Here is a 113565-nt window from a genome sequence, read left to right as displayed (position 1 = left end):
CGCGGGCCCGAAAAGGCCGAACGCGTATTCGACGGTCGCGGTGGCTTCGGTGCGCAGATGCTCGGCGGCCGCCGAGCCGATGGCCGCGAGGGGCATAACCATCACGAAAACCGTTGTCATCACACGTAAGAACACGTTCGTCGACACAGTAACCATGGTCCCCGCCGTTATCGGAACTTCATTACCCTGATATGAGAACATCATTTCCATCGGTGATAAGATGCTAACCATACGCCCGATTGCCGGGTTGGGGACACAGCGGAGTGAACCGATGGCAGAAGTATCGACCACGCCAACCCACGACGGCGGCCTCGAAACGTGGACGGCCCCCATGCGAACACTACGACCGGGGCATGGAACCACCCATCACCGCGCGGACGGCCTCTTGTCGCCGACGCCGGATCGCTCTCGGATCGAATGGTGAAGACGTTGAATGGTTCCTCACCACTGAAACCGAGGATCACCGATCCGTTCGCCGAACCCGAACAGTTCTTCCCGTCCTCGGAACTGCTCTCGGCTATCAGCGGCCACTGCGTCGCGGATCATCCGATCACCCGCTGGTGCGTGGATCTGGTCGGCATCCATCGTGACAGCACCGCCGAAGGCTGCGACGAACGACTCTCGGCCAAACGTCGCGCCGACATCATCCGCGATATCGACATGTGGACCAACCATCACGTACCCCAGCATCTGAACGGTTCGCGGCTGCACACCGAGACCATCGGCGCGGTGATCGACAAGATCGCCAGGGCCTACACCCGGTTCCAGACCGAGATGTCGCGGCACGCGCCGGGTGATCCCCGGGTGCACGGCGCGTGGCACTGTGTGGCCGAACTCGTCGTCGCCTATCGCGATCTGGCCGCCGAGGTGGTGCGGGGACAACGCCGCCTGCCCGACCGCTCCTCGGACTGACACCGCCCCGAACACCCCCGCATACGTCGTCGAAAACCCCCGGAAACGGCAAAAACCCCGCACCCTGAGGTGCGGGGTTCTACCGACTGCGTCGATCAGATCGCGCGGACGTCCTGGGCCTGCGGCCCCTTCTGTCCCTGCCCGACCTCGAACTCCACGCGCTGTCCTTCTTCGAGGGACTTGAATCCCGAGCCGGACACGGCGGAGTAATGAACGAAGACGTCAGGGCCGCCACCGTCTTGGGCGATAAAGCCGAAGCCCTTTTCGCTGTTGAACCACTTCACACTGCCTTGAGCCATTTGCTTACTTCATCTTTTCTGTAGGTGAGCCGAGCAAATCACACCGATAAGCTCGATCCCACTGCCTAACCATGCCACGGATTGACCGATAATGCCCGCCTTTTGTGAGCAAGGCGACAACCCGGCGAGGAGCGATCCGACCTGGACAGCGGGTTTCAGCCACCGTTCAGCCAACGCTGTTTCAGTGCCCAGTGATTGTCCCACCACTGCCGCGTGACCTCGGGATCGGCTCCGGCGGCGGGCGGCGGGGACTCCCCCGGGAACAGGCCGTTTCCGTCGGGTTCGCCGACCTTCGACGGCGCGGGCGGCGCTTCGGGCGCCTGTTCCTCGGCGGGGGCCTGCGCCTCCTGCTGCGGCACCGATTCGGACGGTTCCGGCTTCACGGTCGTGGTTGGCCGGGGCGGCGCGGTCGGGCGCGGATTGATCGGCACCGGCGGCACCCCGGGCGGTGGCATGGGGGCCGGTAACCGTTCCATCTCCGCGGCCACGGGTGATTCCGGCGGCGGCGCGACGGGTTCGATGGTGGGCGCCGCCGACACCGAGGTCGACGGCACGGTGGTGGCGGGCGAGCTCGACTCGGCGACGACCTTCGCCGCCGGATGGTCGTCACCGATCTGCGCGACCGCGAATCCGGTGGCGCCGAGCACGGCGACAATCGCCGCCGCGATCAGCACGGGTCGGCGCAGCCTGGCGGTACTGGTGGCCGACGCGGCCGGGTCGGATTCCTCGATCTGCCCCGACGCGACCAGCGCCGCGCCGCGCGCCGCCATCGTCGCGGCCCCCGGCGCCTGGAGAACGGGTACGCCGAACCCTTTGTCGAAGGCCGCGGCGATGGCCGGGATCCCGGCGGCCGCGCCGCACAGCAGCACCGCCTCGGGCCGCGTCGACGGCGAATCACACTGGCTGCGAATACGAATGACGGCGGCGTCGGCGGACTCGGCGCCGACGATGCCCGGCTGCCAGGTATCCGAGGCGCGCACCTGCGCGCGGGCCGCGTCGACCAGCGCGAAAGAGGTGCGCCGATCCACGGTTTCCACGATCAGGACGGGGCCGTATTTCTCCTGCCCCGGCACCTCGCGAACCGCCGCGAGCAACGCCGAACGCACCGAGACCAGCGACGCCGAACTCCAGCCGCCGGTCGACAGATTCGTCACCAGCGCGCGGCGCTCCTCGGCGGTGCGATAGACGACGGCGACGTTCTCGATCCGGATATCGGGCGCGACGGCGGCGACGATCCGGTCGAGCACCCCGGGAACGGCATCGACGCCGTCGGCGACCTGTTCCTCGACCGTGCGCAGGATCTTCTCCAGCGCACCGTCCTCCGGCGTACACGACACGAGTACCCCGCGAACCACTGTCTGTTCCGCGGATAGACCGACAGTTGCCCTCATGAAATACCTCGATTCGACAAACACTCTCGTAAGGAGTTCGCAGCGGGTACCCGAAACGATGGGCGCGTGGCGCGACGGTCTCGCAACGATCGGTCCAACCCGGGAGCTTCCATCGACGCCGGGCGATATCGAATACATATCGCCGAACCGATATCCACCCCAGAGCACCGGTTCGACGACACTGCGGATCGGCGGCCTGCAAGGTTGCAGCATATTGCCGCGAACACGGAATTTCTATCTCTACCTGCGACGAATGCGTTACGCGTGTCGAAAACGGGAACGCACCGGGCACCCAGCAACGAACGTGTGTCGCCGTCCCGGGCGCGGCGCGCGGCGACGACACGGACACGAATCGATCGCCCCGACGCACATTTCGGTCACCGGATGTGACCTCACTCACCCGGACGATTCCGGGCGCGACGGGTCAGCAGCTACTTCCGGTGCACGCCGTGAGTTCGCGCAAACGGCGGTCGAGCGCGTCGACGGTGTCGGCGTGCGCGGCGCGACCGTCCGCGGTTTTGATCAGATTCGTCAACTGGTACGGGTCCGCGGCGAGATCGTAGAGCTCGTACTCGCGCTCCGTGAGCGGGCGTTCGCGTTCGTACCAGCGCACATAGAGGTAGCGCTCGGTGCGGATACCGACCCAGGACGGCATGTCGAAGGCGTACATCGCCGGGGTGTCGGTGCCGGGGATCTGTTCCTGCGCGATGCCGTCGCGCCCGGTCGCGCCCGCGCCGCCGTACTCGGCGGTGAAATCGGTGCGCCACCCGGTCGTGTCACCGGCGAGCGGACCCGCCAGCGAGCGGCCGTCGATCCGCGCCGGAAGCGCTATGCCCGCCCAGCCGAGAATGGTGGGCGCGAGGTCGATGGACAGCGCGAACGCGTCGGTGGTTCCCCGGCGAATACCGGGACCGGCGACGGCGAGCGGAACGCGAACGGATTCCTCGTACGGCGCCATCTTCTGTGTGAGCCGGTGCGCGCCGAGGCTGTATCCGTTGTCGGAGGTGAAGATCAGATAGGTGTTGTCGAGGGTTGCGGTCGCGGCGAGAGTGTCCACGATCGCGGCCACCATCTCGTCCAGCGCTTTCAACGAACCGAGCCGATTGGTGTAGTCCACATCGTTGGTCGCCGCGATGGTCGCGGCGCGAACGCCCGCGGTGTCGATCAGCCATTCGGGTTTGTCGGAGACGTCGGCCTCCTGGTAGTTCGGCGAGCGCGGCGCGGCCGTCGGGACGGTCTCGGCGAGGTGGCGCGGCGCGGGCGGAATCGGAAAATGCGGGGCCGTCGAGGCGGCGTACCAGAAGAACGGTCGCGCGGACGCGGCGGCGTCGGTGATGAACCGCACCGATTTGTCCCGGACCACATCGGTTTGGTAATCCTTCGGCGCGACACCGTATTTCACGAAGGTGCCGTTCTCGTTGAGGGTGTAGTTGTAGCCGGCGTAGAGGAAGTTGTCCACGCCCGCGTTCCAGTCGTCCCAGCCCGGCGGGATGTGGCCGGGATCGTGTTCGAGGCCGTTGAGATATTTGCCCGCCATGCCGGTCCGATATCCGGCGTCGTGCAGATGGGTGGCGATGGTGTGGGATTCGTTGCCGTTGTCACGGAAGGTCTCGAATCCGCCGACCTCGCCCGCGTTGGTGAGCACCCCGGTGTTGTGCCCGTACTCGCCGGTCAGGATCGACGCGCGCGCCGCGCAGCAGATCGGCATCGGCGCGAACCCGTCGGTGAATTCCATTCCACGGTCACGGATCAGCGCCGCGGTCCGCGGCATGGCCTGCCAGACCGGCGTGGAGGTCGTATCCAGATCGTCGGCGAGGATCATGACGATATTCGGACGCCGGTCTTCGGGCGTGTCGGCGGTCGAGGTGCCGGGAAGCCACACCAGCGCCGACAGCAGCAGGATCGCCGCCGACAGCACACGACCACGCGAAGGACCATGACTCATCGAATGCTCCTGCCGGACGGGGGCAACGGTCCCGCAGAGTATCCATCACGACGGCCACGAGGAACCGGGCGGTCGGCATCCGACACGCTGTATCGAATGCCGACCGTACGGCGTCAGATGTCGGCACCGCCGGTGTGCCCCGCGAGCAATTGGCTGAACGGCGTCACCGCCGCGAGCGAATTACCCGAGGTGCGCCGTCGCGGTGAAGCCTCCGGCAGGAAACCCGATACCGCGGTCGGCGCGGCGACGACCAGCGTCGCGAATTCGGCCGCCGCCCGATGCACCCGTTCGGCAAGACCCGACGACCCGAAATCCGCTGTCGCCGCGAACACGCCGGTGGGCGGCACGACTGCACGCAGATAGGTGAACAGCGGACGCATCGAATAGTCGAGCATCAGCGAATGCCGCGCCGTTCCGGCCGTCGCCGCGATCAGCACCGGCATCGCGTCGAGCGCGTCCGGATCGAGCACGTCGACGAACATCTTGAACAGACCGCTGTAACTCGAGGCGAACACCGGTGTGACGGCGATGATCCCGTCGGCATCGGAGACCCGCTGGCGAGCCGCCGCCACGGCGGGCGTCGGGAGCCCGCCTGTGGTCATGGTGGTGGCGAGATCGGTGGCGAGTTCCCGCAATTCGATGACCTCGATGTCGACGCTCTCACCCCGTCCGCCCACCGCCGCGGTGACGGCGGCGGCGAGCTGATCGGCGAGCAGACGCGTCGACGAGGGCTGTGAGAGACCCGCGCTGAGAACGACGATGCTGCGGCTCATGATTACTCGCTCTCCGATTCGGCCGAAACCTGTTCGCGGGCCGAGACCACCAGGTGGTGTGGGCTGTCCGGACCGGCGGCCACCAGTGTTTCGTGGGTCGGCGGATCGCTGGGCACGTGGGCGGGCCTGCGCGATTCGAATTCCTTGCGCAGGACCGGGACCACCTCGCGGCCGAGGATCTCGATCTGGTCGAGCACCACCTCGATCGGCAGTCCGGCGTGATCCATCAGGAACAGCTGGCGCTGGTAGTCGCCGACGTAATCGGCGAAACCGAGGGTGCGTTCGATGACCTGTTCCGGTGTGCCGACGGTGAGCGGGGTCAGTTCGGTGAATTCCTCCATCGACGGCCCGTGCCCGTAGACCGGCGCGTTGTCGAAGTAGGGGCGGAAGTACTTCTTCGCCGCCGCCTCGGTCTCGCCCATGAACGCCTGACCGCCGAGTCCGACGATGGCCTGATCGGCGGAGCCGTGACCGTAGTGCTCGTAGCGCTGACGGTAGAGGCGCACCATCTGCTCGGTGTGCTCCTTGTTCCAGAAGATGTTGTTGTGGAAGAAGCCGTCGCCGTAGAAGGCGGCCTGTTCGGCGATCTCCGGCGAGCGGATCGAGCCGTGCCAGACGAACGGCGGCGTGCCGTGCAGCGGCGCCGGTGTCGCGGTGAAACCTTGCAGCGGGCCGCGGTACTTGCCTTCCCAGTCGACACGGGATTCGCGCCACAGGCGACGCAGCAGGTGATAGTTCTCGACGGCGAGCGGGACTCCGTCGCGGATGTCCTTGCCGAACCACGGGTAGACCGGTCCGGTATTGCCGCGGCCGAGCATCAGATCGGTGCGCCCGTCGGACAGGTGCTGCAACATCGCGAAATCCTCGGCGATCTTCACCGGGTCGTTCGTGGTGATGAGCGTGGTCGCGGTGGACAGGATCAGCCGTTGCGTGCGGGCGGCCAGATAGCCGAGCATGGTGGTCGGCGAGGACGGCACGAACGGCGGATTGTGGTGTTCCCCGGTCGCGAAGACGTCGAGGCCGACTTCCTCGGCCTTCTCACCGATCGCGATCATCGCCTTGATCCGCTCGGCCTCGCTGGGCGTCCGGCCCGTGACCGGGTCCGTGGTGAGGTCACCGACGGTGAAGATTCCGAATTGCACGGGGCCCTCCTGGGGTCGAGATCCATACTTTGTTGACTTGGCAACCAAATTAACAGCAGGTGCGCGACACCTATTCCCCGAGTCCACGAACCGCCGGCGGTCTTCGTCACGCCCGTGCGGCCGCCGGCGCCGCTCGGCAGGTGGGCCTCAGATGGTCTGGGCGGTGTCGGCCTCGATCAGCGTCCGCAGGAACGCGGCGGGAACCTCGGGCCAGGCCGGATCCCACCGGCCCGCCCGCTGATCCTCGTACAGGGCGGCCAACGTCGCGAGGACGTGCGGACCGCCGTCGAGCAGGTAGCGGACCGAACCGAGGTCGGCGCACTGGGCGGTCACGATGGCGAGCAACTTCTTCGCGCCGTCCACGCGGCCGTCGGCGGCCAGGCAGGCCACCAGCAGACGACGGGCCTTGAGCAGTTCGCGCGGCCGGTGCAGGGATTCGAGCCGGTCCACCCATTCCTGGGCCCATGTCCGCGCCAGCGCGGTACTCGGCGCGGACTCCTCGGCGAGCAGCAGTCTGATGGCGGTGAATTCCTCGTACAGGACGGTGAATTCGTCGATCGGGTCGACGGGCGTGCGGCGATGGTCGTGATCGACGACGGGCAGGCCGCCGAATTCGGGATGCGGGGGCAGGCCCAGGCGCAGTCGCTCGTTCTCCACCTCGGCGCGCAGTCGAGGCAGCGACATCGCGCGGGCCACCCGCGCGCCCTCGTTCAGCCGCCTGACCGCGGCGGCCCGGTCACCGAGCAGGGCCTTGACGCGGGCTCCCACCACGTAGCGGGCGAGTTTGAAATCGACCACGCCCGCGTCGGGGCCCAGTTTGTAGCCCTCGTCGAGATACCGTTCCGCCGTGACGATCGCACCGCGCTCGTAGAGCAGTTCGCCCAGCAGGGAACCGGCGAGCCTGGCGCCGTAGGAATGGCTGCCGCCGGACCGCTTGGCGATTTTCATGGCCTCGCGGAAATAGTCCTCGGCGCGCACCAGATCCAGTTGCAGGCTCGCGGCCAGTCCGAGGAAACACAGCCCGTGCACCGTGTTGTAGAAACCCCTGTTGCGCCGAGTGTAGGGGGCCGCCCACCGGTGCAGCCGCAGCGCCTCCTCGAAATCGCAGCGGTAGCCCGCCGCCAGACTCGCCACATTGGCCGCGACGGCGACCACGTACGGCGACAGTTCGTCGGCGCGGTGGAAACACGGCGCGAGCCGGTCCTCGATGCCGACGAGCACATCGGCGCGAATCGTCACCACCGCGTGCAGCACCCCGGCCTCCGCGCGCAGCCGCGCGATCGTGTCGTAGTCGGCGTCGCCGTGGTCCAGACACATTTCTGCCTGTCGAAGCGCCTGTTCGGCCGGTGCGGCGCGATGCAGCAGGATATTGGCCCACGCCAGATTCAGCTGGAGTCGCGGACGGATTTCGACCGCGGTCGCCGGAAGTTTGGCGATCAGGGCGATCAGACTGGAGAACTGCCCGTACTCGAGCAATGACATCCCGTCCCGCTCGACGATCTCGACCGCGCGCGTCTCGTCACCGGCGAGCAGCGAATGGTCGACCGCCTCGCTGACGTGCCGGTGCTCGGCGAGCCAGCGCGAGGCCACGCGATGCAATTCGCCGATCCGCTCGGGCCGGTCGCGTTCGAGCCGCTGCCGCAGGAAATCCTGGAACAGGTGGTGGTACCGGAACCACTGTCCGTCCTCGAGTTTGCGCAGGAACAGGTCCTGCTGCTCGATACTCTCCAGCATCGCCTGCCCGTCGGCCACCCCGGTCAGCGCCGCGGCCAGTTCACCGCAGATCCGCTCGGTGATCGAGGTCGCGACCATGAATTCCAGCGTGCCCGGTTCGAGTGTGTCCAGCACGTTCTCCACCAGGAACGCGCTGATGGCGTGATGACGACCGGTCAGATGTCTGATCAGCTCGCCCGGATCGGCACTGCCGCGCAGGGACAACGCCGCGAGTCGCAGCGCCGCGACCCACCCTTCGGTCGATTCGGCGAGATCTTCGACATCACCGAGATCCAGGTCGAGCCCGCCGATGTCGACGAGCAGCGTCTGCACCTCGTCGACCTCGAAACGCAGTGCGGTCGGCCCGATCTCGACCAATTCGTCGCGCGAGCGCAGCGAACTCATCGGCAGGCCGGTCTGTCGACGGCTGGTGACGACGACGCGCAGCGCGGGACTGCAACTCTCGAGCAGATACCGCAGCGCCCGCGCGGTCGCCGGGTCGCTCACCCGATCCCAGTCATCGATGACGACGACCAATTGCTCACCGCCGCCGTCGATGTCATTGACCAGCGAGGTCAGCACATAGCGCTCGGCCTCGTCGCCGTGTTCCTCGAGCAGCATGCCGAGTTCGCGCGCCAGCGACGGCCGCACCGCCCGGATGGCTTCGACGAGATGGGACAGGAACCAGACGACGGTGTTGTCGTCGTGGTCCACCGTGAGCCAGGCCACCGCGACCCCCTCGGCGGTGAGCGTGGCGCACCATTGGGCGGCCAGCGTGGTCTTGCCGAAACCGGTGGGGCCGTGGATGATCGCGAGCCTACGGTCGCCGCCCCGGCGCAACAGTTCGATCAGGCGCGGGCGGTCGACCAGCGGGCGGGTCGCCACCGGCGGACGCAATCGGGTGGCGGGCACGGGCGGGGTCGTCGCGGGCGAGGAATGCGCCGAGGTGCGACGTCTGCGCTGTGCCGTCGTGGTCAGCGCGAGACGCTGCCCCGTGGGTTCGGCGGTCGGCAGCGGCAGCGGAATCTCGTCGGCGGCCAGACCGTGCCGGTCCTGGATCTCGCGCAGCAATTCGCCGAATTCCGCGGCGGTGGAAGGCCGTTCACTCGGATCGCGGGCCATCGCCGTCTCGATCGCGGCGGTGACGTCGTCGGGCAGTCCGGCCTCACCGAGATCGGGAATCGGATGCCGGGTGATGCGCAGGAACTGCGCGACCAACTGCTCCCCGCTGCGGCGTTCGAAGACCGCGTGGCCGGTGCTCGCGCAGAACAGGGTCGAAGCGAGACTGTAGATGTCGGCGGTGGCGTCGGGAACGTGTCCCTGCAACACCTCGGGCGCGGTGAAGGCGGGCGAGCCGGTGATGGTGCCCGCCGTGGTCCGGAATCCGCCGGAGAGCCTGGCGATGCCGAAATCGGCGAGTTGCGGCTCACCGTATTCGGTCAGCAGGATATTGCCCGGTTTCACGTCGCGGTGCAGCATGCCGCGACGATGCGCGGTCTCCAGCGCGCCCGCGATCTTCACCCCGATCCGCAGGGCGTCCTGCCAGCCGAGCGGGCCGTGCTCCTGGATTCTGGTGTCGAGCGAACCGTGCGAGTGGTAGGGCATCACGATGTAGGGCCGCCCGGTCGCGGTCGATCCGATTTCGAAGACGCTCACGATATTCGGGTGGCCGGACAGTTTTCCCATCGCGAGTTGTTCGCGGACGAACCGCTCCAGATTCTCGGATTCGAGGTCGGCGGTGAGCACCTTGATCGCCACCGCGCGGCCGAGCGCGGCCTGTAGACATCGGTACACCACACCGAATCCACCACGGCCGATCTCGGTCGCTTCGGCGAATCCGGCCGCGACGAGTTCCGCCGCGAACCCTGACGTCGAGTCGCGTTGCGTGGAGAGTGGATCGATATTCGCCACGACGACCCCGATACAACAACCGACCTGTTATTCGAGCATATTCCCGTCACGGCCGTCGCGCGCGGTGCGGCGGCGCGCCGGGTGAGCTCCGCACCAGCGTGTCCCACCGCCACGGGCCCGACAACCGTTGCGCGCAGCCGGATCCGATACCGCTACGCGCGGGCGAACCGGCACGGTTGCGACCGTCCGGAATATTTCGGACCGTCGCGGGCATATGGTCGGAATATGACGAGCAACCCGTTCTTCGCGCCGAGCACGCTCCCCTATCAGCTGCCTCCGTTCGCGGAGATACGGGAGGAGCACTACCTGCCCGCGTTCGAGCGCGGCATGGCCGAACAGCTCGCCGAGATCGCCGCGATCACCTCGGGTCCGGCCACGCCGACCTTCGCCGACACCGTGGTCGCGCTGGAACGTTCCGGCGCGCTGCTCACGCGCGTCGCCAACGCGTTCTTCACCATCGCCTCCTCCGATTCGACCGACGCCACCAAGGCGATCGAGGCCGATCTCGCGCCGCGCCTGGCCGCGCACCGGGACGCGATCTACCTGGACCCGGCCCTGTTCGCCCGGATCGAGGCGCTCTACGAACGTCGCGGCGAACTCGAGGGCCACGGCGACCCTGAAGATCACCGCCTGCTGGAGCAGTACCACGTTCGATTCGTGCGCGCGGGCGCGCGGCTGGATGCCGCGGGACAGGCGCGGCTGCGCGAACTCAACGCCGAACTGGCCTCCGCGGCCACCGAATTCGGACAGAATCTGCTCGAGTCGACCAACGCGGCCGCGCTGGTACTCGACCACGAGGACGAACTGGCCGGTCTGACCGCGTCGGCGGTGACGGCCGCGGCCCGCAACGCCCGTGATCTCGGATACGACGGGGCCTGGGCCCTGCGGTTGCAGAACGTGTCGAATCAGCCGGTCCTCGCGGAACTGGCCGACCGGGATGTGCGCCGCCGGGTGATGAACGCCTCACTGAGCCGTGGCTTCGGCGACGACGCCAACAGTGTTCTCGCCGTGCGGATCGCCGCATTGCGAGCCGAACGCGCGGCGCTGCTCGGCTTCGCCGATCACGCGGCGTACGCGGTGCAGGATCAGACCGCGAAAACCCCGGAGGCCGTCGAGGAGATGCTCGGGCGGCTCGTCGGGCCCGCGGTGGCCAACGCCGACCGCGAGGCGCGGGAGTTGGCCGCGGCGATGCGCGGTGCGGGGTCGGAGGCCGAGCTGCGCGCCTGGGATTGGCAGTACTGGTCGGAGCGGGTTCGAGCCGAACGCTTCTCAGTCGACGCCGAGGCGTTGCGGCCCTATTTCGAACTCGAACGCGTCCTGGTCGACGGCGTGTTCCACGCCGCGGGACTCGTGTTCGGAATCACCCTGCGCGAGCGGACCGATCTGGTCGGCTACCACCCGGATGTGCGGGTCTTCGAGGTGTTCGACGCCGACGGCGGCGCCCTCGGCCTTTTCCTCGGCGACTTCTTCGCAAGGCCGTCCAAACGCGGCGGGGCCTGGATGAGCGAGCTCGTCGCCCAGTCCGGGCTGCTCGGAACGCGCGCGGTGGTGGTGAACAACCTGAATATCGCGAAACCACCGTCGGGTACGCCCGCGTTGCTCAGCTGGGACAACGTGCGGACGCTTTTCCACGAGTTCGGGCACGCGCTGCACGGGCTGTTCTCGGATGTGCGCTACCCGTTCTTCGCCGGTACCGAGGTGCCGCGCGATTTCGTGGAATTCCCGTCGCAGGTGAACGAGATGTGGATGTCGCGCCCGGAAGTGCTGGCCAACTACACCCGCCACGTCGAGACCGGCGAGCCGATGCCCGCCGAACTCCTCGACCGGATGGAGGCCGCCGAACGCTTCGGGACCGGTTTCCGCACGGTCGAGTATCTGGGCGCGACGCTGTTGGACTGGGCCTGGCACCGGGTGCCGAATCCGGAGGCGCTGGCGGGAACGGACGCGGCGACGTTCGAGGAGGAAGCCCTGCGCAAAGCCGGACTCGCCATCGCCGCGATTCCGCCGAGGTACCGGACGGGTTATTTCGCTCACATCTTCTCCGGTGGCTACGCGGCGGGCTATTACTCCTACATCTGGAGCGAAGTGCTCGACGCCGACACCGTGGCGTGGTTCGAGGACGGGTCGGCGTCGATCAGGGAGAAGGGCGAGATCTTCCGTCGCGCGCTGCTGGCCAAGGGCGGGTCGGTCGATCCGCTGGAGGCCTTCGAGAGTTTCCGTGGCCGGGCCCCCGAGATCGAGCCGCTGTTGGCCAGGCGCGGTCTGGGCGGGTGAGCCCCGCGCGGGAATTTTTCGCCTTGCCTTGACGTCGAGGTCAATGTCTAGCGTCGGTATCGGGCAGCGGGATGCCTCGCCAGGAAGGACTCACGGATGCGTATCGGAGAGCTGGCCCGGCGCTCGGCGACCACCACGCGCGCGCTGCGGTACTACGAATCGCGTGGATTGCTCAGCGCGCGTCGCGACGACAGCGGCTACCGGGTCTACGACGAGGACGATCTGCTGATCCTGCGCCAGATCCGGACCCTTCAGGACTGCGGATTCGACCTGGAGGAGATCAGGCCGTTCGTGGAATGCCTCAGGGCCGGATTTCCCACCGGCGATTCCTGCCCGGCGTCGTCGGAGGTCTACCGCAGGAAACTCGGCGAACTCGATGACCGGATCGCGCGATTGCGCGATGTCAGGGAGTGGATTCGCACCCGGCTGGACGCACCGGGTGAGCCGAGTGTGGACCGACGGCCCGCCGCGCCGCCGAAATGCGAACTCACACCGATCGGTCTGCGTCCGGGCGCGTAGAAACCTCGCCGCCGCCACCCCCGGTGGGCACCCGCGCCGGGAGCCCGGTCGATTCGCGAGAAAGCGAGGGGTTAAATTATTCGGGTGACGAGGGCATCCGTAGCGACGACGGCAGGGGCAAGGCGAACGGCGGACGGAACGGCGGTGCCATTCCGGGATGCGACGGTGGCGTGGGCCCTGGCGGCCCATGCCGTGCTGTCCGAAACCGCTACCGCTTACGGACATTTCATCACCGTCAACGAATTGGCCGAGCAGGTGCAGGAGACCTCGGGAGTCCAGACCGAGGCCCCGACCCGCACCTGGATCGACGCCATCCTGCGCAAGGTGGCGCGACGCTGCCACCGCGCGGGCGAGCCGCCGCTGACCGCGCTGTGCGTGCGGCAGAACCAGACCGTCGGTGACGCCTACCGCTACGTCCTCGAACTGGCCGGGCTCCCGATCCCGGACGATCTCGAATTGCACGCCGCCTACGCGCGCTGGCAGTGCTACCAGCATTTCGGCGCCGGTATGCCCGCCGACGGCGCCGTCCCGCCGCTGACCCCCAAGGTGGCGGCCCGCAGGCGGATGACGACGATGACGGCCCCCGCCGCCGAGGCCGCGAGCTCAGCCGATACCGCACGGCAGACGGCGCAGCCCGAACCGCCGCAGGAGGAGACCGCGCAGCCGCCCCGCCAGCGCGTCTGCGGTGAGTGTTTCATCCAACTGCCCGCCAGTGGCGTGTGTCACTACTGCTGAATCGCGACGATTCCGACCGGTCGCCACGCCGAAGCGGTCGTTGTAATACCGGCGGTCGTTATCCAGGCTTGGCGCCATGGCCACCGAATGCCCGACCTGCTCATGGCCCGCACCGATGTATGTGTCGTCGCACGGCTCGGTCCGCTATCTGCGATGCGTGTGCGGGCAGTGGCTCGCCGCGCATCGCGGCGGCGTCAGCCCGGTTTCCGGACCCGGAACCGGTTCGGCGCCCGCCGCCCAACATCTGGAACTGATCCCGTTCCCGGAGGAGTAGCCGGGAACGGGCGGTTCAGCGCAGACGCTCCGATTTGTCCGAGGTGGATCCGCCGCACATATCGTCGATCGAGTCCAGCAGCGGTGCAAGCGAATCCAGCGATCTACGCACGTCGATGACGAGTGTCTCCGCGTCCGCTCGCAGGGCCGCCGCCGTTTCGGCGTCACCGCGCACTTCGGCCAGATCGGCCAGCAGATTGTCCATCGGACCGAAAGTGGTGGCCCCGCTGTCGAACCCGATGAAGGTGCCGGAATGCGGACGCAACGCGTCATACATCTCGCCCGCTGCGCGCACCTCACCGAGCGCCACCGCGGCATACGCACGGAACGCCGACATCAGCTGCCAGTAGAACCCGTCGGCGACCCGGTCGTACTCGTGGAATATCGCACGGGCCCTGACGGGATCGCCCGCGTGGATCAGCGCGAGGACGTAGAACTGGGCGATCAGCTCCGGTTCCGCCACGAACCAGCGCGCCACCCGGTTCAGCACCACCGACAGGTCACCGCGCGCCCACGCGATGGTGATCGCGCCCGTCATGCGGATCGCCTCCTCGTCGGTGATCCCGGTCCTGGCCATGGCCGCGCCGAAACGCCGGTAGTCGGATTCGGCGGCGCTCACCTCACCGCGCAGCACCCGCACCACCGCCGGGAAAGCCACCAACTGGCCCAGCAACTGCTGGGATTCGCCGCGAATCGCGCATTCGAGCGCACGCACGGCGTGTCTGCTCGCCTCGGCGAGGTCGACGTCGCGGCAGGCCACCCGGAAGCGCATGTAGTGGGCGAGTGCCTGGTAATCCAGCGACCGCGCGTCCAGCGATACGCGCAGCAGTTCGTCGGCCAACACACGCCATCGATCGAGCCTGGCCGATCCCACCGTGGTGTAGGCGGCGGCATTGAGTGCGGCACAGACCAATTCGAGGTCACCACTGCACTGGGCCGTCTCCAGCGCCCGCGCGGCCCGCTCACGCGCCGAATCGGTGCCAACGCCCAACGGCGTCTCGAAGACGAGGGCGACGAGCAACCACGCCTCGTCGTGACGCGAGTTCTCCCGCGCGATGGCCGAGACCAGGGCATCGTGCACCCGGCTGTCACGCGGATACCAGTCCCGGATGCCGTGCACCACCGGCGCGCGCCAGCAGGTCAGGGCGCGGACCACCTGATCGTGGCCGGACAGGCTCTCGGCCAGGCCGAGCGCCCGTTCCTGGACCGCCCTGGCCGCGCGGACCCGGCCGTCCAACGCGAGCGCGTTGGTGAAGGCACACAGGGTATCGAGCAAACTCTCCCGTTCGGCCCGCGCGGCCGAACTCATGGTGTGGTCGGCCAATTCGTGTAATCCGACCGCGGCCCGCCACCACCGCGTCGCGTCACCGCGCATGCCGAGACTGTCGCAGATCCGCGCGGCGGCGGTGACGTGTTTCAGGGCGTGCGGCGCGGTGGTCCTGGTCGCCCCGCGCGCCGAGTGATACGCCAGCGCGGTGGCCTCGCGCAGGTCCGCCCCTCCGCCCGGTTCACGACTCTCCATGAGCGCCAAGGCGTTCCAGTGCATCCGGCTGCGGCGCAGCGGCGGGATGCTGTCGTAGACCGAATCCTGGATCAGCGGATGGTCGGGCATGATCCGGCCGCATCCGTCGAAGGTGACGAGGTCTGCGGCCGCCGCGGTGTCGATCAGGTCGACCAGACTCTCCTCGGGGACGCCGGACAAATCGGCGAGGGTGTCGATATCGACCGCCCGGCCCCACACGGCCAGATGTTGCAGAACCGCGAGCACACCGGCGGGCAGACGCTCGATCCGTTCGATCAGCACCGCGCGAATACTCTCCGGCAGACCGATCAGATCACCCCGCGCGGCAAGCAATTTCGACAGTTCCCTGATGAAAAGCGGATTGCCGCCGGTGCGCCGATGCAGCACGCGCAAGGTCTCGTCGTCGATCGAGGCCAGACCGACCTGGCGGGTGATCTCGCGCGTCCCGGCGAGGTCGAGTCCGGACAGTTGCACCCGTTCGGTGGTCCGGTCCGCGATCGCCGCCTCGGTGGCCCGCAACAGCGGTGTCAGTTCCGACCCGCGCACCGTCATCACGATCAGGACCGGCTCCCGGTGCAGCCAGGTGGCCAGCTGCCGCAGGACCTGGAGGGTGGCGGCTTCGGCACGGTGCGCGTCCTCCAGCACGATCGCGACCGGTCCCCCGCCCGCGAGTTCACGGCACCTCGACGCGACCGCCTGGGCGATGGTGAACGGGTCTATCGGCCCCTGCCTGGATTCGGCGGGGTCGGGCGCACCGCCGAGTTCGGCCAGGATCTCCGTCCACACCCACGCGGGCGGCGCGCCGTCGATCTCCGGGCATTGCCCCGAGGCGGTCGTCCACCCCTCGGCGGCCAGACCGCCGAGCACTCCCGCCACGAGCGCCGTTTTCCCCGTGCCGGATTCACCCATCAACCAGATGACGCGCAGTCCGTCCGCCCGCGTCTCGGTCGCTGTCGCCTGAATGGCCGCGCGTTGGCGCGGATAGAAGGCGGCGGCGGTCGCCACGGTGGCCCTGCCCGGCCTGATACCGGCTCCCACCTGCGGATTCCGTAGGGATATCGAATCCTCGGCGCCGACATCGCGGTGGAACTCCAGTGATTGATTGAGGATGGCCGACTCGAGGTCGTTCAGCCGCTGGCCCGGGTCGATCCCGAATTCGGATCGCAGAAACTCACGGGTGCGGCGCAGCGTCGCCAGCGCTTCCACCTGCTGGCCGACACGGTATTGGGCGGAAGCGAGCAGCCGCGCGCTCTCTTCACGTCCGGGATTTTCTTCGACCTGCTGTCGCATTACGGCGATCACTTCGCCGACACGACCGAGTTCCAACGCGGCTTCGGCCCGCATCTCGGTCGCCGAAATTCTTAAATCGGTCAGCCGCGTTACCTCGGCTGTGGCCCATGAGGCGCCTGGGAAAGATTCGAAGGCATTGCCGCGCCAGCAATTCAATGCCTCGTCGAGCATCCGATACCGCTCGCCCGCCGTCGGGCGGTCGTTCACACTGTGCGCCTTTAGCTGGTACAGCCGCAGCAACTCCTCGAATCGCCATGCGTCGACACTGCCCGCGTCCAATCGCAACGCGTATCCACCCGCCTCGGAGACGAGGATCCTAGCGGGCGTGCGCGGTCTTCGCGTGGGTTCGAGAACCCTTCTGAGATTATGTATTTGAACCTGTAGAACAGCGGAGGCCTGGGCGGGCGGCGCACCGTCCCAGACATCCTCGGCCAGCCTGTCGACCGCGATCGTTTTCCCACCTGCGAGGACAAGGCGACCGAGTACGGCTTGTTGCCGTCCCGTTCCGATACGGGCTGCGTGGCCATCCAATGAGACTCGCAGCGGGCCGAACACTCGAACCTGTAGCTCCGTCATGGCACGACGCCCCTCCAACCGCCGGATATTCGAAAAACTACCGTTTAGTTTGCATGATTGTCCGTCAAATTACCTGTGAGTACCAGAATTTACAAACGGTAGTGATCCAGATGTGTCGGCAAACACGTTGCTACACAAGAACACCTACCGCCGGATCGGAACCAGCCATATACCGGACGGACTGCGCGACGACGCCGGGATGATCCGCGAATACATGACACATCGCGTTTTCCGGCCGCGCCCGGATCCACCGGGCCCTCGGATCCCGAACTTCCGAGGAATACCGATACTCTATTCATCCGCCGCCCGGATCGCGGTCGGGCAAGATATCACGAAACGGTATCGAACCACAATGGAAGCCGAATGGAAGCGGCGCAGAAGGCATCCGGAAGCGCGCCATCGGATAATTATTCGGAACACATTTCCTCGACTCAGGAGTTCCCATGATGGATTCGTCCGACGTACGTACCGCGCAGCCGCTCGTCGCTCCGGACCGTGCCGCCATCCTCGCGGGTCTGCTCGGACTGGCCGAGCAGACGGTGGCACTCACCGATCGCCTGCTCGGCTGCGCCGCGCCCGGCGACACCCCGCAGGCCGAAGTCACCGGCGAGGCGGGAGAACCGGCGCGCACCGGTCTGTATCGCGACTGCGACGGGGATATCTGGCAGAAGACGACTGTCGGCTGGCGGCTGTGCCTGCAACGCGGCGTCGCCGTCGACAGCACCTCGGTGTGGGAGTGGATGGACGGGCACGTCCGCGATTACGGACCGTTCGTCCCGCTCGCCACGGTCTGATCCCGACGCGCGTCCGCGACCGGGGGCGCCGGAATCGGCCACCCTCGGAAAAACCGTCCACCGATTCGACAGAGCGCTCGCCGAAAGAATGGATCAGAAACAACACCCTATTTCGATTCACAGCGGAACAGGAAAGGTCGACCATGACTTACGCGTCTGATATCGAACCACCTGCCGGTGCCGGACACCCCCTCCGGCAACGGGTCGCCGAAGGCACATCCCTCGCCACGGCGATACTTCTGTTCACCGCCGCGCTGCTCTCGTTCTTCGAGGGCCTCTCCGCCCTGCTGGACGACGAGTTCTACGGCGCGGGTGTCGAATACATCTACAAGTTCGACGCCACGTCGTGGGGCTGGATCCACATCGCTCTCGGCGGCGTTCTGGCGCTCTGCTCGATCGGCCTGCTCACCGGGACCATGTGGGGCAGGTACGCCGCGATCTGCCTCGCGGTGCTGTCGATCATCATGAATTTTCTCGCGCTTCCGCGCTATCCCGCGTGGTCGATACTCGTCATCGCGATCGATATCGTCGTCGTCTGGGCGATCGCGGCCTGGCATCCGGCGCCGCTGCGCCCGGTAGCGGCGACCCCGGACCTTCGCGAGGCGTGATCTACGCGGTTCGACATCGCCGGGGATCCGACTCGGCGACCCCGGCATAGAACCGCAGGTGCGCGACGGCCGCACTGTCCCAATCGAAGCCGCGCGCGACCACGCGTCCGCGCTCACGGCGCGCGGCGTCGGGCCGCAGCGCGTGCCGCAGTCGCTCCGCCAGCTCGCGCGGTGTCGTCGCGTAGGTGACCGCGTCCGAGAACACCTCGCGCAGCACCGGCAGATCGCGGGCGACCACCGGAATTCCGGCGGCGAGCGCCTCCATCGCGGCCAGCCCGAAACCTTCCTTGACGGAGAAGAACGGCAGTGCCGTAGCGGCGGCGACGAGTGCGGGGAGTTCGTCGTTGGCGACCGGGCCCAGAACCGTCACGTCGATGCCGAGTTCCTCGGCGCGCGCGTCGAATCGCGCGCGGTACTCGCGATAGTCGAACAGTGTCTCGCCCCCGGCGAAGACCAGACGCGTTCCCGGTTCGCCGAGTATCGCGAAGGCTTCGAGCAGATCGTTACTGCCCTTGCGCGGCTCGATGCCGCCGACCGCGAGCACGTACCGGCCGAGCCGATCGCGCCACCGACGCCGGTCGGCGTCCGCGCACGGTTCGGCGGCTCGCGCGAATCGGTCGTATTCCACCCCGTTCGGGATGACGGTGGGCGCGAACCCGTAGCGCTCCCGTACCTCGGCGGCGACGGCCGCCGACACGCAGACGCGCGCGTAGGGATCGCGGATGGCGCGTTCGTGGCAGCGCGCGAGTTCCGGGGTGGTGAAATCGTCGAGGTGGTGGATGGTGCGGACGCAGTCACCGACGGCATTGGCGCTGATGCAGTCCTGCGCGTGCACGATGTCGTACTCGTCCGGGGTGAACGCGGCCCGCAGAGTGTCGATGGAGCGCAGGATCCGCGCGCCGACGGTCTCGGTGTCGGAACCGGTGAACGGCACGACCACGACCCGCACCTCCGGATCGACGGCACGGAAGAACGCGGAGTCGCCGCCCCTGCCCAGCGTCCACACGGTCACCTGGGCGCCCGCCCGCGCCAGCGCCTCGGCCAGATTGAGGGTGTGCACGACGCCACCACGCGGTTTGGTGGAATAGGTCAGCAGCGCTATTCGCATGGTCGGCCGGCCTTGTCTCGCAACAGATTGTGATAAGTGTCGGTGCGGCGCTCGTCCAAGTGCCGCAGTACCCGCCTCGCCCGGTCCACCTCGGCGTCGATATCGATATCCGCTACGGCGAGACCGCCTTTCGACCAGGTCTTGGCGAGGATGTCGCCACCGGGACCGACCACCTTGGCCTGACCGAGAAAGCGCAGTCGGCCGGTGATGCCGGTCTGATTGGACGAGGCGAGCACCACCTGGTTCTCGGCGGCGCGCGCCTGGTCGTAGAGGTCGAACAGACGCGCCTGCCGGTCGTTGGGCATACGCGAGGCGCGATCGGTGACGCTGGCGGGCCACGCCGAGAGCGCCGCGATCGTGCGCGCGCCGTCCAGGGCCAGTGTGCGCGCCGATTCGGGGAAGGTCTTGTCGTAATCGATCAGCATGCCGAGCCGCCCGACCGGGGTGTCGAACGCCGCGAACCGGTCGCCCGCCGCGTAGGCCAGATGCTCCCCCGCGGGCTGGTGCACCTTGCGGTGACGGCCGAGTACACCGTCACCGGTGAGGCAGACCGCCGCGTTGTAGCGCCGCTGCCCCGCCCGCTCGGCGTATCCGACGCAGACCGTCATCGCCCCGGCCATCCGGCACAGCATCCCGATCTCGGAACCGTCGGGGTCGATCGCCTCCGGCCAGTGCGCCGGATCGGGATTGCTCAGGTCGCCGAGGTAGCCGCCGAGGGTGGCGTCGGGCAGGACGAGCAGGTCGACGCCGTCCGCGCCGAGCCGTTCGATGATTCCGGCGAGTTTGTCGAGCGCGCGGCCGATATCGGCGCCGAAATGCCCGGCGACGGCGGCGATTCGGGTGAGGGGCATCTCGGCTCCGTCTCAGGCCGCGGCTTTTTCCCTGGCGCCGGCCGCGATGCGCTCGCCGAGATGTTCGGCGTCGCGCGCGATGGCGGCGAAGCGGCCCGAACCCCAGGTGTGCAGCCACGGCAGCCCGAGGAAATACAGTCCGGCGATATCGGTGACGCCGCGGTGGTGACAGGGGTGGCCCGCGCCGTCGAAGACGCCGACGCGCAACCATCGGTAGTCGGTGCGGAATCCGACCGACCAGATGACGGTCGCGATATCCGCCGCGCGCAGATCCAGTTCGGTGATCTCGCGTTCGGGTCGCCACACCGGCCGGTACCTGGCTTCGACGGGCGCGTCGATACCCGTTCGGGCGATGTGGGCGTCGATGGAATCCTTGATGCTCTCCGCGACCGCGTCGGCGGCGTCGAGCGAGCGCGTCAGGGTCGGCTCGAATACCGCCACGCCGTCGACGATGTCGACCATCCGGCCGTAGAGCGACATGCCCTCGGTGGCGAATCGGCGCAGATCGATATCGCGACCGCCGCCGCGTCCGGTGACGTAGTGGTTGGTGTTCTCGCGTTTGCCGAGTCCGCCCGGCTGCTGCTGGATGGGGATGTCGTAGTGGCCCATGTCCTGGAGCCACGCCACACAGTCGCGGCCCCGGTAGAACCGGGCGACCCGGGGCGCGTCACCCGTGGCCAGATGCACCGCGCGCCCCTCCAGGTGCAGGTCCTCGGCGATCTGCGCCCCGGATTGGCCGGTGCCGACGACCAGAACTGCACCGGCGGGCAGTTCGTCCGCGTTGCGGTATTCGGCCGAGTGCAATTGTTCGATCCCGTGCGGCAGTTTCTCCGCGAATCGCGGAATCGTCGGCACGTGATAGCCGCCGACCGCGACAACGACCTGATCCGCGCGCAGCGGACCCGCGGTGGTCTCCAGGTCGAATCCGCCACCGTGCGACCGCGTCACCGAGACGACATCGACGTGTTCGCGCACCGGCGGGCCGAATGTGTCGGCGTAGGCGCGCACCCAGTCGTAGACCTCGGCGCGGGACATGAATCCGTCCGGATCCGTTCCGCCGTAGGAATATCCGGGCAGGACGCACTGCCAGTTCGGGGTGACGAGGGTGAAATTGTCCCAGCGGCTGTCGCGCCATTCGTGCGCGAGGGTGTCGCGTTCGAGGACGACGTGGTCGATGCCGCGGGCGGTCAGATGCCAGCTCATGGACAGCCCCGCCTGGCCGCCGCCGATGACGACGACCTCCCGATGTTCCACGGCCGCGGCCGTATCCGAGTCGTCGCCCATCACTGGCCGCCCGTATTCGCCGACGCGACGAGTTCGGCCTCCGGGCTGTCGGGCCTGCCGACGACCCCGTGCCGCTGCACGACCCGGTGGTAGAGCTCGGGCCGCCGGTCGCGCAGGTTGTACATCCCGCCTCCGCGCGCCTGTTCCAGCGCGGCGTCGACGTCAACCGTCGCGGTGGCGAGCCCCGGGACGACACCGGTGTCGGCGAGCACTTCACCACCGGGTCCGACGACTTTCGCACTGCACACGAAACGCAGCGAACCGAAGGACCCCGCCTGATTCGAGGCCACCCACACGACCTGGTTCTCCACCGCGCGGGCGCGGTCGTAGATATCGAAGCGCTGTTTCCATCGGTCGTCCTCGAGCCGTTCGACGGTGGCGGTGCGCGCCGTCGGCCAGGCCGACAGGGAGGTGATGATCCGCGCGCCGTCGAGCGCGAGGCTGCGCGCGGCCTCGGGGAAGGCCTTGTCGTAGCAGATCTGCATGCCGAGCCGACCGACCGGAGTGTCGAAGGCCCGGTATTCGGAACCCGCCGAATAGCAGAGGTTCTCGCCGAGCGGCTGGTGCACCTTGCGGTAGGAGCCGAGGATGCCGTCGCCGTGCAGGGTGACCGCCGCGTTGTACCTGGCCGTGCCGTCGGCCTCGCAGAAACCGAGGGTGACGACGAGATCGCCCGCCATGGCGATGATCCGGCGCAGTTCGGGACCGTCGAGTTCGAGGGCGGGCGGCAGACTGCTCAGCCTGCGCTGTTTGGCCTCCTCGCTCTCCCCGCCGCCGCCCAGACTCGGCAGGTAACCGCCGAGACATGCCTCGGGCAGGACCAGCAGGCTGCTGCCGCGTTCACGCGCCTGTGTCATCAGCGCCTCGATGGTGCGGTAGCAGGCGTCCATATCGCGGCCGAATTCGGCGGCGGCCACCGATATCGTGTGCTCGCTCATGATTCTCCCAATCCGGTGACGGCGCCTGGCACCGCGACCGTGGTCGTTCCGTCGGGCCAGCGCAAGGTGACCCCTCGTGTCGATGTGAGGACTCCGCACACCGCGGAGGTGGCCGGTCCGGCCGGAGCGATCGGCGCGCCAGGCCGGTCGGCGGTGATCATCGCGAAACCGGGAAAGCAGGTGATCCATTCCGCGACAGTGGTTTCCGACGGTCGTGGGATACGCGACACGTCGAGTTCGACGCCAACCCCGCTCGCCTCCGCGAGCATGCCCGCGGTACCGGCGAGCCCGGCCATGCTGACATCCTTGGCCGCGTGCGGACGTCTCCGCGCGACGAACTCGCCGAGTTGCCGCAATTCCGTTCCGGTGCGATGCGATGACGAATCCCATTGGCGGCCCGTGTATCCCGCACGCCATCCGCCGCCGAGATCCGCGGTGAGACGCAACTCGTCCCCGACCTGCCCGCCGCCGCCCGGCACCGGATGCGCGGTGCGGCCGAGCGCGGTGACCGACAACGCCGCGGGCACGCCGAGCTGGGTGTGCCCGCCGAGGACCGGCACACCCCATATCTCGCTGGCCCGGCCGAGGCCGCGCAGCACCCGGGTCAGCAGCGAGCGCGTCGGGGCGCCCACCGCGTCCAGCATGCCGACCGGCCGCGCGCCCATCGCGGCGAGATCGTTGAGATTGACCAACGCCGCGCACCAGCCCGCCCATTCCGGATCACGTTCGACCATGGACGGGATGATCGCGTCACAGGCGGCCACCAGATCGCTACCGGGTACCGGAGCGCCGTCGTCGCCGCGAAAACCACTGCCGCCCAGTGCCATCGAGTCTCCGCGCAATGGCGCGAGCGCCGCGGCGAGCATGCCCTTGGTGGCGTGGGCCAAACGCTCGACCCGGTCGATCGGCCAGCGCATCCGCACGTGGTCGGTCTGCCCGACCACGCACTCGCCCAACCGGATCCAGCCGAGTCCGGCGAACATCCGCTCGTACCGCGCCTGGACCGTCGCCTCGAAGCGCAGCACCTGGGAGTTCTCCGCGAAGGCGCACGCCGCGCGGACCAGTGCCTGCCCGACGCCCTTGGTGCGCAGCCGACAGTCGACCACCAGCCTGCTTCCCGTCCACCACCCGATATCGACCGGTGTGGCCGGGGCCACGCGCACACCGCCGAGCAGCACGCCGTCCGGGGTGAGGGCGACGAGCACCGTGGTGCGCGGATCGTCATCGATGTCGTCGGAATCGGATCCGGCGAAAAGCCCCTGCTCGACGACGAAATTCTCCCGGCGCATGGCCCGGTATTCCGCGAGCCGCCGGTCGTCGGCCGGTCCGATCAGATACCCGGACGGCGGTTCGGCCGGTTCCCGATGCCCCGACAGCACGCAATAGTCCAGCGAAGGCGCAGGCGCGGTGGCGAATTGATCGGTCCACATATCCCTGACGGTGCCCATGCCGACGTCGGTGCCCATGTCGAAATTGGCGCCCATGTCAACCTCCCGCGTTCGGCAGTACGCTGCACGCCCCGCAGGCCGCGCACCCCGCCTTCTGATCGGCGCCGAGCATCCCGGCACGGCGCAGTGCCGCGCCGACCCGACGGCTGACGTCCTCCAGCACCGCCGCCCGCGGCGCGACCGCGTGGTCGACGTCGACGGCGAGGGTCCCCGCCAGCGGCCGGAACGGAACGACGAACGGATACACGCCCATCTCGATGAGTTCCTCGGCGCCCGAGACCAATTCGTCCGGGTCCTCGCCGAGTCCGACCAGCAGATAGGTCGACACCTGGTTGCGGCCGAAGACGCGCACCGCCTCGGCCCAGGCCGCGCGATACTCGCTCAACGGCACCGTCGACTTGCCCGGCATCCACCGCGCTCGCACCCGATCGTCCAGCGACTCGACGTGGATCCCGATGGAATCTGCACCGGCCGAGCGCAATTCGGCGATCGTGCCGAGATCCCCCGGTGGTTCGCACTGCACCTGGATCGGCAGCTCCGGAACGGCGGCCTTCACCGCGCGCACGCAGCGGGCGAGATGGCGAGCGCCGCGGTCGGCCGCCGCCGAGGTGCCCGTTGTCATCACCATCTGCCGGACACCGTCGAGGCGAACGGCGCCGGCCGCGACCTCGGCGAGCTGATCGGGTCGTTTGACCGCGACGGTGTCACCCGCCCGCAGCGACGCCTCGATGGAGCAGAAACGGCAGCGCTGATCCTCGCCGTAGCGGATACAGGTCTGCACGACCGTCGTGGCCAGGACATCGGCGCCGTGCAATTTGGCGATCTTGTCGTAGGCCACCCCGTCGGCGGTGCTCAGATCGTAGAAACGAGGTCGGCGCACCGGCTCGACCGCGACACCGATATCGGTGCCGTCGAACAACAGCCGGTTCGCCCTGATCTCGTATGGACTCTCGGAACGGAGGGGGACGGCGGCGCCCGCACCCCCGATCAGGACATGGCCGTCGTCACTCGGCCCCGCCCCGGACCGGCGGCGCACGGGAACATCGACGCGAATTCCGAGGAGCGCCAGATCGACTCGCGTTGACAGGTCGGCCATGATCGCGCCTACAGCTGGTAGGTGGAGTTGATGATCGCGCCCTTGCGCGCGTAATGGATCAGCGCGTCCTGCACGTCGAGCGGATGGGCGGGAATGACGCCCTCGATCAGATCCTCTTCGCGCGCACCGTGCAGGGCGAGACCGAACCGGCAGGCGAACACCTTGCCGCCCTCCTTGATGAAGGTCGCCAGCGCCTGATTGATGTTCTGCTCACCGGGGAACCCGCTGTCACCGGTGGTCGGGAAGCCGCGCGTCGCGACGCAGTTGATCGCGCCGGGGCCGTAGAAGTAGATCGCCGACTCGAAACCCTTGCGCAGAGCCCGGGTGGCCTGCAAGATCGCGACGAAACTCACCGAGGATTCGTGCGCGATACCGTGCACGAGGGTGAAATACGTTTCGCCCGCCTCCGCCTGGTAGTCCGGGAAGATCTTCGTCGAACCGTAGATATTGGTGCCCTGCGGCAACGCCGGATGCGGGATCTCGGCGAGCGACTTCGCGATGTTCTCCTCGATCTGCTTCTCGATCTCCGCCGGCGAAGTGGTGGGTGCGGCCATGACAGCTCCTGGATGTATTCGGATGCGAGTGACGCGATACACCGGCTTCGCTTGTTCGTGGTGCGAGCCGATGAATAGAGTTCACGCCCCGGGCATTTCCGTTTGGTCACATCGGGACGAATTGGGGATTACCGGACGCTCACCATCGCGGAGGCGCTTCGATCTTCCGTAAAATACTGTCCCACAACATATTCGGATCCGCTCGGCGTGTTCGAGACCGTATCCGGAACACGCACGAGTTGCTTCCGGGTAATCGGTGACCAGCGATTAATCGCCGGCGCGTTAACACGGACAGCACAGGGTGACGGTGGCGCGAAACAACGGCGAAATATTACGCCTCGGCCGGGTCGGTCGCCGGATACCGGCAACGGTCGATCGTGTCCGAGGCTCGGCACCACTGTCGCGGCGACGGCGACGGCGGTCGCGTCGTCGGTCGCGGTCGTCGCGGTCGCGGTAGTGGCCGGTCGTGGCGGTCGCGTTCGTGGGGCGGCGGTCGCGGCAGCAGCAGCGGTCGCGGCAGGGGGCACGGCAGCGGCAGGGGTCGCGGCGGTCTCGGTCGCGGCGGCAGCGGCAGCAGCAGCAGCAGCGGCAGCAGCAGCGGCAGCGGCAGCGGCGGCAGCAGCAGCAGCAGCAGCAGCAGCGGCGGCAGCAGCAGCGGTGGCAGCAGCAGCAGCGGCGGTGGCGGCGGCAGCAGCAGCAGCGGCGGTGGCGGCGGCAGCAGCAGCAGCAGCGGCGGTGGCGGCAGCAGCAGCAGCAGCAGCGGCGGTGGCGGCAGCAGCAGCAGCAGCAGCGGCGGTGGCGGCAGCGGCGGCGGCGGGTCGCGGTGCGGCGGCGGTCGCCGTGGCGGTCACGGCTCGGCAGCCTCAGTCGCCGCCGGAACATCCGCCGTGGATCACCTGCTCATGGCCGCGGCTGCGCCGACCGCCGCCGCGCCGACGGGTACGGCCGCCATCGGCGCGTACTCGACCGACTCAGGGCTGATCGGGCGCGGGCAAGCACAGCGACGCGCCCTCGCCCAGATCGAGCCAGCGGCCCTGCGGTGTCGTTGTCAGGCGGAGCACGATGGCCGAGCAGAACGCGCAGCGCACCACCGCCCCCGCGCCCAGGTAGACCATGGCGCGCGCCAGCGGGGCGGTCGCGCCGCAGACGCCGCAACGGCACGCGCAGATCGTGACGTCGCCGACGAAGATCTCCGAGAGCGGACCCGCCAGCGCGTTTCCGTCGACGTGGCTGTCGTCCGCGTAGATCGGCAACGGGGCCGATTGTTCACCCATGGCTATCTCCCACTCGGTCCGAAACGTTCGGTTCTGACGCGCGCGGGCTCGTGCCCGATGGAAACCAGTGCGGCCGAGACGGATTCGACGAATCCGGTGGGTCCGCAGACGTAACAGGTGAGTTCGGGTGAGGGCGTGAGACCGTGGTCGGTCAGTTCCGCGCCGGACAGCCGAGCGGGTGGACGCGGATCCCCGGGCGGTGCCGCCCGCGAATAGGCCAGGAACAGATCCGGGTCCGCCGCGAGTTCGTCGCGGTAGAACAGCTGTCCCGGATCGCGCAGCGCGTAGATCACCCGAACCGGCTTGCCGACACCCGCGCGACGGCGCGCCCGCAGCATCGACATGATCGGCACGATCCCCGAACCGCCCGCGACCAGCAGCGCCGGACCGTCACGCTCGGGATCCCACACGAACCACCCGCCGACCGGTCCCCTGATCTCGATCCGCTCCCCCACCTCGAGCCCGTCGACCAGATAGCCGGAGACCTCGCCGTCCGGCACCCGCTGGACGGTGAGTTCGATCAGATCACCGCCGGCCGGTGACGCTATGGAATAGCTGCGTTCGGCCTGATACCCGTCCGGCGCGGTCAGCCGCACGTCGACGTGCTGACCGGGCAGATGTCCCGGCCACCGCGCGACCCGCAGGGTCAGGGTGCGGGCCGTATCCGTCTCGGCTCGCACCGCGACGAGTTCGGCCGCCCGCCAGGTGGTCAATCGCCCTGATACCGCTGCTCGCGCCACGGATCTCCGTAATCGTGATAGCCCGCGTTCTCCCAGAAACCCGGTTCGTCCTCATCGAGCAGCCGCAATTCGGTCACCCATTTGGCCGATTTCCAGAAATACAGGTGCGGAATGAGCAACCGCGCCGGACCGCCGTGTTCGGGTGCGAGATCGTGACCGCCGAAGCGATGCACGATCCACGCCTTGCCGTCGGTGAGATCCTCCAGCGGCACATTGGTCGTGTAGCCCCCGTAACTCACCGCGAGAGCGAATTCGGCCTGCGTCTCGACGGGTTCCAGCAGCGTGTCCAGGGAGACGCCGACCCAGTCGGTGTCGAATTTCGACCACCGGGTGACGCAGTGGATATCCACGTGCGGACTGGTCTGCGGCAGAGCGTTGAATTCCGCCCAATTCCAGCTGTGACGTCCACCGGTCTCGTCGACGATGGTGAACGTCCACGTGTCGAGCGAGATACGTGGTGTCGGCCCCGCCGAAAGCACAGGAAAATCGTCGGTTTCGTATTGCCCCGGTGGCAACTGGTGCCCCGCCGGGCGCGAACGACCTCGGAATCCAGGCGAGAAGACACTCATCTGTTCATCCTTCCGGTCGGGAAACACCGGCCCGCGGCTACCCGCGACCATGATCGTCATCCTAGAGCCGGGCGGGCCCCCGCGCGCGGTTTGCCGAGGCCACCGGACGCCCGGACACGGCGCCCGGATCCCCCTTCCCCCGCTGACACGCCGGGTCACCTACATCACGGTTCGGATAACTCCTGGTTTGCTCGGTCATGAGCACACCCCCTCGCAAAGGAGCTGTTCGCCCATGAAGCGTCTGGTTCTCGCCCTCGCCGTCACCGCGTGCGCCCTGGGAATCACTGCCACCCCGGCCACCGCGGGCCCGGTCACCGCCATCCCCGACGATCAGAACATCGCCGCCGTCCCCGTCGCCGGACTCGCGCTCACCCTCGTGCGCGGAAGTTTCAAGGCGATGGCACTGACCATCGTCCCCCTCCACCAATTCCCCGCCTTCGACAACATCATCACCCGCGAGAGCGGATGGGACGTCTTCGCCACCAACCCGACAAGCGGCGCCTACGGCATCGGCCAAGCCCTGCCCCCCGACAAGATGCGCACCCACGGCCTCGACTGGCGCTTCAATCCCCTGACCCAGATCCGCTGGACCTACGACTACATGGTCGACCGATACGGCAGCCCCCAGGGCGCCTGGGAATTCTGGCAACAGAACCACTGGTATTGACGAACCCGTCGCCCGTCGGTCGAGATCGATGGGCGCGAGACTCGATTGCTGATCGATCAGATACGAACGATCGATACCGACTACGTGAAAAGTTGGTCGGCAACCTCACCCGGGACTGCCTGGCCGAACTCGATGACGCACTCGGACGATATCTCGAAATCCATTGAGCAGCATCGGAGATGCTCCACGCGATGCGCGCCATGGACAGCTGAGTCATGGAACGGTTTGTCCGCGAGGGCGTTAACGGGCGTGGGGGTGGCGGGCGATTCGATGTCGACGGGATCGTCCGTACGGGGGGATGGATACGTCGAACGGGAGCACGACGCTTCCGGTTCCGACTCGACCATGAGGGGTTGTTCATGACGAAACGAATCGCTACCACCGCCGGGGTGTTCTCGGTGCTCGGCGCTGCGGCGCTGGTGTTGACCGGGTGTACGAGCGAGGCCGCGTCGGCGCAAGGTGACGCAGCGCAGGGGCAGCCTCGGGGACAGGTGCCCGCCTGCGCGGACGGTCAACTGAACTTCAATGCCGAGCCGATCACCAACTCGTCGGGGACGACGCTGGGGTTCAAGCTGAATTACTGGGTGGTGGGTGCGAGCGGGGCGTGCAGTCTGACCGGCTATCCCGGCGTCACGGCGGCCACCGGCGGTCCGCAGGTCGATGCGGTCCGCAAGCCGCGCGGCGCACTGTCCGGCGGGTTGCCGCAGGGCCAGGACACCCCGCCGACCGTGGTGCTCGACCGTGACCACGGCGCGCAGGCGGTGGTCGAGACGACCGTCATCGCCCGCCAGAGCGCGGCATGCTCCACGTATACCGAATTCCTCACCACGCCACCGAATACCACCGATACCCGGAAGGTCTCGGTCACGACCCAGGGCTGTGAGTACGCCGTGTATCCGGTGTACTCCTGATCGCGCTAGCCGAGTACTGCGCGCGTAGTGTCCGGCAGCGTTCGATCAGGCGACGGCGGCCCTCGATGGACAGCGGGGCGTTTGCGTGCGTCATCGAATCACGGCTCGCGATCCCAGCAGGATCGCGGCGGTTGCTTCCGGGGCCTCACGCATCGCGTCGTGACCTGTTGGCAGGTCGTGGACTCGCCAATGAGGATCGGCGTCGAGCCGGGCACGGAGTTCAGTGAAGGGTGTGCGGTCTTCCCAGCCGGAGCAGTAGATGAACTCGCGGCTCGGGACCTGGTCAACGGCCTCGGTGAGGCGAACCGATGGCAGGAGCGAGGCGAGTGGATGGGGCCGGCGGCGGGGATCGCCGCCTTCCGGGGGATGGACCGTGTAGCCGGTGGCTACGGCGCCGGCGACGAACGCCTGCCGGTAGCGCTCGGTGGTTGACGACCAACACTATTCACCGTTGCGCGGGACGTAAGCGTCGAGGTGAACCAGTCGTGCGACCCGGCCGCCCGCGCGTTCGGCAGCAGCCGCGATCACCATCCCGCCGTAGCTGTGGCCGACCAGCGTCGCGCTGCTGATGTTCCCGCGATCGAGGCGTGTCAACACGTCACCGGCGTGGGTGTCCAGGTTGGCGGGTCGCGACGGTGCCGCTGTCCTCGTCGGGTCGCAAACCGGTCGAGGTCAGAGCGTGAACGGTGTGCCCGGCGCGCTCCAACAGCGGAACCACCGCCTCGAAGGACCAGGATCCGTGCCATGCGCCAGGTACAAGTATGAACGTCGTCATACGTCGATAATCACCATCGGCCGCGCGGCGTGCTACCGATAGAATGCCATATTATGGCTGATAGCCGCCAAACTCACGAGTCTGCCCCAGCGGCATTTCTCTGGCCGTCCGGCGGAGTGCACCTGTGGCCGTCCGGTGCAATGAGCACGCTGCATTCGCACCAGCGTGGGCACCTCGTTTACGCGGCCCGAGGCGTCCACACCGGGCGCGGCACCTCGATCGTGCCCGCCAATCGCGTGGCCTGGACCCCAGCCGGCTTCGCACATCGTCATCGCGCCCATGGACGAACCGACATGCGCATCCTGTTCCTGCCGGCGCCGCTCGCGCGGCTGCTGCCCGAGGAGCCCGCCGTGTTCTCGGCGACCGCCCTGGCCCGCGCCGCCCTGCTCACCCTCACCGGCCCCCGCGTCCATGACGCCGACGCAGCGAGCTTCAACCGGGGACCGCTCGCTCGCGTCCGCCGAGTCCTCGTCGACGAGTTGCGTATTGCCGACGAGCAGCCGCTGAACTTGCCGGAACCGCGTGACGACAGGCTGCGGGTTCTCGCGCGGATGCTCTACGAGCAACCCGCGGACAACACCCCGCTGCCCGAACTCGGCCGGGCGATCGGGGCCAGCGCGCGCACGATCGGCCGACTGTTCCATGACGAACTCGGCATGACCTTCTACCAGTGGCGCACACAGCTACGCATCTATCACGCCCTCGTGCTGCTGGCCGACGGCCATGACACCACCTATGTCGCACACGCCTGCGGATGGGCCAACCCCAGCCACTTCATCGCCACGTTCACAAGCATCATCGGTAGCACCCCCGGCCGCTATCGAAGCGGCCGCGAACGCGACGACACGACCGCCTAGCTCCGGTCCGGAGATGCCCTGAAATCGATCCGGCTGGTGCGTCGATAGCCTCCTGACCCACAACACCTTGGAGGGAACGAACCAACTCCCGGTCCGACCAGATCCGGATCGGGAGAGTACGTATCGGTGATCCCACCCCGCGTCGCGCGGCCCGCCGGAGTCACCGCGGCGAGTGCTGCGAAATCCCGATGACGGTGTCTCCGCCACCGGAAGAAGGCGCCCCGCGCGGCGGCTCGCCGACGCTGCTCGCAGCGACCAGGATGAGGCATATGAGCGACTACGACGACTGGAACAAGGCGATCATCGACGAGTTCCGGGAAAACGAGGGCAAGGTCGGGGGGCAGTTCGAAGGCGCGCCGATGGTGCTGGTCCATCATCGGGGTCGGCGCTCGGGGAAGGACAGCATCACGCCGATGATGTATCTGTCCGACGAGCAGGATCCCGGCGTGTTCTACGTCTTCGCCTCGAAGGCGGGCGCGCCGACGAATCCCGACTGGTACTACAACCTCACCACGGCGGGTGAGGCGCGGGTCGAGCTCGGCACCGACAGCTTCGAGGTCGCGGTCACCGAGGTCACCGGTGCGGAGCGCGATCGGATCTATGCCGTGCAGTCCGGGCGCAACCCGGGGTTCGCCGAATACGAGGGGAAGACGAAGGGTGTGCGGACGATCCCGGTGCTGGCGCTGCGCCGATCCTGACCGTCCGGCTCATGCGAGATGGGCGCGCTCGTCGTAGGACGTCAACCGGAATCCGCGTTCGTCCCGCTCCCAGGTGGTGACCGAGGCGTTACCCGCGAGACCGTCCTCCGCGATGGCGAGAATCTCGTCGTCGCGGAGGTTTTCGAGGATTCGGCGCAACATCAGGACGACGGCGTCGTGTGCCACGATCAGGACGCTGCGATGCCGCCGGTCGCGTTCTATCCGTGCCGCGACCTCGCCGAGTCGCCTCGCGACGTCGTGGAAGGACTCACCGCCCGGTGGCCGGAAGCCGAGCGGGTCGGCCTGTTCGGCCGCGAACTCCCGTGGAAACCGTTCTCGCACCTCCGAAATCGAGAGGTGCGAGCGTTCACCGCGGTAGCGGTCGTAGAGGAGATCGTGGACTTCGAGGCAGGGCAGGTCGACCCCGGTCGGCCCGAATTCGGCCGCGGCCAGGTGCCACGTGGTCACCGCGCGCAGGTAGGGCGAGCACAGGACCAATTCGGGGCGCCGCGCCGCCGGGCGCGAGGCCAGCCAACGTCCGAACGCGGCGGCCTGCCCTCGGCCGAGTTCGGTGAGTTCGATGCGCATGTCGTCGGCCTCGGCGGGGGTCGCGGGCCGAATTCCGGCGTTGACGGTGCTCTGCCCGTGCCGGACGGCGTACAGCAATGCGGCCGGACCCACGTTCTCACCGTGCGCGCAGGGACGGACGGACGCGGCGGCATCGCCGGTGGGCAGTTTCACGCTCATACCCTCTTGGACGTGGCGGCGTCGACGCCGGTTCCCTCGGATCCCGACGTCGTGCACCGGCGAGCGATTCTGCCCAGAGCGTAGCGAGCGAGGTCGCGCGGCCGGGAACCGTACGCTCGGACCATGACCGAGCATCCGAGACTGCATGCGATTCCCGGAGGTCGTGACGACCGGCCTCGGCAGCCGCGACGTGAATCCCCGCCGGAACCGCTGTGGCGGGAACTGCTCGGCGAACGCCTGCGCGAATTGCGCGGGCGCCGGGGCGACACCCTCGCCGAGACGGCGAAACGAGCGGGTATCTCGCCGCAGTACCTGTCCGAGGTGGAACGTGGGCGCAAGGAACCGTCGAGCGAGATGATCGCCGCGCTCGCGGGGGCGCTCGGTGTCACCCTGGGTGAACTCACCGAACTGATCGCCGTCGAATTGCGATCGCTCCGTCCGACGGTGCCGGTGCGCCCGCCGCTGCGGTCCGAGACCAGGCCGACACTGCGAATGTCGGCCTGACCGAACGGTTTCAGTCGCGCTTGCGCATCACCAGGTCGGCGAGTCCGTATTCGACCGCGGCCTGGGCGGTGAAGACCCGGTCCCGGTCGGTGTCGTGACGCAGCCGTTCGACGGTCTGCCCGGTATGTACGGCGAGAATCGTCTCGATCTCGGCGCGCATACGCACGAGTTCGTCGGCTTGGATGATCAGATCGGGAATCGCGCCCTGGCCGCGCGCGACGGGCTGGTGCAGGACGACCCTGGCGTGCGGGAGCATCGCGCGATGGCCCGGCGCGCCCCCTGCGAGCAGTACCGCGCCGACCGCGATGGCCTGACCGACGCAGGTCGTGAACACGGGCGCGCCGATGTGCTGGATGGTGTCGTAGACGGCGAGCATGGAGGGCAGATCGCCGCCCTCGCAATTGATGTAGAGCTGGATCTCCTGTTCGGGGCTCTCCGATTCCAGGTGCAGCAGTTGGGCGATCAGCGCGTTGGCCACGCCCGAATCGATCGGCGTGCCGAGATAGACGATCCGCTCGGCGAGCAGATGCGAATAGATGTCGGTGACGCGTTCCCCGCCGCGCGGATGCTGGGCGATGACATTGGGAATCGTGTAGCTGCTCATGAGATTCCGATCCGATGCCGTTGCGGGACGATCTGCGCGAAGGACCCGACGATGTGGTCGATGAAGCCGTATTCCTCGGCCTGGGGCGCGGTGAACCAGCGGTCGTGCAGCGAATCCTCGTAGATACGGTCGAAGGGCTGGCCGGTGTCCTCGGCGATGATGCCGAGCACGGTGTCCACGGTGTGGCGCAGATCGTCGGCCTGGACTTCGATGTCGACGGTGCTTCCGCCGATACCCGCCGAACCCTGGTGCATGAGAATCCGCGCGTGCGGCAACGCGAATCGCTTGCCCTTCTCCCCCGACGACAGCAGGAATTGCCCGGCGCTGCACGCCAATCCGAGTGCCAGCGTGGAGACCTCGCAGGGGATCAGCCGCATGACGTCGCGGATGGCGAGCATCGCGGGCACCGACCCGCCGGGTGAATGGATCCACAGCGAGATCCCGGCCTCGCCGTCCTCGGCGGCGAGGGTGAGCAACTGCGTCATCAGCAGGGTGCCGTTGTCGTCGTCGAGCGGTCCGTCCAGCACGACTATCCGGCGGCCGAGCAGTTGCTCTCGTGCGCGCCAACCGAACATCGGATTCTTGTCGTCATCAGCCATGCCTCCACGGTGCACCCCCGGCGCCCGGATTTCGCGCCACGCTGCCCACAGCGGATCCGCTCACAGCAGCGCGGTTCCGCCGCAGGTTAACCGCATACCGCGCCGCCGGATGCCGACCCGACCAGCTTGGTGTACTTCGCCAGCACACCGCGGGTGTAGCGGGGCGGTAGCGGGCTCCAGCCCTGGCTGCGGGCGAGGAGTTCCCGCTCGTCCACGTCGAGGTCCAGGGTGCCGTTCGCGACGTCGAGGCTGATCCGGTCGCCGTCGCGGATGAAGGCGATGGGGCCGCCGTCGACGGCCTCGGGGGCGACGTGGCCGACGCAGAGGCCGGTGGTGCCGCCGGAGAAACGGCCGTCGGTGAGCAGCAGTACGTCCTTGCCGAGGCCCGCGCCCTTGATCGCGGCGGTGATGGCGAGCATCTCGCGCATACCCGGCCCACCCTTGGGGCCCTCGTAGCGGATGACGACCACGTCACCGCCGGTGATCGTCCCGTCCTCCAGCGCGTCGAGCGCGGCCCGTTCGCGTTCGAAAACCCTTGCGGTGCCGGTGAATACATCGGAATCGAAACCCGCTGACTTGACCACGGCGCCGCCGGGGGCGAGCGAGCCGCGCAGGATGGTGATGCCACCGGTCGGATGGATGGGAGCCGACATGGCGCGCAGCACTTTTCCGTCCGGGTCGGGCGGGGCGATGTCGGCGAGGTTCTCCGCCACCGTCTTCCCGGTCACCGTGAGGCAATCACCGTGCAGCAGACCGGCGTCGAGCAGGGCCTTCATGACCACCGGCACGCCGCCGATCCGGTCCACATCGGTCATCACGTAGCTGCCGAACGGTTTCACATCGGCCAGATGCGGAACGCGCGCGCCGACCCTGGCGAAATCGTCCAGGGTGAGCGGCACTTCCGCCTCGTGCGCGATGGCGAGCAGGTGCAGCACGGCATTGGTCGAACCGCCGAATGCCATCACCACCGCGATGGCGTTCTCGAACGCCTCGCGGGTCATGATGTCGCGCGCGGTGATTCCGCGTTCGAGCAGGGCTACGACGGCCCGGCCGCTGCGCCGCGCGAAACCGTCGCGGCGGCGGTCGGTGGCGGGCGGTGCGGCGCTGCCCGGCAATGACATGCCGAGCGCCTCGGCCGCGCTCGCCATGGTGTTGGCGGTGTACATGCCGCCGCAGGCGCCCTCGCCGGGACAGATCGCGCGTTCGATCGCGTCGACGTCCTCGCGTGACATCAGTCCGCGTGAGCACGCGCCGACCGCCTCGAAGGCGTCGATGATGGTGACCTGGCGCTCGCTGCCGTCGGACAGTTTGGCGATACCGGGCAGGATCGAGCCTGCGTAGAGGAAGACGCTGGCCAGGTCGAGCCGAGCCGCCGCCATCAGCATGCCCGGCAGCGATTTGTCACAGCCCGCGAGCAGGACCGAACCGTCGAGCCGTTCGGCCTGCATGACCGTCTCGACGCTGTCGGCGATCACCTCGCGCGAGACCAACGAGAAATGCATGCCCTCGTGGCCCATCGAGATGCCGTCGGAGACCGAGATGGTGCCGAATTCCAACGGGTATCCGCCGCCCTCGAAGACACCGTCCTTGCACGCCTTGGCCAACCGGTCCAGCGACAGGTTGCACGGGGTGATCTCGTTCCACGACGACGCGACACCGATCTGGGATTTGGCGAAATCGGCGTCGCCCATCCCGACCGCGCGCAGCATTCCGCGCGCCGCGGTCTTCTCCAGTCCATCGGTGACATCGCGACTACGCGGCTTGATGTCGGCTCCGGGCCGGTTCGTGGTGGTCATTACTGCAACGTACCGCCGTCGTGCCGGTTCGGAGGCGATCACCGCCGTTGTCCTGCGGATTCGTGCCGGTGCCTATGGTCGATGCCATGGCAACGCCCGATTTCGTCCACACCCTGCGCGCCAGCGCGGGAAAGCAACTGCTCTGGCTGCCCGGGGTCTCCGCGGTGGTCTTCGACGACGCCGGTCGCATTCTGCTGGGCAGGCGCTCGGATTCCGGTCGATGGGCGGTGATCGCCGGGATGCCGGAACCGGGCGAACAGCCCGCGGCGTGCGCGGTGCGCGAGGTCTACGAGGAGACCGCGGTGCGCTGCGTCGTCGAACGCATCGTGCTGGTGCGGGCCCTGCCGCCGCACACCTACCCCAACGGCGACATCTGTCAGTTCATGGACGTCACCGTGCGCTGTCTCGCCGTCGGCGGCGAGGCGAGGGTCAACGACGACGAGTCACTGGAGGTCGGCTGGTTCGTGCCCTCGGCCATGCCCGACCTCGCCGCGCACGACCGGTTCCGCGTCGATCAGGCGCTGGCCGACGAGCCGACCTGGTTCGAACCGGCGTGAGCGAGCGGGCCGTGGATCAGTCGTGTGCGTGGATCCTGGCCTGGACCTCGGGCCTGCGCAGCGGCGGGATCGTCTTGGGCGGAACCTTCCGTTCGGGCAATCGGGCGAGCAGCCGCTGCGTGGCCTCGGCGATCTCCGCGACGGCCTCGTCCACGGCCGGGCGCGTGGCCTCGGAGATACTCGACAACCCACCGACCTTGCGGACGTACTGAAGGGCCGCCGCGGTGACTTCCTCGGAGGTCGCTGCGGGCTCCAGCCCGCGCAGCGGGGTGATATTTCGGCACATACCCCGAGGCTAGCGCGGTCGCGGTGGGCTCGCCCCCGCTCGCGGCAGGTCCGGCGCGGAACTCGCCGCGCGCGTCAGACGTGCAGCGCGGCCAGCCGCCAGCCGTCGCGGGCGCAGGTGATCCGGGCGGCCACCGCGAAGTGGCGGGAGCCGCGGTGATAGCGCGCGTAGACCTCGGCGGTGGCCGGGTCGACCATGGAGATGTCCACCCGGGCCAGCACGGCGACGCCGAGTTCCCGGAACGGGACCCGGTCGCCACCGACCATGCCGCGCAGGGCGGCCACCACCGGCGGATGGGCGACGGCGGCCAGTTGGCCCGCGGGTCTGCGATGGTCGAGCACTTCGAGGACCGTGCGCAGCGCGCGTTCGGCGAATTTCCTGGCCGAGGTGTGGCCCTCGCCGACGGTGCGCGCGGGCAGCACCCGTTGACGCGCGGTGCGGCGCACCGTCGCCCCGTGGCACGGCGTTGTCCGGCCGTGCCGTGCCCGCGTCCCCGGCGCGGCGCGGATCTCCGCGTCGCGCAGTGGTGGTTCGAAACTCGGGGCAGACGTCAGCGCCCCATCGCTCTCGGTCATCGGATTCCCCTGATTCGGACCGCACCCGATCGGCTCGCCGCCCGGGCCCCTGTGTGATCGCGCCGATTCTGCGGTGGGTTCGCACGACGGGCACGAGTAGTCGACTACCCGAATCGCCACCCGACCGGTCGCCCCTTTCCGCGTGGTCACCCTACGCGACCACGTCGACGACCAGCGGCGATTCCGAAAAGCTCTTGCCTCGACCTCGACGTCAAGCCCTAGCGTCGGAGGCCAGGCGCGGAAATGCCGCGCCGACAGTGGAATGCGGGAGTCATCATGATGCGAACCGATGCCGTCACGGCGGTCACCGACGCGACCTTCGCCGGGGAGGTCCTCGAATCCGAACTTCCGGTACTGGTGGAATTCACCGCGTCGTGGTGCCCGCCGTGCCGGATGATCGCCCCCGTCCTCGCCGAGATCGCCGAGGAACAAGCCGACCGTGTGAAGGTGGTGGCGCTCGACGTCGACGCGAATCCCGAGACCACCGCCGCGTACCGGGTCCTGTCCATGCCGACCCTCATGGTGTTCCGCGACGGCCGTGCGGTGCAGACCACCGTGGGCGCGCGTGCCAAGCGACGCCTGATGGCCGATCTCGACGAAGTGCTCTGAGATCCCGACGAGTCGAGATCCCGACGGGTTCCGAAGGCGCGGGCGAGCGGATCAGTCCTTGCGCGCGAGTCCGCCGAACGCGCCCGATTCCCACGGGTTCTCGCCCACGTCGGCCGGATCCTCCGGACGCCACAGCGGCAGGTGCACCACACCCGGTTCGAGCAGCGTCCAGCCGTCGAAATAGGTCGAGATCTGCTCGTGGGTGCGCAGGATGATCTCGGTGGAGGTGCGCCCGGACAGCTTCTGCGCCTCGAGCACCTCGGCGGGCTGACCGTCGAGGGTGGCGTGGGTGATCGCCAGATAGCTGCCGGGCGCGACGGCCTCGCGCAGTGTCGCGACACACCCGGCCGGATCGGCGTCGTCGGCGAGGAAATGCAGGACGCCGAGCAGTAGGACGGCGACGGGTTTCTCGAAGTCGATCAGCGCGCGCACCTGCGGATCGGCCAGGATCTTCGCGGGCTGCGCGGCGTCGGCGTGGATGACGGCGGCATTCGGGTCACCGTCGAGGATGGCGCTGCTGTGGGCGACGGCGACCGGGTCGATATCGACGTAGACGACACGCGCGGAGGGATTCACCGCGTGCGCGACCTCGTGCACGTTGCCGACGGTGGGAATCCCCGAGCCGATGTCGAGGAACTGGTCGATACCGCTTTCGGCGAGGAACCGCACACAGCGCCGCAACAACTCCCGATTGGCGCGCATCGTCTCGGCGATACTCGGGCTGAACGCGGCGATCTGCTCCGCCAGCACCCGGTCGATCTCGAAGTTGTGCAGCCCGCCGATGAAGTAGTCGTACACGCGGGATGCGCTGGGCCTATCCAGGTCGATCCCCTCCGGAGCCCAACTCGGTCTGGTCATGGATCCCCAAATCCTCTCGCACCGACCTTGTTTCGCCGACAAGCCGTCTCGGCGTGGCCATCGTATCCCAGCTGGGCACGATGCGGGCTTCGTCCACTAGTATCAGGCCTCATGGGTTGGGATGCCGGGCCCGCACCACATCCTGTCGGCCCGCACGCCGATCTCGCCGACCGATGGGTCGCCGCCCTCCGAGAGGGGGCCCGCGATCACATCGTGCCGATGAGTACGGCGCAAGCGCAGCTGCTGCTCACCGAGCTGGCCGGCGAACTCGGCGATGCCGCGAGCAGCTCACCGCTGCCCGTCGACCGGGTCGAGGCGGTGGGCGCGCGCCTGGCCGGATCGCGTTTCGTCGGCAGCGAGGTACTCGGACGCAGCGTCGCGGTACTGGGTGGGTATTTCGGCGCGGACGCCTCGGAACTGCTCGCCGCGTTCACCACCGGCTACCTGCGCGCTTTCCGCGCCTGGCTGCTGACCGAGCAGGAAAGTGTCAGGGCCGCCGAGATCGCGGCGCGTCGCGCCACCGAGGCACGGCTGCGCGACAGCGAGGCCAGGTTGCGCGCGGTATTCGCCCAGGCCGGGGTCGGTACCGGCATATCCGATATGTCGGGCCGGATCATCGAGGTCAACGCCGCGTTCGCCCATATGCTCGGCTACGAACCCGTCGAGATGTGCGCGATGGCGGTCCCCGAACTCACCCATCCCGACGATCCGCCCGAGATGTGGGGTCTCTACTCCTCGCTGATCCGCGGCGAACACGACAACGTCCAGGTGGAGAAGGCATACAGCCACCGCCTCGGACACGCGGTGTGGACCAATCTCAACGTCTCGCTGATCCGCGACGCGGACGGCGAGCCGCAGTACACCCTGGTCCTGGTCGAGGACATCTCCGAACGCCGCGCGCTGCGCGAACGGCTGCACTACCGGGCCCACCACGACCAGCTCACCGGATTGCCGAACCGTTCGAGGTTCTTCGACGCGCTCAGCGTCGCGTTCGCCGACCCGTCCGCGCGCGTCGGACTCTGCTACGTCGATCTCGACCATTTCAAGAGCGTCAACGACACCTTCGGTCACGCCACGGGCGACGAACTGCTCGTCCAGGCCGCCGCGCGGCTGAGTGCCTGCGCCTCGCTACCCGAACATCTGGTCGCCCGGATGGGCGGCGACGAATTCGTCGTCCTGATACCGCATCCCCGCAACCTCGGCGAGGTCGCCGGATTGGCCCGCACCGTACTCGACGCGCTGGCACGGCCTTTCGACATCCACGGCAATCACCTCACGATCACCGCGAGTATCGGCGTGATCGAGGACCGCGGACAGCACCGGACCGCCGACGAACTGCTCCAGGCCGCCGACACCACCATGTACTGGGCGAAAGCGGCGGGCCGCGACCGCTATTCGGTTTTCGACGCCGACCGCGGCCGACGCGAGAACACCAAGGCCGAACTCTCCGCAGCGATGCCCGCCTCGTTCACCCGAGGTGAATTCTTCCTCGACTATCAGCCGATCGTCGGCCTCGGCGACGAGCGCCTGGTCGCGGTGGAGGCGCTGGTGCGCTGGCGGCATCCCGAACTCGGGGTGCTACCCCCGGGCCGGTTCGTGGACCTCGCCGAGGACAACGGTCATATCGACGCACTCGGCGCGCTCGTCCTCGAACTGGCCTGCCGCGACAGCAAGCGGTGGCACGATCTGTTCCCCGGGCACACGCCGACGGTCAGCGTGAACGTGTCCGCCTCGGAGGTGGCCGATCCGACCTGGCTCGGCCGGGTGCAGCGGATGATCGCCGAGACCGGCATCCCGCCGGACCGATTACAACTGGAACTGACCGAACGCACCTTCATGGAGGCCGAAGGGCTTCCGCTGCGAGCACTGCGCACCCTGTCCGAGACCGGCGTCCGCATCGCGATCGACGATTTCGGCACCGGCTACTCCAATCTGGCCTATCTCGGCCAACTTCCGCTGCACGTGGTCAAACTCGCGGGCCCCTTCGTGCAGCGCATCCGCACCCCGGAGACGGTGAATCGCACCGATCTGCTCGTGCTGGAGACCATCATCGGGCTCACCCACGCGCTCGGACTGACCGTCACCGCCGAATGCGTGGAAACCGCCTACCAGGCCGAACGCCTGCGCAACCTGGGGTGTGACACCGCGCAGGGGTGGCATTTCCACCGGCCGATGCCCGCGCACCGGATCACCGATCTGCTCGCCGAGCCCGCGATCGACGGTTCCCGGCACCCGCGATGAGAAACGCACTGGGCGCGGGGGCCCGCGCACTGGCATGCTGACTGGGTGAACGCCGGGGAGATCACCATCGACTTCGCGCCCGAACAGGACCTGTTCATCGCAGCGGCACGCAGGGGTGGGCGATCCACCGTACGGATCGACGGCGTATCGACACTCGGACATCTGGTCGAAGCGCTCGGGGTGCCGCTCACCGAGGTCGGCGCGCTGCTGGTCGACGGTCGCGCGGTCATCCCCGCGCACGTGCCGATCGCGGGGCAGGCGATCTCCGTACTCGCGGTGACGCGTCCGCAGCGGCGGGCCGAACCACTGCGTTTCCTGCTCGACATCCACCTGGGCACGCTGGCGCGGCGGTTGCGTCTGCTCGGTATCGACGCGGCCTACGAGAACCCGGATATCGGTGACGCGGCGCTGGCCACCCGGTCCGCGACCGAGCGCCGGGTGCTGCTCTCCCGCGATCGCGGATTGTTGCGGCGGCGCGAGATCTTCGCGGGCGCGTATATCTACAGTCATCGGCCCGACGATCAACTCGACGATGTGCTGTCGCGTTTCGCTCCCCGCCTCGCGCCGTGGACGCGCTGCACCGCGTGCAACGGCGCGCTGCGGGCCGCCGACAAGGAGTCCATGCGCGGGCAACTGCCCGGCAGTACGGAACAGACCTACGACACCTTCGCGCAGTGCGTGGAATGCGGTCAGGCGTATTGGAAGGGCGCTCATCACGCGCGCCTGGACGAGATCGTCGCGAAGGCCGAGGCGAAATTCGGTGCCTGACCGGTCTTCTCGACGGCGGATTCGGAACCCGATCCGCCACAGCTGATCCCGGACAACGGCTTGTCCGCTATCCGCCCGCGGCGCCACCGCGAATATCCGTCTGATCACGACCGTCCGCCGAGGACGTTCCGACGCCGACGAAGGGTGGACCGCTGTCATGGCCCAGTATTCGATCATCGCCGTGCTCGCCGCGGTCGTGGCGATGACGGTCTTCGTCGCCGGGGATCGTCTGCGGCCGCGGTCGTGGCGGCGGACCGACGACGAGTACGCGGGCACCCTGGTATTGGACCTGATCAAGACCTTCTTCACCGCCGTCGTCGCCTTCGTCGTCGTGATCGGCTGGCAGCAGTATCAGAACGCCCGCGCGCACACCATCGCCGAATCGCAGGCGCTGGTCGACGCCTACTGGGCCGCGAACGCGCTGCCCGCTCCCGACGCGCGGCGGATCCAGGACGGGATAAGGGCTTACACCGAGCAGGTGATGAATGCCGAATGGGCCAGCGATGGATCGAGACGGCAGTCTGAGCGAGGCCGCCCAGCAAACCCTGGATTCGCTGCGCACCACGGTATCCGCGGTGCCGACCGCCGATACCGTGGTCGCGGATTCGCGCGCCGACGCCGTCGACGGACTGGACCGGGTGGCGCAAGCGCGTCAGGATCGCGCCGTCGACGTGCGCGAGGGTCTGCCCGGATTCCTCTACATCGCCCTGATCTTCGGGACGGTGATGCTGCTGCTCAGTCCCGCCCTGTCCGGTGTCGGGGTCACCGCGCGCAGCATCGCGATGATCGGACTGCTCGGGGTCGTCGTCGGATCCGCGCTGTTGCAGATCCACAATCTCGACCACCCGTTCTCCGGGGGCAACCTCGTCTCGCGGGAGGCCTACGAACTCGCGGTGACCCGTTTCCAGCAGATCGCACCGTCGCCCGGCGCGCGGATCGGCTAGTGGTCGCGATGGATTCGATCGGATCACGCGGGGGTGGGCGCGAACTCGCGGTCGTCACGGTGTGCGCGGTCGTCGCGCTGGCGTCCGGCGTGACGGCGCGTGCGGAAGGAACGCTCGGCGATCTGGTGTCGGGCAGTGCCGCACCGGGCCTCGCGAGCGGAAATACCGGGGGCGGAGTGGAACTCGCGCTCGAACCGGTGGGCCAGCGACCGATGCCGACGGACGACCCGGTGGATGTTCCGGTCCCCGCGAATTCGGCCGAAGCGCTGGGACTCGCCCCGGGCAGTGTCGCGGTCGCGTGCGGCGGCAGCGCGGCGGTGGGCAGTAGCGCGATCGGGGTGGGACTCGCGACGGGTAGCGGATCCGGCACGCCCGCCCTGATCGGCACGGGTTCGGGCGGTTCCGGGCTCGGCAGCGCCGCGGTCGGTAGCGCGGCCGCCGGGAGTGCTGTCCTGACCTGTCTGCTGTTGCTGCCCGCGCCCGCCTCGACGGAACCCGCGATCCCGCTGCGCCCGGAACCACCGAATCCGGCCGTACCGGTGCCGAATCCGGTCGCGCCGCAGACTGTCGTCGCGCCGACGGCTACGGCACACGAGGTCGTGAGCCCGGTCTCCGCGCCCGTGTTCCGTCCACGGGAGACCGTGCGGTCACCACCCGATCCGCTGGGGTGGAATCTGCTGGAACTGGTCACGGTTCTGGTGATGACGGTGGTCACCGGAATCCGTGCCGGATCGTCGGGCGCGAACATACGAACTCGCGGTGTCGACGTGGGCTGATCGCCGCCGGAGGGTCGGGCCGTGAGAGTCGGGATCGGGGGTGCCCGAATCCCGGTTCACCGGGATTTGCTGTCTACCGCCACGCCCAGGGATGACTTACCCGACGGCCTCGTTATAACATCGGCCCGCTCAGCTCATCGCACGAGGCGGGACAGAACGTGACCAGTGGAGTTCAACGGGCCGCGTCATCGCGCCGGGACCGTGCGCGGCGGCGGACGACGACGGCGACTCCCACTCTCGGGAGTTTGCTGTCCTCGGCGGCTGAGGCCAATCCCGACGGGATCGCGGTGCTGTGCGACGGCCTGACGCTCACCTACCGGGAACTCGACGGGCGCTCCTCACAGTTGGCCCGGATGTTGCTGTCGCGTGGGGCCGGTCCGGAATCGGCCGTCGCCGTGGCGCTGCCGCGTTCGGTCGATTCGATTCTCGCGATCTGGGCGGTGGTCAAGACGGGCGCGGCGTTCGTGCCGATCGATCCCGGTTTCCCGCGATCGCGCATCGAATTCCAGGCGCGTGACTGCGGCGCGCTGCTCGGCCTGACCAGGACCGAACACCACCCCACCCTGCCCGCCGAAATCGACTGGCTCGTCCTCGACGATCCGGGCCATATCGCCGAGGCCGCCGACCAGCCCGCCAATCCGCTGTCCTACCTGGACCAGACCGCGCAGGCGCGGCCGTCGAATCCCGCGTACGTCATCTACACCTCGGGTTCGACCGGCAAGCCCAAGGGGGTGACCGTCACCCATACCGGACTGGCCGCGCTGTGCGCCGAGCAGATCACCCGTTTCGGTCTCACCGAGACCGCGCGGGTCCTGCATTTCGCCTCGCCGAGTTTCGACGCGTCGATTCTCGAACTGCTGCTCGCCTTCGGGTCGGCGGCGACGCTGGTGATCGCGCCGCCGACCATCTACGGCGGCGCCGAATTGGCGACCCTGCTGGCACAGCACGCCATCACGCACGCGTTCCTGACTCCCTCGGCGTTGGCCTCGATCGAACCGGCTGGGTTGGACGCGCTGCGGGTGGTGATCGTCGGCGGTGAGCCCTGTCCGTCCGCGCTGGTGCGACGCTGGGCATCCGGCGGACGCAGTTTCCACAATGCCTACGGCCCCACCGAGGCGACCATCGCGGCCACCCTGAGCGGGCCGTTGACGGCCATGATGCCAGTGACCATCGGCTCGGCGGTGCCGGGAACGCGGCTCCAGGTGCTGGATTCCCGGTTGCGGTTGGTGGGCATCGGGGTCGCGGGCGAGCTCTACATCGGCGGACCCGGCGTCGCCCGCGGCTACCGTGGCCGCGCCGATCTGACGGCCCAGCGGTTCGTGACCGACCCGCACGGCGGGCCGGGCGCGCGCATGTACCGCACGGGAGATCTGGTCCGCTGGACGACCGGTGGTGAACTCGAATACCTCGGGCGCGGCGACGACCAGGTCAAGATCCGCGGCTTCCGCATCGAACTCGGCGAGATCGATGCCGCGCTGGCGGAGCTACCCGGGGTCAGGTCTGCGGTCACCGTCGACCGCAGGACCCCGGCCGGTGACGCCGAATTGGCCGCCTACGTGGAGACCGAACCCGGTCACGCCCCCGATCCCGGTGAACTGGCCAATACGCTCGCGGGTCGGCTACCCCGGTTCATGCTGCCGAGTTCGATCACCGTCGTCGACCGGATTCCGCTGACCCCGACCGGGAAGACCGATCGCGCGGCGCTGCGGGCCAGGGTCACCGAAACGCGGACAACGCGGCGGTTGTCCGGCCTCGGCGAGGAGTTGGTGGCGGCGGTGTTCGCGCACGTCCTCGGCCGGGAACTGGTCGGCGCGGATTCGGATTTCTTCACCGCGGGCGGCAACTCCATTCTCGCGACCCAGGTCGCGGCCCGGCTCAGCGACACCTGCAAACTCCAGATCCCGGCCCGGCTGGTCTTCGATCATCCGACCGTCGCGACGCTGGCGCAGGCGATCCAGTCGCAGCGCTTCGACACCGCCCGTCCCGCGCTGCTCGCGCGGCCACGGCCCGACCGGGTTCCGCTCTCGCCCGCCCAACTGCGTTTCTGGCTGCGCAACCAGTTCGACACGGAATCGGCCGTGGACAATATCGGCTTCGCGATGCGGGTATCGGAGGATCAGCTCGAGGTGCCCGCGCTGCGGGCCGCCTTCGCCGATATCATCGCCCGCCACGAAGCCCTGCGCACCCGCTATCCCGCCGACGCCGACGGTCCGAGACAGGAAGTGCTCGACACCGACAGTGTGCTCGGCGATTTCGCCGTCGAGGAGATCGAACCGGCGGCCGTCGACGCGCGGGTGAGCGACATCCTCGGGCGCGGTTTCGACGTCGCCGCCGAGGTGCCGCTGCGGATCGGGCTCCTGCACAACGCCGACGGATACGTCCTGGTCTTCACCGTGCACCACATCTGCGCCGACGGTTCGTCGCTGGCCCCGCTCGCCGGTGATATCGCGTCCGCATACGCCGCGCGCCGCGCCGGTGCGGCGCCGAGCTGGCGACCGCTGGATGTGCAGTACGCCGATTACGCGCTGTGGCAGCGCGAGGTGCTCGGCGACCGCGCCGACCCGGGGTCCGCGCTCTCGCGTCAGCTCGACTACTGGACCACCGAACTGGCCGGGCTGCCCGATGAACTCGATCTGCCCGCCGATCGTCCGCGTCCGCCGGTGGCCTCGCTGCGCGGCGCCGCGGCACAGCGCAGCGCCCCGGCCGAACTGCATCGCGAACTGCTGGCGCTCGCCCGCGCGAATCGCGCGACGCTGTTCATGGTGATGCGGACCGCGCTGGCCGTGCTGCTGTCCCGGCTGTCCGGGACCTCCGATATCGCGATCGGCGTGCCGATGACCAATCGCGCCGAACCGGCGCTGGAACATCTGGTCGGCATGTTCGTCAATACGACGGTGTCCAGGACCACGGTCGATCCGCGGGAGAGCTTCGCGAGTCTGCTCGCCCGGACCAGGGACCGCGATCTCGCCAATTTCGCGCACGCCGAAGCGCCGTTCGAACATATCGTCGACGCGGTCGACCCGGTCCGCTCGCCGGGCCGTCATCCGCTGTACCAGGTCGGCTTCGCCTTCCAGAATTTCGCCCAGGCCAGCCTGGAACTGCCCGGCCTGAGTTTCTCCTTCGTCGACGTCGACGCGACCACGGCGAAGACCGATCTGCACATCGTGGTGGTCGACACCGTCGGGGTGGACGGCGGACCGGGTCCGATCATCGTTCGGTTCTGTTACGCCACCGACCTTTTCGACGAACCGACGGTCTATCGGTTCCTCGACGGGTACCTGCGTGTGCTGCACGAGATCGCGAACGATCCGGCGTCGGCGGTCGGCGACCTCGATATCGTCGACCCCGCCGAACGGCAACGGCTGCGTGCCTGGTCGGCCGGTCCCGACATCACCGTGGCACCCGAACTGCTGCACACCGCCTTCGAACGGCAGGCCGACGCGGCCCCGGACGCGGTGGCGGTGGTGTCCGGCGCGGACTCGGTGACCTACGGGCAGCTGCGGGCCCGGGTGAATCGTCTGGCGCGCTGGCTCATCGACGAGGGCGTCGGCCCCGAAACCGTTGTCGCGGTCTCCATGCGCCGTTCCATCGACCAGGTGGTCGCGCTGTACGCCATCGTGGCGGCGGGCGGCTGCTGGGTGCCGATCGACCCGGATCATCCGGCCGAACGCATCGGCTACGTGCTCGAGGCGGCGGCACCGCGCCGTGTGCTCACCACCGTCGCGGACGGCGTCGCCGACGCGCAGCCGGTCGACACCCTCGATCTGTCCCGATTCGGCGCGGGCCCCGTCACCGACGCCGAACGCCGCGCTCCGCTGCGCGGTGACCACCCGGCCTATGTGATCTTCACCTCCGGCTCCACCGGAAGGCCGAAAGGCGTTGTGGTCACCCACGACGCGATCGTCAACCAGCTGGTGTGGATGCGTGAGGCATACCGGGTCGAGCCCGAGGACCGATATCTACAGAAGACCCCGGCGACCTTCGACGTGTCGCTGTGGGGGTATTTCCTGCCGCTGCGGGCCGGTGCGACGCTGGTACTGGCCGGCCCGGACGAACATCGCGATCCCTCGGCGCTGTGCCTGTTGATCGCCGAACATCGCATCACCCTCACCGATTTCGTCCCCTCCATGCTCTCGGTTTTCGCCGCGCACGCGTCGGCGGACGAATTGGCCTCGCTGCGAGCGATTTTCGTCATCGGTGAGGCGCTGCCGCCGGAGACGGCGAGCGCGTTCGCCGCGATCAGCGCGGCCGGGGTGCACAATCTGTACGGGCCGACCGAGGCCGCGGTGAGTATCACCGAGCATCGGGTCGGTTCGGCCGATCTGATCGCGACCACGGTGCCCATCGGTGTGCCGGAATGGAATTCGCGGACTTTCGTCCTCGACGGCAGGCTGCGGCCGGTGCCCGTCGGCGCGGTCGGCGAACTCTATCTGGCCGGAATCCAGTTGGCGCGCGGCTATCACGGCGCACCCGGGCTCACGGCGGGACGATTCGTCGCGAATCCGCTCGATCCGGGCGGGGAACGCATCTACCGCACCGGCGATCTGGTGCGCTGGAACGCGCGCGGCGCCCTGGATTACCTGGGGCGCACCGATTTCCAGGTCAAGGTGCGCGGACATCGCATCGAACTCGGCGAGATCGAGACCGCGCTGCTCGCCGACCCGTCGGTCGGCCAGGCCGCGGTCACGGTCCAGCCCTCCGACAGCGGTGACCGTTTGGTCGGGTATGTGGTGGCGGTACCGGGCGGCTCGGTCGATCCCGAGACGTTGCGACGGTCGGTCGCCGGGGTGCTGCCGAGCTACATGGTGCCCGCGGCCATCGTCGACATGCCGTCGTTCCCGGTCAACACCAGCGGCAAACTCGATCGGAAAGCGCTGCCGCAGCCGGTGTTCACCGCCCGCGACGGCGCGCCGCCGACGACCGACCTCGAACGCGATATCGCCGAGGTCTACGCCGAGGTGCTGGCGGTGTCGCCGATCGGCGTCGAGGACGATTTCTTCGCGCTCGGCGGCTCGTCGCTACTCGCCTTCACCCTGCACCAGCGGCTCACCGCCCGGCTCGGGCGCGACGTGCCGATGTCGGCGCTGCTCGCCCACCCCACCGTCGGCGGACTGGCCGGATTCCTCACCGGCTCCTCGGCCCCCGTCGGTGTGGCGGGTGCGGCCGCCGACGCCGTACTCGACCCCGATATCTCCGTCGCGCGCTGCGCACGAGCGGTGACCGGGCCGCCGCGGGAGATCCTGCTCACCGGCGCGACCGGATTCCTCGGCGCGCATCTGCTGCGCGAACTGCTCGACACCACCGACGCGCGCGTATGGTGCGTGGTCAGGGCCGAGAGCGCCGAGGCCGGAGCCGACCGGATCCGGCGGGCGCTGACCCGTTTCCGGCTGTGGGATCGCGACAGCGCCGATCGGATCGTCGCGGTGCCGGGCGATATCGCCGCGCCACGGCTCGGATTGAGCGCGGCCGACTACGAACGCGTGGCCGCGATGGTCGAGGTGATCTACCACAACGGCGCCCGGGTCAACCATGTCGATCCGTACGCGCGGCTGCGCGAGGTCAATGTCGAGGCCACCGGGGAAATCCTGCGACTGGCCACGACCTACCGCGTCAAGCCCGTGCACCACGTCTCCACCATCGGCGCCACCGTCGGCACCGCGCCGGTGCTCGCCGATATCGAGGAGTCGGTCCGGTTGCGCGCCGACCAGCTCCCCGACAACGGCTACGCCCAGTCCAAGTGGGCCGCCGAGGAATTGGTGCGCGAAGCGGGCGCGCGGGGAATTCCGGTCGCCATCTACCGACCCGGCACCATCTGCGGTGATCCACGCTCGGGGGTGAACAGTCCCGACGACTCGTTCTGGAATATGGTCCGCGCGGCGGCCGTCCTCGGAATGGCCCCCGAGGTCGGCGACGCGACGGTCTCGATCGTGCCGGTGAGCTACGTGGCGCGCGCGATCGTGGCGATCTCGCGCATGGAACGCCGGGACACGGTCTACCACCTGGTCAATCGGGTCCGGGTGCCGGTCAGCGAGGTTTTCGACAGTCTGCGCGAGCACGGACTGCCGGTGCGGACGGCCGAACTGGACACCGTGCGCGACGCGCTCGACCGCGAATCGCGGCTGCGCAACGACGCCGGTGACGACTCCCTGGTCCGCGCGGCGCTGCTCACCGCCGACTACGACGTCTTCGCCGCGCAGTTCGAATGGGCCGACGACAACAGCAGGCAGGCGCTACGCGACACCGGTATCGAATGCCCGGAGGTGGACCGGCGCGCGATCGACGCGTTCGTCCGGGAATTCCTGGTCTCGGGATTCCTGCCGCACCGGTGATCCCGGGTCAGAACCGGCGGTGACGACTGGTCGGCACCACGTCGAGGTCGCGGGCGGCGCCGAAGGTCGCGACGCTGGCCATCATGCGCGCGACGCGCTCGGTCAGTTCGGCCGTGTCGCCGCCGGTGCCGTAGAACGCGTGCGGATCGGCGAGGGCGTCGATCGGGAACTGTTCCTCGACGATGGCCGCCACCTCGCCGACCCCAGCGCCGCCCCCGTCGTCGGGCGTCACGCGTTCGATGACCCGGTTCTGCACGTATCCGACGGTGGCCTGGGTCTCGATGGCGACCCGGGTGTGGCGGACCTGCCAGCATTCCAGCCATTCGTCGTAGTGCTGATCGGCGGGACGGCGCAGGAAGGCGATATTGGCCAGACCCGGTGTCCGCTCCCCCGGCTCGGTCGCCGGGGGTTCGAGGGGAACGCGTTCCTCGACCAGCCAGCCCTCGCACCGATCCGCCGACGCGCGGACGGCCGCGATCATCGCGTCCCGGTCACCGTCGTCGGGCAGCAGGAGGCAGACGACGGCGTCGATCGGACGGTCGAAGGTGCTCAGGCGCAACATCGCCGACGCCACCGCCGCGTCGGCGACATTCACCTGGAGTCCGCGCGCGCCCGCCGCGCGACAGGCCTCGGTCAGGGCCGGGCCCAGCGGGTCGCGGGCGCCCCAGAGTGCGAAGACGAACTTTGCCGAAGCCACGGGACCACCCTCGTTCTGTAACACGTTTCAGTCTGCTCGCGCAGCGTAGGACGCGCGACGACGACGGGTCAACGGCCGCTACCCGACGTAGGGGGCACGTGCCGCGCGGGCGGCCTCGACGAAGGTCGGCAGCAACGTCGGCCAGAACAGCGAATCCACGCAGGAGTACTCCGGCAGGAATCCGTGACAGGGTTCGTCACCGCGCGGGCCGACCTCCACCACCAGCGCCGCGACACCGAGCGCGGCGTAGGCCTGGTCCGAACTGGTGCCGGAGACCTCGTAGCCGACCGTCTCCGCCGAGGTGCCGCCCCGGTAGCCGGACGGTGCGAGGCGTTGGGTCAGCCGTCGCAATTGCCGGGCGTCCTCGGGGGCGGTCGCCGTCGGGATCAGCAGGTAGTCGCCGAACGCGTGCAGGTCGATGACCAGACCGGAGGCGGAATCGGGAACCTCGACCTCGGCCGAGCCCGCCCGCTGGTCGGCGAAGATCCGCGACATCAGGCCCTCGAGCGCCGCGGTCTCCGGTTCGGAGGCCGGAGCGGGGCCGCGATAGTTCTCGTCGCAGGGATCCGCGCCCGAGCCCGGCTCGCCCCAGCGCGCGGTGAAATTCCGCTCCAGGTCGACGCCCTGGCGGTAGTAGCGGACCTCGCCGGTGTCGTCGCGGCACGAATCCGGCGCGAAATCGACATTCTTGCGCTGGTATCTCGGATCGTCCCCGCCCGAGGACACCACGTCGACGCCGTCCGGATTGGCCGCCGGCACCACCCAGATCTCGTGGTGATCCAGGATCTCGGTCGCCACCGGATCGATGCCGTAACCGTCGGCCAGGTAATCGATCCAGCGCCAGGCCAATTCGCCGGTCACGATCTCCCTGGCGTGGATCTGGGCGATCAGCAGGAATCTCGGTTTCCGGCTCGTTGTCGACATCTCGCAGCCCGCCGGCCGGAAGACCCCGAGGCCGGTTTTCGCCACCGCCGCGACCGCATCGGTGACGCCCGGTTCGACACCGGTGAGGCAGATCGCGCGCAACCGATGACCGCCGCGCCCCTGGCTCGCCGACCAGGATTCGCCGATGTCGTGCACCGCGGCGATGCCGGGATAGGCGGCGCCGACGGCGTCGACGTGACGCAGCATGTCGGTGGCGGTCCGGTAGCCGCCGTAATAGGTCGGCCCGTATGTCGCGCAACCGGTGCCCGCGCACATCAGCGGCCGGATCGGTTCCCTGGCCGCCGCGCTGCCCGAGGCTGTCGCGACCAGCATCAAGGCCGAGACCACGGCGATTACCGCCCGCGGCAGCGTCATCGCCGACCTCCCTCGTGTGAACATCATGTTACCCGGCCGCGAGAAGGGCTGGGGCTGTTCACAATCCGCTCACAATCCGCGCAGCCCCTTGCCGATCACCACCGCCCCCATGACCAGCAGCAATGTCGCCATCACCGCGTGATTGTTGGCGAGTAGCCAATTCTTGAGCGAAGCGAGAGCGCCGCTCATCCGGTCGGCGGCCACCAGGTAGCCGAGGACGGGAACCAGGACCGAGATAGCGGCGATCGCCGTGAACACGAGCAGCACGACCACCTCCTGCCCGCCGCCGAGGCCACCGGTGCCGATGGCGATTCCCGCGGAGACGCAGAGCAGCAGATTCTTGGGGTTCACCGCGGCCAGCGCCACACCGAGGGCGGCGGCTCTCGGGATCGTCAGCTGATCGATGGCCTGCATCCACTTGGGCACCGAGGTGTCCGAGCGGGTCTGCCACTGCCGTCCGGCGAGCAGGACGAGCAGCGCCCCCAACACGATCTTGGTCGTCGACACCGCCGTCGACGATTCGGAATTCTCGGTATGGATCGATCCCGAGAGCAGCATCACGATGCCGGTGACCGCGACGATGCCGACAACCCAGCCGATGCCGAATCCGATACTGCTCGCGCCCGCGTTCCTGGACAGCAGCATCAGGATCGCGGCGATGATCGGGATCGGCGAGATAGCGACACCGATCGCCAGTGCTAGCACATCGCCGATCACATCGAGGATCATCGCCACTCCTTGGGCTTCGGCATCCGCGCCGTGCTGTCGGCACCGGACGCCGGGCCGACCGTGTCGCCACGGACTGGCATCGACGGTAGGGGCGCGGGTCGGGCACCGTCCTCACACGTTGCGGATGAGAGACAGCAGCCCGCGCGGTCGCCGGATGACGGCGGCACACGCGGCCGGTGAATTCGCGGCGTCGATCCGACCACCGCGAGGTTATCGCTGTCGGCCCGGCTGCGGGAACGCTATATTGTCGTCCCACGCCGAACCCGGCGTGCGACGACGACGCAGGTGTGTGGGTATCTGCGGGGAAGTTGCGATGGGCACGCGACCTCCCGCAGGCTTGCGGCGAACAGAGCTGGACGAGCGAGCGGATAGGTGAGACCGCAATGATCGCGGAGGCGCGGACGCCGGAGCAGTGGGCCCAAATGTACGTATCCTGCGGTCTACCCGGAACACATTCCACGACACCGGGTTTCGTGATCCTTCCGCTGAGCGACGAGGTCACCGCGGTGAATACGCCCGGCGAGATCGGCGACCGGGTGGTCGCGCTGATGCCCGAGCGTCACCTCTACGGACCAGTGCTGGCCCGGCCGAACCCGGCGCGCTACACCTTCCTCACCCACTACGACCGGGTCACCGAGCCCGAAGTGGTCGAAACGCTGCTGCGGTACGGCGTCGACACCGGCCCGTACCGGGCCAATGTCATCCTGCCGACCGGCCTCGGGCCCATCACCCGCGAAGAGCGGTACTGGCTGTGCTCGCCACGGCCCGACGAACCGCTGCCGCCGCTCACGTTGCTGCTCGAGGTGGTGGCGGCGTGCCTGGAAACGCCCGCCGCGCCGGAATGAACACTCACGCGCCCCCGGCGACCCGCTGCCCGCGACGGGCGCGCGGCGGCGCCCCCGTCCAGCGCCGGAACGCGTGGGTGAAGGCCGCCGTCTCCGCGTAGCCGAGGCGTTCGGAGATCTCGGCCACCGACAGATTCGTCTCGTCCAGCAGCTGTTCGGCGACGCCTCGGCGCACGTCGTCCAGGATCGCCCGATAGGAGGACCCCTCCTCGATGAGGCGACGGCGCAGCGTGCGCGGGGTCATGAACAGCGACGCGGCCACCTGGTCCCCGGTCGGGGGTCGCGCGGGATTGCCGAGCAGCAGATTGCGGACCTGCCCGGAGACGCCGGTGACGACCCGGCGTTCCAGCAGCGCGCGGCACTGCTGTTCGGCCATGGCCGCGGTATGCGGTTCGGCCAGCGGGAGCGGATCGTCGATGCGGGCGATATCGAAGGAGTAGGCGTAGCGGCCGGTGTCGTAACGCGGGGTGAGTCCGAGTGCGCGGCGGATGACCTCGCGGTGCCCCGCGTCGGGGGCCGGATAGGCCAGTTCCGCGCCGCGCGTGCGCGCGCTCGGGCCGACCAGTTCGCGATGCAGCGAACCGATGATGCCCAGATCGCGTTCGGCGACGAAACGGCGCACCGGCCCCGGCACGGATTCCGGATCGACGACCAGGGTCATCACCGAGCCCTCCTCGTGCGCGGTAATGGCGCAGTAGGAGAACGACAGGTCGAGGTAGCGCAGTCCGAGGGTGATCGCGTCGCGCAGGGTCCGGCTGCTGATCAGGGCGTATCCCCAGATGCCGTGGGTGGTGACGTGGTAGCGCACACCGGCTGCGATGCCGAGCCCCGGCCGGTCGCCGAGCGCTTCGACGAGGGCGGCGATCACCGCCGATTCCTGTCCCGACGACACGACCGGATCGACCTCGGCCAGCCGTGCCACGCTCAGTCCGGCCCGTTTCAGGCACACCTCGGCGGGCACACCGTGCTCGGCCGCGAAATCGACCAGCAGTCGCACACTCGGGGCCCTGCGGGTGGTCATCGACACGGTCGTGCGCTCCCTCCTGCCGACCCGAACTCGTGGCCTGATCTATCAAATTTCTGTCCGCTCCCATCCTGGGATCCCGCACCGCACGGTCGTACATTGAGTAGTAGGACGTGACGTAGGTCACGGCGAATCGAGGAGGAGGCGCGGGTGCCGGAACAGGATTCCTTCGACTATGTGATCGTGGGCGCCGGAAGCGCGGGCTGCGTGCTGGCCGATCGGCTGAGCGCGCGGGCGGAGGTATCGGTGCTGCTGCTCGAGGCGGGCGGCGAGGACGACGCCGACGAGATCCACATTCCCGCGGCGTTCTCCAGCCTGTTCAAGACCAAGTGGGACTGGAACTACCAGACCACCGAGCAGAAGCACATGGACGGCCGTAAGGCGTTCTGGCCGAGGATGAAGGCGCTCGGCGGCTGCTCGTCGATGAACGCCATGATCTACATCCGCGGCAACCGCGCCGACTACGACCGCTGGCGCGACGAGCACGGCGCGACCGGCTGGGGCTACGACGATGTCCTGCCCTACTTCCGTCGCTCGGAATCCAACACCCGTTTCGACGACGACTTCCACGGTGCGCGGGGCCCGCTCCACGTCGAGGACCGGCGCTACACCCACGAACTCACCGACGCCTGGGTGCAGGGCGCCGTCGCCTCCGGACTCAAGCCGAACGACGATTTCAACGGCGCGACGCAGGAGGGCGTGGGCCGGTACCAGGTCACCTGCAAGAACGGCCGACGCTGGTCCACCGCCGACGGATATCTGCGTCCCGCGCTCGACCGCCCGAATCTGACGGTGCGCACCCACAGCCTCGTGACGAAGGTGCTGCTGCGCGGCACCACGGCGACGGGTGTGAGCTACCGGCGCGACGGCGTCGAGCACACCGCCCACGCCGCACGCGAGGTCATCCTGTCCGGCGGCGCGATCAATTCGCCTCAGCTGCTGATGCTCTCGGGTATCGGACCGGCCGCGCACCTGCGCGAGTTCGGCATCGAGGTGGCCGCGGACCTGCCCGGCGTCGGCGAGAACCTGCACGACCATCCGGTGGTCCCGATGCTCTGGTACACCAAGGGCACCTCGGACCTGTCCGACTACGTCAATCCGGGACGTCTGGTGCAGTGGCAGGTGGCAGGCCGCGGGCCGCTGACCTCCAACGTCGGCGAGGGCGGCGGCTTCTTCACCTCCCGCGACGACCTCGCCGCGCCCGACATCCAGATCCATATCGCGCCGACCGGCTTCTACGACAACGGTTTCCGCGAGCCGATCGCGCCCATGTTCACCGCGGGGGTCACCCTGGTCGACGTCGCGAGCCGGGGCAGGCTGCGGTTGCGGTCGGCGGATCCGGCGTGGAAACCGGAGATGGATCCCGGCTACTTCTCCGATCCGATCGATATGCGCGCGACCATCGCGGGAGCGCGGCGCGTCATCGAGATCTCGCAGGCGAGCGCGATCGGCAAATACCTGGACCGGCCCTTCATGCCGAATCGGATCGCGGGCGTCACCGACGACGATCTGGCCGACCACATCCGCGCCACCGCCCAGACGCTCTACCACCCGGTCAGCACGTGCGCGATGGGCAGCGGCGAGCAGTCGGTGGTCGATACCGCGCTGCGGGTCAACGGTTTCGACGGGCTGCGCGTCGTGGACGCCTCGGTGATGCCCGCGATTCCCCGGGGCAACACCAACGCGCCCACCATCATGATCGCGGAGAAGGCCGCCGACCTGATCCTCGGCCGCACCGCCCTGTACCGACACCCCGAGGAGAAGTGACATGACCTCAGCACCCGAAACGTCAGCGCCCGCGACCTCGGCACCGGAAACCTCGGTGCCGACCACCGCGGTCGCCACCTTCGAATCCCTCGACCCGGCCACCGGCGACGTCGTCGGCACCTACCCGATCGATGACGCCGAGCGGGTGAACGCGACCGTCGCCGCCGCCGGGGACGCCGCGGACTGGTGGGCCGGGCTCGGCTTCGCCGAACGCGGAAAGCGACTGCGCGCCTGGGCCGGTGTCATCACCCGGCGCATCAATCAATTGGCCGACGTGGTGCACGCCGAGACGGGGAAACCGCATTCGGACGCGGCGCTGGAGGTCGCGCTGGTCCTCGACCACATCTCCTGGGCGGCCAAACACGCGCCGAAGGTGCTCGGCCGTAAGCGGGTATCGACCGGACTGGTGATGTCGGATCACTCGGCGTCGGTGGAATACCGGCCGATGGGTGTCATCGGCGTGATCGGACCGTGGAACTATCCGGTGTTCACCCCGCTCGGTTCCATCACCTACGCGCTCGCCGCGGGCAACGCGGTGGTCTTCAAACCGAGCGAGTACACCCCCGGCGTCGGCGCGTGGCTGGTCGACGCCTTCGCCCAAGTGGTTCCGGAAAAGCCGGTGCTGCAACTGATCACCGGATTCGGCGCGACCGGTGAGGCGCTGTGTCGTTCCGGGGTGGACAAGCTCGCGTTCACCGGGTCGCCCGCCACCGGCCGCAAGATCATGCACGCCTGCGCCGACACCCTCACCCCCGTGGTGATCGAGGGCGGCGGCAAGGACGCCCTGCTCGTGGACGCCGACGCCGATATCGCCAAGGCCGCCGACGCCGCGGTCTGGGGCGGATTGGCGAACGCCGGACAGACCTGCGTCGGTGTCGAGCGGGTCTACGTGCACGAGCGGGTCTACGACGAATTCCTCGACAAGGTCACGGAATTGGTGGAACCGCTGCGGGCGGGCTCGGACGCGGCCGCCAAGATCGGCCCGATGACCATGCCGAGCCAGCCCGATGTGGTGCGCCGCCATATCGCCGACGCGCTCCAACGCGGCGGACGCGCGATCATCGGCGGCCTCGGCGCGGTCGGCGACCGGTTCGTGCAGCCGACGGTCCTGGTCGACGTGCCAAGCGATTCGCTGGCCAATACCGACGAGACCTTCGGCCCCACCCTCACCATCGCCAGGGTCGCGAATATGGACGAGGCGGTGCGGTTGGCGAACGATTCCCGGTACGGACTCGGGGCGACCGTCTTCTCCAAGAAGCGCGGAAAGGAACTGGCCCGGCGCATCCGGTCCGGGATGACGGCGGTCAATTCCGTCATCGCCTTCGCCGCCATTCCCTCGCTGCCCTTCGGCGGTATCGGCGAATCCGGTTTCGGCCGCATCCACGGCCCGGACGGGCTGCGCGAATTCACCTACGCCAAGGCGGTCGCCAGCAGGCGGATGCCCGGTCTGATGAATCTGACCAGTTTCGCGCGCACCGCCGCCAACGACAAGAACCTCACCACCCTCGCCAACCTGCTGCACGGGCGGGGCTGAGCGGAACTACCGGAGTTCGAGCAACGCGGCGCTGACGACGTGCAGCGCCGTGTCGACACCGGCGCGGGTGCGCAGGCTGGGGATGAGCGCGATGTCGTTCATCGTGGTCTGCGCGGCCTGCACCCGGATGCGGGTGGTCAGCGGATCCCAGCCCGGGTGCACCTGGACCGCGAGGTGCACCCATTCATCGATGTAGGTGTACTGGGTGGATCGGGCGCGCTGGCGATCGGCGTCGGGCAGGTGCGCGGTCTCCGACACCAGCAGTTGGATCAGATCCGGGTTCTCCAGGACGAATCCGCTGTAGCTGTCGATCAGGCGGTGCAGTCCGTCGCGGGCGTCGGTGGCGCGGGCGAAGACCCGGTTCATCTCCATCCGCAGCCATTCGTCGCCCCGGTACATGACGGCGGCGAGGATGTCGGATTTCGCGGCGAAATGGTTGTACAGGCTGGGGCCCGCGATGCCGACGCTCGCGCCGATATCGTCCATGCTCACCCCCGCGAATCCGTGTCGGGCGAACAGCGCGGTGGCCTCGGCGAGGATCACCTCGCGCCGCGACTGGGTGGTCAGGCCCGCGGCGGGCGTCGCGTCCGACGCCGGGGCGGGCAGGGTGATCGGGGCGTCGACGACCCGGGTGACCAGATCCGCGAGGACGGCGGCGAATCCCGGTTCCGGCAGCGAAAGACTGTGGAAGGAGACGCTCGTGGCGGTCGCCAGCGCGCACCAGGGCAACAGCCCCGCCTCCGCGTCGCCGAGTCCGGGTCTGCGCAGGCGGATCAGCACGGTCAACCGTGCGCCGATGCGTTTGGTGACCTCGCGCAGTTCGGCCCGCTGCTCCGCGGGCAGATGGCGGGCCTCGCGCTGCCACAGCACGCCGACCCTGCGGTGTTCCAGCGACACCGCGGCCAGACGTTCGGCGACATCGTCGGGGGTGGCCTCGGCCAGCACCTGCTCCAGCGTGCGCATCGCGTCGTCGATGACGGTGACGAGCAGATCCTGTTTGCCGCGGAAATGCCGGTACAGCGCCGACGGCCCGATCGCCACCGCCTCGGCCACTTCACCCATCCCGACCTTGGCATAGCCCTTGCGGTAGAACAGGTCCTCGGCGGCGCGCACGATCAGCTGCCTTCTGTTCGCCGGGCGGGTCCCGCGTGCCGGGCCGCGTGTGGCCCGGCTGTCCGTGCTCACCATCTCCTCCTCCGATCCTCACCCGGCAGCGAGCGATCATTCCAGATGTCGACGTCGTGCCCACGGACGAGTGTCAGCGCGCCTCGGCCGGATCGCACCGATCCCCCTTCGCGCCCACCGCAGGAATCCGCACGGACAAGTTGGTCAACTACTACTATTCAATATTCACTTAAAAGTCGATGAGGTGTGGATTTCGGCACATCTGTGGCATATGTCGACTTCACCGCGCGAACAATGACGCGAGGTACGAACCAACAACGATCTAGTGACCGCTGTTACACTATGGACCGTTCACTTCAGCGGAGACGGCACGACCGGCTGTCGCCCGCGCTACGTCACACCGCGCTACGTCACGACACGAAGGAATTCGCCGATGTACCTCACCCAGGGCCTGCACCGCGCCGTGCAACAGAATCCGGACGGCATCATGACGATCTACGGCGAGCGGTCCACGACCTTCCGGCAGGCGGCCGATCGGGTGGCGCGGCTGGCGGGCGGATTGCGAGGGCTCGGCGTCCGGGAAGGTGACCGGGTCGCGATCCTGGCCCTGAACTCCGACCGCTACAGCGAATACCTGCTCGCCGTGCCGTGGGCCGACGCGGTGCTCAATCCGGCCAACATCCGGTGGAGTCCGGCCGAGATCATCTACAGCTTCCAGGATTCCGGCACCAGCGTGCTGTTCATCGATGACGCCTTCGCGCCGATGCTGCCCGCCATCCGCACCGCCCACGAGGGGCTGACCGCGGTGATCCACTGCGGCGACGGGCCGACGCCGGAAGGCACCCTGTCCTACGAGGCACTGGTGGCCGAATCCGAGCCGATCGAGGACGCGCGGCGCGGCGGCGACCGACTGGCCGGACTCTTCTATACCGGCGGCACCACCGGATTCCCCAAGGGCGTCATGCTCAGTCACGCGAACCTGTTCGCGTCGACCCTCGGTTCGATCGCCACCGGCTACCTGTTCGGCCCCGACGGCCGGTACCTGCACGCGGCACCCATGTTCCACCTCGCCGATCTCGCGGGCTGGATCGCGCAGACCGCGCTCGGCGGCACCCACGTGATGATCCCCGCCTTCGATCCGGTCGCCACCATGAAGGTGATCGCCGCCCACCGCATCACCGGTTCGCTGCTGGTGCCGGTGATGATCCAGATGCTGGTCGACCACCCCGAGATCACCGAACACGATCTGTCGAGCGTGGAACAGATCATGTACGGCGCGTCCCCGATCGCGCAGGCGGTGCTGGAACGCGCGATGAAGGTCTTCCCGAACGCCCGGTTCACCCAGGCCTACGGCATGACCGAACTGGCGCCGGTCGCGACGCTGCTCGGACCCGACGATCACCGCGACGGCCTGCTGCGCTCGGCCGGACGTTCGGCCCCGCACGCCGAGGTCCGCATCGTCGATCCCGAGGGCAACGAGGTCGCGCGCGGCGAGGTCGGCGAGATCGCGGTGCGCGGCGATCACGTCATGCTCGGCTACTGGAACCGGCCCGAGGAGACCGCGGCCGCGATCCGCGACGGCTGGATGCACACCGGCGACGGCGGCTACATGGACGAGCAGGGCTATGTCTTCGTGGTCGACCGGATCAAGGACATGATCGTCAGCGGCGGCGAGAACGTCTACTCCGCCGAGGTGGAGAACGCCGTGGCCGCGCATCCGAATGTCGCCGCGTGCGCGGTGATCGGCGTACCGGACCGGGAATGGGGCGAACGGGTGCACGCGGTGATCGTCTGCGTTCCCGGCACCACGGTGACCGTCGAGGAGATCCGCGAATACGCCAAGGGCCTCATCGCGGGATACAAGGCTCCGCGCACCATCGAACTGGCCGAGACACTGCCGGTGTCGGGTGCGGGCAAGATCCTCAAACGCGAACTGCGCAAACAGTATTGGGGTGACGCCGACCGTCAGGTGCACTGACCTCGCGACCGGTCAGGCCGAACGGCCCGCCGACCGCCGGTGCAGTTCGCGTAGGGTCTCGGCGAACTCCGGTACCGGACCGAGCACCGGAGTTCCCGGTGCGACAACGGTGATCGGCAGGGCGTGGAAGGCGGCCCGAGGGGCCGCCGTGTCCGCGACCCAGCCCGCGAGCTGTTCGGAGGAACCGGCGTAGACGATGCGTCCGAGACCGACCAGCGCGTGCGCGGTCGAACACATCGGGCAGTGTTCGCCGGAGGTGTAGACGGTGGCGGCGGCGCGCTCCGCCGCGCCGAGATGGTCACGCGCCCAGCGGGCCAGCTCGATCTCGGGGTGGCGCAGCGGATCGTTCGCGCTCACCACGCGATTGCGATCCTCGGCCAGCACGATGCCGTCGGCTGCGACGAGCACCGACCCGAACGGGTGATCGCCCGCGTCCACCGCCTCGGCCGCGAGTTCGACGCAACGGCGCAGATGCCGCAGATCGGACTCGGTGAGTTCGGTCGCCGTACCCCGTCCGGATTCCATCGCACCACTCCGTTCCCGGTCGCATTCGATGACGTGCCGACTGAACAGTTCGACAGTAGCCCGGTGGAATCCGGCCCGACCGTTCGACCGACTCGCGTCCTCGGGCCCGAGCCGGTCGCGGCCGCTTCCCCGCGCGGCGGGGTGCTGTCCGGCGGCGGTGGTTCAGAACAGCGTCATCGGCTCGGTCGGGATCGGTTCCGACAGCGGTTCGAGTTCGGGCAGCCGCTCGCGCACCGCGTCGTGAAAGCGGCGGGCCAGCGGCAGTGAACTCGCGTTGTCGGGGGTGTGCACGAAAACCGTGGGCGACCTGCCCTCGCGTAACCAGGTGGTCACGGCGTCGAGCCACGGTTCCCACCCCGCGACCGTGCGATCGGGGTCGTCGCGTCCGTGGTAGCGCACGATCGGGAATTCGGTGAGCGCGCGGATGCGGCGCGGCACCCTCGGCTTCTTCGACCACGCCTCCTGCTCGGCCGCGCTGCCGGGCAGTCCGTCGAAGAGAACGGTGGTGTCGAAGGTGACCCATTCCGCGTCGACCCGGCCCAGCACCCGCTCCAACTGTTCTGCGACGCGCTGGTCCTCGAAGAACGCCGGATGGCGCACCTCGACGGCCGTCCGGCACGACGACGGCAGGCGGCGCAGGAATCCGGCCAGCGCCCCGAGGTCGTTCGGGCCGAACGAGCCGGGCAGCTGTACCCACCACGCGTGCACCCTCGGACCCAGCGGCGCCATCGCGTCGAGGAACGCGCGCAGTTCGGCGTCGATCTCGACGAGTCTGCGTTCGTGGGTGATCGGCTTGGGCAGTTTCACCACGAAACGGAAATCCGGATCCGTCTGCGCCGCCCACGATTCCACGGTCCGCCGCGATGGCGTCGCGTAGAAGGTGGTGTTCCCCTCGACCGCGTTGCACGAACCCGCGTAGACGCGCAGCGCCTCCGCGGCGGGCAACTGCCCCTCCTGCCAGGCGGTATGGCGCCACATCGCGCATCCAACGTGAAGCCGCATACAGCGAAACTAGCGCACCGCGAATCCGCGCCTCTACCGGGCGATCATCGGCGCACGGGCTACCGGCGCGGCTTTCCGATCACCGTCATGACGCGGGCCGACAGATCCGGCCACGGCGGACGGCGCAGGAACACCACCAGCATCAGTACGGCACTGACCAGACCGATCAATTCGCCGAACAGCGCGATGCGGGTGCCGTCGTCGGCCGATTTCCAGGTCACCTCGCCGTCGTGGACGACGAAGACGCCGACCGGGGTCGCGGTCTGGTGAACCGCGCGCTCCGCTCTTCGTTTCGCGCGGATCCGCGAGACGGTGACGATCGTCGTCCCGTCCTCGGTCTCGTACGGCTCACCGAACACCCGCGTACCGCCGTCCCTGTCGAACTGTTCCGTGAGCTGGCGCAATGCCACAGATCCCCCTCGATGTCGAAGTAGCTCTCCGATAGTGGCACGGGTCGTGGCCCATCGCGAGCGGACCTCACGCCTCGTCGCCGCCCGCGCCGCCCGCCGCAGCGGGCGCGGGGAAGGTCACGGGGTCGACGTCGGCGAGCGGGCGACGGCGCAACAGCAGCAGACCGCACGCGGCCCCGACGGTGATCAGAACCGCCGCCAGCCCCGGCACCGAATTGTCCATCACCACCCCGGGGTCGGTGGTGAAGATCCGGCCGCGCATCGCGATCACGACGCCGGGAACGAACAGGACCGCGATGCTGAGCATCACGCTCGAACTCTGGCCGGGCAGTGCCGCGCCGAAGCTGTATCCGGTCAGCAGCGAGAGAACGAGCGTCCCGACGATCGCCGCGCCCGGTACCGGGGTGTGCGGGCCCGCGGCGGCCGCGACGAATATCGACAACGCCAGCAGCCCTGCCATCGCCGCGACCGGTGACGGCCGCGCCATGCCACACCACAGTCCGAGCGCCACAGCGGCGATGAGCAGCGGCACCAGCCACTCGGCCAGCGGAATCAGCACGATGGCGCCGCCGATCGCGGAGGTCGCCGAGCAGAGCTGGATCAACACGCCGTCGCGGCCGGGCAGCAACCAACCGACCACGAACGCCTTCACCACGACCAGCACCGAAACCAGTACGAGGTCGGGGGTGTCGTAGCCGCTGGTCACCAGCCATTCGGACATGACGACCGGCACGCTGACCGCGATGGCGGCGGCCAGGATCGGCCGCATCGGCAATTCGACGCGGATGGTGAGGTATCTCCGGGCCGAGCGGAACCGCCGCGCGCACCAGAGGACGAGCAGGGCACCCGGCCAGATCAACCACAGTGACGGCGAGTCGATGATCCACCAGGCGATGGGCGCGAACTTCTCGCCACCGGCGTCGTCGACGGGGGATATCGTGAGACCACCGGCGATGACGCTGGTGAGCGCGCCGAGGATGAACGCCAGCGTCATCGGCAGGCGTACCGCCACGGCGGCCGCGGCTCCGCCGAGTACGAGCCCGCCCGCGAGCGAATCGATGAAATTCAGGGTGGTGAGCGGGATCATCTCGGAAAACCTGCGCCCGAGTAGGTGATTGGCGAGCAGCAACGCCATCCCCGACAGTGTCGCCACCCACGGGACCAGCAGCGATTCGGTGGTGCTCGTGAACACCGTGACCACCACGGCGACCAGACAACCGACGGCGACGGCACGCGGGAGACTGGTCGCCAGCAACTCCATCTCCAGTGTCGCGGCGCCGCGCGCCCACGACAGCGAGATCGGTGTCGTGAGCGCCACTCCACCGATCACGGCGCACACGAATGCGGTGATCACCTCGGCCAGCCTTGCGGCGCTACGCACCTTCCCAACCTATCGGACCCGCGGCGGCCGACCTATGGTTTACGCAGCAAAACGGCTACTTCATCGTGGAGACCACTCGGCATGGCGACCCCGTCCCGCAGTCGGACCCGTGCGGCGGTCCGCCATGCGAATCGTCGCGCGCGGACATCCGACACCCGAGAGAGGTCACGCGATCGGAGGCACCGGATACCCACGGAAACGGCTATGCGAATATCAATCAGCACACTTACAGCTACCAAAATGAGGGAGGTCGTGGACGCGGATTCGCATCGAACACGCGACGGCGCTGTCGTGGGCAATCCATCGGCGGCGGGCATTGAGACTCCAGCACCGAGGCCGCCGTCACGAGCGTCGACACCGCGAGACCGACGGCGCCCGAGACATTTCCGAAGCGAAGCGAATTGCGATGTCGGCGAACATCTTTCGGCAGAGGTTCGACCCGTGCCCGATATCGGGACGCTACACTCATTTACAGGTCGGATCTCCTATCAAATAATCGACACGAGACATGCGGGATTTCGTAGCCGGGAACAGCGCGCTCGGCTACCGGAAAAAGTTGGGAGGCAAGGGGATTCACTACCGCAGCACCACAGCCGACACCGTGCCGACCGGAGACCGTCACCGGAGGCACAGGATGATCGAGGGTTCGCACGGGTCCGACAGCGGGAGCGCCGCCGATCATCGCGACCGTCCCGTCCCCGACGCACCGGCGAGCCGCCTGCCCCCCACTCGCATGTGGACCGTCTCGGCGGTGGTCGTCGAGGGTGACGATCTCGCGCCGCGGCACGGCGTCGTCGCGGCGGCCGATCTCGGGGACGCCGCCGAACAACTCTGCGAATACCTGCCCGAGACCCGGCCCGACGACGGTGACTACTACCTCGTCGCCAGGGAGGTACCCCTGATGGCGCGCGGCGGCCACCGCAGCAGCGGCGGGCAGGTTCCGCGCCGCACCTGGGTCAGCCCCATCCGACGCGACGACGACACCGGCCGGACCACCTACGGCCGCTGGACCGTCGCCGACGAACATCCACATTTCCGCGGGCACGGCCCCCGCTACCTGAACTGAGGACGACGCGGGCTCAGGCGCCGCGCCTGGTCCGGTACTCGGCCACGTGCACGCGCGTGGAACAGCGTGTCGAGCAGAACCGGCGGCGGCCGTTGCGCGAGGTGTCGACGAAGACGAATGCGCAGTCCGGCCTCGCGCAACGCCCGATGCGCGCGGAGTCCTCGCAGAACAGCGTCGCCAGCCCCGCCGCCGTGTAGGCCTTGACCCGTTCGTCGGTCGGCGCGTCCTCCCGCGCGAAGTGCAGGTGCGGCGCGCGGCCGTCGTGGGTGGAGATGTACGGGACACCCGCCGTCGCGGCCAGCAAGTCGTTCAGCACCTCGACGCCGGGAGCGGTGAAGACCTCGTCGAGCCGGACGATCCACCCGCGCAACTCGGCGACCTGATCCGCGTCGAGTGTCCCGACCGGTTTGTACCCGGCGTCGCGGAGCAATTCGACGAGATCGCGTTCGGGCTCCGCGTTGACCAGCAGCACCGCCAGTTCCGCCGCCGCGCCGCCGTAAGGGTTGAAATGCATTGAGTCATTACATCAGGCTGGTCCCATGATCGCTACCTGCCCCGCGTGCGCCTGGCCCTCCCCCGCCCCCCTGTCCTCACACGGTCGCGTGCAGTACGCGAGATGCGTGTGCGGACAGTGGCTGATCAGCGAATCCGGGCGCGTGATCGCGACGGCGGGGGCGAGTGTGTTCGCCGACGAACCGGCGATGCCCGACACGGCCCGGACACGATGACTCGCGCAGCCGCCCACGGCGATCACCGGATCGAGCGCTTCGGCCCGGTCAGAGCGCGTGGCGGGGGCGGCGCGAGGAACGGCCCGCCGCACCCGGTTTGTTCCGGTACATGGCCGTGTCGACCGCGTGCATGAGCGCGTCGACCGCGGTGGGCCGGTCCTCGACGTAAACCGTGCCGATACTCGCGCCGACCACGACCGGATAACCCGCCACGTCCAGCGGCGCGGCGAGTGTGCGGTGCAATTGCGCGGCGACCGAGGACAGATGCTCCTCGCTGTCACAGTTCTCCACGAGCACGATGAACTCGTCACCGCCCACCCGAGCCGCCAGCCCACCCATCGATTCGACGGCGGCGCGCAGTCGCTGGGCGACATCGCGCAGTACCCGGTCACCCACGGTGTGACCCCATTCGTCGTTGACCGCCTTGAACCCGTCGAGATCCAGGTAACAGACGCCGAGCGGCGGTGTCGCGCCCGCCAGGCGATCGAAGAACTGCACCCGATTCGGCAGGCCGGTGAGACTGTCGTGGTTGGCGTCGTGCCACAGCCGATCGGCGAGTTGTTTGCGTTCGGTGACGTCGACGGCGACACCGGTCAGGAATTGGATATCGCCGGTCCGGTCGCGAACCGCCGACATCGACAGGTCGATATAGGCGAGCGCGCCGTCGGGTCTGCGATGCTCGGTCTCCATCCGGAAACGCTCGGTCTCGCCCGCGAGCATGCGCTGCAATTGCGCGAAGGCGTGTCCGATATTGGCGGGCCCGAGCAGTTCGGCCACCGAACGCCCCGGCATGACCTCGGCGGGAATACCGAGCATCTCACCGAAGGCCGCGTTGACGTCGAGCACTTCGCCCTGGACGTTGAGGATGCCGATGCCGACCGACGCTCCGGCGAAAACCGCCTGGAATCTGGCCTCGGAGAGTTGACGCCGCGCCTCGGCCTCCTGCGCCGCGGCGAGCACCGCGCTCAGCGTCCGCTCCTGCTCGCCCAGCGCCGCCGAGCGCAGGGCTCCGGTGAAACCGGTGGCGAATTCGGCCGCCACCAGCACCGAACGATTGCGCACCCCGGGGTAGCCGGGATCGGACCGGTCGGGGCAGACGGCGTCGACCATATCGCGGCAGATCACCAGCACCGACCGGCCGACCGCGATGGGGTCGCGGTAGTTCGCCGCGACGAGGGCCGAGGCGGCGCTGTGCGCGACCCGCAGATCCGCGGTGCCGCGCACGGCGCTGATCAGGGCTTCACCCTGTTCGGCCAGCAGATCTTCGATCTGGGTCCTGGTGAGCGTAGGAGCCACCACGCCGTCGAGCGCGTCCGCCCAGCGGATTGCCACTTCGTTCAGACCCACTGTCAAACCCCTGCCGCTGCCGCGGTCAGCCTTTCCGACCGACGCCCGCGAGGCCGAGCGAGCGTCCCGGGGCCTCGTGGCGATCGCGCTCGGACTCGGGTCGCCAGAGCGGGAGTTCGACCACCCCCGGCTCGATCCGATCCCAGCCGGTGAACATGGCCTCGATACCGGCGCGCGGCCGGAAGTGGATGCCGACCTTGCTCCGCGACGCGGTATTCGCGCCGAGCAGGGCGGCGTCCTCGGGCCGCTGTTCGGAGGTCAGGTGCGAGATCGCCACGTAGCTGCCCGGCGCCACCGCCTCGCGCAGTCGCCCGACCTTCTCGACCGGAAGGTCCTCTTCGGACAGCAGATGCAGCACCGCGATCAGCAGCACGCCGACCGGCCGGTCGAAATCGATCAGCCCGGTGCCGCGGACCGCGGTGAGCAGTTCGTCCGGCTTGCGCAGATCCGCCTCGATCGCGCCCGCGCGCGGGTTCGCGTCCAGGATCGCCTTCGAATGCGCGACCGCGACGGGGTCGATATCGACGTAGAGCACGGTGATCTCGGGGTCGATACCCTGCGCGATCTCGTGCACATTGCCCGCGGTGGGGATTCCGGACCCGATGTCGAGGAACTGCGTGATCCCCGCGTCGGCGAGGAACCGCACCGCGCGGCGCAGGAACGCCCGATTGCTCAGCGCCAGCCGAGGTAGGTCCGGGACCAGCTGTTTTCCGCTTTCGGCTGCCATGCGGTCGACCTCGAAGTTGTGGGAGCCGCCGAGTAGCGCGTCATACATTCGCGCCGGACTCGCTCGCTGCATATCCACGCCCTCAGGTGCCCACGCAGGCCTGTCCATCCGAACCCCTCTGCCTAGCCGCTCCGGCCGCCTGTACGGCCGACCAGCATCATCGGTGGCCGTACGGCGAACCGACCAGCTGGATGGTGCTGTCCGAATAGTAATCGCGACGATGAATCCCGGTGCATCGCACTTGATCACGTTTGGGCGGCGGTCAGCCGGTCAACCCAACGGGTGCGGGGCGTATTCGATTCGGTCGGTAAGATGCAGACATGCGCATGTCTGCACAATCGGTTAGGCTGTCCGAAGTCAACGCGTAACGAGAGGGCACAGGATCATGGGAGATCAGTGCGTGTCGCCGGATCAGTCCGCCGGAACCGCTCCGGCGCGGACCGCCGGGCCCGCTGTCGAGCAGCGGGCCCGTGAGCACGGCCACGATCATGATCACAGCCACGGCGAGGGACATGGCCACGATCACGGCGTGTCCGCCGATTCCGATCCGCGCTGGCTCTCGATCGCCTTGGCGCTCATCGTCACCTTCATGGCCGCCGAAGTGGTCGTCGGCGTCATCGCCGATTCCCTCGCGCTGATCTCCGACGCCGCGCATATGCTCACCGACGCCGCGTCGATCGTGCTCGCGCTCATCGCCATCCGGCTGGCCAAGCGCCCCGCGCGGGGCCAGTACACCTACGGGTTCAAACGCGCCGAGATCCTGTCGGCCCAGGCGAACGGCATCACCCTGCTGTTGCTCTCGGGCTGGTTCGTCTACGAGGGCGTGGCCAGGCTGATCGATCCGCCCGACGTCGAGGGCCCGTTGGTGCTGGCGACCGCGCTGGTCGGCATCGCCGTCAATATCGCCGCCGCGTGGAGTATCAGCCGCGCCAACCGGACCAGTCTCAATGTCGAAGGCGCGTTCCAGCACATACTCAACGATCTCTACGCGTTCATCGGGACCGCCATCGCGGGCACCGTGGTGTGGCTGGCCGGTTATCCCCGCGCCGACGCGATCGCCGCGCTCGTCGTCGCCGCCCTCATGATGAAGGCGGGCTGGTCGCTGGTGCGCGAATCGGGACGCATCTTCCTCGAAGCCGCTCCCGCCCACCTCAACCCGGACGATATCGGCGCCCGCGTCGTCGGCATCGAGGATGTCGTCGAGGTGCACGACCTGCACGTCTGGCTGATCACCTCCGGCCAGCCCTCGCTGTCGGCCCACATCCTGGTGACCGACGGCGCGGACTGCCACGCCGTGCGATCGACCATCGAACACGCCCTCGACAGCGAATTCGGCTTGGCGCACACCACCTTGCAGGTCGATCACGTGGGAGATGTGGACCGGCCGTACGCCGAAGGGCACTGCGTGGACGCGCACGGTCCGGTGCACCGCGCCTGAGGGTGACACCGCCAGGCAAACACCGCCGAGTTCGCGCCGCACACGCTCACCGGCGGCGATTGCAGACAAGGCCTCGTGCCCCACCTCATGTCGCCAGAAGTACACCTTCGATCTCGAGCAGGTACTGCTTGCGGGCCAGTCCGCCCGCGTAGCCGGTGAGCGATCCGTTCGCGCCGATCACGCGATGGCAGGGCCGGATAATCGACAGCGGGTTGGCCCCGATCGCGGACGCGACCGCGCGCACCCGTTCGCGCGGACCCGCGCGGGTGGTGACCTCGCCGTAGGTGACCGTGGTTCCGTAGGCGATGTCGTCGAGCACCGACCAGACCCGTCGCTGGAATTCGCTTCCGGTAGCGCCGAATTCGATGTCGAACGCGGTCGCGGCACCGGTGAGGTACGCGTGCAGTTGTGCGGCGATATCGGCGAAGGCCACGCGGTCCTCGACCCAGTCCGCGCGCGGTCGCGTTTCACCGCGCTGTCCGGCCATCGTCAGCGAGATGAGTGCCGGGCCGCGCGTGGACGGCACACCTACCAGCAGTAATTCGCCCAGTGGGCTGTCGACCGTCGCGTACATGGTCACGACCTTCTCCTTCCGCTCGCGTGTGTTCCTCCCAATCTGCCGCAGCCGACACGGGAGAACCGGCGGGAAAAAGACATGGCGATCGGCCCGCGACGCGCCGACTTGACCTTCGAGTTACCTGAAGGCCCATGCTGTGGCGATGACGGACGGCGCGGCGGACGAGTTGATCACCATCGGTGCGATGGCACGGGCCAGCGGGCTGACGGCGAGCGCGCTGCGCTTCTACGACGACGGTGGTCTGTTGGTTCCCACGCACGTCGACGCGACGACCGGATACCGCTACTACGCGCGCGCCCAGACCGAACGGGCCGTACTGGTCCGCCGGTTGCGCGGGGTCGGCGTGCCGCTCGACGCGATCGCCGCGATCCTCGCGGGTGATCCGCGCGAGGCGAAACGTCGGCTCGACGACCACGTCCGCGAACTGGCCGAGCGAGCGCGGGAGGCGGCGCGGGTGGCCGACGCGGTCGCGCGGATCCTCGGATCGGGCCGATCCGGTGCGGTGCCGCTGTCCGGACCGACGCTGGCCCGCGCGATCGCGCAGGTGGCGGGTGCGGCGGCACGCGACGATGCCATTCCCGTGCTCGCGGGTGTTTTCCTCGAGGTATCCCCGAACTCGGTGACGCTCACCGCGACCGACCGCTACCGGTTGTCCACCAGGAGCCTGGTTCCCGACCGGCACTGCGGCGACTCCTGGTCGGCGGTGGTCGCGGCGTCGGAGCTGGCACGGCTCGACAACTGGCTGCGGCGTGTCGACGAGGTCGCCGTCGCGCGCGCCGACCGGGAATTGATCCTGCGCGGCGACGACACCGAACAACGGTGCGCGACCATCGAGGAGAACTTTCCCGACTACCGCGCGATGCTGGCCGACCTCGCGCCGGTGACCACCAGGATCGTGGTGGACCGAGCCACCCTGCTCGACGTGCTCGACACGGCCGCCGATCCGCTGATCTGCGCGACGACCGAGACGACTCTGACGGTGTCGACGCCGGACGGAACCGCGCGCGATATTCCGGCGTCGGGAACCGGTCCGCGCGTCGATATCGCGTTCACGGCGGCGACGCTGCGACCGGCCGTCGACACCGCGCTCGGCCCCGACATCATGCTCGACCTCGCCGCCCCCGATCAGCCCGTCGTCATCCGCTCGGCGACCGACGGCGATCTGACCACCCTCGTCATGCCACGGGCACTGCCCGCTCCCACCGAAACAGAGGACGACCGTTGACATCCACCGACACCACCATGAACGCCATCACCGAAGCCGTCGCGCTCGGCCGCACCGGACGACGCGACGCGGCCCGTACCGCGCTCGGCGAGATCTGGATATCGCTCGGTCCGTCCGGCGATCCGCTGCACCGGTGCACCCTGGCGCACCATCTCGCCGATCTCCAGGACGACGCGGCGCAGGCGCTGGCCTGGGATATCCGCGCCGTCGACGCCGCGGACGCGCTCACCGACGAGCGTGCGCGACACCATGATCCGAATCTCGACGTTCGCGGCTTCTACCCGTCGCTGCACCTGAACCTGGCCGACAACTATCGCCGCCTCGGCTCCTTCGAGGCCGCTCGGCGCGAGATCGACGCGGCCCGCGCCCACCTGCACGCCCTCGGCGACGACGGCTACGGGGCGATGATCCGTACCGCGGTGGACGAGGTGGCGGCGGCGATCGACGCGCGCGACACGACCGCGCGCGACACCGCGCCGTAGTGGAGTCTCCCACTGATGCAGTACGACTCGTCCGGTCGCCGCGACCGTGGAACACTATCGCGCAGTTGGTATTCCGCCCGGCCAACCGGGCAACAGCGGCACCGGGCTCGGTTCGTGCACCGTCACGAGAACGACCAGGTCGCCGTCGAGTGCGTCGCCACGGACCAGCGTCCGGACGAATCGCGCCAGCGGAATTCGCCACCGGTACTTCGTCGCGAGTTCCGACTGCACGTACGGGACGAGGGTGCCCGCGGTCACGAGCTGGGCTTCGCCCTCGAGCTGATGGGTGCCGAGGGCGGGGTTGCCGCGCCAATCGCCCTGCTGGACGAGCACCCGGTTGTCGTGGGCGAATTGATCGGCCTCGGGCGAGAGCGAGGCGACGCCGAACGCGAGTTGTTCCTCCCCGATCGGCACCACCAGGCGCGGGACGGTCACCATCTCCCTGGGACCGGTCGACCGCGCCACGAGCACGGTTTTCGCGTCCCGCCACGGCGTCGCGATACCGGATTGCGCACGGCGGGCCGGTACGGGAGGCGGGCAGATATCCGGGCGCGCGATCTGTTCGCGGCCTACTGGAACGTCGATCAGGGTGTCTGTCATCGCGTTCGATCCTTCCGGTGACGAAATCGGTGCGGGTACGACGAATCGGACGATCGATCGGCCCCGTCGCCGACACCCGCGTTCGCTCACCGGCCGACCCGACCGACCGCCGTCGCCGACCCCTACCGGCGAACGCGAAACCCGCGATCTCCCATGGATTCACCGCATACGCGTACTCGCGGAGCCATACCCGGATACGGCGACGCCAATCACGGTCGGCCGCATTCGGAGATGGACGGCGCCCAGTGCACCGCGAACGCGGTGGTCGGGGGCGCGGTGGCTCGGCCCATCGAGGCGTGGATCCGATCCACCGCCGATCGGCGTAGTGGACAATTCGCGGCCAGCGACAGCATGATCGAGGGATGAGTGGACGCGTCCCCAGCAAATGGGAGGAGATGACGGCCGCGGATCCGGCGCATTCGTCGTGGTACGTGGATCGGTTCCGGTCCTTGGCGGCGCGGGGACAGGACATCGTCGGGGAGGCGCGGCTGATCGACGCGATGCTCGCTCGCGGCAGCCGGGTGCTCGACGCGGGGTGCGGGGCGGGACGGCTGGGCGGATATCTGCACGGGGCCGGGCATACCGTGGTCGGCGTCGATGTCGATCCGGTGCTGATCGCGGCCGCCGAACAGGACCATCCCGGCCCGACCTGGCTGGTCGGCGATCTCGCCGAATTTGATCTGCCCGCTCACGGGGTCGACGCCGATTTCGATGTCGTCGTGTGCGCGGGCAATGTGATGACCTTTCTCGCCCCGTCCACGCGCGAAGCGGTGCTGGCCGGTTTCGCGCGTCATCTCGGCCCGACGGGCCGGGCGGTGGTCGGCTTCGGCGCCGATCGCGGCTACGAGTTCCCGAGGTTCATGAGCGATGCCGCGGCGGCGGGTCTGACCCCGGATCTGCGACTGTCGACCTGGGATCTGCGCCCGTTCGACGACGATTCCGACTTCCTGGTCGCGGTGTTCTCCCGCGCGAGCTGACGCGGATCGAGCGCTGCGCGGAGATCCCGACCGACGGCCCCGCTTGCGGAGGGCATGCGGGCACATGCCCGATCGGTTCGGCGCACCTGCCGCCGAACCTACTGATCGCCGGTCAGGTATCCCACGAGTTCGCCCATCGTCCGATCACTCGGCGCGTAGGGCTGGTAGAAGCAGACCCGGTCCGAGATCCCGCCGACGCGGTCGCGGATATCGGCGGCGACCTGCGCGGGTTTGCCGCGCGCGGCGATGGTCTCGAGGATGTCGTCGTCGATGAGGCGGGCCATGTCCTGCCAGCGTCCGCGTTTGGACAGCGCGTTCAGATCCGTTTGCAAGTCACCCCAGCCGTGCAGTTCGAGCACCGGACGGTAGGCGGGGGTCGAACCGTAGAAGCCGAGCAGTTTGCGCGTCGCCGCGTCGGCGGCCGCCTGCTCCTCGTCGGTATCGCCGACCGCCACGATGACTTCGGGCAGGATCGTGAACGTCCTCGGGTCTCGACCACCGGCGGCGAGTCCTTCCCATACCGCGGGCAACACCCGTTCACGCAGGTAGCGCGCGGAATTGAACGGCATCACCAGCAGCCCGTCGGCCACCTCGGCGGCGGTTCTGGTCATCCTCGGCCCCAGCGCGCCGACGAAGATCGGCGGCGGACCGAACGGATTCGGTCCGGGGCTGAAGGTCGGCGTCATCAGGGTGTGGCGGTAGTACTCCCCGCGAAAATCCAGCCTGGTGCCGGTGTTCCAGCAGTCGAAGATCGCCCGGACCGCAGCGACCAGTTCCCCCATCCGCGCGGTCGGACGGCCGAATTCGACGCCGAATCGCTTTTCGATCTGCGGCCGGATCTGAGTGCCGAGCCCGAGCGCGAACCGGCCCGAACTCAGCAGTTGCAGATCGTTGGCCTGGTGCGCGAGGTGGATCGGATTGCGCGGGAACGCGATGGCGACATTGGTCAGCAGATCCATGTCGCCGACGGTGGAGGCCAGTGTCAGCGGCGCGAAGACGTCGTGCGGGCCCTCGAAGGTGAACACCCCGCTGACGCCCATCTCGCGCAGTGCCGCGGTGCGCTCGACCGCGTTCGCCGGTCCGTAGATCGCCGTGTAGACCTTCATTCGGCCGGTCCGCGTGGTCGCATCAGCCATCCCATACAAGAACACGTTCTAACGAGCGCAAGGTAACACGCTTACCGAGGCCACAGGAGTATCCATCGGAATGTCACGGCGGGCAAACGGAACGGCCGCCCACCGACGGAGGTCACACAGACGAAAACCGCGCCGTCGGAGGCCGGGGAAGCGGCCTCCGACGGCGCGAGATCGGGGGGGGTCAGACCGTATTCGGATGCCAGGTCGAAACAGCCCAGATCACCACGATGCTCAAGGCGATGATCAGGATCGACCACCACGGGTAGTACGGCAGCGACAGGAAGTTGGCGATGATGGTCAGTGCCGCGATCACGATGGCGGCGACCTTGCCCCATGCGCTTCCCGTCATCAGGCCGATGGCGCTGATCACGAGGATGGCGCCGAGGACGATATGGATCCAGCCCCAGCCCGTGGTGTCGAACTGATAGATGTATTCGGGCCCGACGACGAAGAGTTCGTCATTCGCGACCGCCGAGATGCCTTCGAAGATCTGTAGAACACCGAGGGTGAGGAGCAGGATCGCGGCGCCTATCGAGGTGCCCGCCGCGATTCCCTGTTTGACCGGGCTCTCGCCGGTCTGGTGTTTCGGAGTCGTCATGATCATCCCTTCCGCGAAGAAGAACCTGGATCGATCTCACCAAGTCGGTGCCGCCGGTTTCCTCACCCGCTACGGGTGATCGGGCTCCGGTGGCGGCTCGACGCGCCCGGGGTCGGTCGGCGCCTTGTCACTGATCAGTGTGTTCATCCACCGGGTGGTCGGATCGATGTCGAGCAACAGTGCCTTCACCAGCAGCGTCAGCGGCACCGCGAGCAGCGCCCCGAGCGCCCCGATCACCCAGGTCCAGAAGACCAGCGAGACGAAGGTGACGGTGACGCTGAGTCCGACGGCGTCGCCGACGAATTTGGGCTGGATGATCGACTGGATGACGAAATTGATGACGCTGTAGAACACGATCACCCAGATCATCAGGGCGGGCCCGCTGTCGAGCAGTGCCAGCAACGCGGGCGGGACGAGGCCGATGACGAAGCCGATATTGGGGATGTAGTTGGTGATGAACGACAGCAATGCCCACAGCACCGGCAGCGGTACGCCCATCAGCCACAGCGCCCCGCCGTCGAGCACCGCGACGATCAGGCCGAAAACCGTCGACACGACCAGATATTTGCGGGTGCCGACGGCGAAAGACTCGATGGCGTAGGCGATTTCCGGGCGTTGCGCGGCGATAACGTCGAGTTTCGTACCGATGGTCATGCCGTCGAAGGCCATGAACAGCAGCAACGCCAGGATGAAGAACAGGCTGGAGAAGATCCCGAGCAGCCCACTCAGCGCCGACTCCAGCACGCCGACGAGTTTGCCCACGTCGAGTTCGCTCAGCAGATTGTGGATCTGTTCGCTGTTCACACCGAACCCGGCCAGCAGCTCGCGCACGTTCGCGAGCACGTCGTCGAGTCGGTCGGTGTACTGCGGCAATTCGGTGGCCAATTGCGCGGCCGAGACGATCAGCAGACCGACCATGCCGAGCACGATCACCATGACCGCGACGAACGCGAGGCCCATACCGACCAGCGCGTGACGTCCGCGCCGCTGGGCCCAGGTCTGGATCGGCTGCACGGCGACGGTCAGCATGAGCGCCAGGAACACCGGACCGAGCAGACCCGCGGCGGCCTTCATGCCACCGACGGCGACCACACCGCCCGCGGCGGCCAGCAAGACGATCAGTCCTCTCGGAATCGCCCAGTCGGTCGGCGTCGGCGCGGGCGCCGACCTGGTCGGGCGCGACCCCTTCTCCCGCGGTGACATCGGCCCTCTTCTCTTCCGCCCCGATCGGGACGGTATGACACGAGCTCCGGTCCGCGACTCACCCATTACGGATGAGTCGCTATATCTTTGCTACGAGCAAAAAGTGCTGTTCGGTCGGTATGCTCGGCTGGTCGGAACGGCCGGCGGTTGATGAGGCAGCACCGTCCCAGGAGGCTAGGGTGGACTCTTCGCGGCGACTCCAACTTGCCGATGCTCCGACCGTGATCACCGGTGATATCGCCTCGGGTGACATCCCCGCGCCGCTGTTCACCCCGCTCGTGCTGCGCGACATACACACCCGGATCAATCAGGCCGCGGCGACCGAGGCGCCCCGCGCCGTCCTGATGTGTTCGCCGGCCGGTAGCGGAAAGACCGTACTCGCCGCCGAATGGCTACGCCGCCATATGCGACTACATCCCGACACCCGATTCTGCTGGCTGACCATCGGCGAGAATTTCGACAATGCCGCCCGGCTGTGGGCGGCGGTGCGCGCGGGACTCGGACTGCCCGCCGAACGCGGCCACCAACTCGCCGATCCGATGGCGAGCGCGCTGGAACTGGCTCACGAATTGGCCGGGCAGCCCGCCGTCCTCGTCCTCGACGACGCCCACCTGCTCACCGACCCGATCGCCCTCGCCGGGCTGGAACATTTCCTGACCAACGCGCCCGCCAGGATGACGACCATCGTCACCGGCCGCTACGAACCGCCGCTGCGCTGGCACACCCTCGATATCGCGGGCCGCCTGATCCGCCTCGGCGCGGCCGATCTCGCCTTCGGCCCCGAACAGATCGCTTCCGTCTTCGTCGAACACGGCTGTCCCCTCGCCGATTCCGAAGTGGCCTCGATCCAGCAGCTCACCCGGGGATGGGCGGCGCTGGTGCGGATCGCGGCGATCTATACGGCCATGCACGGTCCCGATCAGGCGGGCGCGCTGGCCATGCTCGCGCACGCCCCGCATCCGATCTCTGATTTCCTGGTCGGCGAACTGATCGAAGTACTCGACGCGGATGTCCGCGAATTCCTGCTCGCCACCTGCGTTCCCGAATCCTTCACCGAGGCATTGGCCGAGGAACTGGCGGGCCCGCACGCCCCGAGGATGCTGGACGACCTGGCGCGCATCAATTTCCCGGTCCAGCACACCGTCAACGCCGACCGGATCAGGTACTCCTACCACCCGATGTTGCGGGCCTATCTGCTCGCCGAACTGCAACGCGCCGCGCCGCAACGCATTCCGGATCTGCATCGGATCGCCGGGCAGTGGTACCTGGCGACGGGGAAACCGCTTGCCGCGCTCGCGCATCTGCTCGCCGAGCCCGGCCAACCCGAATTGCCCTCGTATCTGCGGGAATACGGGTTGCAGGTCGTGCTCGACGGAGCAGGCTCGATCCTGTTCGAGAAGCTGGACGCGGCCACCGCGCACCTCGTCGACGATCCCTTCGTTCGGCTGCTGCGGGTGATCGACGCGGTGGAGCGCGGTGACCACGCCGCCGCGGCGGCCTATCTCGACCAGGTCAGGGCCCACGGCCCGATCACCTCCACCATCGTCGGCGCCGCGGCGGCCGCGGCGGCGGGGCTGGCCGCGGCGTCGGCCGTCGCGGTGGCGACCGGGGTGTGCGCGACGTCGGACGAGTTCGGGCACGAGCAGATCCGGGCCGAACCGCCGACGACCGGACAGCCCGATCTGGACTGCTATGTCGCCATCCAGCTCGGCACCCTGCGCGTCTTCACCGGCGATATCGGCGCGGGCGAACAGTTGTTGCATCGGGCCCTCGCCCTCGCCGAACACATCGGCCACCATCGCATGCAGCTGCGCGCGGTCACCCGCCTGGCCGCGGCGTCGGCCCTGGCCGGACCGGTGCCGCTGATGCGCGAACGCGCGACGCGCGCGGTCGACCTGGGCACCGAGTACGAACTCACCCACCTGCCCGATCACGTGCACGCGGTGGCGCTCGCCGCGCTGGCCGCGCATCTACAGGGCGACGACGTCACGCGCCACGATCTGGCCGCCCTGTCGCGGACGCGGCGCGGACTCGACGGGGCGAGCGAGCCGGCCGCAGGCAGACACGCCCATATCGTCGGCCTGCTGCTGACTTTCGACGACACCGCCGACAAACACGCGGCGGTCATGACGCTGCACACCGAGATGCACCGGCTGCTGGCCGAGAGTCCGTATCCGCCGCTGGGCGGCCGACTGCTCATCCCGGTGGTCGCGATCCTGCTGCGGTTGCACGAACGCGACGCCGCGCAGCAACTCGCCGACGCGGGGTCTCGCGCCATGCGCGGCGCACCGGACGCGGTGCTCGCCGCGGCGGCGGTGGCGGAGGCGGCGAACAAACCGCTCGACACACTCGACGCGGTCGGCCCGCTGCTGAAACGGTCGGCGGAACTGCCCGCCTACACCGCCGTCACCGCGTGGCTGCTGTACGCGTCGGCCTGTCACCGGCTCGACCGTCAGGTGAAGTCCTACGAGGGTTTCGCGGAGGCGGTGCGCCTGGCCTCACCGGACCGCTTGGTCCGGCCGTTCTTCGAGGTTCCGGGAGTCCTCACGATGCTGCACGAGCACGCGGGACGTTTCGGCGCAGACAACGCCTTCGTCGAGACCATCCGGGAGAATTCCGCGGCCAGGCCGCAACCGATGAGCCCCGCGCTCACCGACGCCGAACTGACCGTGCTGAAACAACTCCCGAGTGGGCGCACCGCGTTGCAGATCGCCCAGGATCTCGGCGTCTCCATCAATACGGTGAAGACGCATCTGCGGTCGATCTACGCCAAACTCGGCAGCAATTCACGCGCCGACGCGATGCTGCGAGCCCGCCGCATCGGGGTGCTCTGAGGCCCGGTTGACCGGCGCGCGGACATCTCATCCGCGTCGGGTGAGGACGCCGGACCACCGCGCGGAGCACTCTCTGTTCGGGGCCCGATCCACCACCCGCGCCGCGGACGACAGCCGAGAGGAGTGCCCGTGCCGGACCCGATCCGATACCAGTTCATCATCGACGGCAAGCTCTCCGAACGGGCGCTGGCGGCCTTCCCCGAACTCGACTCCTCCGATCGGGCCCCCGGCGAGGTGACCACCCTCTACGGCCCCATCACCGACACCGCCGCCCTGCGCGGCATCATGGCGCGCATCGACTCGCTCGGGCTGACCCTGCTCGAGATGCGGCAGATGCCGGACTGAGAGATCAGCGGGCGTTCGCCCCCACCTTCGACTTCGGGCCCGACGCCGACAGCGGCGCCAACGTCTTGCTCAGATCGGTGCGCAGCGTGGTGACCGAATCGATCAGATAGTTCTGGCGAACCTTCCACGGACGCCGGTCGCCTTGGCGCGGAAAGTCCGCGATGGACCGCTGCACATAGCCCGAGGCCAGGTCGAGCAGCGGGCGCGGCCCGAGTTCGCCCTCCGGACGCGGGACAACGGCGGCGTAACCGTTGGCGTCGAGGTGGCGCAGCACCTTGCAGACCAGGCGCGAGGTGAGATCGGCGCGCAACGTCCACGAGGCGTTGGTGTATCCGATGCAGACGGCGAAATTGGGGACGCCGGTGAGCATCGCGCCCTGCCAGACGAACTGCTCGGACAACGACACCGGCACGCCGTCGACGCTCGGGGTGATGCCGCCGAAGGCGAGCAGTCGCAGCCCGGTCGCGGTGATGACGACGTCGGCGGGCAGCACCCGGCCGGACTTCAGCCGAATACCTTCCGGCACAAAGGTTTCGATGTGGTCGGTGACCACCTCGGCCTTACCCTTCTTCATCGCCCTGAAGAAATCGGCGTCCGGCACGGCGCACAGGCGCTGATCCCACGGGTTGTAGGTGGGGGTGAAATGTTCGGCGACCGCCTTCTCGTCCTTCAGGATCCGGGTGGTCAGACCGGTGAGAAGTTTGCGCGCGGATTCCGGCCTGCGGCGGCAGTACTGATAGAAGGCGATGCTGAACAGGATGTTCTTGGCGCGGATCACCCGGTGCGCGAGGTTCGGCGGAAGCAGTTCGCGGATCTTGTCGGCCCGTTTGTCGCGACCGGGTACGGCGCTGATCCAGGTCGGGCTGCGCTGCAACATGGTGACCATCTCGGTCTGCTCGGCCAGAGCCGGCACCAGGGTGACCGCGGTCGCACCGCTGCCGATGACGACCACGCGTTTACCCGCGTAGTCCAGATCCTCCGGCCAGAACTGCGGGTGCACCACGCGACCGTCGAAGGTGTCGACACCGGGGAAATCCGGCGCGTGCCCGCGGTCGTAGTCGTAGTAACCGGCGCAGGCGTAGAGGAAATTGCAGGTCAGTATGGTTTCGACGGTGTTACCCGCGCTGTCACGCCGCGCGACGGTCAGCGTCCACCTGGCGGTCTCGCTCGACCAGTCGGCGGAGATCACCTTGGTGCCGTAGCGGATGTGGCGGTCGATGCCGTACTCGGCGGCGGTCTCGGTGATGTAGCGCAGGATCGACGGTCCGTCGGCGATGGCTTTCGCGTCGCGCCAGGGCTTGAACGGGTAGCCGAGGGTGAACATATCCGAATCCGAGCGAATCCCCGGGTAGCGGAACAGATCCCAGGTGCCGCCGAGCGCGTCGCGCGCCTCGAGGACGGCGTAGCTCTTGCCGGGGCATTCGGTCTGCAACCGATAGGCGGCGCCGATACCGGAAAGTCCGGCGCCGACGATGACGACGTCGAGGTGGTCGGGTGTGACGGATGACTCGGTCATGATTCCAGTGTGCTGGGGATTCTGCTCACACGCTTGACTTTACCCGACAGCTATTTGATTCTGAGCGACATGTCGGTGATCAGGTCCGCTGGGCTGCGCGGGTTCCGCGCGACCGTCGCCGAACTCGGCGGCGACGCCGAGGAGTTCGCCAGGGCCGTCGGCCTGCCGATCGCGGCGCTGGACGCCGACGATCTGCTGATCTCCGACGAAGCGGTCGCCACCGTGCTGGAACTGGCGGCCCACCGGCTGGCACGGCCCGATCTGGGACTGCGGATCGCCTACCGGCAGGACCTGGACATGCTCGGTCCGCTCGCGCTCGTCATCCGCAACTCCCCCACGCTGGCCGACGTGCTGGAATGCACCTCGCGCTACCTGTTCGTGCACGCCCGCTCGCTGAGCCTGACCCTCGAACCGGACCCGTACGGCGACCGCGGGGTGATCGGTTTGCGCTACGGCGTCCCGCCGGGGCGGGTGAATCCGGTCCAGGGCACCGATCTCGGTCTCGGTTTCACCCACCGCGCGATCCAGCGACTGGCGGGCGAACGCTACGGACTGCGATCGGTCGAACTGCCCTATCGTCCCGCCGCCCCGCTGTCGGACTACGAGGAGTTCTTCGGCGTACCGGTCCGGGTGAACCGCCCCGCCGCCCTGCTCCGCGTGCCGAGCGGTCTGGCGAGCACACCGCTGTCCGGTGGCGACCGGAATCTGCACCGCCTGGCGATGGCGTTCCTGGCCGAGCAGACCGACGAGGCGGGCGCGTCCCTCATACCTCAGATCGCGGCGACGCTGCGTCAACTGCTCGGTACGACACCACCCGAGATCGGCGTGGTCGCCGCCCTGCTGGCGATGCATCCGCGCACCGTCCAGCGCCGACTCGCCGCCGAGGGCACCACGTTCGCCGCCATACTCGACGATGTCCGCAGGCACGAGGCGCGCCGATACCTGGTCACCACCGATATGCCGATGAGCCAGATCGCCTCCCTGATCGGACTGTCCGAGCAGGCGACGTTCACCCGCAGCGCACGCCGGTGGTGGGATACCACCCCCACCGCCGTGCGACGCGACGGTGTGCGCTGAGCGTCAGGCGGCCGTGCGCACCTTGTCGACGGCGGCGATGAACAGTCGATCGAACGCGGCTTGGTCGGCCGCGTCGCTGAGCGCGGTGACGCGGACCAGCACGGTCAGCCCGCGCAGGGTGGCCATACCCGAGTACGCGCTCATGACCAGGGGTTTGTCGGTGCCGATACTGGAGGAGGTCGTCGACCGGTAGACGATCGCGTCGACGCCTTTCAGATCGGCCGGGGCCGTGCGGTTCTCGGTCTCGCCCGTCACGTCGATCCGGGCGCCTTCGACCGACGAGGCGAAGGTGTAGCGCGCGCATTTCGCGTTGAGTTCGGTGATCCGCGCCAGGTCGGCGGTGGTGTCTGCGATGTATTCCACGTACATGTCGCCGGACTGTCCGGACGCGGCCGTGATCGACGACCGTTCGAGCAGATCCTTCATCGCCGTGCCGAGATCCTGCTGGGGACCGGCGCACTCCTGCGGGGTGAAGGTGCCGTTCTGCCCGGCGCTGGTGAGGTCGGCCGCCGCCGCGCCGACCCGGTCCTTGGGCAACTCCATCTTCGTACTGCCCGCCGGGAATTCCTCCTGGGTCAACAGCAACTGGTCCCGCGGCGCGGTCGGGGCCGAGGTGGACCCGCCCGCCGAGTCGTCGGTACCGCATCCGGCCAGCAGCAGCGCGCCGACCGCGACCACCACCGCGCAGCGTGCGCGCGTTCCGCGCAGATTGATCATGCGGGCCAGCATGCCAGCCGCCGTCGAGGTGGCCGAATCTAGCGCTGGGCGAACGGGGTTGACGAACCTCCAGACGGCGACGGGTCCGGTAACACCGCCACGCCCGGACGCGGCCGTCCGATACCCGGTATCTCCTCTAGGAAGCACGCGATCCACGTCATAGACTTCACGACCGGATATCGACTCGGAAGGGGCCGCATGGACACGGTCAGGGAGGTTGCCGAAGAGGGCAAGCGGCTGATCGATCGGGCCTGGCTCGGCGAACTGAGCAGGGACGAGGCCGTGCACCGGTTCATCCAGGTCGGCGACGGATTGGTCGGCCCTGCCACCGCGGGCGAGATCGTCGACGACGGGATCCGCTGGCTGGAGGCCAATGCCACCCGGCTGCGCGTGCTGGCGTGGTGCGCGCTGCTCGAGATCCCGCTGTTCATCGGGATCGCCGTACTCGCTTTCGCTTTCGGCGACTATCTCACCTGCCTGGCGGCGGCGGTGCTGCTCGCCGTGCTCCAGGTGGTCCACCACCGGCTGATGCCGACACCGGTGCCGACACAGCGGCGGTGGCGCGTCCGGCACTGATCCGAAGGCGCGATATCGGCGGCGGTGGCGGACGGACGCCACAGCGAGCTAGTCTGCGGCCCATGGCGGATTCGACCGGCACGCCCCATCGACACCCACACGAGCCGCATTCGGGCGGCGTGGCCTCGCGGCTGAACTGGTTGCGCGCCGGGGTGCTCGGCGCGAACGACGGCATCGTCTCGACCGCGGGACTCGTCGTCGGCGTCGCCGCGGCGACCACCGACACCGATCAGATCTTCACCGCCGGTATCGCGGGCTTGACGGCGGGCGCGATCTCGATGGCGGTGGGCGAGTACGTCTCGGTGAGCACGCAGCGCGATTCGGAACGGGCACTGCTGGCGAAGGAACGCAGGGAGTTGCGCGAGGACCCGGACTACGAACTCGGGGAGCTGGCCGATATCTACCGGGCGAAGGGATTGTCCGAGCGGACCGCTCGCCAAGTGGCCAGGGAACTCACCGAACACGACGCCTTCACCGCGCACGCCGAAGCCGAACTCGGCCTGAACCCGCGCGAACTCACGAATCCGTGGCAGGCGGCGTTCTCCTCCGCGGTCGCGTTCACCGTCGGCGCGCTGCTTCCGCTGGTGGCCATCCTGCTTCCGCCGGTGACCGCGCGCATTCCGGTGACCTTCGCCGCGGTGTTGCTCGCCCTCGCGGCGACCGGCTCGCTCAGCGCGCGTCTCGGGGGTAGTCGGCGACGCAGGGCCATTCCCCGCGTGGTGATCGGAGGTGCGCTGGCGATGGCGGTCACCTACGGCATCGGGCAGATCTTCGATGTGTCCGGGATCTGACCTGGACGCCTGACCAGGAATCTCACCTGCGAAACTGCGATTCGTGCCACAGTGGGCGTAAAGTACGAGTCCTCGAAGAGTCCCGATGGCGTGGCTCCATTCGCCGCGGTACTCGACTGAGGAGGACCGACATGCCATTCCACGATCGCCGCGATGCCGGCCGCCGCTTGATCGAGCGGCTGCGGGGATTCGGAAGGGGCGACGTCGTCGTGCTCGGGGCGACGCGCGGGGGCATCCCGGTCGCCTACGAGGTCGCCAACGCGCTGCGGGCCCCGCTCGATGTGGCCGTTGTGCGCAAACTCGCCGTCCCGTTCCAGCCGCGACTGGCCTTCGGAGCCGTCGGGGAGAACGGAATTCGCGTCATCGACGACGAAATGGTGCTGCGGACTTTCATATCCGATCAGGAGCGGGCGCGAGTCGAGACCGAAGCCCGAGACGACCTGGCGCGCAGCGCCCTTCGCTACCGCGCCACCCACCCGCCGATACCGCTGAACGGCGCGACCGCGATCGTGGTCGACGACGGCGTCGCCACCGGGATCACCGCGCGGGCCGCCTGCGAGGTCGCCCGCTCCCAGGGCGCGAGCCGGGTGGTACTCGCCGTGCCGGTCGGATCGCCGCGTGCCATCCGGGTGCTGGCGGGTCACGTCGACAATGTCGTCTGCCTGGAGACCCCGGGACTGTTCCATTCGATCGGGCAGTGGTACCAGGACTTCGAGGAAGTCACCGACAAGAAGGTCATCGAACTTCTCGACCGGGCCGCCCCCTTTCGCGGGGTATCGGGCGCCACCGGATACGCGACACCCCCGGTCGGATGACGACCGGGGGTGATGGCGACTGTGTCGGCGATTACCTGGGATCAGTAATAGTGACGTCGTCCGCCGACGGGACGACCGACCGACCCGGCGATCCAGAGCACCGCGCCGACGAGCAGGACGACGATACCGGCGGTGGTGAGCAACGGAATTCCGACCAACCAGCCGACGAGCAGCAGAATGAGTCCGAGAACAATCATGACCTTTTCCTTCTTTCGACGATCGATGGTCGATCGTTATTTGGAGGCGGAAACATCGGCCGCGGGGCGGCTCGATGTCGATACCGAGGCGGGCTCGGACGACTTGGGCAGGAACCGATTCAGACTCCACACCGGCTTCTGAGCGGGCGTGGGCTCCGAGATCTGTTTCTTCGGCGCGGCGGGCGGGACCGTCGGCGCGTTCCGCTCGACGGCGACCTTCTCGCGGCGGGTCTTTCGCAGTTCACGCCGTGCTTCGGCACCGCGCCGCGAGGAGCGCCAGACACCGAGGAGCAGCAGGCTCAGACCGAGCATTCCGATCGCGCCGACGGCCATTCCCCAGAGGAACAGCTCACCGGCCGATGCGGTGAAGTGATAGTCGAATACTCCGAAATCGCTGGTGTCGGTTCGTACTTCGCCGGTATTGGCCGCGACTCCGGCGACACCGACGACTACCGCGGCGATCAGGACCAACAGTCCGATAAGTATGATCATGACATTCCCATGCGCTGAAGTTGTGTGACAACACCGCAATTCCCCGCGCCTCGGGGTCCAAACTCCCCGAGCGACGAATAAATTCGAATGTCTTCCTATCTGGTCGGGCCGAGGTCCAGGCGGCGGGTCACCCGGTCCACCAGATCGACCGGGATTCCCGGTTCTCGGCGCGCGGCCTGCGCTTCGCGTCGGCCCGCCTCGACCACCTCGCCGCGGATCATCCGCAGTTTCGCCGAAACCTCCCGATCGCGCGTCCACTGCGACCGGGCGTCCTCGTCGGCGGCCTCGGGATCGGCGCGGGCGAAACGATGCCGGAACTGATCGCGCAGCCGTTCGTACACCTCGTCCGGCAGATGTTCGGATTCGGCGATCTGCTTGAGCCGCGCCAGCTGCGCGTGCACCACCCGATCCCACAGCCGCCGTTCGAATTCCCGCTCCCGCTGGGTATTCGCGTGCACGCCCGTCAGACGCACCACCAGCGGCAGGGTCGGCCCTTGGAGCAGCAGGGTGAACAGGACCACCGCGAAAGCGGTGAACAGGATCTCGGTGCGACCGGGGAACGCCGCGCCCGCGTCGGTGACCAGCGGGATCGCCAGTGCCAGAGCCACGGTCGCCACCCCGCGCATCCCCGCCCACCAGGTGACGATCGTCTCGCGCCAGGTGTAGGGCTCGTCCGCGTCCTGTTCGCGCCACCGCGACCGGCCGAGGGCCCAGGTGCTCAGCAACCAGGCCAGGCGCAAGGTCACGACCACCACTATCACCGCGCCCGCGACGCCGAGCAGTTTCGGCCAGCCGGTGCCCGTCGTCGCGAGCACGACGCCGAGTTCGAGCCCGATGAGCCCGAACGCGAAGCCGCTCAACAGCATTTCGGTGATCTCCCAGAACGCGTCACCGACCAGTCGGTAGTCACGGTCGCCGAATTCGGTGACCGCGTCGGTCAGGTACAGCGCGCAGACCAGCACGGCGAGCACCCCCGATCCGTGCCACGCCTCGGCGAAACCGTATGCCGCGAAAGGTAAAAGCAGGCTCAGCGCCACCTGCCACGACGCTTCGGCCAGATAGCCGGTCAACCGGCTGCCGAGCATCCCCAGCGCGCACCCGACCACCACCGCGACCACCGCCGAGACGACGAACTCCCCCATCGCGGCGACGGAGGAGAACCGTCCGGTGACCACCGCCTGAACCGCGACGGAATAGATGACGACGGCGGTGGCGTCGTTGAAGAGCCCCTCCCCGCCCAGCACCACCACCAGTCGGCGCGGCAGCCCGAGTTTGCTCGCCAACGCGGTCGCCGCGACCGGGTCCGGCGGCGCGACGATCGCGCCGAGCACGACCGCCGCAGCCGTCGCCACCACCAACCCCACCGCCCGCAACGCGATCGGCCACCAGTTCTCCGCGAACTGCCGCCACGACGTCCGCCTGGCCGCCGCGTACAACAGCGGCGGAAGAACCAGCGGAAGAATCAGATCCGGCGGCACATCGATCCGAGGAACCGCCGGAATCAACGCCAGCACACAGCCGAACAAAGTCATCAGAACCGCCGACGCCACCCCGATCCGCCGCGCGACCGGCTCGGCGAGTATCGCGGCGAACAACAGGGCGAACAACAGCGCCAACTGGTCCATGACCCCCCAGTCTGCGACGTCACCGTCCCCCCCACCCCCACAACGCGCCGCTCCCCGCACACTCACCCCACCCGGAGCGAGTCTTACGAGCGACCGGTTCGCGGCGTCTCGCGTCCGAGCGGTCGAAGCGCATGCGCCGAAGGCGCGAGTCTCGACCGCTCGGACGCGAGACATCAGGGCCGCGAACCACGCCGCACCAGCGGCCCATATCACAGCCTGCTGTGGAACTCGCCTGTTGTGCTCACCCGGATGGGCACCCACTGCCACCAGGTCGCACAGCACACGACCCATTCGAGCGGACCGTGCCGGAACAAGTACGACCACAGCAGGCTGACGGCCATCTGGACTACCGCGATCCCGGCCGCGGACAGCAGCACGGCCCCGTAGTCGGTGGAGCCGGAGAGGTGCAGGCGTTCGCCCGCGAACAGGATCAGTCCGGTCGCGCAGACGTAGTTCGTCAGTGTCATCCGGCCCATCGGCGCCAGCATCTCGGTCACCGGCCGTCCCGCCGGTGTGCGCAGCAGCAGGAGTAGCCCGGTCAGGTAGGCGAGCGCGCCGGTGAGTCCCGCGACGGCGGGCGCCGAGCTGCCGAGCAGGTCCAGGTAGGGGACGCGGTATTCCCATGCGGCGGTGAGTACGGCCAGGGGTGCGGCGATGACGAAGACCAGCGCGATCTGCCAGGTCCGCTCGGGCAGGGTCTGGGGGAGGCCGAATCGGACGGCGGCGAGGCCGAGCAGGAACAGTCCCGGCACGAGGCCGAGTCCGCCGCCGAGCAGTGCCGCGACGCCCGCGGTGCCGAGCAGGCCGAGCGTCAGCAGCGTCCATCGTGGCAGTCCGGCCGAGGGGAGCACGATGACGAGCCCGACGACGGCGTAGGGCAGTAGGACTTCGTCCGGCTGGAACCAGTGGTGGATCAGGCCGAGTACCGTCAGCGCGGCGAGTTGCCGTGCGAGGACCAGGCGAGGGCGGGCGGCGCGTTCGGCCGCCTGATCCAGCAGCAGTCCGAAGCCGATCCCGACCAAGAACGCGAAGATCGGGAGGAAACGTCCTTCGAAGACGACGCTGAGCAGGTGCCGGGTCGGGTCCATGACCCCCGGCGCGATGGTGGCCGACATGTCGGTGATCTGCCAGGTTTCGACGACCAGGAGCCCGCAGAGGGCGAAACCGCGCGCGGCGTCCAGTTCGGGGATGCGCGTGTGGACGTCGGACTGCATCCGTCCACGCTAGCGAGCTTCGGCGGGCCGGGCCCGTAGCCGCGTTCCGATGTCGGGTAACAGAGAGTTCGCGCACATGTACTTAATGCACTAACTATTAACACGCTAACCTAATGCTCGGACGACCCGAGGAGGACCGATGGAGATCGACGATCCGTTACGCCTGGATCGGCAGGTGTGTTTCGCGCTGGCCGTCGCCAACCGCGCCGTCCTGGCGGTGTACCGGCCGCTGCTCGAGCCGCTGGGCCTGACCCACCCGCAATACCTGGTCATGCTGGCGCTGTGGGGTGACGCCCCGATGTCGGTGAAATCCATCGCCGAGGCCGTCCAACTCGACTCGCCGACGCTGTCCCCACTGCTCAAACGACTGGAATCGGCGGGACTCATCACCCGCGAGCGCGACCCTCGCGACGAACGCAATCTGGTGGCGAATCTGACCGCCGCGGGCGCCGAGTTGCGACAACAGGCCGAGCGGATTCCGCCCGCGGTCGTCGAACGCCTCGGCGTGACGGTGGGCGACCTGGAGGAGTTGCGCGATGTGCTCACCCGGGTGAACGCCGCCGCGCGGCACTTCCTCACCGAAAACAACACCGAGACAACAGGAACGAGCGCATGAGCAATCGAAACCGTCGCCCGGGACCGCTGCGGTGGATCGGCTACGCCTTCGGACGCCGCCTCCCGGATTCGATGCGGGACTGGGTCCGCGACGACCTCACCGGCGATTACGCCGGCGCCCGGCACGTGGTGCGCGGCATCGTCCCGTTCACGCCGCTGTTCGCGGCATTCCTGCTCTTCCCCGGCGAGTTGTGGCTACGCGGTGCGATGGTCCTGCTCGCCCTGCTGCTCGCGCTGTTCTACACCGTCGCCTTCATGCCGATGAACCGCGCGCACCGGCTGGCGAAACACGGTCTGCCCGCCGATCTGGAGAATCCGCGCCGGGCCCGGCTGCGGGAACTGGAACGGGCGCGCTACGTCGCCCGATACCCGCACTGACCCGCGCGGCTCAGTGGTAGCGGCGGTGGATCGGCACGCGACCGGCGGCGCGACCGGGCGGCCTGGTCACGGCCGCGCGCGAACGCCGCCGATCCCGCCACGGCGCGTCGGCCGGTCGAGCGATTCGCCGTTCCCGTCTACGCCACCACATCACGCTCGACTCGACACCGAAGTGACGAGCGCCGACGGGGCGGCGGGAGCGGTGGGGCATTCACAGCGAAGTGGGACGGTATCGATCACGTATCGAGCATCTCAGTCCCGTCCAGCGAATATCCGCGCACCCCTCGGCATGGCTGGCGGGATTCGGACTAGCACGGGGGCAAACTCGACCCGGCCATCGGCCGCTCGAAGGAAATCGAGCGCGTCATGTAGGTGCTGCCGCACCGAGAACACCCTCGGGGTCCGCTGTCGCGCGGCGATCACCGTGGGGTCGCACTCACGGGGGCGGGGGCAACCACGGCAGTGGCGGCAGCGGAATGAAGATGACCGGGGGCGGTGGCGGGGCGGGCGCCGGAGCGGGGGCCGGAGCGGGCGGCGGGGCTTCCTCGGGGGTGTAGGTCTCGGCGGGCGGGGGCACGTACGGTGCGGCGGGCGGGACGTAGACCTCCGCGGGCGGCGGTACGTAGGTGTCGGCGGGTGGGACGAAGGTGTCGGAAGGCGGCGGCGCTTCGGCCGGCGCGGGCGCGGGTGCCTGTACGGGGGCCGGCGCGGGGGCGGTACCAGGCGCGATTCCGGGCGCGGGCGCCGGTCCGGCCTCGGCGGTGACCTTCTGCGGCACGCAGATCCAGCGGCCGTCGGGGAATTCCCATTTCGCCGGGACGCCGTCGCGGGAACAGTCCTCGCCGGGGCGGTGCGCGTCGCGGACCTGGTCGCGCGGCACGCAGTTCAACTGGCCGTCGCGCATATCCCACTGCGCGGAAATGCCGCCCGCCGAACAGTCGCCGCCGACCCGGTAGGTCGGGGCGGGCAGCGCGGCGGAGGCTTCGGGGGTGACGGCGGCGGGGCGCTTCGCCGCTTCGTCGAGATTGCCGCGCATCATGAATCCGACCGCGACCACGAGTCCGAGGAAGGTGCACGCGCCCATCGCGAGGGCTAGCACCCGACCACTCCTGGAATGGTCGACGTCCAGCGTCGTCCTTCCGGTTTCCATCATCGCACCGCCTTCGCTGTCGATCAGGAAAGAACGGAGGTCAGGGACCTCCGGGAGTTGCGGGCGCCGTCGTCGCCGGGACGCACACCCAGCCACGGCCGGTCACGACGTCCCAGCGGCCCGCGCCACCGTCGACCGAACAGTCGTCGCCGACCCGATGCGCGGGCTGGGTCGGCAGCGACGAGATACCGGTCGCCGACGGACGGGTCATCGTCGGCGACGCGGTGGTGCGCACCGTGACGGTCTCGGCCAGCGAGGTGAGGGTCGTCGACGGGGTCGGAATATCCTCCGGATCCTGATTCGATCGGATCAGCAATCCAATAGCTACCACAAAGGCGAGCACCGCGGCCAAACCGGCCGTGATGGCGAGGACCCCGGTGCCGTTCTCGGGCGCACCGCCGCCGGATGCGGGCCCGCCACCGGGTTCCACCATCGCGTACCGCCTTCACTGCTCGAGCGGGTAAATCCGTGACGAGAGTTGATCTTCTCGGAGGCTACCCGAACCCGGACACCCCGAACATCACCATTCGCGAACGATCGCCCAACCCAAAAGCTAATAGTTGGCTACTTATCCTTACGGGCTCGCGGCCAGGAAGACGAAGGCCGAGAACAGGGCGAGGTGCACCCCGCCCTGGAGCAGCGTCGCCCGTCCCGGCACCACCGTGAGCACGCCGACGACGACGGTGATCGCGAGCAGAACCATCTGCGTCGCCCCGAGTCCGAGCACCAGCGGCCCGTCCAGCCAGATGGTCGCCACCGCGAGTGCCGGAATGGTCAGCCCGATACTGGCCATCGCCGAACCGAGCGCCAGATTCAGGCTGATCTGCACCTGGTCACGGCGTGCCGACCGGACCGCGGCGAGCGTCTCCGGCAACAGTACGAGCAGCGCGATCACCACGCCGACGGCCGCGTGCGGCAGCCCCGCCGAGGCAACGCCGGATTCGATGGCGGGCGAGACCACCTTGGCCAACCCGACCACGCAGATCAGGGCGACCAGCAGTATCCCCAGGCTGAGCAGTGTGGTCCGCACCGTGGGGCGTGCGCCGCGCAGTTCGTCCTCGGTGACGACGCCGCGCCCTTCGACGGGCAGGAAGTCGTCGCGATGACGCACCGTCTGGACCATGACGAACAGCCCGTACAGCAACAGCGAGGCGACCGCGGCGAAGGCCAGCTGCGCCGGCGAGAATTCCGGGCCGGGCTTACTCGAGGTGAACGTCGGCAGCACGAGACTCAGCGTGGCCAGGGTCGCCACCGTCGCCAGGGCCGCGCCGGTGCCCTCCGCGTTGAACTCCGCCACCCGTCTGCGCAGCGCGCCGACCAGCAGGGAGAGTCCGAAGATTCCGTTGCAGGTGATCATGACGGCGGCGAACACGGTGTCACGGGCAAGGGTGGCGCTCTTCTCGCCGCCGGAGATCATGAGGGTGACGATCAGCGCGACCTCGATCACCGTCACCGCGACCGCGAGTACGAGGGACCCGAACGGCTCACCGACCCGCTGGGCGACGACCTCCGCGTGATACACCGCCGCGAGCACCGCCCCGACCAGGGCCGACGCCACGACGACCACCCCGAAACCGGGCAGATTCCGGCCCCAGGTGAGAAGTAGCGCGACGACGGCGAGTAATGGGACGAACACAGTCCAGCGGGTAATCAACGCACGGATCATGCCTCTATCGTCCCAGCTAATTTCGGACATACCACGGCCGGGTATCCGAGCCGGACGATCAGTCGTCCAGGTCGACCCGCAGTGTGAGCAGATCGGTGCCGACCGCGCGCACGGCCGTGCTGTTCCCTCTCGGCAGTTCGCGCAAGCGCGCGATCGGATCGTCGTCGGGCAGCAGATGCGCCGTGCCGGAATGCCAGTGACCGCGCAGGCGGACCCGAACCCGGTTGTTCGCCGTGATGTTCCGGACGTACTGGGACCGCGGGCCGAATTCGGAGACGAACCAGAATTCGTTCCCGACGCGACGCCCGCCTATCGGGGTGATCCGAGGTTCACCGCTGACCCGCCCGACGGTCTCCAGCAGCTGCTGTCCCGGGAGTCTGCGCAGGATCGGATTGCCGACCCGGCGTTGGAAAGTCGTGATCAGGCGGTGCTGCACATCGTTGCTGGAGGGCACGCCTCGACGGTAACACCGGGCGGGCCGTCCGAAAATGGGTCGCGCGGGCCGCGCCGCGGACGATACCGTCGAATTCGAACGGGGGTCACCGCCCGGGATGGTGGGCGTAGCTCAGTCGGTCAGAGCGCCTGGTTGTGGTCCAGGAGGTCGCGGGTTCGATTCCCGTCGCTCACCCCACCGTGATTCTCATTGCAATGTCACGGGTGTGACGTGGTCGTCGATCGGCAGGTAGCCCTCGACGAAGGCGTTCACCCACATATTGCTGACGTAGATCTCGCCGCCGTGGTTGTCGAGGAACGCGGCGTCGGAGGCGTCACGCCCGGTGGCGATCCGCACGAAGGTGGTGCGCGGGGCGAGGCCGGTGGCGTCGAGGACATGCCAGACGCCGTCGACGCAGGCTTCGGCCACCGCGTGGAAATCCATGGGGAACAAGCCCGGCGCGTAGACCGCGACCAGGCGGGCGGGCACCTTCACCGCCCGCAGCAGCGCGACCGTCAGGTGAGTGAAATCACGACACACCCCCGCGCCCGAGAGCAAGGTCTCCACCGCGCCGTCGGTGTGGTCGCTGCTTCCGGAGGCATAGCGCAACCGCTTGGCGACCCAGGCCGCTATCGCGGTCGCGCGCTCCGACTCGGTCGCGGTGGCGTCGAATTCCGATGCGGCGAAGGCGTGCAGCCGATCCGATTCGGCGTAGCGACTCGGCCGCAGATACAGCGCGCGGTCGTAGTCCGACGGTTGCTGCGGCGGCGCCGTGCCGAGGATCGTCGCGCGGTAGTCCGCGCGCAGAGTGCCAGGTCCGGAGGCGAAGCGGTGGATCCTGGTGCCGTGCGGACCCGCGATCTCGGCGGGGGTCACCGCGACACCGTCCAATTCGAAGACCAGTGATTCCGAAACCTCGATTCCCGGCTGCCCCGCCACCGCGATCTGGAATTCGAGAGTGGTAGGTGCGGAGATCGCGACCTCCAGATGAGCAGAGACATCGCGTTTCACCTGGCCCATCCTGCCCCAATATCGCGTTGTCGGCCTGCGGGTTCAGATGGCCCCCGACAACCCGGCGAGGATTCGTCTACTTCTCGAGGCGGCGATAGGAGACAATTTGCGCGTGCGGACCCAGTTCACCCACGAGCTCATCGCGTTGACCAACGATCTGACGCTGATGTGCCGAGTCGCCCACGACGCCGTAGAGCGCGTGATCGACGCCCTCGTCGACGCCGATCTCCAGGCCACCTACGAGGTTTTCGCTCTCGACGAGCAATTGCAGAAGATGTATGGCGCGTGCGAGGCGCGAACGGTGGTTCTGCTCGCGCTACAGGCTCCCGTCGCCCGTGACCTTCGTCACGTGGTGACCGCCATCCAGATCGCGAGCGAACTGTCACGCATCGGATCGCTCACCAATCGGGTGGCCGACCGGATCTACCGCAGCCACCCCGGACATGTCGGACCGCAGGGCGTGCTCGACATCCTCGCGGCGATGGGACGTCTTGCCGCACACCGCACCGCGGTATCCGGTGAGGCCGTCGCGACCGGCCACCACACCGAGGTCGCGCCGCCCACCGACGGCTCCATCGACGACTTGCGGACCAGATTGCACACGGCGCTCACCGAATCCGACCCGGACCGATCCGCCGATCTCACGATCGAGTTGGCCCTGCTCGGCAGTTACCTGGAACGCTGCGTCGAGCACACCGACCGCATCGACAGCCTGATCCGCTTCCTGGACACCGGAATTCCGCCGACAGCCCAGCCCAGGGAAGAGCCCGAACCCGAGGACTGATCTCACAGTCACCCCGCACCGACTGTGAGTTCCGTTGCGTGCCGCGCGGTTACGGATCGAGCCGATCCAGCAGCCAACGGGGTCCGGCGGTTTCGGCCCCGAGCGCTTCGACCCGACGCCGCAACTCACGATCGGCGGTGACGACCAGGATCTCGCGTCCCCGGCCGGGGACGGCGGCGGCGACCACCGCCACGATGGTGTCGTCACCGGAACCTTCGGCACGCACCACCCGCACGCCGTCGAATTCCGTTGCGGCAGCCGCCTTCGCCGCGCCTTCGAGCACCACCACCAGTTCCACGGGGGGTCGTGTCCGCGCCGCGAAGTCGCGCAGGCGCTCCAGGAGCCGTCGCGCGGCGCCCGCCCGATCGCGCCACCACCCGTCGGGGCGCGAGCCGACGACGTTGGCGGCGTCCACCACGACGAGGCGGTCGGTCGATCCGCCGTCGTGTCCCGGTCCGCCGGGCGAGCGCTCAGGCACGGTGGGCGATGGTGTAGAGGTCACGGGCGGGACCGCGCAGGCGCTCCCCCGTCGGCCAGACGGCGCGCAGGGTGCGCTCGAGGTCGAGTCCGGTGATCGTCGGGGACACCAGGGTGCCCGCGGCGATCTCGGCGGCGACCGCGAGCGAACTGAGCACGGCCGGACCGGCGCCCGCGGCCACCGCCGATTTGATGGCGGTCGTCGAGGACAGTTCCAGCGCGACATCCGGTCGCCTGCCGGGCAGATCGCGGGCGACGGCGTGTTCGAACCAGGTCCGGGTGCCCGAACCCGGCTCCCGATGGATCAGCGGGGTGTCAGCGAGTTCCTCCGCCCCGACGCGGTCGCGCGCGGCCCACTCGTGTTCGGGCGAGACCACCACGACCAACCGGTCACGCGCCACCGGATGACTCTCCAGTCCGCGGAACCGCCCCGGGCTCTCGACGAAACCGATTCCTGCCCTTCGTTCCAGTACCGCACGCGCGACTTCGACCGAATTACCCGACTCGAGCGCGATGGTGGTCTCCGGGGCCGCCTTCCGCAGCTGCATCAACCAGGCCGGGAACAGGTATTCGGCGACGGTCTGGCTCGCGGCGACCCGCAGCCTGGAATGCCGTTGCGCGCGCAGGGTGTCGATCCCGGCGTCGAGTTGTCGGGCGGCGTCCACCACGGTGCGCGCCCATTCGATGATCAGCGCACCGGCCGGGGTCGGCCGCGATCCGAGCGTGGTCCGTTCCAGCACCGGTATTCCGACCAGTTTCTCCAGGTAGCGGATCCGCGAGGACGCCGAGGGCTGGCTGATGCCGTGAGCCTGGGCGGCGCGCCCGATACTGCCCAGTTCCAGCACCGAGACCAGCAGGTCGAGTGCGGCCAGATCGGGCACGCGCGGTGACAGGGGCATAGAACCAGTCTATGTATTCATAGGCGCACGGTGTCTACGCCCCGCGCCGGGCGGGAGCGAGGCTGGAGCCATGACCGCCACCGTGATGTTCGAGGCACCCCAGCGACCGGCACCCGCGCACCCCCGGCTTCACTCCGGCGTGCGCACCGGCGCCCGATTGCGCGAACTCGGTCCGAACTGGTTCGCCATCGTGATGGGCACCTCGATCGTGGCCACGGCCGCCGTCACCCTGCCACTGCGGTTCCCCGGTCTGCGGGCCGCGGCGACCGCGATATGGGCGCTGGCCGCGGCGGTGCTGGTGGCACTGACGGTGGCGTGGATCGCGCAGCGGCTGCGGTTTCCGGAGACCACGCGGGCACACCTCGATCATCCGGTGATGACGCATTTCTTCGGCGCTCCCCCGATGGCGCTGGTGACCGTCGGCGCGGGCACCCTGATACTCGGCGGCGATGTGATCGGCATGCCCGCCGCAGTGGCCGTGGACTGGATGCTGTGGACGGCGGGTACCGTCCTCGGCTTGGTGACCGCCTTCGCCATCCCCTACCGGATGATCACCCGACCGCGCGTCGAACCCGCCGTGGCCTTCGGCGGCTGGCTGATGCCGGTGGTCGCGCCGATGGTGTCGGCCGCGCTCGGCGCACTGCTCGTCCCGCACACCCCCGAGGGACAGTGGCGTCTGACGATGCTCCTCGGTTGCCTGGCGATGTTCGGGCTGAGCCTGATCGCGGCCGTGCTCACCATCTCCGTGATCTGGTCGCACCTGCTGCGTCACGGCGCGCCGCGCGGTGCCATGACGCCCACCCTGTGGCTGGTTCTCGGTCCGCTCGGCCAGTCGGTGACCGCCGCCGGACTGCTCGCCGATGCCGCACCGCTCGCCCTGCCCGCCCCCTACGCCCAAGGGCTGTCCGTGTTCTCGGTCGTCTTCGGTCTCATCACCTGGGGTTTCGCGATGCTGTGGCTGGCGTTGGCCGCCGCCGTCACCCTGCGGACGGCTCGCGCGGGCGAATTGACGTTCAGCCTGACCTGGTGGGGTTTCACCTTCCCGCTCGGCACCTGCGTGACCGGCAGCGCCGTGCTCTACCACCACACCGGCGCGTACCTGTTCGCGGGCGCCGCGGTACTCATGTACGCGGCGCTGGTCGCACTCTGGGCGGTGGTCGCGACGCGCACGGTTCGCGCGCTGATCGACGGATCGTTGTTGCGGCCCGCTCCCTGCCCTCAGCCGGACCCGACGCGGACCTGCCCGCCACCGCATTCCGGCACCAACGTGCCCGCGGCGAAGAAGTTTTCGCATACCGTCCCGTTTCCCGTAGGAGGGACGGTATCTTGAGTGACGAAACCGCCTCCGGGCGATGGGGTTACGGTGCCGAGGGGTAGCCGCGACCGCCCTCGCGCGGCGGATGAGCAGCCATGCCGACCACTCGATTCTGCGGGCGAGCGCCCTCGCGCGCCGATGGTCGGCCGGGTGCGGATCCACGGAGCACCGACTCCCGCCGCGCTCGGTGGGCAGAGAACGAAGAGGTGCACCACGTCATGACGAAATCCGCCGTGCAATTCGATCCGTTCTCCGAGGAGTTCTACGCGAATCCGTACGAGATCTACCGCCGGATGCGCCAGGACGCACCCGTCTATTACAACGCCGAATACGACTTCTACGCGCTGACCCGGCACGAGGATGTCGCGGCGGCCTTCAAGGACCACCAGACCTATTCCTCGGCGCGCGGTGTCGATCTGGCCCAGATCAAATCCGGCGTGCCGCCGCACAGGTCGATCATCTTCATGGATCCGCCGGACCACCGGCATATGCGCAATCTGCTCAGCCGGGCATTCACCCCGCGCGCGATCCAGACCCAGCGCGACACCGTCGTCGAACTGGTGCGCAAATACCTCGACCGGGTCGACCCGGTCGAATTCGACCTGATCCAGGATTTCTCGGCACTGTTCCCGGTGGAGGTCATCACCCGGATGGCGGGCGTGCCCGAGGAATTCCGCCAGCAGGTGCGCCTGTGGATCGATGAGACCTTGCATCGCGAACCGGGGCAGATGGAATCGACCGAAGCCGGTGCGCAGGCCGCCGCCGACACCGCGATCTTCTATTACAACCTCGTCCAGGAACGGCGGGCCGACCCGCGCGACGACATGATCAGCACCCTGATCGCCGCCGAGATCGAACGTGACAACGGCGAGATGACCAGTCTCGACGATCTCGAGATCGCCGCGTTCGCCACCCTGCTGGGCGGGGCCGGGGCCGAGACGGTCACCAAACTACTGGGCAACGCGATCGCGACCTTCGCCCGTCATCCGGATCAATGGCGCGAACTCCTCGACGATCGAGGCAAGATTCCGGCGGCGGTCGAGGAGAACCTTCGCTACGAAGGGCCGGTGCAATACAACGTGCGCTGCACCCGCAAAGAGGCGCGGGTGCACGAAGTCACCATCCCCGAGGGCAAACCGGTATTCCTCATCGGCGCGTCCGCCAACCGCGACCCGGACGCGTTCACCGACGCCGACACCTTCGATATCGATCGCGACCGCACCCAATCGCAGAATCTGGGCCTCGGTTACGGAATCCACAGTTGCCTCGGCGCGGCCCTCGCGCGTTCGGAGACCACGATCGCGCTCGACCATCTCCTCGATTTCATGCCGCGCTACGACATCGACTGGGACCGCTGCGAACGGGTCACCATGCAGAATGTCGCCGGGTGGTCCCGGCTGCCGGTGCGGGTGCTGTCATGAGAATCGAAGTGGATTTCGGACTGTGCGAGAGCAACGGCGTCTGCATGGGCATCGTCCCCGAGGTCTTCCAACTCGGGGACGACGACCAGCTCAGCGTCGCCCGCACCGACGTGACCGAACAGATCGAGGCGCCGGTGCGCGACGCGGTCCGTCGATGTCCCCGGCAGGCGATCACCGTGGTCGACTGACAGACCGCTGACGCGACTACTTCGCGACGGCCTTGGCGCCGTTCGGCGCGACCGCGAACCACGTTCCGCCGACGCCCTGTCCGAGCAGATCGCCGGGCTTGGCGTCCTTGGAGAAGTAGTACACCGGCCAGCCGCCGACGGTGATCTGGCAGGTGCCGTCGGCCCGCTCGATGAAACCGACCTGCTGGGGATCGACGCCCGCCGCGAACAGCACCTGATCCCGGTTCACGGTCAGCGGCGGCCACGTCACCGCGCACTGGCCGGAGCAATTGGACACCGACGGCTGCGCGGTGTCCTTGTCGAACCGGTACAGCGAGCGGCCCGCGCCGTCCGAGACGTACTTCCCGACCGCCGGGTTGTCGACGATGTTCAGTTGGACCGCGCTGGTACCCGCCGGGGCGGTGCCCGCGTAGATCTTCAGCCAGCCCTGGGTCTTCGCCACCGTCGGCGCCTGGCCAGCGACCGGTTCGGACGCGGCGGCGGTGGCCTGCGTGCTCGCTGTCGCGGCGGGCGCGGCGGGCGCGGCGGGCGCGGCCTGCGATCCCTCGTCGCTACCGCAACCGCTGAGCAGTCCGACGAGGACGACGGCCGATGCCGCGACGGGAACCATGGAACGCGTGATCTGCTTGGCAGAAAACATCTTTCACCCTCCGGTGCTTTTCGGCGTGGCATTCCCGCGCCTTCTCACCCCATTCCACGAGCCCGGACCGGCTCCGGTTCACCGCCGCGTCGAAGTCGACGGTGAGTGCTGCGTCACAGCCGTCTCGCGGCGTTCGGCACGCCGGGTGCGGAGCCGTCGCGCGGCAGTCATCTAAGCTGCTGTTCCCATGGCTCTCAACGCGACAGTGCACAATTTCACCGTTCAGGTGGCCGACGTGGACCGTGGCGTCTACGAGGATCTGTCATTGCGTCTGGCGCGCCACCCGTCCGAGACCGCCGAATTCATGCTGACGCGACTGCTCGCCTACTGCCTCGAATACGAGGAGGGCATCACATTCAGCGAGGGCGGCGTCTCCTCGACCGACGAACCCGCCGTCCTGGTGCGCGATCTCACCGGCCGCATCACCGCGTGGATCGAAGTGGGCGCACCGGACGCCGAACGCGTGCATCGCGGCAGCAAACTCGCCGGCCGGGCCGCCGTGTACACCCATCGCGACCCCGCCAAGGTGCTGGCCCAGTTCGCGGGCAAACGCATCCACCGGGCCGAGGAGATCCCCCTCTACAATTTCGACCGCGCCTTCGTCGACGCCGCGGCCGCCGCGATCGAACGGCGCAACACCGTCACGCTGTCGGTCACCGAACGCCTGATGTACCTGGATCTGAACGGGATCAGCCTCAGCGCGCCCGTCGAAGAGCACCGTCTCGGGTAGTTCCACGCACGAGCCCGGACAGGAGTACCGATGTCGGACCATATGATCGAGGATCTGATCGAAGGATCGATCCGCTTACTGGACAAGCACTTTCCCGCCGACGATCGACGCGTCCGGGACCGGATCGCGGCGCTGTACCGATTCCAGGAGATCTTCGACTGCTCGTTCACGCATTTCCGGGTGATGGAGGTGCTTCTGAAGCGCGGATTCACCTACCGCCTCCCCCTGACCGACCACCCCGAATACTCGCTACGGCAGACGTATTTCGACGGCCTCACGGAATTCACCGGTCTCGCGTCGATCGCGGACGACGAAGACCCGAGCGGCTGGCTCGACCAGGGCTACGTCGACCCGCCGCACCTCTACTGCGACGCGGGCACCACGCTGTGGTCTCGACTCGTGGAATCCGGCAGGCTCCCGTCCGAACCATCGGAACGAATCCTACTCGTGGACGTGGTGCGCGACGTCGTGACGGCGGCCGAAACCGACGGCGATATCGAACTGATCGCACTCTGGCACGCACTGGGCTGGACCATGCTGGCCGGCAGCGGCTACATCGATGATCCCCGCGAGTCACCCGCATTCGACGCCATCCGTTCGGTGGCGATCCGGGCCGGTGCGACGACATTCGCGCTGCCGGAGGGCTACCGACCTCCCGCCGAGTACTACGAGGACGATGAGATCGGAACCTGGTGGGCGGGAAGTGATTCCGATCCGTTCTGCATCCGGGGTGGGTCAGCAACCGGCGATGTGGTCGTGGACCGGGACGGCGTCGACGAAAGTCTCCACCCGGCAGGCCCATTCCCGCATGGTGTCCTCGCCGAGCATGGCGAGCAGATCGGCGGTTTGGGTCGACTGGGCGCGGAGGGCGACCAGTTTGCGGTCGGCGGCGGCGTCGTCGAGGTGTAGTTCCACGGCGAGTTCGTCGGGTCGGGCGCGGGCGGGTAGGTCGTCGCCGTCGAACATGGCGAGGCGGGCGTAGAGGTCACGCCAGGTGTCGAAGAAATCGGCGGTGCCCCGGGCGTGCAACAGTCGGGCGTGCGGGGCGGCCAGGTCACGGGTCGCGCCCGCCCAGGCGGAGACGATGCGATGGTCGGGGTGTCCGGTGAAGCCGTCGGGGCCGAAGGTGAGCACGACCTCGGGGCGCACCTCGGCGGCGATCGCGGTGAGGCGTGCCACCACCGCGTCGAAAGGCGCTGCGGCGCAATCGCCGTCGGGTAGGTCGAGGTGGTGGTGTTCGGTGACGCCGAGTGCGGCCAGGCTGGCGCGCAGTTCGGCGGTGCGGACCCGTGCCAATCGCGCGGGCGGCCAGCGCGCGGGATCGGAGGTGCCGTGTTCGCCCCTCGTCGCGGTGACGCAGACGACGCGGCGGCCCGCATCCCTGGCGGCGGCCATCAGACCGCCGGACAGGTAGACCTCGTCGTCGGGGTGCGCCCAGATCCCCAGGACGGGGCCGGTGCCGGGCAGTGGGTGAACGGTCATGGGAAACAGTGCCTTTCGTGGGCTGGGGGCCGACATCACGATGTCGGCCCCGTCCCGCGGTGGTTCGAGGAGCAGCGGAGACGCGCTGCCATCGGACAGCCGGGTCACCGAAAAGGGTTGCTCAGGCGGTGATCATTCAGGCGGTGATCTCGTACAGGATGTTGAAGGGGTTCTCCATCTCGACCCGGCGGACCGTGCCGAATCCGGCCCGCGCGCACATCTCGCGCGCGGTGTGTTCGGGGAAACCGCAGGTGCCGAGGCCCGCGCCGCCGTCGGCGAGCGAGGTGGTCATGCAGAACAGCACGCTCACGCCGTAGAAGTAGGCGGCGACCGGGCCCGCGTTGTCCTCGAGGCGGTGGCTCGCGTTGATGTCCAGGCACAGGTAGCGGCCGTCGGGGCGCAGTGCGGCGCGGATGGCGCGCAGCATGCCGAGCGGGTCGGCGGCGTCGTGGATGACGTCGAAGGTGGTGATCACGTCGTAGTCACCGGGCAGTTCACCCGAGACGTCGCGGCATTCGAATCGCACCCGGTCGCCGACACCGGCGGCCAGCGCCGCCGCACGGGCCGCCTCGATGGATTCGGGGTGCACGTCGAAGCCGACATAGTGACCTTCGGGGAACTGCTCGGCCAGGCGGATCAGCGCCCGGCCCCGACCGCAGCCGACATCGGCGACGTCGGCGCCGCGACGAAGCGTCTCGTGGAGATCGGGCAGCGCGGGCAGCCAGACCTGTGGCAGCAGATAGTCGAACCAGCCCGCGCTGAATCGCTCCAGGCCCTGCCACCAATCCGTCGGATAGGCCGACATCGGCACGCCGCCGCCGTAGCGGAACGAGTCGAGCACCGCGCCGAGAATGCCGGTGAGGCCGAACAGCGCCTGGTGCAGACCGCCGATGTGGGCGGGGCTCTCCACCGCGAGTACCGGGACATGGGCCGGGGGCAGGGCGAAGCGCGCGGTCTCGGGGCTGTGGTCGAGGTAGCCGTGTGCCGTCATCGACGACAGCCATTCACGCACGTACCGTTCGTCGGTGCCGGTCGCGGCGGCCAGTTCGGCGGCGGTGACCGGGCGGGAATCGGCCATGGCGCGCCACAGTCCGAGCCGGTCGCCGAGCATGGTCATGGTGGTGACCATCCAGGTCGCCGCGTCGCCGACGGCGCGCGCCGCGAAGGCTTCGATCGCGGCGGGGTCGGGCGCGGTGGCGCCGGTGATGGGATCGAGGGTGGAAGTCATCGTCCTCGTACCTCCTGTTCGTTGGGGGACGATGCGAGGATGGAACGGCGCTGTTGCAGCGCGGATGCAGCACGGTTGCGGCCGAGGACGGTGAGGTGGACGGGCCGGATGGAGTTCGGTGTGCTCGGAGCGTTGCGCGTGCGCGACGCCGACGGCGAAATGCGGATCGGCAGCCCGTCGCAGCGGCGAGTGCTGACCGCACTGCTGGTGCACGCGGACACCGTGGTCTCCGTCGACCGGCTGATATCGGCGCTGTGGGACGAGCGACCGCCCGAGACCGCGACCCGCACACTGCACAGCTACCTCGCCCGACTGCGCGGCGTACTGCACGCCGACGGCGTCGAACGCCTGGTCACCCGGCCGCCCGGCTACCTGCTGCGCCTCGACGCCGCCGACCGGTTCGACGCCGCCCGGTTCGACCGACTGGTGAACGCCGCACACCGTGATCCCGAACGCGCCGCCGCCCTGCTGGACGAGGCGCTCGCGCAATGGCGAGGCCCCGCCTACGCCGAATTCGCCGAAACCGAATTCGCCCGCCCGGAGGCGCAGCGGCTGGACGCGTCACGACTGGACGCGATCGAGGAACGTTTCGAGATCGGACTCGCGCACGGCGCGCACGCCGAATCGGTCGCCGCGCTCGACGCGCACGTGCGCGCCAATCCCCTGCGCGAACGTGCGGCGTCGCAGTTGGTGCGCGCGCTGTACCGGGTCGGCAGGCAGGCCGACGCGCTGACAGTGTTGCGCACCGTGCGCACCCGGTTGGACGCCGAACTCGGCGTCGCACCGTCACCGGCGCTGCGCGCGCTGGAAACCGCTGTGCTGCGCCAGGATCCGGAGCTGGAAGCGCGGGTTCCCCCGACGCCGATCTCGCTGTCCGTCGCGCGGCCCGCACCGACCCCGGTACAGCGCGCGCACCCCCGGCTCCCACCAGCCGCTACTGCCCCCGCGAGCACAGCGCACCACGCGCCCGGGTCGACTCCTGTGCACGCGGCACCCGTCCCAGCGGACGCACGGCCCGCACCCACCTCGGGTGCCGCACAGCCCGTGCCCGCCGCCACCGGGCAACCCGCGCCTACCTCGTCCATCAGGCAGCCCATGCCCACCCCGGCTGCCACACAGCCCACATCCGCCCCGGCCACCGGGCAGCCCAGGCCAGCCCCTGATGCCGCACAGCCCGCGCCCGCGTCGACCACCACACAACCCGCACCCAGCCCAGCTTCCGCACAGCCCACGCCCACCCTGGCTGTCAGCACCCCTGCGCCCCCACCGAGCACCACGCACCCCGTACCCGTGCCGATCGACGGCCTGGTGGGCCGTGAGGACGATCTCGCCCGCGTGGCGGCCGCGCTCGGCACGCACCGCATGCTGACTCTCGTCGGCCCGGGTGGTGTCGGTAAGACGACCTTGGCCCAGCATGTCGCCCATGCCGTGGACGGTGCCGTCGCGTGGTGTGAACTCGCGCCGGTCACCGACGGCGCCGCGGTCGCCCTCGCCGTCGCGACCGCCTCGGGGGCGCGCAGGCAGCCCGGTGCGGATGCGACGGAATCGCTGATCGCCTTCCTCGCTTCCCGCGAGATCCTGCTCGTGGTCGACAATTGCGAGCACGTGCTCGCCGACGCGGCCGGACTGGTGACCCGCATTCTTCGTCGCTGTCCGGCGGTGACGGTTCTCGCGACCAGTCGCGCCGCGCTCGCCGTCCCCGGTGAGCACCTGCATCCGACCGCGCCGCTCCCGGTCCCGGACGGATCGGGTGACGCGGCGGCGTCACCCGCGGTGCGGCTGTTCACGGCACGGGCGCGGGCCGTGCGGCCGGATCTCGAGGTGGACGCCGCGAATCTCGCGCATATCGCCGAGGTGTGCCGCCGCGTCGACGGACTGCCGCTGGCCCTGGAGTTGGCTGCGGCGCGGTTGCGCTCCCTCAACCCCGCCGACCTCGCCGCACGCCTCGTCTCACCCGCCGACCTGCTCACGGGCCCCCGCACGGCGGAACCGAGACACAGCACCCTGCGCGCGGTGATCGACTGGTCCTATGCCCTGCTCAGTCCCGCCGAACAGCGACTGTTCGCCCGACTCTCGGTGTTCGCGGGCGGTTTCGCTCTCGCCGCCGCCGAACAGGTGTGCGGGGAACCGGCACTGCTCGACGTGCTCACAGCGCTGGTGGACAACTCCCTGGTCACCGCGGGGCCGACGGCGGGAACCGTCCGCTACTCGATGCTGGAGACGTTGCGCGATTACGGTCGCGATCTCGTGGAGCGGCGCGGCGAGGCCGACACCCTGCGCGACGCGCACGCCGCGTGGTGTGCGGCGCTGGCCGAGGAAGCGGGACGCGGTCTGCGCGGGCCGGAGGAAGCCCGGTGGATCGCGACCGTCCAGGCCGACCTCGACAACCTGCGCGCGGCGCACCGGCACGCGGTGCGCCGGGGCGATACCGATCTCACCCTGCGCCTTTCGGCCGGGCTGGCGCTGTCGGTGCTGTATCGATTCCCGGACGAAGTGGTGGCGTGGAGCGAGACCGCGCTGACCCTGCCCGACGCCGCCGCGCATCCCCGTTACGCGTCGGTGTGCGGGGCGGTCGCCGAGGCGCTGACCTTCCGCGGCGAACACGAACGCGCCCTGCGCCTCTGCGAACCGGCGCTGGACGCGTTGCCCGATCCGGACGACGCGCGTCGCATGCCCCTGCTCAAGGTCGCGGCGGCGGTCGCGCTGTATCGGGGGCGGTGGGCGGAATGCGCTGCCGCGACCACGGCGCTGCTGGCCCTGGCCCGAGCGCGCGGGGACCGCTGGTATGTGAGCGAGGCATTGCTTTTCGCGAGTTTGGCGCGCACCTACTCCGGTGATCCGGCGGGCGGTCGCACACTCGCCGCCGAGAACCTGACGGTCGCGCGGGCAGCGGACAATCCGAGTCAGATCGCGTGGGCGCTCTACAGCGAGGCCGAGGCGCTGGCCGGCGACGCTCCCGACCGCGCGCTCACCCGCTACCACGAGGCCATCGCCCGAGCCGCGCCCGTCGCCAGCGTTTTCGTCACCAATGTCGCGCACGTCGGCTTGGCCGCCCTGCACACCAGGGCCGGAGCGTCCCCGGCGGCCCTGGCCGAATTCCGTGCGGCCGTGCGCGGCTGGCGTCGCATGCAGGTGTGGCACCACCAGTGGACGACACTGCGCAATCTGCTCCTGCTGCTGGCGGGCATCGACCCCGAAGCCGCGACCACCCTGTCCGGAGCCTTGAACACCCACGCGGCCAACGGTTTCGGAGCCGATGCCGCCGCCGAGGCGGAAACCGTCGACACCCTGCGCGCCGACCTCGGCGACGCGCGCTACGCCGTCGCCCGAGCACACGGCACGACACTGTCCCACGAAGCAACGGTCACCTTCGCCCTGGAGGTGCTCGACCGGAATATCGAGGTCGAGCACTGATCCGCACGCGCCGGATCCTTGCTCACACCCCGATCGCGACGGAACCCGGCTCGCACGGCACACCCTCGCACGGCACACCGTTGCCGACGCGCAAGGACAGGCAGGGCGCGCGACGAAAGATACGGGACAGGAAATACCCTGGTACGCCGCGGAATCGGACAGTCGAGAACTCCGGGAGCAGGAACGGCGCATGCGATCGAAGACGGTGGTAGCCGACGACGGGATCCCACTGTATGTCGGTGTCACGGGCGCGGGCCCGGATGTCGTCGTGCTGTCCGGCGGACCGGGCTGTGTCCATTACCTCGAGCACGACGAGTTGGCGCCGCGCGGCATGCGGGCTTGGTACCCGGAGCCGAGGGGCGTGGGGCGATCAGGCGGCGGACCGCATGACCTCGCACGCGCCGTCGCCGATCTCGAGGCGATCAGGCGGGCGGGGAACATCGACAGCTGGGTTGTGCTCGGGCATTCATGGGGCTCGGATCTGGCCGTGCGATACGCCCTCGATCATCCGGACCGGGTACGGGCCGTTGTCGGTGTCGCCGGGCACGGCCTGCACAAGGATCGCACCTGGTCCCGAGCCTACGAGTCCGGCAAACATCTGGAGGCCGCGATCGAGATCGACTGGGAGCCGGACGTTCACGCCGCGCTGAACGCATCATTCATCCGGTGGATCCACGAACCCGACCTGTTGCGTCGACTGGCCGACTCGACCGTCCCCATGACCTTGGTCGCCGCGCGAGAGGATATCCGTCCATCGTGGCCGCTGCGGCAGTTGGCCACCTTGGTCCCACACGGCAGGTTCGAGGAATTGCCAGGGGTCGCGCACCACATGTGGTCGACGGATCCGCAGGTTTGGGCCGATCTGGTGACAAGAGCCTGCCGTGAATAGCGCAATCACCGGTCCGGCGGGTCGCCAGGACACCTTTGCCGCGCGCTGACCGAACTCTCCTGTGACGCTCACCACCGACCGCGCGGTCCGATACACCCCGCCGGTCGACCGACAGACGGACCGAACCCCCGCCGACGCGGATATTTCCGTAGCAACCACGTAGATATCTATCCGAGCAGCAAGTGTTAACCAATACACTCCTGGTCGGTAACATATTTGCCATGAGCTGGATACATACCTACTATTCAACTACGTAGATACCAGAACTTCACGGACGAGATCTCCCCGGTGCGTCACTTCACCTCGGGACCTACCCCTCATCAGCCCCGTGGTGTGGCGTGTCGCGGAACGGCCTGGACAACCGCCCGCGCGCTCGCGCCGGTCGAGTTCGTTCGTGATCCACCGCCCCCGAGGTCGGCGCCGGCACGCCCACCCGGGGGCGGTCCGCGTTCGGAGGGGTTTCGATACCGGTCACGTTGCCGCACAATCGATCCATCGGCGATTGTGCGCAACCTCATACGTAGCGTTAGCTTTCCGTATGCTCGTACCCGGGTAGCTCGACGCACCGCTTTTCCGACGCAGCGAGACGTGAGCGCATGGTTGCAGTCCTGTTCGATGGAGTGTTCTTGTGAAGTGGTTTAGTTCCCGCACGGCGCGTAAGGCTTTCGCCGTCTGCGCACCGATCTGCCTGGCCGCCGCGGTCGCCAGCGCCTGTACCGCCGTCGACGAGTCGACCTCCATCGATGGTGGAGCGCCCGGCCCGGCGCCGACCGCGTCGATATCGGGTAAAGACATCGGCGAACTGGTGGAGAAACTGTCCGAAGCGCCGGAAGGATCGATGTCGGGCTACAGCCGAGAGGAATTCCCGCACTGGGATACCAACAAGCCCGAACACGGATTCGGCGACGAATTCGCGCAATACAGCCGTTGCACCAGCCGCGAGGTGATGATGTTGCGCGACGCCGTCGGCACCGTCACCCTCGATCCCAAAACCTGCGACCTGAAAGTCGGCAAGGACGGCGGCTGGCGCGACGCGTACGGGTTTCTGGACTCGAAAACCGGGAAACTCAAGGAATACAAGTTCATGACCGACCCGGCCAAGGTCGACGCCGAACATATCGTCGCGCTGGCCGAGGCGTGGCGTTCGGGCGCGAACAAACTCGACGAGGACACCCGGCGCCGCATCGCCAACGACGCCATCAACCTGGAGGCGTCCGACCCGTCCGCGAATCGCTCCAAGGGCGATCAGGACGCCGCCAACTATTTGCCGCCGGGCAGTTTCCGGTGTGTCTATCTCGAGCGCTACATCACGGTCAAAGTAAAGTACGGGCTGTCCGTCGATCCCGCCGAGCACGGCGCATTGCGCACCGCAGTCGCCGATTGTGTCAGCCGAGGAGAGTTCAGATAAACGACATCATCGAGATCACCGTCAAGGCAGCCGTCCTCACCGAAGAAGAGGGGACGATGTCCGGTGATCTCGATGTCACCGTCGATGACACGGGCAAAGGCCTGGTCCGATATCGCGAGACCGAAGCCTGGTACACCATCGGCAATTTCGACGCGGAACCGCCGCGCGTGTGGAAAACCGTTTCCGAACTCGCCGCGGCGATCGAGGAAAGCGCCGGTGCGCGCGACGCGGCGGGCAATACCGTGCCCTTCGAAGCCTGAACCCACTTTCACGGCATGCCGACGACCACTTTTCCGAACGGATTCGCGTCGCGGTAGTAGCGGTAGGCCTCGACCGCCTGCTCCAGGGAAAAGATCCGATCGAGCACCGGACGGATTCCGTGCTTCGACATCGCCTCGTTCATCGCCTCGAACTGGGTTCGACTGCCCACAGCGATACGCCGGATCGACAGATAGCCGCCGCCGAACGGATTACCGTCACCTTCGATGGGCGCGGGGCCGGGACTCGCGCCGATAAGGGTGAGTTCGGCGTTGTAGGCCCCGGACCGAACGGATTTCGGCAGCGTCGGCATGCCCACCGCGTCCACGATCCGGTCGACTCCGTCACCGCCGGTCAGGCTCCGGACCCGCTGATCCCAGTCCGGATACTCCGCGCTCACGATCACCTCGTCGACGCCCATCGCGCGCAGCCGTTCGGCTTTCGCCGGTGTCGAAGTGACCACGATGACGCCCGCACCGAACGCGCGGGCGTGCTGGATCGCGAACAACGCGACCGGTCCGGTGCCCACAACAAGCACAGGCTGCCCCGTCCGCACCGGCTCCGGGGTGGTGAGCGCCGCCCAGGCGACGACACCGGCACAGGTCAGGGTGGCCGCCTCGGCATCGGAGAGGTGGGCAGGCACGTGCACCACCGAATCCTGTTCCAGCACCGCGTAGGTCGCGAGCATGCCGTCGTGGTTCGCGCCGTACTGTTCGACGACGTGCGCGAACCGCTGCGGCCCGTCGATCCAGCGCACGAAATACGACGCCGTGACCCGGTCGCCGACCGACGCCCGAGTGACGTTGTCGCCCATCGCTATCACCTCGCCCACGCCGTCGGAGAGCGGGACGACACCGGGGCTCGCGGGCAGCGGGTAGGTCCCGTCCATCAGCATGAGATCACGTCGGTTCAGCGAGGCGGCCCGCACCCGGACGACCACCTGATCCGGGCCCGGTACCGGCACAGCCTGCGGTTTCGCATTCAGCCCGTCGAGTCCGCGCCTCGGATCGAGGTGGTAGGAAACGGCGTTCACAGCACACCGCTCTGCGGTGCGTCGATCCCGATGTACTGCTGGTCCGGCCAGGTAGCGCTGGGCGAACGTGTCGTTGTTCATGGCACCGAGCTTCACGAACGCGGCGCGAGTCCGCGATTCCCCGTGGGGAATGACGGGAAATACACACAGGTCCGGGTCGCGGCGGAATCTCATACCCGGGAGGGAATGGCATGTGGCCCACACCGTCGGCTATCACTGGAATATGACAGCGGTGGCAATATGACAGCGGTGGCCGAGCCGACCGCTTTCGCACGTCAGCTCAAACATTGGCGAACCCTGCGCCGGATCAGTCAGCTGGATCTGGCGATCAGCGCCGACACCAGTCAGCGCTACCTGAGTTTTCTCGAACAGGGACGCTCGCGCCCCGGACGGACCATGGTGGTGCGCCTGGCCGAATCACTCGGGCTGTCCCTGCGCGAACGCAACGGTCTGCTGCTCGCGGCGGGTTTCGCCCCGATCTTTCCCGAGTCCACGCTGGAGACCCCGGAACTGGCGCCGGTCAAGGCCGCGCTCGACCGCATCCTGGACGGTCATATGCCGTATCCGGCGGTAGTGGTGCGTCCGTACGGCATTCTGGTGGGCGCCAACGCGGCCTTCGACGTCCTCACCGAGGGCAGCGCGCCCGAACTGCTCGCGCCGCCGGTCAACGTGCTGCGGTTGGCGCTGCATCCGCGGGGCCTGGCACAGCGGGTGCTCAACCTGCCGGAATGGGGCAGACATGTCACCGAGTCGCTGCGCAACCGCGCCCTTCGCAGTCCGGACCCCGAACTCGACTCTTTCATCGCCGAATTGGAGAGCTATCTGCCCGAGGCCGATCCCGGCCCCGACCATCTCGGTTTCGCCGTCCCGCTGCGGCTGCGGTCGGGCGAGGGCGAACTCCGATTGATCACCACGGTGACCTCGTTCGCCACCGCCGTGGATATCACCCTGTCCGAACTGCACCTGGAAGCGTTTCTCCCGGCCGACGAACACACCGCCGAGATCCTGCGCCGCCGCCGACGCTGACCCGTCTACCTGCGGCTGGCTCGGCGGTAGCCGATGACGGCGGGTACCGCGAAGACCACGATCGCGCCGACCGACCACGCCACGGTCAGGATCAGCGGCCTCGCGAGCGGCCCGCCCAGCGACAGCGCCTTCATGGCGTCCACGGCCACCGACATCGGCTGATTGCGCACCAGCGGCTGGATCCATTCCGGGTAGGCGGGCAGCGGAACGAATCCGGTGCTGAAGAACATCAGCAGCGAACTGAGGATGGTGATGCCCTCCACCAGGCTCGCCTTCGCGGTGAAGACGGCGATGGCCGTCACCATGGTGGCGAACGCCAGGCCGAACAGCACCGGGATCACGATGAACAGCAGCGCCGCCGCCGGACCCTGCTGGAAACGGAAGCCGAGCAGATAGCCGACGACGACCACGGCCAGCGTGCCCGCGAGGATGCGGCAGCCCTCGGCCAGGATCCGCGAGATCAGGCCGGACGCGCGGTGCACCGGCAGCACCCAGAACCGGGCGAGCAGACCCGCGTCACGTTCACGGCCGAGCATCACGCCGCTGGCCACCGCGCCGGACAGCGCGCCGACGATGGCGACCATCGGCACCGACCCGTACAGGGCGTTCGTGCCGCCGAATTTCTCGATCTGTCCGCCGATCACGATATCCAGCATCAGCAGCAGCAGACACGGGATGATCAGGGTCTCCAGCAGCGCCACCGGATTGCGCGACCAGCGCAACAGCAGACGCTGGGTCTGAATCGCGGTGTGCCGCAGCAGCGAGGCCGGTGCGGTTTCGGAGGTCGCGGTCCGAATTCGTGTGTCGGTGTACACCATCACGCCTTCCTCGAGCTCAGCCGGATGGCCAGTGGCAGGCACACCACGAGAATGCCGACGGCCCACAGCAGCGGCGGGCCCATGAGCGCCCAGCTCACCTCGCCCGCGTTACCCTTCGGATCGCCCGCGAGCGCACGCAGCGCGATCGACCACTGCGATATCGGCTGGTTGCGGACGAAAGGTTCGATCCAGTCCGGGAATTGGCTCGCGGGCGCGAGTCCGGTCGACAGCATGCCGAAGATCAGCGGCGGCAGCACCAGCGCCTGTGTCGTCGCCTCGGGGCTTTTCGACACCGTGCCGATGACGTCGGCGCCCAACGTCAGCGCCACTCCGATCAACAGCGAGAACAGCACCCAGCCGAGGGTGTACCAGGGGCCCTCGTGGAAGCGGAAGCCGATGACATGTCCGCTGACCACCGCCGCCGCCAGCGCGATTAGCAGCCGGAACAGATTGCCCGACATGCGCGCGGCCACCGGCACGAGCGACCCGATGGGCATGGAGCCGAATCGACGGTCGAGTCCGGCGACCGCGTCGGTGGCCGAGCGGAAGGCCGCGCCGATCGCGGTGAACGCGGCGGCTTGCAGGATCACCAGCGGCATCATGAACTGCGCGTAACTGCTGAACCCGTTGCCGGAGAACATCATCACCGTCTTCAACGGGATGTAGAAGCTGGCGGTGAAGGCGGCGGGCGCCAGTACCGAGGAGAGCACCTCCCCGGTTTTGACCGAGGGCACGACCAGTCGGGAGGTCAGCACCCACCACTGCTGGACGCGGAACGGGGTGGCGCGGGAGTCGGCCAGCCAGGCCCCGGTCGTCATGCGACTTCCTCTTTCGTCTCCGCGAGATGGCCGGTCAGCTTCAGGAAGACATCGTCGAGGGAGGGTCGGCGCAACGCGATGTCGACGAGTTCGACACCGGAGGCGTCGAGTCGGCGCAGCGCCTCGGCGAGAGTGCGCGCACCGTCGGGGGCGGGGATCGCGATGCGGTCCGATTCCGGGGTGAGCGCGGCCCGATTACTCTCGGGCAGCAGCGAACCCAGCGCG

At 68.5% G+C, this 113565-nt stretch carries 111 protein-coding genes, 1 tRNA gene and 1 pseudogene (2 of these 113 running past the window's edge); 48 read left to right on the top strand and 65 right to left on the bottom strand.

Annotation, left to right across the window (positions count from 1 at the left end):
• Positions 1–102: the start of a hypothetical protein gene (locus OG225_RS00765; protein WP_405179978.1), read on the bottom strand. Its footprint begins 462 nt before the window's first position; only the first 102 of its 564 coding nucleotides appear in the window; it begins with the start codon at positions 100–102; its stop codon lies off the left edge, out of view.
• Between the two features lie 315 nt (positions 103–417).
• Here OG225_RS00765 and OG225_RS00760 point away from each other — a divergent pair, with 315 nt between their 5' ends.
• On the top strand, positions 418–912 hold the full coding sequence (locus OG225_RS00760) for a DUF4254 domain-containing protein (RefSeq protein ID WP_405179977.1): 495 nt from the start codon (positions 418–420) through the stop codon (positions 910–912).
• Between the two features lie 95 nt (positions 913–1007).
• Here the strand turns inward: OG225_RS00760 and OG225_RS00755 are convergent, their stop codons facing one another.
• The 6 genes from OG225_RS00755 to OG225_RS00730 form a co-directional block, all read right to left on the bottom strand.
• Positions 1008–1211 (bottom strand): cold-shock protein, encoded by a 204-nt coding sequence (locus OG225_RS00755; protein ID WP_067523410.1) that lies wholly within the window; start codon positions 1209–1211, stop codon positions 1008–1010.
• Positions 1212–1366: 155 nt separating this feature from the next.
• The gene (locus tag OG225_RS00750) at positions 1367–2566 is read right to left on the bottom strand and encodes a hypothetical protein (protein WP_405179976.1); all 1200 of its coding nucleotides are present in this window, start codon (positions 2564–2566) and stop codon (positions 1367–1369) included.
• Positions 2567–3026: 460 nt separating this feature from the next.
• Complete coding sequence (locus tag OG225_RS00745; RefSeq protein ID WP_405179975.1) at positions 3027–4547, bottom strand: sulfatase; 1521 nt, start codon at positions 4545–4547, stop codon at positions 3027–3029.
• Between the two features lie 113 nt (positions 4548–4660).
• Positions 4661–5320, bottom strand: coding sequence for an FMN reductase (locus OG225_RS00740; RefSeq protein ID WP_405179974.1), 660 nt, complete (start codon positions 5318–5320; stop codon positions 4661–4663).
• Positions 5321–5322: 2 nt separating this feature from the next.
• Entirely contained in the window at positions 5323–6462 is a 1140-nt protein-coding gene (locus OG225_RS00735) for an LLM class flavin-dependent oxidoreductase (protein WP_405179973.1), read from the bottom strand.
• A 147-nt stretch (positions 6463–6609) separates the two neighbouring features.
• Positions 6610–10086: a protein kinase domain-containing protein gene (locus tag OG225_RS00730; protein WP_405179972.1), complete on the bottom strand. Its 3477-nt coding sequence runs from the start codon at positions 10084–10086 to the stop codon at positions 6610–6612.
• A 225-nt stretch (positions 10087–10311) separates the two neighbouring features.
• On the opposite strand from OG225_RS00730, the gene OG225_RS00725 reads away from it, so the two are divergent.
• The 4 genes from OG225_RS00725 (at position 10312) to OG225_RS00710 (ending at position 13888) form a co-directional block, all read left to right on the top strand.
• Complete coding sequence (locus tag OG225_RS00725) at positions 10312–12360, top strand: M3 family metallopeptidase (RefSeq protein ID WP_405179971.1); 2049 nt, start codon at positions 10312–10314, stop codon at positions 12358–12360.
• Positions 12361–12456: 96 nt separating this feature from the next.
• A complete protein-coding gene (locus tag OG225_RS00720; RefSeq protein ID WP_405179970.1) occupies positions 12457–12879 on the top strand; it encodes a MerR family transcriptional regulator in 423 nt (140 codons plus the stop codon).
• Between the two features lie 144 nt (positions 12880–13023).
• Positions 13024–13614 (top strand): hypothetical protein, encoded by a 591-nt coding sequence (locus OG225_RS00715; protein ID WP_405179969.1) that lies wholly within the window; start codon positions 13024–13026, stop codon positions 13612–13614.
• A 76-nt stretch (positions 13615–13690) separates the two neighbouring features.
• Positions 13691–13888, top strand: coding sequence for a hypothetical protein (locus OG225_RS00710; RefSeq protein WP_216910347.1), 198 nt, complete (start codon positions 13691–13693; stop codon positions 13886–13888).
• A gap of 15 nt (positions 13889–13903) precedes the next feature.
• Here the strand turns inward: OG225_RS00710 and OG225_RS00705 are convergent, their stop codons facing one another.
• Positions 13904–16984, bottom strand: a complete 3081-nt coding sequence (locus OG225_RS00705) for an ATP-binding protein (RefSeq protein WP_405183143.1) — start codon at positions 16982–16984, stop codon at positions 13904–13906.
• Between the two features lie 9 nt (positions 16985–16993).
• Positions 16994–17275: pseudogene (locus OG225_RS00700) on the bottom strand (winged helix-turn-helix domain-containing protein); the annotation flags it as partial.
• A gap of 443 nt (positions 17276–17718) precedes the next feature.
• On the opposite strand from OG225_RS00700, the gene OG225_RS00695 reads away from it, so the two are divergent.
• Both OG225_RS00695 and OG225_RS00690 read left to right on the top strand, forming a co-directional pair.
• Positions 17719–18069: a hypothetical protein gene (locus tag OG225_RS00695; RefSeq protein ID WP_405179968.1), complete on the top strand. Its 351-nt coding sequence runs from the start codon at positions 17719–17721 to the stop codon at positions 18067–18069.
• 143 nt (positions 18070–18212) lie between these two features.
• The gene (locus OG225_RS00690) at positions 18213–18677 is read left to right on the top strand and encodes a hypothetical protein (protein ID WP_405179967.1); all 465 of its coding nucleotides are present in this window, start codon (positions 18213–18215) and stop codon (positions 18675–18677) included.
• Position 18678: 1 nt separating this feature from the next.
• Here OG225_RS00690 and OG225_RS00685 read toward each other — a convergent pair whose 3' ends face one another.
• The 11 genes from OG225_RS00685 to OG225_RS00635 all read right to left on the bottom strand — a co-directional run bounded on the left by OG225_RS00685 (position 18679) and on the right by OG225_RS00635 (position 28539).
• Entirely contained in the window at positions 18679–19785 is a 1107-nt protein-coding gene (locus OG225_RS00685) for an MSMEG_0565 family glycosyltransferase (protein WP_405179966.1), read from the bottom strand.
• Positions 19776–20636, bottom strand: coding sequence for a carbon-nitrogen hydrolase family protein (locus OG225_RS00680; protein WP_405179965.1), 861 nt, complete (start codon positions 20634–20636; stop codon positions 19776–19778). The genes OG225_RS00685 and OG225_RS00680 overlap by 10 nt, the downstream gene beginning before the upstream one ends.
• Positions 20637–20648: 12 nt before the next feature.
• The gene (locus tag OG225_RS00675) at positions 20649–21920 is read right to left on the bottom strand and encodes an MSMEG_0569 family flavin-dependent oxidoreductase (RefSeq protein WP_405179964.1); all 1272 of its coding nucleotides are present in this window, start codon (positions 21918–21920) and stop codon (positions 20649–20651) included.
• Positions 21920–22858, bottom strand: coding sequence for a carbon-nitrogen hydrolase family protein (locus tag OG225_RS00670; RefSeq protein WP_109523388.1), 939 nt, complete (start codon positions 22856–22858; stop codon positions 21920–21922). The genes OG225_RS00675 and OG225_RS00670 overlap by 1 nt, the downstream gene beginning before the upstream one ends.
• On the bottom strand, positions 22855–24288 hold the full coding sequence (locus OG225_RS00665) for an MSMEG_0567/sll0787 family protein (RefSeq protein WP_405183142.1): 1434 nt from the start codon (positions 24286–24288) through the stop codon (positions 22855–22857). Before OG225_RS00665 ends, OG225_RS00670 begins: the two co-directional genes overlap by 4 nt.
• A 55-nt stretch (positions 24289–24343) precedes the next feature.
• The gene (locus OG225_RS00660; protein ID WP_405179963.1) at positions 24344–25402 is read right to left on the bottom strand and encodes an MSMEG_0568 family radical SAM protein; all 1059 of its coding nucleotides are present in this window, start codon (positions 25400–25402) and stop codon (positions 24344–24346) included.
• Positions 25403–25410: 8 nt separating this feature from the next.
• Positions 25411–25956, bottom strand: a complete 546-nt coding sequence (locus tag OG225_RS00655; protein ID WP_109523391.1) for an MSMEG_0572/Sll0783 family nitrogen starvation response protein — start codon at positions 25954–25956, stop codon at positions 25411–25413.
• 128 nt (positions 25957–26084) lie between these two features.
• Positions 26085–26807, bottom strand: coding sequence for a hypothetical protein (locus tag OG225_RS00650; protein ID WP_405179962.1), 723 nt, complete (start codon positions 26805–26807; stop codon positions 26085–26087).
• A gap of 120 nt (positions 26808–26927) precedes the next feature.
• Positions 26928–27230 (bottom strand): DUF6510 family protein, encoded by a 303-nt coding sequence (locus tag OG225_RS00645; protein ID WP_405179961.1) that lies wholly within the window; start codon positions 27228–27230, stop codon positions 26928–26930.
• Positions 27231–27232: 2 nt separating this feature from the next.
• A complete protein-coding gene (locus OG225_RS00640; protein WP_405179960.1) occupies positions 27233–27943 on the bottom strand; it encodes a ferredoxin reductase in 711 nt (236 codons plus the stop codon).
• The gene (locus tag OG225_RS00635) at positions 27940–28539 is read right to left on the bottom strand and encodes a sulfite oxidase-like oxidoreductase (protein WP_109523394.1); all 600 of its coding nucleotides are present in this window, start codon (positions 28537–28539) and stop codon (positions 27940–27942) included. Before OG225_RS00635 ends, OG225_RS00640 begins: the two co-directional genes overlap by 4 nt.
• 232 nt (positions 28540–28771) lie before the next feature.
• Here OG225_RS00635 and OG225_RS00630 point away from each other — a divergent pair, with 232 nt between their 5' ends.
• Both OG225_RS00630 and OG225_RS00625 read left to right on the top strand, forming a co-directional pair.
• Positions 28772–29206 (top strand): lytic transglycosylase domain-containing protein, encoded by a 435-nt coding sequence (locus OG225_RS00630; protein WP_405179959.1) that lies wholly within the window; start codon positions 28772–28774, stop codon positions 29204–29206.
• Between the two features lie 359 nt (positions 29207–29565).
• Positions 29566–30117 (top strand): DUF4232 domain-containing protein, encoded by a 552-nt coding sequence (locus OG225_RS00625; RefSeq protein ID WP_405179958.1) that lies wholly within the window; start codon positions 29566–29568, stop codon positions 30115–30117.
• A gap of 441 nt (positions 30118–30558) precedes the next feature.
• Here the strand turns inward: OG225_RS00625 and OG225_RS00620 are convergent, their stop codons facing one another.
• Positions 30559–30735, bottom strand: coding sequence for an alpha/beta fold hydrolase (locus OG225_RS00620; protein WP_405183141.1), 177 nt, complete (start codon positions 30733–30735; stop codon positions 30559–30561).
• A 297-nt stretch (positions 30736–31032) separates the two neighbouring features.
• On the opposite strand from OG225_RS00620, the gene OG225_RS00615 reads away from it, so the two are divergent.
• Positions 31033–31749, top strand: a complete 717-nt coding sequence (locus OG225_RS00615) for an AraC family transcriptional regulator (protein WP_405179957.1) — start codon at positions 31033–31035, stop codon at positions 31747–31749.
• A gap of 269 nt (positions 31750–32018) precedes the next feature.
• Positions 32019–32447 (top strand): nitroreductase family deazaflavin-dependent oxidoreductase, encoded by a 429-nt coding sequence (locus OG225_RS00610; protein ID WP_405179956.1) that lies wholly within the window; start codon positions 32019–32021, stop codon positions 32445–32447.
• A gap of 9 nt (positions 32448–32456) precedes the next feature.
• Here the strand turns inward: OG225_RS00610 and OG225_RS00605 are convergent, their stop codons facing one another.
• Positions 32457–33188: a histidine phosphatase family protein gene (locus OG225_RS00605; RefSeq protein ID WP_405179955.1), complete on the bottom strand. Its 732-nt coding sequence runs from the start codon at positions 33186–33188 to the stop codon at positions 32457–32459.
• Between the two features lie 129 nt (positions 33189–33317).
• On the opposite strand from OG225_RS00605, the gene OG225_RS00600 reads away from it, so the two are divergent.
• Complete coding sequence (locus OG225_RS00600) at positions 33318–33698, top strand: helix-turn-helix domain-containing protein (RefSeq protein ID WP_405179954.1); 381 nt, start codon at positions 33318–33320, stop codon at positions 33696–33698.
• A gap of 10 nt (positions 33699–33708) precedes the next feature.
• On the opposite strand, the gene OG225_RS00595 is transcribed toward OG225_RS00600, so the two are convergent.
• From OG225_RS00595 to ilvD, 3 genes are all read right to left on the bottom strand, one after another.
• Positions 33709–34302 carry a ClpP family protease gene (locus OG225_RS00595; RefSeq protein ID WP_216910384.1) on the bottom strand — a complete coding sequence of 198 codons (594 nt, stop codon included), beginning with the start codon at positions 34300–34302 and terminating at the stop codon, positions 33709–33711.
• A complete protein-coding gene (locus OG225_RS00590; protein ID WP_216910385.1) occupies positions 34299–34901 on the bottom strand; it encodes a ClpP family protease in 603 nt (200 codons plus the stop codon). Before OG225_RS00590 ends, OG225_RS00595 begins: the two co-directional genes overlap by 4 nt.
• An 86-nt stretch (positions 34902–34987) precedes the next feature.
• Complete coding sequence (ilvD, locus tag OG225_RS00585) at positions 34988–36697, bottom strand: dihydroxy-acid dehydratase (RefSeq protein ID WP_216910387.1); 1710 nt, start codon at positions 36695–36697, stop codon at positions 34988–34990.
• An 86-nt stretch (positions 36698–36783) separates the two neighbouring features.
• Here ilvD and OG225_RS00580 point away from each other — a divergent pair, with 86 nt between their 5' ends.
• The gene (locus OG225_RS00580) at positions 36784–37254 is read left to right on the top strand and encodes an NUDIX hydrolase (RefSeq protein ID WP_405179953.1); all 471 of its coding nucleotides are present in this window, start codon (positions 36784–36786) and stop codon (positions 37252–37254) included.
• 16 nt (positions 37255–37270) lie between these two features.
• On the opposite strand, the gene OG225_RS00575 is transcribed toward OG225_RS00580, so the two are convergent.
• Complete coding sequence (locus tag OG225_RS00575; protein ID WP_216910391.1) at positions 37271–37540, bottom strand: DUF2277 domain-containing protein; 270 nt, start codon at positions 37538–37540, stop codon at positions 37271–37273.
• A gap of 74 nt (positions 37541–37614) precedes the next feature.
• On the bottom strand, positions 37615–38115 hold the full coding sequence (locus tag OG225_RS00570) for an Rv3235 family protein (RefSeq protein WP_405179952.1): 501 nt from the start codon (positions 38113–38115) through the stop codon (positions 37615–37617).
• Between the two features lie 276 nt (positions 38116–38391).
• Here OG225_RS00570 and trxA point away from each other — a divergent pair, with 276 nt between their 5' ends.
• Positions 38392–38724 (top strand): thioredoxin, encoded by a 333-nt coding sequence (gene trxA / locus OG225_RS00565; RefSeq protein WP_405179951.1) that lies wholly within the window; start codon positions 38392–38394, stop codon positions 38722–38724.
• A gap of 51 nt (positions 38725–38775) precedes the next feature.
• Here the strand turns inward: trxA and OG225_RS00560 are convergent, their stop codons facing one another.
• Positions 38776–39582 carry an SAM-dependent methyltransferase gene (locus OG225_RS00560; RefSeq protein ID WP_405179950.1) on the bottom strand — a complete coding sequence of 269 codons (807 nt, stop codon included), beginning with the start codon at positions 39580–39582 and terminating at the stop codon, positions 38776–38778.
• 219 nt (positions 39583–39801) lie between these two features.
• Between OG225_RS00560 and OG225_RS00555 the strand changes: the two genes are divergently transcribed.
• From OG225_RS00555 to OG225_RS00535, 5 genes are all read left to right on the top strand, one after another.
• Positions 39802–41823, top strand: coding sequence for a putative bifunctional diguanylate cyclase/phosphodiesterase (locus OG225_RS00555; protein ID WP_405179949.1), 2022 nt, complete (start codon positions 39802–39804; stop codon positions 41821–41823).
• Between the two features lie 45 nt (positions 41824–41868).
• The gene (locus tag OG225_RS00550; protein WP_405179948.1) at positions 41869–42591 is read left to right on the top strand and encodes a Mut7-C RNAse domain-containing protein; all 723 of its coding nucleotides are present in this window, start codon (positions 41869–41871) and stop codon (positions 42589–42591) included.
• 503 nt (positions 42592–43094) lie between these two features.
• Positions 43095–43535, top strand: a complete 441-nt coding sequence (locus OG225_RS00545) for a hypothetical protein (RefSeq protein ID WP_405179947.1) — start codon at positions 43095–43097, stop codon at positions 43533–43535.
• Positions 43536–43543: 8 nt separating this feature from the next.
• Positions 43544–44311 carry a hypothetical protein gene (locus OG225_RS00540; protein WP_405179946.1) on the top strand — a complete coding sequence of 256 codons (768 nt, stop codon included), beginning with the start codon at positions 43544–43546 and terminating at the stop codon, positions 44309–44311.
• Positions 44312–44556: 245 nt separating this feature from the next.
• On the top strand, positions 44557–50640 hold the full coding sequence (locus tag OG225_RS00535) for an amino acid adenylation domain-containing protein (protein ID WP_405179945.1): 6084 nt from the start codon (positions 44557–44559) through the stop codon (positions 50638–50640).
• Positions 50641–50647: 7 nt separating this feature from the next.
• On the opposite strand, the gene OG225_RS00530 is transcribed toward OG225_RS00535, so the two are convergent.
• The 3 genes from OG225_RS00530 to OG225_RS00520 form a co-directional block, all read right to left on the bottom strand.
• Positions 50648–51337, bottom strand: coding sequence for a hypothetical protein (locus tag OG225_RS00530; RefSeq protein WP_405179944.1), 690 nt, complete (start codon positions 51335–51337; stop codon positions 50648–50650).
• A 78-nt stretch (positions 51338–51415) separates the two neighbouring features.
• Positions 51416–52636 (bottom strand): M14 family zinc carboxypeptidase, encoded by a 1221-nt coding sequence (locus tag OG225_RS00525; protein ID WP_405179943.1) that lies wholly within the window; start codon positions 52634–52636, stop codon positions 51416–51418.
• 69 nt (positions 52637–52705) lie between these two features.
• Complete coding sequence (locus OG225_RS00520) at positions 52706–53362, bottom strand: GAP family protein (RefSeq protein ID WP_405183140.1); 657 nt, start codon at positions 53360–53362, stop codon at positions 52706–52708.
• A 476-nt stretch (positions 53363–53838) separates the two neighbouring features.
• Between OG225_RS00520 and OG225_RS00515 the strand changes: the two genes are divergently transcribed.
• Positions 53839–54210 carry a hypothetical protein gene (locus OG225_RS00515; RefSeq protein WP_405179942.1) on the top strand — a complete coding sequence of 124 codons (372 nt, stop codon included), beginning with the start codon at positions 53839–53841 and terminating at the stop codon, positions 54208–54210.
• Between the two features lie 4 nt (positions 54211–54214).
• Here the strand turns inward: OG225_RS00515 and OG225_RS00510 are convergent, their stop codons facing one another.
• The gene (locus tag OG225_RS00510) at positions 54215–55231 is read right to left on the bottom strand and encodes an AraC family transcriptional regulator (protein ID WP_405179941.1); all 1017 of its coding nucleotides are present in this window, start codon (positions 55229–55231) and stop codon (positions 54215–54217) included.
• Between the two features lie 153 nt (positions 55232–55384).
• On the opposite strand from OG225_RS00510, the gene OG225_RS00505 reads away from it, so the two are divergent.
• Together OG225_RS00505 and OG225_RS00500 are read left to right on the top strand one after the other, a co-directional pair.
• On the top strand, positions 55385–57001 hold the full coding sequence (locus OG225_RS00505; RefSeq protein WP_405179940.1) for a GMC family oxidoreductase: 1617 nt from the start codon (positions 55385–55387) through the stop codon (positions 56999–57001).
• A 1-nt stretch (position 57002) separates the two neighbouring features.
• Positions 57003–58535, top strand: coding sequence for an aldehyde dehydrogenase family protein (locus tag OG225_RS00500; protein ID WP_405179939.1), 1533 nt, complete (start codon positions 57003–57005; stop codon positions 58533–58535).
• A gap of 6 nt (positions 58536–58541) precedes the next feature.
• Here the strand turns inward: OG225_RS00500 and OG225_RS00495 are convergent, their stop codons facing one another.
• The gene (locus OG225_RS00495; RefSeq protein ID WP_405179938.1) at positions 58542–59723 is read right to left on the bottom strand and encodes a TetR/AcrR family transcriptional regulator; all 1182 of its coding nucleotides are present in this window, start codon (positions 59721–59723) and stop codon (positions 58542–58544) included.
• Between the two features lie 370 nt (positions 59724–60093).
• Between OG225_RS00495 and OG225_RS00490 the strand changes: the two genes are divergently transcribed.
• Entirely contained in the window at positions 60094–61638 is a 1545-nt protein-coding gene (locus tag OG225_RS00490) for an acyl-CoA synthetase (RefSeq protein WP_405179937.1), read from the top strand.
• Between the two features lie 12 nt (positions 61639–61650).
• Here OG225_RS00490 and OG225_RS00485 read toward each other — a convergent pair whose 3' ends face one another.
• The 4 genes from OG225_RS00485 to OG225_RS00470 form a co-directional block, all read right to left on the bottom strand.
• Complete coding sequence (locus tag OG225_RS00485) at positions 61651–62163, bottom strand: nucleoside deaminase (protein ID WP_405179936.1); 513 nt, start codon at positions 62161–62163, stop codon at positions 61651–61653.
• A gap of 162 nt (positions 62164–62325) precedes the next feature.
• Complete coding sequence (locus OG225_RS00480) at positions 62326–63141, bottom strand: DUF72 domain-containing protein (protein ID WP_405179935.1); 816 nt, start codon at positions 63139–63141, stop codon at positions 62326–62328.
• An 83-nt stretch (positions 63142–63224) separates the two neighbouring features.
• On the bottom strand, positions 63225–63575 hold the full coding sequence (locus OG225_RS00475) for a hypothetical protein (protein WP_405179934.1): 351 nt from the start codon (positions 63573–63575) through the stop codon (positions 63225–63227).
• Positions 63576–63642: 67 nt separating this feature from the next.
• Positions 63643–64956, bottom strand: a complete 1314-nt coding sequence (locus OG225_RS00470; RefSeq protein WP_405179933.1) for a hypothetical protein — start codon at positions 64954–64956, stop codon at positions 63643–63645.
• Between the two features lie 634 nt (positions 64957–65590).
• Here OG225_RS00470 and OG225_RS00465 point away from each other — a divergent pair.
• Positions 65591–66022, top strand: a complete 432-nt coding sequence (locus OG225_RS00465; protein ID WP_405179932.1) for a hypothetical protein — start codon at positions 65591–65593, stop codon at positions 66020–66022.
• Positions 66023–66035: 13 nt separating this feature from the next.
• Here OG225_RS00465 and OG225_RS00460 read toward each other — a convergent pair whose 3' ends face one another.
• The 3 genes from OG225_RS00460 to OG225_RS00450 form a co-directional block, all read right to left on the bottom strand.
• Positions 66036–66536 carry a CGNR zinc finger domain-containing protein gene (locus tag OG225_RS00460; RefSeq protein ID WP_405179931.1) on the bottom strand — a complete coding sequence of 167 codons (501 nt, stop codon included), beginning with the start codon at positions 66534–66536 and terminating at the stop codon, positions 66036–66038.
• Between the two features lie 262 nt (positions 66537–66798).
• Complete coding sequence (locus tag OG225_RS00455) at positions 66799–68097, bottom strand: diguanylate cyclase domain-containing protein (protein WP_405179930.1); 1299 nt, start codon at positions 68095–68097, stop codon at positions 66799–66801.
• Between the two features lie 25 nt (positions 68098–68122).
• Complete coding sequence (locus tag OG225_RS00450; protein ID WP_405179929.1) at positions 68123–68932, bottom strand: SAM-dependent methyltransferase; 810 nt, start codon at positions 68930–68932, stop codon at positions 68123–68125.
• Between the two features lie 421 nt (positions 68933–69353).
• On the opposite strand from OG225_RS00450, the gene OG225_RS00445 reads away from it, so the two are divergent.
• Positions 69354–70262 carry a cation diffusion facilitator family transporter gene (locus OG225_RS00445; protein ID WP_405179928.1) on the top strand — a complete coding sequence of 303 codons (909 nt, stop codon included), beginning with the start codon at positions 69354–69356 and terminating at the stop codon, positions 70260–70262.
• A gap of 85 nt (positions 70263–70347) precedes the next feature.
• Here the strand turns inward: OG225_RS00445 and OG225_RS00440 are convergent, their stop codons facing one another.
• Positions 70348–70836 (bottom strand): methylated-DNA--[protein]-cysteine S-methyltransferase, encoded by a 489-nt coding sequence (locus OG225_RS00440; protein ID WP_405183139.1) that lies wholly within the window; start codon positions 70834–70836, stop codon positions 70348–70350.
• 145 nt (positions 70837–70981) lie between these two features.
• On the opposite strand from OG225_RS00440, the gene OG225_RS00435 reads away from it, so the two are divergent.
• Positions 70982–72064, top strand: coding sequence for a MerR family transcriptional regulator (locus tag OG225_RS00435; RefSeq protein WP_405179927.1), 1083 nt, complete (start codon positions 70982–70984; stop codon positions 72062–72064).
• Entirely contained in the window at positions 72061–72546 is a 486-nt protein-coding gene (locus OG225_RS00430) for a hypothetical protein (RefSeq protein WP_405179926.1), read from the top strand. Before OG225_RS00435 ends, OG225_RS00430 begins: the two co-directional genes overlap by 4 nt.
• Positions 72547–72600: 54 nt before the next feature.
• On the opposite strand, the gene OG225_RS00425 is transcribed toward OG225_RS00430, so the two are convergent.
• Positions 72601–73146: a hypothetical protein gene (locus OG225_RS00425; protein ID WP_405179925.1), complete on the bottom strand. Its 546-nt coding sequence runs from the start codon at positions 73144–73146 to the stop codon at positions 72601–72603.
• 231 nt (positions 73147–73377) lie between these two features.
• Here OG225_RS00425 and OG225_RS00420 point away from each other — a divergent pair, with 231 nt between their 5' ends.
• The gene (locus OG225_RS00420) at positions 73378–73512 is read left to right on the top strand and encodes a hypothetical protein (RefSeq protein WP_405179924.1); all 135 of its coding nucleotides are present in this window, start codon (positions 73378–73380) and stop codon (positions 73510–73512) included.
• On the top strand, positions 73509–74123 hold the full coding sequence (locus OG225_RS00415) for a class I SAM-dependent methyltransferase (RefSeq protein WP_405179923.1): 615 nt from the start codon (positions 73509–73511) through the stop codon (positions 74121–74123). The genes OG225_RS00420 and OG225_RS00415 overlap by 4 nt, the downstream gene beginning before the upstream one ends.
• A gap of 98 nt (positions 74124–74221) precedes the next feature.
• Here the strand turns inward: OG225_RS00415 and OG225_RS00410 are convergent, their stop codons facing one another.
• The 3 genes from OG225_RS00410 to OG225_RS00400 form a co-directional block, all read right to left on the bottom strand.
• A complete protein-coding gene (locus OG225_RS00410) occupies positions 74222–75229 on the bottom strand; it encodes a TIGR03617 family F420-dependent LLM class oxidoreductase (RefSeq protein ID WP_405179922.1) in 1008 nt (335 codons plus the stop codon).
• 211 nt (positions 75230–75440) lie between these two features.
• Complete coding sequence (locus OG225_RS00405; protein WP_405179921.1) at positions 75441–75863, bottom strand: hypothetical protein; 423 nt, start codon at positions 75861–75863, stop codon at positions 75441–75443.
• 63 nt (positions 75864–75926) lie between these two features.
• Positions 75927–77060, bottom strand: a complete 1134-nt coding sequence (locus OG225_RS00400) for an AI-2E family transporter (RefSeq protein WP_405179920.1) — start codon at positions 77058–77060, stop codon at positions 75927–75929.
• Between the two features lie 221 nt (positions 77061–77281).
• Here OG225_RS00400 and OG225_RS00395 point away from each other — a divergent pair, with 221 nt between their 5' ends.
• Both OG225_RS00395 and OG225_RS00390 read left to right on the top strand, forming a co-directional pair.
• On the top strand, positions 77282–79894 hold the full coding sequence (locus OG225_RS00395) for a LuxR C-terminal-related transcriptional regulator (protein WP_405179919.1): 2613 nt from the start codon (positions 77282–77284) through the stop codon (positions 79892–79894).
• Between the two features lie 129 nt (positions 79895–80023).
• Positions 80024–80239: a hypothetical protein gene (locus OG225_RS00390; RefSeq protein WP_216910474.1), complete on the top strand. Its 216-nt coding sequence runs from the start codon at positions 80024–80026 to the stop codon at positions 80237–80239.
• Positions 80240–80243: 4 nt separating this feature from the next.
• Here the strand turns inward: OG225_RS00390 and OG225_RS00385 are convergent, their stop codons facing one another.
• Positions 80244–81755: a flavin-containing monooxygenase gene (locus tag OG225_RS00385; protein ID WP_405179918.1), complete on the bottom strand. Its 1512-nt coding sequence runs from the start codon at positions 81753–81755 to the stop codon at positions 80244–80246.
• Between the two features lie 69 nt (positions 81756–81824).
• On the opposite strand from OG225_RS00385, the gene OG225_RS00380 reads away from it, so the two are divergent.
• Positions 81825–82832 carry an AraC family transcriptional regulator gene (locus tag OG225_RS00380; RefSeq protein ID WP_405179917.1) on the top strand — a complete coding sequence of 336 codons (1008 nt, stop codon included), beginning with the start codon at positions 81825–81827 and terminating at the stop codon, positions 82830–82832.
• A gap of 3 nt (positions 82833–82835) precedes the next feature.
• Here the strand turns inward: OG225_RS00380 and OG225_RS00375 are convergent, their stop codons facing one another.
• Positions 82836–83549, bottom strand: a complete 714-nt coding sequence (locus OG225_RS00375) for a hypothetical protein (RefSeq protein WP_405179916.1) — start codon at positions 83547–83549, stop codon at positions 82836–82838.
• Between the two features lie 198 nt (positions 83550–83747).
• Here OG225_RS00375 and OG225_RS00370 point away from each other — a divergent pair, with 198 nt between their 5' ends.
• The 3 genes from OG225_RS00370 (at position 83748) to OG225_RS00360 (ending at position 85731) form a co-directional block, all read left to right on the top strand.
• Positions 83748–84125, top strand: a complete 378-nt coding sequence (locus OG225_RS00370; protein ID WP_405179915.1) for a hypothetical protein — start codon at positions 83748–83750, stop codon at positions 84123–84125.
• Between the two features lie 62 nt (positions 84126–84187).
• A complete protein-coding gene (locus tag OG225_RS00365) occupies positions 84188–84916 on the top strand; it encodes a VIT family protein (RefSeq protein ID WP_405179914.1) in 729 nt (242 codons plus the stop codon).
• Positions 84917–85047: 131 nt separating this feature from the next.
• Positions 85048–85731, top strand: a complete 684-nt coding sequence (locus OG225_RS00360) for a phosphoribosyltransferase (protein WP_405179913.1) — start codon at positions 85048–85050, stop codon at positions 85729–85731.
• 41 nt (positions 85732–85772) lie between these two features.
• Here the strand turns inward: OG225_RS00360 and OG225_RS00355 are convergent, their stop codons facing one another.
• From OG225_RS00355 to OG225_RS00340, 4 genes are all read right to left on the bottom strand, one after another.
• Positions 85773–85928, bottom strand: coding sequence for a DUF6131 family protein (locus OG225_RS00355; protein ID WP_198654093.1), 156 nt, complete (start codon positions 85926–85928; stop codon positions 85773–85775).
• Positions 85929–85964: 36 nt separating this feature from the next.
• Positions 85965–86420, bottom strand: a complete 456-nt coding sequence (locus OG225_RS00350; protein ID WP_405179912.1) for a hypothetical protein — start codon at positions 86418–86420, stop codon at positions 85965–85967.
• A gap of 95 nt (positions 86421–86515) precedes the next feature.
• Positions 86516–88045, bottom strand: coding sequence for a cation:proton antiporter (locus OG225_RS00345; protein WP_405179911.1), 1530 nt, complete (start codon positions 88043–88045; stop codon positions 86516–86518).
• A gap of 209 nt (positions 88046–88254) precedes the next feature.
• Entirely contained in the window at positions 88255–89259 is a 1005-nt protein-coding gene (locus OG225_RS00340; RefSeq protein ID WP_405179910.1) for a DUF418 domain-containing protein, read from the bottom strand.
• A 139-nt stretch (positions 89260–89398) separates the two neighbouring features.
• Between OG225_RS00340 and OG225_RS00335 the strand changes: the two genes are divergently transcribed.
• Together OG225_RS00335 and OG225_RS00330 are read left to right on the top strand one after the other, a co-directional pair.
• Positions 89399–89875: a MarR family winged helix-turn-helix transcriptional regulator gene (locus tag OG225_RS00335; protein WP_405179909.1), complete on the top strand. Its 477-nt coding sequence runs from the start codon at positions 89399–89401 to the stop codon at positions 89873–89875.
• Positions 89872–90252 (top strand): DUF5313 family protein, encoded by a 381-nt coding sequence (locus tag OG225_RS00330; protein WP_405179908.1) that lies wholly within the window; start codon positions 89872–89874, stop codon positions 90250–90252. The genes OG225_RS00335 and OG225_RS00330 overlap by 4 nt, the downstream gene beginning before the upstream one ends.
• A gap of 436 nt (positions 90253–90688) precedes the next feature.
• On the opposite strand, the gene OG225_RS00325 is transcribed toward OG225_RS00330, so the two are convergent.
• The 4 genes from OG225_RS00325 to OG225_RS00310 all read right to left on the bottom strand — a co-directional run bounded on the left by OG225_RS00325 (position 90689) and on the right by OG225_RS00310 (position 93522).
• A complete protein-coding gene (locus tag OG225_RS00325; protein ID WP_405179907.1) occupies positions 90689–91405 on the bottom strand; it encodes a hypothetical protein in 717 nt (238 codons plus the stop codon).
• A gap of 37 nt (positions 91406–91442) precedes the next feature.
• Complete coding sequence (locus tag OG225_RS00320) at positions 91443–91835, bottom strand: hypothetical protein (RefSeq protein WP_405179906.1); 393 nt, start codon at positions 91833–91835, stop codon at positions 91443–91445.
• A gap of 141 nt (positions 91836–91976) precedes the next feature.
• Positions 91977–93068: a calcium:proton antiporter gene (locus tag OG225_RS00315; protein WP_405179905.1), complete on the bottom strand. Its 1092-nt coding sequence runs from the start codon at positions 93066–93068 to the stop codon at positions 91977–91979.
• A 58-nt stretch (positions 93069–93126) separates the two neighbouring features.
• Complete coding sequence (locus OG225_RS00310; RefSeq protein ID WP_405179904.1) at positions 93127–93522, bottom strand: nitroreductase/quinone reductase family protein; 396 nt, start codon at positions 93520–93522, stop codon at positions 93127–93129.
• Between the two features lie 100 nt (positions 93523–93622).
• Here OG225_RS00310 and OG225_RS00305 point away from each other — a divergent pair.
• A tRNA-His gene (locus OG225_RS00305) sits at positions 93623–93699 on the top strand.
• 9 nt (positions 93700–93708) lie between these two features.
• On the opposite strand, the gene OG225_RS00300 is transcribed toward OG225_RS00305, so the two are convergent.
• The gene (locus tag OG225_RS00300; protein ID WP_405179903.1) at positions 93709–94512 is read right to left on the bottom strand and encodes a transglutaminase family protein; all 804 of its coding nucleotides are present in this window, start codon (positions 94510–94512) and stop codon (positions 93709–93711) included.
• A 112-nt stretch (positions 94513–94624) separates the two neighbouring features.
• On the opposite strand from OG225_RS00300, the gene OG225_RS00295 reads away from it, so the two are divergent.
• Entirely contained in the window at positions 94625–95296 is a 672-nt protein-coding gene (locus OG225_RS00295; protein ID WP_405179902.1) for a phosphate signaling complex PhoU family protein, read from the top strand.
• Positions 95297–95345: 49 nt separating this feature from the next.
• Here OG225_RS00295 and OG225_RS00290 read toward each other — a convergent pair whose 3' ends face one another.
• Complete coding sequence (locus OG225_RS00290) at positions 95346–95774, bottom strand: hypothetical protein (RefSeq protein WP_405179901.1); 429 nt, start codon at positions 95772–95774, stop codon at positions 95346–95348.
• Complete coding sequence (locus tag OG225_RS00285) at positions 95767–96672, bottom strand: LysR family transcriptional regulator (protein WP_405179900.1); 906 nt, start codon at positions 96670–96672, stop codon at positions 95767–95769. Before OG225_RS00285 ends, OG225_RS00290 begins: the two co-directional genes overlap by 8 nt.
• Positions 96673–96742: 70 nt before the next feature.
• Here OG225_RS00285 and OG225_RS00280 point away from each other — a divergent pair, with 70 nt between their 5' ends.
• From OG225_RS00280 to OG225_RS00270, 3 genes are all read left to right on the top strand, one after another.
• On the top strand, positions 96743–98002 hold the full coding sequence (locus tag OG225_RS00280) for a TDT family transporter (RefSeq protein WP_405179899.1): 1260 nt from the start codon (positions 96743–96745) through the stop codon (positions 98000–98002).
• A 203-nt stretch (positions 98003–98205) separates the two neighbouring features.
• Positions 98206–99408 (top strand): cytochrome P450, encoded by a 1203-nt coding sequence (locus OG225_RS00275; protein WP_405179898.1) that lies wholly within the window; start codon positions 98206–98208, stop codon positions 99406–99408.
• Positions 99405–99596 carry a ferredoxin gene (locus OG225_RS00270; protein ID WP_405179897.1) on the top strand — a complete coding sequence of 64 codons (192 nt, stop codon included), beginning with the start codon at positions 99405–99407 and terminating at the stop codon, positions 99594–99596. The genes OG225_RS00275 and OG225_RS00270 overlap by 4 nt, the downstream gene beginning before the upstream one ends.
• Positions 99597–99612: 16 nt before the next feature.
• On the opposite strand, the gene OG225_RS00265 is transcribed toward OG225_RS00270, so the two are convergent.
• Complete coding sequence (locus tag OG225_RS00265) at positions 99613–100236, bottom strand: hypothetical protein (protein ID WP_405179896.1); 624 nt, start codon at positions 100234–100236, stop codon at positions 99613–99615.
• A 187-nt stretch (positions 100237–100423) separates the two neighbouring features.
• Here OG225_RS00265 and OG225_RS00260 point away from each other — a divergent pair, with 187 nt between their 5' ends.
• Positions 100424–100966 (top strand): YaeQ family protein, encoded by a 543-nt coding sequence (locus tag OG225_RS00260; RefSeq protein ID WP_405179895.1) that lies wholly within the window; start codon positions 100424–100426, stop codon positions 100964–100966.
• 735 nt (positions 100967–101701) lie between these two features.
• On the opposite strand, the gene OG225_RS00255 is transcribed toward OG225_RS00260, so the two are convergent.
• Together OG225_RS00255 and OG225_RS00250 are read right to left on the bottom strand one after the other, a co-directional pair.
• A complete protein-coding gene (locus OG225_RS00255; RefSeq protein WP_405179894.1) occupies positions 101702–102448 on the bottom strand; it encodes a PIG-L deacetylase family protein in 747 nt (248 codons plus the stop codon).
• Positions 102449–102584: 136 nt separating this feature from the next.
• Positions 102585–103676 (bottom strand): class I SAM-dependent methyltransferase, encoded by a 1092-nt coding sequence (locus tag OG225_RS00250; RefSeq protein WP_405179893.1) that lies wholly within the window; start codon positions 103674–103676, stop codon positions 102585–102587.
• A 108-nt stretch (positions 103677–103784) separates the two neighbouring features.
• On the opposite strand from OG225_RS00250, the gene OG225_RS00245 reads away from it, so the two are divergent.
• From OG225_RS00245 to OG225_RS00230, 4 genes are all read left to right on the top strand, one after another.
• Positions 103785–107090: an AfsR/SARP family transcriptional regulator gene (locus OG225_RS00245; RefSeq protein ID WP_405179892.1), complete on the top strand. Its 3306-nt coding sequence runs from the start codon at positions 103785–103787 to the stop codon at positions 107088–107090.
• A 190-nt stretch (positions 107091–107280) separates the two neighbouring features.
• Positions 107281–107979 carry an alpha/beta fold hydrolase gene (locus tag OG225_RS00240; RefSeq protein ID WP_405179891.1) on the top strand — a complete coding sequence of 233 codons (699 nt, stop codon included), beginning with the start codon at positions 107281–107283 and terminating at the stop codon, positions 107977–107979.
• 628 nt (positions 107980–108607) lie between these two features.
• Positions 108608–109387 (top strand): HNH endonuclease family protein, encoded by a 780-nt coding sequence (locus tag OG225_RS00235; RefSeq protein WP_405179890.1) that lies wholly within the window; start codon positions 108608–108610, stop codon positions 109385–109387.
• Positions 109388–109443: 56 nt separating this feature from the next.
• Positions 109444–109647 carry a hypothetical protein gene (locus OG225_RS00230; protein WP_109523466.1) on the top strand — a complete coding sequence of 68 codons (204 nt, stop codon included), beginning with the start codon at positions 109444–109446 and terminating at the stop codon, positions 109645–109647.
• 8 nt (positions 109648–109655) lie between these two features.
• Here the strand turns inward: OG225_RS00230 and OG225_RS00225 are convergent, their stop codons facing one another.
• Complete coding sequence (locus OG225_RS00225; protein WP_405179889.1) at positions 109656–110759, bottom strand: NAD(P)-dependent alcohol dehydrogenase; 1104 nt, start codon at positions 110757–110759, stop codon at positions 109656–109658.
• A gap of 159 nt (positions 110760–110918) precedes the next feature.
• Between OG225_RS00225 and OG225_RS00220 the strand changes: the two genes are divergently transcribed.
• Entirely contained in the window at positions 110919–111704 is a 786-nt protein-coding gene (locus OG225_RS00220) for a helix-turn-helix domain-containing protein (protein WP_405179888.1), read from the top strand.
• Between the two features lie 5 nt (positions 111705–111709).
• On the opposite strand, the gene OG225_RS00215 is transcribed toward OG225_RS00220, so the two are convergent.
• The 3 genes in view from OG225_RS00215 to OG225_RS00205 are tightly spaced (each overlapping or abutting the next) and all read right to left on the bottom strand, a layout consistent with a single transcriptional unit that may run on beyond the window.
• A complete protein-coding gene (locus OG225_RS00215; protein ID WP_216913672.1) occupies positions 111710–112522 on the bottom strand; it encodes an ABC transporter permease in 813 nt (270 codons plus the stop codon).
• The gene (locus OG225_RS00210; RefSeq protein WP_405179887.1) at positions 112522–113340 is read right to left on the bottom strand and encodes an ABC transporter permease; all 819 of its coding nucleotides are present in this window, start codon (positions 113338–113340) and stop codon (positions 112522–112524) included. Before OG225_RS00210 ends, OG225_RS00215 begins: the two co-directional genes overlap by 1 nt.
• Positions 113337–113565 carry the 3' portion of an ATP-binding cassette domain-containing protein gene (locus tag OG225_RS00205; protein WP_216913682.1) on the bottom strand. The gene runs 740 nt beyond the window's last position, so only the last 229 of its 969 coding nucleotides appear in the window; the start codon falls outside the window, past its right edge; its stop codon occupies positions 113337–113339. Before OG225_RS00205 ends, OG225_RS00210 begins: the two co-directional genes overlap by 4 nt.

The sequence above is a fragment of the Nocardia sp. NBC_01377 genome (assembly GCF_045040005.1).
GTDB classification, from domain to species: domain Bacteria; phylum Actinomycetota; class Actinomycetes; order Mycobacteriales; family Mycobacteriaceae; genus Nocardia; species Nocardia noduli.
The sequence above is the reverse complement of the archived record's forward strand: the minus strand, read 5'-3'. Positions and strand labels throughout refer to the sequence as shown.

What these genes read in the sequence shown, in the direction of transcription:
- OG225_RS00225 (WP_405179889.1), bottom strand. Translation starts at nt 110,759, where the DNA reads ATGAACAACGACACGTTCGCCCAGCGCTACCTGGCCGGACCAGCAGTA.
- OG225_RS00590 (WP_216910385.1), bottom strand. Translation starts at nt 34,901, where the DNA reads ATGGCTGATGACGACAAGAATCCGATGTTCGGTTGGCGCGCACGAGAG.
- OG225_RS00385 (WP_405179918.1), bottom strand. Translation starts at nt 81,755, where the DNA reads ATGACCGAGTCATCCGTCACACCCGACCACCTCGACGTCGTCATCGTC.
- OG225_RS00215 (WP_216913672.1), bottom strand. Translation starts at nt 112,522, where the DNA reads ATGGTGTACACCGACACACGAATTCGGACCGCGACCTCCGAAACCGCA.
- OG225_RS00340 (WP_405179910.1), bottom strand. Translation starts at nt 89,259, where the DNA reads ATGCAGTCCGACGTCCACACGCGCATCCCCGAACTGGACGCCGCGCGC.
- OG225_RS00435 (WP_405179927.1), top strand. Translation starts at nt 70,982, where the DNA reads ATGACGGACGGCGCGGCGGACGAGTTGATCACCATCGGTGCGATGGCA.
- OG225_RS00440 (WP_405183139.1), bottom strand. Translation starts at nt 70,836, where the DNA reads ATGTACGCGACGGTCGACAGCCCACTGGGCGAATTACTGCTGGTAGGT.
- OG225_RS00500 (WP_405179939.1), top strand. Translation starts at nt 57,003, where the DNA reads ATGACCTCAGCACCCGAAACGTCAGCGCCCGCGACCTCGGCACCGGAA.
- OG225_RS00490 (WP_405179937.1), top strand. Translation starts at nt 60,094, where the DNA reads ATGTACCTCACCCAGGGCCTGCACCGCGCCGTGCAACAGAATCCGGAC.
- OG225_RS00710 (WP_216910347.1), top strand. Translation starts at nt 13,691, where the DNA reads ATGGCCACCGAATGCCCGACCTGCTCATGGCCCGCACCGATGTATGTG.
- OG225_RS00480 (WP_405179935.1), bottom strand. Translation starts at nt 63,141, where the DNA reads ATGTGGCGCCATACCGCCTGGCAGGAGGGGCAGTTGCCCGCCGCGGAG.
- OG225_RS00625 (WP_405179958.1), top strand. Translation starts at nt 29,566, where the DNA reads ATGACGAAACGAATCGCTACCACCGCCGGGGTGTTCTCGGTGCTCGGC.
- OG225_RS00210 (WP_405179887.1), bottom strand. Translation starts at nt 113,340, where the DNA reads ATGACGACCGGGGCCTGGCTGGCCGACTCCCGCGCCACCCCGTTCCGC.
- OG225_RS00315 (WP_405179905.1), bottom strand. Translation starts at nt 93,068, where the DNA reads ATGATCCGTGCGTTGATTACCCGCTGGACTGTGTTCGTCCCATTACTC.
- OG225_RS00240 (WP_405179891.1), top strand. Translation starts at nt 107,281, where the DNA reads ATGCGATCGAAGACGGTGGTAGCCGACGACGGGATCCCACTGTATGTC.
- OG225_RS00570 (WP_405179952.1), bottom strand. Translation starts at nt 38,115, where the DNA reads ATGACCGAGAGCGATGGGGCGCTGACGTCTGCCCCGAGTTTCGAACCA.
- OG225_RS00760 (WP_405179977.1), top strand. Translation starts at nt 418, where the DNA reads ATGGTGAAGACGTTGAATGGTTCCTCACCACTGAAACCGAGGATCACC.
- OG225_RS00655 (WP_109523391.1), bottom strand. Translation starts at nt 25,956, where the DNA reads ATGGCCGCACCCACCACTTCGCCGGCGGAGATCGAGAAGCAGATCGAG.
- OG225_RS00645 (WP_405179961.1), bottom strand. Translation starts at nt 27,230, where the DNA reads ATGGGTGAACAATCGGCCCCGTTGCCGATCTACGCGGACGACAGCCAC.
- OG225_RS00685 (WP_405179966.1), bottom strand. Translation starts at nt 19,785, where the DNA reads ATGCGAATAGCGCTGCTGACCTATTCCACCAAACCGCGTGGTGGCGTC.
- OG225_RS00415 (WP_405179923.1), top strand. Translation starts at nt 73,509, where the DNA reads ATGAGTGGACGCGTCCCCAGCAAATGGGAGGAGATGACGGCCGCGGAT.
- OG225_RS00255 (WP_405179894.1), bottom strand. Translation starts at nt 102,448, where the DNA reads ATGACCGTTCACCCACTGCCCGGCACCGGCCCCGTCCTGGGGATCTGG.
- OG225_RS00690 (WP_405179967.1), top strand. Translation starts at nt 18,213, where the DNA reads ATGACTTACGCGTCTGATATCGAACCACCTGCCGGTGCCGGACACCCC.
- OG225_RS00375 (WP_405179916.1), bottom strand. Translation starts at nt 83,549, where the DNA reads ATGATCAATCTGCGCGGAACGCGCGCACGCTGCGCGGTGGTGGTCGCG.
- OG225_RS00345 (WP_405179911.1), bottom strand. Translation starts at nt 88,045, where the DNA reads ATGGACCAGTTGGCGCTGTTGTTCGCCCTGTTGTTCGCCGCGATACTC.
- OG225_RS00410 (WP_405179922.1), bottom strand. Translation starts at nt 75,229, where the DNA reads ATGAAGGTCTACACGGCGATCTACGGACCGGCGAACGCGGTCGAGCGC.
- OG225_RS00335 (WP_405179909.1), top strand. Translation starts at nt 89,399, where the DNA reads ATGGAGATCGACGATCCGTTACGCCTGGATCGGCAGGTGTGTTTCGCG.
- OG225_RS00230 (WP_109523466.1), top strand. Translation starts at nt 109,444, where the DNA reads ATGTCCGGTGATCTCGATGTCACCGTCGATGACACGGGCAAAGGCCTG.
- OG225_RS00270 (WP_405179897.1), top strand. Translation starts at nt 99,405, where the DNA reads ATGAGAATCGAAGTGGATTTCGGACTGTGCGAGAGCAACGGCGTCTGC.
- OG225_RS00350 (WP_405179912.1), bottom strand. Translation starts at nt 86,420, where the DNA reads ATGATCATACTTATCGGACTGTTGGTCCTGATCGCCGCGGTAGTCGTC.
- OG225_RS00260 (WP_405179895.1), top strand. Translation starts at nt 100,424, where the DNA reads ATGGCTCTCAACGCGACAGTGCACAATTTCACCGTTCAGGTGGCCGAC.
- OG225_RS00725 (WP_405179971.1), top strand. Translation starts at nt 10,312, where the DNA reads ATGACGAGCAACCCGTTCTTCGCGCCGAGCACGCTCCCCTATCAGCTG.
- OG225_RS00510 (WP_405179941.1), bottom strand. Translation starts at nt 55,231, where the DNA reads ATGACCACCCGCAGGGCCCCGAGTGTGCGACTGCTGGTCGATTTCGCG.
- OG225_RS00365 (WP_405179914.1), top strand. Translation starts at nt 84,188, where the DNA reads ATGGCGGATTCGACCGGCACGCCCCATCGACACCCACACGAGCCGCAT.
- OG225_RS00670 (WP_109523388.1), bottom strand. Translation starts at nt 22,858, where the DNA reads ATGAGCGAGCACACGATATCGGTGGCCGCCGCCGAATTCGGCCGCGAT.
- OG225_RS00555 (WP_405179949.1), top strand. Translation starts at nt 39,802, where the DNA reads ATGAGTACGGCGCAAGCGCAGCTGCTGCTCACCGAGCTGGCCGGCGAA.
- OG225_RS00220 (WP_405179888.1), top strand. Translation starts at nt 110,919, where the DNA reads ATGACAGCGGTGGCCGAGCCGACCGCTTTCGCACGTCAGCTCAAACAT.
- OG225_RS00575 (WP_216910391.1), bottom strand. Translation starts at nt 37,540, where the DNA reads ATGTGCCGAAATATCACCCCGCTGCGCGGGCTGGAGCCCGCAGCGACC.
- OG225_RS00615 (WP_405179957.1), top strand. Translation starts at nt 31,033, where the DNA reads ATGAGCACGCTGCATTCGCACCAGCGTGGGCACCTCGTTTACGCGGCC.
- OG225_RS00325 (WP_405179907.1), bottom strand. Translation starts at nt 91,405, where the DNA reads ATGATGGAAACCGGAAGGACGACGCTGGACGTCGACCATTCCAGGAGT.
- OG225_RS00745 (WP_405179975.1), bottom strand. Translation starts at nt 4,547, where the DNA reads ATGAGTCATGGTCCTTCGCGTGGTCGTGTGCTGTCGGCGGCGATCCTG.
- OG225_RS00720 (WP_405179970.1), top strand. Translation starts at nt 12,457, where the DNA reads ATGCGTATCGGAGAGCTGGCCCGGCGCTCGGCGACCACCACGCGCGCG.
- OG225_RS00355 (WP_198654093.1), bottom strand. Translation starts at nt 85,928, where the DNA reads ATGATTGTTCTCGGACTCATTCTGCTGCTCGTCGGCTGGTTGGTCGGA.
- OG225_RS00450 (WP_405179929.1), bottom strand. Translation starts at nt 68,932, where the DNA reads ATGGACAGGCCTGCGTGGGCACCTGAGGGCGTGGATATGCAGCGAGCG.
- OG225_RS00280 (WP_405179899.1), top strand. Translation starts at nt 96,743, where the DNA reads ATGACCGCCACCGTGATGTTCGAGGCACCCCAGCGACCGGCACCCGCG.
- OG225_RS00675 (WP_405179964.1), bottom strand. Translation starts at nt 21,920, where the DNA reads ATGGGCGACGACTCGGATACGGCCGCGGCCGTGGAACATCGGGAGGTC.
- OG225_RS00275 (WP_405179898.1), top strand. Translation starts at nt 98,206, where the DNA reads ATGACGAAATCCGCCGTGCAATTCGATCCGTTCTCCGAGGAGTTCTAC.
- OG225_RS00250 (WP_405179893.1), bottom strand. Translation starts at nt 103,676, where the DNA reads ATGACTTCCACCCTCGATCCCATCACCGGCGCCACCGCGCCCGACCCC.
- OG225_RS00580 (WP_405179953.1), top strand. Translation starts at nt 36,784, where the DNA reads ATGGCAACGCCCGATTTCGTCCACACCCTGCGCGCCAGCGCGGGAAAG.
- OG225_RS00610 (WP_405179956.1), top strand. Translation starts at nt 32,019, where the DNA reads ATGAGCGACTACGACGACTGGAACAAGGCGATCATCGACGAGTTCCGG.
- OG225_RS00360 (WP_405179913.1), top strand. Translation starts at nt 85,048, where the DNA reads ATGCCATTCCACGATCGCCGCGATGCCGGCCGCCGCTTGATCGAGCGG.
- OG225_RS00665 (WP_405183142.1), bottom strand. Translation starts at nt 24,288, where the DNA reads ATGTGGACCGATCAATTCGCCACCGCGCCTGCGCCTTCGCTGGACTAT.
- OG225_RS00595 (WP_216910384.1), bottom strand. Translation starts at nt 34,302, where the DNA reads ATGAGCAGCTACACGATTCCCAATGTCATCGCCCAGCATCCGCGCGGC.
- OG225_RS00420 (WP_405179924.1), top strand. Translation starts at nt 73,378, where the DNA reads ATGGACGGCGCCCAGTGCACCGCGAACGCGGTGGTCGGGGGCGCGGTG.
- OG225_RS00405 (WP_405179921.1), bottom strand. Translation starts at nt 75,863, where the DNA reads ATGATCATGACGACTCCGAAACACCAGACCGGCGAGAGCCCGGTCAAA.
- OG225_RS00285 (WP_405179900.1), bottom strand. Translation starts at nt 96,672, where the DNA reads ATGCCCCTGTCACCGCGCGTGCCCGATCTGGCCGCACTCGACCTGCTG.
- OG225_RS00460 (WP_405179931.1), bottom strand. Translation starts at nt 66,536, where the DNA reads ATGCATTTCAACCCTTACGGCGGCGCGGCGGCGGAACTGGCGGTGCTG.
- OG225_RS00320 (WP_405179906.1), bottom strand. Translation starts at nt 91,835, where the DNA reads ATGGTGGAACCCGGTGGCGGGCCCGCATCCGGCGGCGGTGCGCCCGAG.
- OG225_RS00740 (WP_405179974.1), bottom strand. Translation starts at nt 5,320, where the DNA reads ATGAGCCGCAGCATCGTCGTTCTCAGCGCGGGTCTCTCACAGCCCTCG.
- OG225_RS00330 (WP_405179908.1), top strand. Translation starts at nt 89,872, where the DNA reads ATGAGCAATCGAAACCGTCGCCCGGGACCGCTGCGGTGGATCGGCTAC.
- OG225_RS00485 (WP_405179936.1), bottom strand. Translation starts at nt 62,163, where the DNA reads ATGGAATCCGGACGGGGTACGGCGACCGAACTCACCGAGTCCGATCTG.
- OG225_RS00370 (WP_405179915.1), top strand. Translation starts at nt 83,748, where the DNA reads ATGGACACGGTCAGGGAGGTTGCCGAAGAGGGCAAGCGGCTGATCGAT.
- OG225_RS00525 (WP_405179943.1), bottom strand. Translation starts at nt 52,636, where the DNA reads ATGACGCTGCCGCGGGCGGTAATCGCCGTGGTCTCGGCCTTGATGCTG.
- OG225_RS00245 (WP_405179892.1), top strand. Translation starts at nt 103,785, where the DNA reads ATGGAGTTCGGTGTGCTCGGAGCGTTGCGCGTGCGCGACGCCGACGGC.
- OG225_RS00465 (WP_405179932.1), top strand. Translation starts at nt 65,591, where the DNA reads ATGATCGAGGGTTCGCACGGGTCCGACAGCGGGAGCGCCGCCGATCAT.
- ilvD (WP_216910387.1), bottom strand. Translation starts at nt 36,697, where the DNA reads ATGACCACCACGAACCGGCCCGGAGCCGACATCAAGCCGCGTAGTCGC.
- OG225_RS00695 (WP_405179968.1), top strand. Translation starts at nt 17,719, where the DNA reads ATGATGGATTCGTCCGACGTACGTACCGCGCAGCCGCTCGTCGCTCCG.
- OG225_RS00630 (WP_405179959.1), top strand. Translation starts at nt 28,772, where the DNA reads ATGAAGCGTCTGGTTCTCGCCCTCGCCGTCACCGCGTGCGCCCTGGGA.
- OG225_RS00425 (WP_405179925.1), bottom strand. Translation starts at nt 73,146, where the DNA reads ATGACAGACACCCTGATCGACGTTCCAGTAGGCCGCGAACAGATCGCG.
- OG225_RS00545 (WP_405179947.1), top strand. Translation starts at nt 43,095, where the DNA reads ATGGATCGAGACGGCAGTCTGAGCGAGGCCGCCCAGCAAACCCTGGAT.
- OG225_RS00635 (WP_109523394.1), bottom strand. Translation starts at nt 28,539, where the DNA reads ATGAGTGTCTTCTCGCCTGGATTCCGAGGTCGTTCGCGCCCGGCGGGG.
- trxA (WP_405179951.1), top strand. Translation starts at nt 38,392, where the DNA reads ATGATGCGAACCGATGCCGTCACGGCGGTCACCGACGCGACCTTCGCC.
- OG225_RS00265 (WP_405179896.1), bottom strand. Translation starts at nt 100,236, where the DNA reads ATGTTTTCTGCCAAGCAGATCACGCGTTCCATGGTTCCCGTCGCGGCA.
- OG225_RS00755 (WP_067523410.1), bottom strand. Translation starts at nt 1,211, where the DNA reads ATGGCTCAAGGCAGTGTGAAGTGGTTCAACAGCGAAAAGGGCTTCGGC.
- OG225_RS00680 (WP_405179965.1), bottom strand. Translation starts at nt 20,636, where the DNA reads ATGCCCCTCACCCGAATCGCCGCCGTCGCCGGGCATTTCGGCGCCGAT.
- OG225_RS00560 (WP_405179950.1), bottom strand. Translation starts at nt 39,582, where the DNA reads ATGACCAGACCGAGTTGGGCTCCGGAGGGGATCGACCTGGATAGGCCC.
- OG225_RS00380 (WP_405179917.1), top strand. Translation starts at nt 81,825, where the DNA reads ATGTCGGTGATCAGGTCCGCTGGGCTGCGCGGGTTCCGCGCGACCGTC.
- OG225_RS00600 (WP_405179954.1), top strand. Translation starts at nt 33,318, where the DNA reads ATGACCGAGCATCCGAGACTGCATGCGATTCCCGGAGGTCGTGACGAC.
- OG225_RS00660 (WP_405179963.1), bottom strand. Translation starts at nt 25,402, where the DNA reads ATGGCCGACCTGTCAACGCGAGTCGATCTGGCGCTCCTCGGAATTCGC.
- OG225_RS00400 (WP_405179920.1), bottom strand. Translation starts at nt 77,060, where the DNA reads ATGTCACCGCGGGAGAAGGGGTCGCGCCCGACCAGGTCGGCGCCCGCG.
- OG225_RS00495 (WP_405179938.1), bottom strand. Translation starts at nt 59,723, where the DNA reads ATGGTGAGCACGGACAGCCGGGCCACACGCGGCCCGGCACGCGGGACC.
- OG225_RS00540 (WP_405179946.1), top strand. Translation starts at nt 43,544, where the DNA reads ATGGATTCGATCGGATCACGCGGGGGTGGGCGCGAACTCGCGGTCGTC.